The sequence below is a fragment of the Marinobacter xiaoshiensis genome, from assembly GCF_031631795.1.
Classification (GTDB): domain Bacteria; phylum Pseudomonadota; class Gammaproteobacteria; order Pseudomonadales; family Oleiphilaceae; genus Marinobacter; species Marinobacter xiaoshiensis.
This window is the reverse complement of the sequence record NZ_JAVMBO010000003.1, coordinates 1-114,875: the sequence shown is the minus strand read 5'-3', so window position 1 is coordinate 114,875 and position 114,875 is coordinate 1. Positions and strand designations below refer to the sequence as shown.

General features: G+C 54.7%; 102 protein-coding genes and 1 tRNA gene (1 of these 103 running past the window's edge). 38 read left to right on the top strand and 65 right to left on the bottom strand.

What is annotated here, in order from left to right:
• Window positions 1-1,938, top strand: the 3' portion of a protein-coding gene (locus RKA07_RS00515) for a patatin-like phospholipase family protein (protein WP_310965289.1). 306 nt of this gene lie to the left of the window's left edge; the window shows 1,938 of its 2,244 coding nt (coding positions 307-2,244); its start codon lies beyond the left edge, outside the window; its stop codon occupies window positions 1,936-1,938.
• Between the two features lie 17 nt (window positions 1,939-1,955).
• Here the strand turns inward: RKA07_RS00515 and RKA07_RS00510 are convergent, their stop codons facing one another.
• From RKA07_RS00510 to RKA07_RS00500, 3 genes are all read right to left on the bottom strand, one after another.
• A complete protein-coding gene (locus RKA07_RS00510) occupies window positions 1,956-2,597 on the bottom strand; it encodes a GntR family transcriptional regulator (RefSeq protein WP_310965288.1) in 642 nt (213 codons plus the stop codon).
• 107 nt (window positions 2,598-2,704) lie between these two features.
• Window positions 2,705-4,135 (bottom strand): cardiolipin synthase, encoded by a 1,431-nt coding sequence (gene cls / locus RKA07_RS00505; protein ID WP_200371672.1) that lies wholly within the window; start codon window positions 4,133-4,135, stop codon window positions 2,705-2,707.
• On the bottom strand, window positions 4,135-5,184 hold the full coding sequence (locus RKA07_RS00500; protein ID WP_310965287.1) for an AraC family transcriptional regulator: 1,050 nt from the start codon (window positions 5,182-5,184) through the stop codon (window positions 4,135-4,137). Before RKA07_RS00500 ends, cls begins: the two co-directional genes overlap by 1 nt.
• Window positions 5,185-5,583: 399 nt before the next feature.
• On the opposite strand from RKA07_RS00500, the gene RKA07_RS00495 reads away from it, so the two are divergent.
• From RKA07_RS00495 to RKA07_RS00480, 4 genes are all read left to right on the top strand, one after another.
• Complete coding sequence (locus RKA07_RS00495; protein WP_200371674.1) at window positions 5,584-6,387, top strand: alpha/beta fold hydrolase; 804 nt, start codon at window positions 5,584-5,586, stop codon at window positions 6,385-6,387.
• 38 nt (window positions 6,388-6,425) lie between these two features.
• Window positions 6,426-7,508, top strand: coding sequence for an SMP-30/gluconolactonase/LRE family protein (locus tag RKA07_RS00490; RefSeq protein ID WP_310965286.1), 1,083 nt, complete (start codon window positions 6,426-6,428; stop codon window positions 7,506-7,508).
• Complete coding sequence (locus RKA07_RS00485) at window positions 7,508-7,972, top strand: acyl-CoA thioesterase (protein WP_200203355.1); 465 nt, start codon at window positions 7,508-7,510, stop codon at window positions 7,970-7,972. Before RKA07_RS00490 ends, RKA07_RS00485 begins: the two co-directional genes overlap by 1 nt.
• 104 nt (window positions 7,973-8,076) lie before the next feature.
• On the top strand, window positions 8,077-9,060 hold the full coding sequence (locus RKA07_RS00480) for an NADP-dependent oxidoreductase (RefSeq protein ID WP_310965285.1): 984 nt from the start codon (window positions 8,077-8,079) through the stop codon (window positions 9,058-9,060).
• Between the two features lie 22 nt (window positions 9,061-9,082).
• Here RKA07_RS00480 and RKA07_RS00475 read toward each other — a convergent pair whose 3' ends face one another.
• The 3 genes from RKA07_RS00475 to RKA07_RS00465 all read right to left on the bottom strand — a co-directional run bounded on the left by RKA07_RS00475 (window position 9,083) and on the right by RKA07_RS00465 (window position 13,811).
• Complete coding sequence (locus tag RKA07_RS00475; RefSeq protein WP_310965284.1) at window positions 9,083-11,035, bottom strand: cation:proton antiporter; 1,953 nt, start codon at window positions 11,033-11,035, stop codon at window positions 9,083-9,085.
• Window positions 11,036-11,056: 21 nt separating this feature from the next.
• Window positions 11,057-11,848, bottom strand: coding sequence for a tRNA cyclic N6-threonylcarbamoyladenosine(37) synthase TcdA (tcdA, locus tag RKA07_RS00470; RefSeq protein ID WP_200203363.1), 792 nt, complete (start codon window positions 11,846-11,848; stop codon window positions 11,057-11,059).
• A gap of 187 nt (window positions 11,849-12,035) precedes the next feature.
• A complete protein-coding gene (locus tag RKA07_RS00465) occupies window positions 12,036-13,811 on the bottom strand; it encodes an acyl-CoA dehydrogenase C-terminal domain-containing protein (RefSeq protein WP_200203376.1) in 1,776 nt (591 codons plus the stop codon).
• Between the two features lie 198 nt (window positions 13,812-14,009).
• Between RKA07_RS00465 and RKA07_RS00460 the strand changes: the two genes are divergently transcribed.
• Window positions 14,010-14,753, top strand: a complete 744-nt coding sequence (locus tag RKA07_RS00460) for an SDR family NAD(P)-dependent oxidoreductase (protein WP_200371679.1) — start codon at window positions 14,010-14,012, stop codon at window positions 14,751-14,753.
• A gap of 43 nt (window positions 14,754-14,796) precedes the next feature.
• On the opposite strand, the gene RKA07_RS00455 is transcribed toward RKA07_RS00460, so the two are convergent.
• The 3 genes from RKA07_RS00455 to speA all read right to left on the bottom strand — a co-directional run bounded on the left by RKA07_RS00455 (window position 14,797) and on the right by speA (window position 18,073).
• A complete protein-coding gene (locus tag RKA07_RS00455; protein ID WP_200371680.1) occupies window positions 14,797-15,435 on the bottom strand; it encodes a ChrR family anti-sigma-E factor in 639 nt (212 codons plus the stop codon).
• Complete coding sequence (locus RKA07_RS00450; protein WP_200203649.1) at window positions 15,432-16,031, bottom strand: sigma-70 family RNA polymerase sigma factor; 600 nt, start codon at window positions 16,029-16,031, stop codon at window positions 15,432-15,434. Before RKA07_RS00450 ends, RKA07_RS00455 begins: the two co-directional genes overlap by 4 nt.
• A 131-nt stretch (window positions 16,032-16,162) precedes the next feature.
• Window positions 16,163-18,073, bottom strand: coding sequence for a biosynthetic arginine decarboxylase (gene speA, locus RKA07_RS00445; protein ID WP_310965283.1), 1,911 nt, complete (start codon window positions 18,071-18,073; stop codon window positions 16,163-16,165).
• Window positions 18,074-18,287: 214 nt separating this feature from the next.
• On the opposite strand from speA, the gene speE reads away from it, so the two are divergent.
• A complete protein-coding gene (gene speE / locus RKA07_RS00440; RefSeq protein ID WP_310965282.1) occupies window positions 18,288-19,169 on the top strand; it encodes a polyamine aminopropyltransferase in 882 nt (293 codons plus the stop codon).
• A gap of 76 nt (window positions 19,170-19,245) precedes the next feature.
• Here speE and RKA07_RS00435 read toward each other — a convergent pair whose 3' ends face one another.
• Window positions 19,246-20,514, bottom strand: coding sequence for an ammonium transporter (locus RKA07_RS00435; RefSeq protein ID WP_200371683.1), 1,269 nt, complete (start codon window positions 20,512-20,514; stop codon window positions 19,246-19,248).
• A 71-nt stretch (window positions 20,515-20,585) separates the two neighbouring features.
• The gene (gene glnK / locus RKA07_RS00430) at window positions 20,586-20,924 is read right to left on the bottom strand and encodes a P-II family nitrogen regulator (protein ID WP_200203395.1); all 339 of its coding nucleotides are present in this window, start codon (window positions 20,922-20,924) and stop codon (window positions 20,586-20,588) included.
• Between the two features lie 390 nt (window positions 20,925-21,314).
• Here glnK and RKA07_RS00425 point away from each other — a divergent pair, with 390 nt between their 5' ends.
• The 3 genes from RKA07_RS00425 (at window position 21,315) to trmB (ending at window position 24,008) form a co-directional block, all read left to right on the top strand.
• On the top strand, window positions 21,315-21,569 hold the full coding sequence (locus RKA07_RS00425; RefSeq protein ID WP_310965280.1) for an accessory factor UbiK family protein: 255 nt from the start codon (window positions 21,315-21,317) through the stop codon (window positions 21,567-21,569).
• Window positions 21,570-21,657: 88 nt separating this feature from the next.
• Window positions 21,658-23,184 carry a YifB family Mg chelatase-like AAA ATPase gene (locus tag RKA07_RS00420; protein WP_310965279.1) on the top strand — a complete coding sequence of 509 codons (1,527 nt, stop codon included), beginning with the start codon at window positions 21,658-21,660 and terminating at the stop codon, window positions 23,182-23,184.
• A gap of 71 nt (window positions 23,185-23,255) precedes the next feature.
• Window positions 23,256-24,008: a tRNA (guanosine(46)-N7)-methyltransferase TrmB gene (gene trmB / locus RKA07_RS00415; RefSeq protein ID WP_310965278.1), complete on the top strand. Its 753-nt coding sequence runs from the start codon at window positions 23,256-23,258 to the stop codon at window positions 24,006-24,008.
• Window positions 24,009-24,025: 17 nt separating this feature from the next.
• Here trmB and RKA07_RS00410 read toward each other — a convergent pair whose 3' ends face one another.
• The 10 genes from RKA07_RS00410 to RKA07_RS00365 all read right to left on the bottom strand — a co-directional run bounded on the left by RKA07_RS00410 (window position 24,026) and on the right by RKA07_RS00365 (window position 33,094).
• A complete protein-coding gene (locus RKA07_RS00410; RefSeq protein ID WP_310965277.1) occupies window positions 24,026-24,559 on the bottom strand; it encodes a hypothetical protein in 534 nt (177 codons plus the stop codon).
• Entirely contained in the window at window positions 24,559-25,707 is a 1,149-nt protein-coding gene (hemW, locus tag RKA07_RS00405; protein ID WP_310965276.1) for a radical SAM family heme chaperone HemW, read from the bottom strand. Before hemW ends, RKA07_RS00410 begins: the two co-directional genes overlap by 1 nt.
• Window positions 25,708-25,712: 5 nt before the next feature.
• Window positions 25,713-26,312, bottom strand: a complete 600-nt coding sequence (gene rdgB, locus RKA07_RS00400) for an RdgB/HAM1 family non-canonical purine NTP pyrophosphatase (RefSeq protein ID WP_310965275.1) — start codon at window positions 26,310-26,312, stop codon at window positions 25,713-25,715.
• A 7-nt stretch (window positions 26,313-26,319) separates the two neighbouring features.
• On the bottom strand, window positions 26,320-26,745 hold the full coding sequence (locus RKA07_RS00395; protein WP_265092152.1) for a DUF4426 domain-containing protein: 426 nt from the start codon (window positions 26,743-26,745) through the stop codon (window positions 26,320-26,322).
• 32 nt (window positions 26,746-26,777) lie between these two features.
• A complete protein-coding gene (gene metW, locus RKA07_RS00390) occupies window positions 26,778-27,380 on the bottom strand; it encodes a methionine biosynthesis protein MetW (RefSeq protein WP_200203419.1) in 603 nt (200 codons plus the stop codon).
• The gene (gene metX, locus RKA07_RS00385) at window positions 27,377-28,525 is read right to left on the bottom strand and encodes a homoserine O-succinyltransferase MetX (RefSeq protein WP_200203423.1); all 1,149 of its coding nucleotides are present in this window, start codon (window positions 28,523-28,525) and stop codon (window positions 27,377-27,379) included. The genes metW and metX overlap by 4 nt, the downstream gene beginning before the upstream one ends.
• A gap of 136 nt (window positions 28,526-28,661) precedes the next feature.
• Entirely contained in the window at window positions 28,662-30,626 is a 1,965-nt protein-coding gene (locus RKA07_RS00380) for a dynamin family protein (protein ID WP_310965274.1), read from the bottom strand.
• 253 nt (window positions 30,627-30,879) lie between these two features.
• Complete coding sequence (locus RKA07_RS00375; protein WP_310965273.1) at window positions 30,880-31,464, bottom strand: YggT family protein; 585 nt, start codon at window positions 31,462-31,464, stop codon at window positions 30,880-30,882.
• A gap of 30 nt (window positions 31,465-31,494) precedes the next feature.
• Complete coding sequence (gene proC / locus RKA07_RS00370; protein WP_200203439.1) at window positions 31,495-32,328, bottom strand: pyrroline-5-carboxylate reductase; 834 nt, start codon at window positions 32,326-32,328, stop codon at window positions 31,495-31,497.
• 61 nt (window positions 32,329-32,389) lie between these two features.
• Complete coding sequence (locus RKA07_RS00365; RefSeq protein WP_200203441.1) at window positions 32,390-33,094, bottom strand: YggS family pyridoxal phosphate-dependent enzyme; 705 nt, start codon at window positions 33,092-33,094, stop codon at window positions 32,390-32,392.
• A 139-nt stretch (window positions 33,095-33,233) separates the two neighbouring features.
• Between RKA07_RS00365 and RKA07_RS00360 the strand changes: the two genes are divergently transcribed.
• The 3 genes from RKA07_RS00360 to RKA07_RS00350 all read left to right on the top strand — a co-directional run bounded on the left by RKA07_RS00360 (window position 33,234) and on the right by RKA07_RS00350 (window position 37,047).
• The gene (locus tag RKA07_RS00360; protein WP_200203444.1) at window positions 33,234-34,268 is read left to right on the top strand and encodes a type IV pilus twitching motility protein PilT; all 1,035 of its coding nucleotides are present in this window, start codon (window positions 33,234-33,236) and stop codon (window positions 34,266-34,268) included.
• Between the two features lie 44 nt (window positions 34,269-34,312).
• Complete coding sequence (locus RKA07_RS00355) at window positions 34,313-35,434, top strand: PilT/PilU family type 4a pilus ATPase (protein WP_200203447.1); 1,122 nt, start codon at window positions 34,313-34,315, stop codon at window positions 35,432-35,434.
• Between the two features lie 122 nt (window positions 35,435-35,556).
• Window positions 35,557-37,047, top strand: coding sequence for an OmpP1/FadL family transporter (locus tag RKA07_RS00350; protein WP_310965272.1), 1,491 nt, complete (start codon window positions 35,557-35,559; stop codon window positions 37,045-37,047).
• Between the two features lie 64 nt (window positions 37,048-37,111).
• Here the strand turns inward: RKA07_RS00350 and polA are convergent, their stop codons facing one another.
• The gene (polA, locus tag RKA07_RS00345; RefSeq protein ID WP_310965271.1) at window positions 37,112-39,859 is read right to left on the bottom strand and encodes a DNA polymerase I; all 2,748 of its coding nucleotides are present in this window, start codon (window positions 39,857-39,859) and stop codon (window positions 37,112-37,114) included.
• Between the two features lie 87 nt (window positions 39,860-39,946).
• On the opposite strand from polA, the gene RKA07_RS00340 reads away from it, so the two are divergent.
• Window positions 39,947-40,285, top strand: coding sequence for a DUF2782 domain-containing protein (locus tag RKA07_RS00340; RefSeq protein WP_200203454.1), 339 nt, complete (start codon window positions 39,947-39,949; stop codon window positions 40,283-40,285).
• Window positions 40,286-40,298: 13 nt separating this feature from the next.
• Here RKA07_RS00340 and RKA07_RS00335 read toward each other — a convergent pair whose 3' ends face one another.
• Entirely contained in the window at window positions 40,299-40,814 is a 516-nt protein-coding gene (locus RKA07_RS00335) for a fibronectin type III domain-containing protein (protein WP_227714980.1), read from the bottom strand.
• A gap of 362 nt (window positions 40,815-41,176) precedes the next feature.
• Between RKA07_RS00335 and RKA07_RS00330 the strand changes: the two genes are divergently transcribed.
• A complete protein-coding gene (locus tag RKA07_RS00330; RefSeq protein ID WP_200203456.1) occupies window positions 41,177-41,557 on the top strand; it encodes a hypothetical protein in 381 nt (126 codons plus the stop codon).
• 126 nt (window positions 41,558-41,683) lie between these two features.
• Here the strand turns inward: RKA07_RS00330 and RKA07_RS00325 are convergent, their stop codons facing one another.
• On the bottom strand, window positions 41,684-42,337 hold the full coding sequence (locus RKA07_RS00325) for a DUF4124 domain-containing protein (protein WP_200203458.1): 654 nt from the start codon (window positions 42,335-42,337) through the stop codon (window positions 41,684-41,686).
• Between the two features lie 3 nt (window positions 42,338-42,340).
• The gene (pyrE, locus tag RKA07_RS00320; RefSeq protein ID WP_310965270.1) at window positions 42,341-42,979 is read right to left on the bottom strand and encodes an orotate phosphoribosyltransferase; all 639 of its coding nucleotides are present in this window, start codon (window positions 42,977-42,979) and stop codon (window positions 42,341-42,343) included.
• A gap of 81 nt (window positions 42,980-43,060) precedes the next feature.
• On the opposite strand from pyrE, the gene RKA07_RS00315 reads away from it, so the two are divergent.
• Window positions 43,061-43,867 (top strand): exodeoxyribonuclease III, encoded by an 807-nt coding sequence (locus RKA07_RS00315; RefSeq protein WP_200203462.1) that lies wholly within the window; start codon window positions 43,061-43,063, stop codon window positions 43,865-43,867.
• Window positions 43,868-44,013: 146 nt separating this feature from the next.
• Here the strand turns inward: RKA07_RS00315 and rph are convergent, their stop codons facing one another.
• Entirely contained in the window at window positions 44,014-44,730 is a 717-nt protein-coding gene (gene rph / locus RKA07_RS00310; protein ID WP_310965269.1) for a ribonuclease PH, read from the bottom strand.
• 170 nt (window positions 44,731-44,900) lie between these two features.
• Here rph and RKA07_RS00305 point away from each other — a divergent pair, with 170 nt between their 5' ends.
• Window positions 44,901-45,767 (top strand): YicC/YloC family endoribonuclease, encoded by an 867-nt coding sequence (locus RKA07_RS00305; protein WP_310965268.1) that lies wholly within the window; start codon window positions 44,901-44,903, stop codon window positions 45,765-45,767.
• A 36-nt stretch (window positions 45,768-45,803) separates the two neighbouring features.
• Here RKA07_RS00305 and RKA07_RS00300 read toward each other — a convergent pair whose 3' ends face one another.
• Window positions 45,804-46,388, bottom strand: coding sequence for a TetR/AcrR family transcriptional regulator (locus tag RKA07_RS00300; protein ID WP_310965267.1), 585 nt, complete (start codon window positions 46,386-46,388; stop codon window positions 45,804-45,806).
• A 151-nt stretch (window positions 46,389-46,539) separates the two neighbouring features.
• Between RKA07_RS00300 and RKA07_RS00295 the strand changes: the two genes are divergently transcribed.
• The gene (locus RKA07_RS00295) at window positions 46,540-47,760 is read left to right on the top strand and encodes an oxygenase MpaB family protein (RefSeq protein WP_200371694.1); all 1,221 of its coding nucleotides are present in this window, start codon (window positions 46,540-46,542) and stop codon (window positions 47,758-47,760) included.
• A 264-nt stretch (window positions 47,761-48,024) separates the two neighbouring features.
• Window positions 48,025-48,639, top strand: a complete 615-nt coding sequence (locus RKA07_RS00290; protein WP_200203508.1) for a TetR/AcrR family transcriptional regulator — start codon at window positions 48,025-48,027, stop codon at window positions 48,637-48,639.
• 11 nt (window positions 48,640-48,650) lie between these two features.
• On the opposite strand, the gene RKA07_RS00285 is transcribed toward RKA07_RS00290, so the two are convergent.
• From RKA07_RS00285 to RKA07_RS00265, 5 genes are read right to left on the bottom strand one after another with little or no spacing between them, the layout of a single operon-like run.
• A complete protein-coding gene (locus RKA07_RS00285; protein ID WP_310965266.1) occupies window positions 48,651-50,072 on the bottom strand; it encodes a coniferyl aldehyde dehydrogenase in 1,422 nt (473 codons plus the stop codon).
• A 1-nt stretch (window position 50,073) separates the two neighbouring features.
• Complete coding sequence (locus RKA07_RS00280) at window positions 50,074-51,036, bottom strand: alpha/beta hydrolase (protein WP_310965265.1); 963 nt, start codon at window positions 51,034-51,036, stop codon at window positions 50,074-50,076.
• A 2-nt stretch (window positions 51,037-51,038) separates the two neighbouring features.
• Window positions 51,039-52,574 (bottom strand): class I adenylate-forming enzyme family protein, encoded by a 1,536-nt coding sequence (locus tag RKA07_RS00275; protein WP_310965264.1) that lies wholly within the window; start codon window positions 52,572-52,574, stop codon window positions 51,039-51,041.
• Window positions 52,575-52,607: 33 nt separating this feature from the next.
• Entirely contained in the window at window positions 52,608-54,218 is a 1,611-nt protein-coding gene (locus RKA07_RS00270; RefSeq protein WP_310965263.1) for a GMC family oxidoreductase, read from the bottom strand.
• The gene (locus RKA07_RS00265; RefSeq protein WP_310965262.1) at window positions 54,208-55,707 is read right to left on the bottom strand and encodes a flavin-containing monooxygenase; all 1,500 of its coding nucleotides are present in this window, start codon (window positions 55,705-55,707) and stop codon (window positions 54,208-54,210) included. The genes RKA07_RS00270 and RKA07_RS00265 overlap by 11 nt, the downstream gene beginning before the upstream one ends.
• Before the next feature lie 353 nt (window positions 55,708-56,060).
• Here RKA07_RS00265 and RKA07_RS00260 point away from each other — a divergent pair, with 353 nt between their 5' ends.
• Window positions 56,061-56,834 (top strand): enoyl-CoA hydratase/isomerase family protein, encoded by a 774-nt coding sequence (locus RKA07_RS00260; RefSeq protein WP_310965261.1) that lies wholly within the window; start codon window positions 56,061-56,063, stop codon window positions 56,832-56,834.
• 6 nt (window positions 56,835-56,840) lie between these two features.
• Here the strand turns inward: RKA07_RS00260 and RKA07_RS00255 are convergent, their stop codons facing one another.
• Window positions 56,841-57,656 carry an RluA family pseudouridine synthase gene (locus RKA07_RS00255; RefSeq protein ID WP_310965260.1) on the bottom strand — a complete coding sequence of 272 codons (816 nt, stop codon included), beginning with the start codon at window positions 57,654-57,656 and terminating at the stop codon, window positions 56,841-56,843.
• Window positions 57,656-58,543, bottom strand: a complete 888-nt coding sequence (locus RKA07_RS00250) for a universal stress protein (RefSeq protein WP_310965259.1) — start codon at window positions 58,541-58,543, stop codon at window positions 57,656-57,658. Before RKA07_RS00250 ends, RKA07_RS00255 begins: the two co-directional genes overlap by 1 nt.
• A gap of 178 nt (window positions 58,544-58,721) precedes the next feature.
• On the opposite strand from RKA07_RS00250, the gene gmk reads away from it, so the two are divergent.
• The 4 genes from gmk to RKA07_RS00230 all read left to right on the top strand — a co-directional run bounded on the left by gmk (window position 58,722) and on the right by RKA07_RS00230 (window position 62,410).
• A complete protein-coding gene (gene gmk, locus RKA07_RS00245; protein WP_200203526.1) occupies window positions 58,722-59,366 on the top strand; it encodes a guanylate kinase in 645 nt (214 codons plus the stop codon).
• An 89-nt stretch (window positions 59,367-59,455) separates the two neighbouring features.
• Window positions 59,456-59,668: a DNA-directed RNA polymerase subunit omega gene (rpoZ, locus tag RKA07_RS00240; protein ID WP_200203528.1), complete on the top strand. Its 213-nt coding sequence runs from the start codon at window positions 59,456-59,458 to the stop codon at window positions 59,666-59,668.
• A 147-nt stretch (window positions 59,669-59,815) separates the two neighbouring features.
• Complete coding sequence (locus RKA07_RS00235; protein WP_310965258.1) at window positions 59,816-61,957, top strand: RelA/SpoT family protein; 2,142 nt, start codon at window positions 59,816-59,818, stop codon at window positions 61,955-61,957.
• A 66-nt stretch (window positions 61,958-62,023) separates the two neighbouring features.
• Window positions 62,024-62,410: a RidA family protein gene (locus RKA07_RS00230; protein ID WP_200203532.1), complete on the top strand. Its 387-nt coding sequence runs from the start codon at window positions 62,024-62,026 to the stop codon at window positions 62,408-62,410.
• 67 nt (window positions 62,411-62,477) lie between these two features.
• Here RKA07_RS00230 and RKA07_RS00225 read toward each other — a convergent pair whose 3' ends face one another.
• The gene (locus tag RKA07_RS00225) at window positions 62,478-63,344 is read right to left on the bottom strand and encodes an NAD-dependent epimerase/dehydratase family protein (protein ID WP_200203534.1); all 867 of its coding nucleotides are present in this window, start codon (window positions 63,342-63,344) and stop codon (window positions 62,478-62,480) included.
• A 76-nt stretch (window positions 63,345-63,420) separates the two neighbouring features.
• Between RKA07_RS00225 and RKA07_RS00220 the strand changes: the two genes are divergently transcribed.
• From RKA07_RS00220 to RKA07_RS00210, 3 genes are all read left to right on the top strand, one after another.
• A complete protein-coding gene (locus RKA07_RS00220; RefSeq protein WP_200203536.1) occupies window positions 63,421-64,377 on the top strand; it encodes a hydrogen peroxide-inducible genes activator in 957 nt (318 codons plus the stop codon).
• A gap of 8 nt (window positions 64,378-64,385) precedes the next feature.
• Complete coding sequence (recG, locus tag RKA07_RS00215) at window positions 64,386-66,461, top strand: ATP-dependent DNA helicase RecG (RefSeq protein ID WP_310965253.1); 2,076 nt, start codon at window positions 64,386-64,388, stop codon at window positions 66,459-66,461.
• Between the two features lie 103 nt (window positions 66,462-66,564).
• Entirely contained in the window at window positions 66,565-67,929 is a 1,365-nt protein-coding gene (locus tag RKA07_RS00210; protein WP_310965531.1) for an HDOD domain-containing protein, read from the top strand.
• Between the two features lie 296 nt (window positions 67,930-68,225).
• Here RKA07_RS00210 and RKA07_RS00205 read toward each other — a convergent pair whose 3' ends face one another.
• The 8 genes from RKA07_RS00205 to rpsU form a co-directional block, all read right to left on the bottom strand.
• Entirely contained in the window at window positions 68,226-68,681 is a 456-nt protein-coding gene (locus RKA07_RS00205; RefSeq protein ID WP_310965251.1) for a DUF2489 domain-containing protein, read from the bottom strand.
• 19 nt (window positions 68,682-68,700) lie between these two features.
• Complete coding sequence (locus RKA07_RS00200) at window positions 68,701-70,998, bottom strand: molybdopterin oxidoreductase family protein (protein WP_310965249.1); 2,298 nt, start codon at window positions 70,996-70,998, stop codon at window positions 68,701-68,703.
• A gap of 154 nt (window positions 70,999-71,152) precedes the next feature.
• A complete protein-coding gene (locus RKA07_RS00195; protein ID WP_310965247.1) occupies window positions 71,153-74,395 on the bottom strand; it encodes an Ig-like domain-containing domain in 3,243 nt (1,080 codons plus the stop codon).
• Window positions 74,396-74,408: 13 nt separating this feature from the next.
• Window positions 74,409-75,746 (bottom strand): alkane uptake protein AupA, encoded by a 1,338-nt coding sequence (gene aupA / locus RKA07_RS00190; protein WP_310965245.1) that lies wholly within the window; start codon window positions 75,744-75,746, stop codon window positions 74,409-74,411.
• Between the two features lie 423 nt (window positions 75,747-76,169).
• Window positions 76,170-76,246: transfer RNA gene (locus tag RKA07_RS00185), tRNA-Ile, on the bottom strand.
• A 100-nt stretch (window positions 76,247-76,346) separates the two neighbouring features.
• Window positions 76,347-78,200 carry an RNA polymerase sigma factor RpoD gene (gene rpoD, locus RKA07_RS00180; RefSeq protein ID WP_200203556.1) on the bottom strand — a complete coding sequence of 618 codons (1,854 nt, stop codon included), beginning with the start codon at window positions 78,198-78,200 and terminating at the stop codon, window positions 76,347-76,349.
• Between the two features lie 108 nt (window positions 78,201-78,308).
• Window positions 78,309-80,045, bottom strand: a complete 1,737-nt coding sequence (dnaG, locus tag RKA07_RS00175) for a DNA primase (protein WP_310965243.1) — start codon at window positions 80,043-80,045, stop codon at window positions 78,309-78,311.
• Between the two features lie 150 nt (window positions 80,046-80,195).
• Window positions 80,196-80,411: a 30S ribosomal protein S21 gene (rpsU, locus tag RKA07_RS00170; RefSeq protein WP_072794797.1), complete on the bottom strand. Its 216-nt coding sequence runs from the start codon at window positions 80,409-80,411 to the stop codon at window positions 80,196-80,198.
• A gap of 240 nt (window positions 80,412-80,651) precedes the next feature.
• On the opposite strand from rpsU, the gene tsaD reads away from it, so the two are divergent.
• Complete coding sequence (tsaD, locus tag RKA07_RS00165) at window positions 80,652-81,710, top strand: tRNA (adenosine(37)-N6)-threonylcarbamoyltransferase complex transferase subunit TsaD (protein WP_200203566.1); 1,059 nt, start codon at window positions 80,652-80,654, stop codon at window positions 81,708-81,710.
• A gap of 1 nt (window position 81,711) precedes the next feature.
• Here the strand turns inward: tsaD and plsY are convergent, their stop codons facing one another.
• Window positions 81,712-82,302 carry a glycerol-3-phosphate 1-O-acyltransferase PlsY gene (plsY, locus tag RKA07_RS00160; protein WP_200371708.1) on the bottom strand — a complete coding sequence of 197 codons (591 nt, stop codon included), beginning with the start codon at window positions 82,300-82,302 and terminating at the stop codon, window positions 81,712-81,714.
• A 140-nt stretch (window positions 82,303-82,442) separates the two neighbouring features.
• On the opposite strand from plsY, the gene folB reads away from it, so the two are divergent.
• Window positions 82,443-82,820, top strand: coding sequence for a dihydroneopterin aldolase (gene folB / locus RKA07_RS00155; protein ID WP_227714984.1), 378 nt, complete (start codon window positions 82,443-82,445; stop codon window positions 82,818-82,820).
• Window positions 82,813-83,337 carry a 2-amino-4-hydroxy-6-hydroxymethyldihydropteridine diphosphokinase gene (gene folK, locus RKA07_RS00150; protein ID WP_200203571.1) on the top strand — a complete coding sequence of 175 codons (525 nt, stop codon included), beginning with the start codon at window positions 82,813-82,815 and terminating at the stop codon, window positions 83,335-83,337. Before folB ends, folK (RKA07_RS00150) begins: the two co-directional genes overlap by 8 nt.
• On the opposite strand, the gene pgi is transcribed toward folK (RKA07_RS00150), so the two are convergent.
• The 10 genes from pgi to dksA form a co-directional block, all read right to left on the bottom strand.
• A complete protein-coding gene (gene pgi, locus RKA07_RS00145) occupies window positions 83,320-84,981 on the bottom strand; it encodes a glucose-6-phosphate isomerase (protein WP_310965530.1) in 1,662 nt (553 codons plus the stop codon). The genes folK (RKA07_RS00150) and pgi overlap by 18 nt on opposite strands.
• Window positions 84,982-85,016: 35 nt before the next feature.
• Window positions 85,017-85,865: a pantoate--beta-alanine ligase gene (panC, locus tag RKA07_RS00140; RefSeq protein WP_200203574.1), complete on the bottom strand. Its 849-nt coding sequence runs from the start codon at window positions 85,863-85,865 to the stop codon at window positions 85,017-85,019.
• Window positions 85,862-86,656, bottom strand: coding sequence for a 3-methyl-2-oxobutanoate hydroxymethyltransferase (gene panB, locus RKA07_RS00135; protein ID WP_310965242.1), 795 nt, complete (start codon window positions 86,654-86,656; stop codon window positions 85,862-85,864). Before panB ends, panC begins: the two co-directional genes overlap by 4 nt.
• A gap of 72 nt (window positions 86,657-86,728) precedes the next feature.
• Complete coding sequence (gene folK, locus RKA07_RS00130) at window positions 86,729-87,226, bottom strand: 2-amino-4-hydroxy-6-hydroxymethyldihydropteridine diphosphokinase (RefSeq protein WP_200203576.1); 498 nt, start codon at window positions 87,224-87,226, stop codon at window positions 86,729-86,731.
• Window positions 87,226-88,608 (bottom strand): polynucleotide adenylyltransferase PcnB, encoded by a 1,383-nt coding sequence (gene pcnB, locus RKA07_RS00125; protein ID WP_227714987.1) that lies wholly within the window; start codon window positions 88,606-88,608, stop codon window positions 87,226-87,228. Before pcnB ends, folK (RKA07_RS00130) begins: the two co-directional genes overlap by 1 nt.
• Before the next feature lie 701 nt (window positions 88,609-89,309).
• Window positions 89,310-90,704, bottom strand: a complete 1,395-nt coding sequence (locus tag RKA07_RS00120; RefSeq protein WP_310965241.1) for a sigma-54-dependent transcriptional regulator — start codon at window positions 90,702-90,704, stop codon at window positions 89,310-89,312.
• Between the two features lie 7 nt (window positions 90,705-90,711).
• The gene (locus tag RKA07_RS00115) at window positions 90,712-93,675 is read right to left on the bottom strand and encodes an ATP-binding protein (protein ID WP_227714988.1); all 2,964 of its coding nucleotides are present in this window, start codon (window positions 93,673-93,675) and stop codon (window positions 90,712-90,714) included.
• Window positions 93,665-93,841 carry a hypothetical protein gene (locus RKA07_RS00110; protein ID WP_310965240.1) on the bottom strand — a complete coding sequence of 59 codons (177 nt, stop codon included), beginning with the start codon at window positions 93,839-93,841 and terminating at the stop codon, window positions 93,665-93,667. Before RKA07_RS00110 ends, RKA07_RS00115 begins: the two co-directional genes overlap by 11 nt.
• A gap of 50 nt (window positions 93,842-93,891) precedes the next feature.
• The gene (gluQRS, locus tag RKA07_RS00105) at window positions 93,892-94,767 is read right to left on the bottom strand and encodes a tRNA glutamyl-Q(34) synthetase GluQRS (RefSeq protein WP_310965239.1); all 876 of its coding nucleotides are present in this window, start codon (window positions 94,765-94,767) and stop codon (window positions 93,892-93,894) included.
• A gap of 63 nt (window positions 94,768-94,830) precedes the next feature.
• A complete protein-coding gene (gene dksA, locus RKA07_RS00100) occupies window positions 94,831-95,271 on the bottom strand; it encodes an RNA polymerase-binding protein DksA (protein WP_200203589.1) in 441 nt (146 codons plus the stop codon).
• A 181-nt stretch (window positions 95,272-95,452) separates the two neighbouring features.
• On the opposite strand from dksA, the gene sfsA reads away from it, so the two are divergent.
• Window positions 95,453-96,184, top strand: a complete 732-nt coding sequence (gene sfsA, locus RKA07_RS00095) for a DNA/RNA nuclease SfsA (RefSeq protein ID WP_200203591.1) — start codon at window positions 95,453-95,455, stop codon at window positions 96,182-96,184.
• On the opposite strand, the gene RKA07_RS00090 is transcribed toward sfsA, so the two are convergent.
• The 3 genes from RKA07_RS00090 to RKA07_RS00080 form a co-directional block, all read right to left on the bottom strand.
• The gene (locus RKA07_RS00090; RefSeq protein WP_200203600.1) at window positions 96,168-96,554 is read right to left on the bottom strand and encodes a Rieske (2Fe-2S) protein; all 387 of its coding nucleotides are present in this window, start codon (window positions 96,552-96,554) and stop codon (window positions 96,168-96,170) included. The two genes, sfsA and RKA07_RS00090, sit on opposite strands and share 17 nt — an antisense overlap.
• A complete protein-coding gene (locus RKA07_RS00085; RefSeq protein WP_200203602.1) occupies window positions 96,551-96,907 on the bottom strand; it encodes a pentapeptide repeat-containing protein in 357 nt (118 codons plus the stop codon). Before RKA07_RS00085 ends, RKA07_RS00090 begins: the two co-directional genes overlap by 4 nt.
• Before the next feature lie 82 nt (window positions 96,908-96,989).
• Entirely contained in the window at window positions 96,990-98,531 is a 1,542-nt protein-coding gene (locus RKA07_RS00080; RefSeq protein WP_227715008.1) for a bifunctional aminoglycoside phosphotransferase/ATP-binding protein, read from the bottom strand.
• Between the two features lie 157 nt (window positions 98,532-98,688).
• Between RKA07_RS00080 and mrcB the strand changes: the two genes are divergently transcribed.
• Both mrcB and RKA07_RS00070 read left to right on the top strand, forming a co-directional pair.
• On the top strand, window positions 98,689-101,022 hold the full coding sequence (gene mrcB, locus RKA07_RS00075) for a penicillin-binding protein 1B (RefSeq protein WP_310965236.1): 2,334 nt from the start codon (window positions 98,689-98,691) through the stop codon (window positions 101,020-101,022).
• Entirely contained in the window at window positions 101,019-101,591 is a 573-nt protein-coding gene (locus RKA07_RS00070; RefSeq protein WP_200371714.1) for a tetratricopeptide repeat protein, read from the top strand. Before mrcB ends, RKA07_RS00070 begins: the two co-directional genes overlap by 4 nt.
• 55 nt (window positions 101,592-101,646) lie before the next feature.
• On the opposite strand, the gene RKA07_RS00065 is transcribed toward RKA07_RS00070, so the two are convergent.
• The 6 genes from RKA07_RS00065 to RKA07_RS00040 all read right to left on the bottom strand — a co-directional run bounded on the left by RKA07_RS00065 (window position 101,647) and on the right by RKA07_RS00040 (window position 107,867).
• Window positions 101,647-102,567: a lipase family alpha/beta hydrolase gene (locus tag RKA07_RS00065; RefSeq protein ID WP_200371715.1), complete on the bottom strand. Its 921-nt coding sequence runs from the start codon at window positions 102,565-102,567 to the stop codon at window positions 101,647-101,649.
• 345 nt (window positions 102,568-102,912) lie between these two features.
• Window positions 102,913-104,193, bottom strand: a complete 1,281-nt coding sequence (gene hemL / locus RKA07_RS00060) for a glutamate-1-semialdehyde 2,1-aminomutase (RefSeq protein ID WP_200203612.1) — start codon at window positions 104,191-104,193, stop codon at window positions 102,913-102,915.
• 15 nt (window positions 104,194-104,208) lie between these two features.
• Complete coding sequence (thiE, locus tag RKA07_RS00055) at window positions 104,209-104,877, bottom strand: thiamine phosphate synthase (protein ID WP_310965235.1); 669 nt, start codon at window positions 104,875-104,877, stop codon at window positions 104,209-104,211.
• Window positions 104,865-105,653: a bifunctional hydroxymethylpyrimidine kinase/phosphomethylpyrimidine kinase gene (gene thiD / locus RKA07_RS00050; protein WP_353962132.1), complete on the bottom strand. Its 789-nt coding sequence runs from the start codon at window positions 105,651-105,653 to the stop codon at window positions 104,865-104,867. The genes thiE and thiD overlap by 13 nt, the downstream gene beginning before the upstream one ends.
• Before the next feature lie 12 nt (window positions 105,654-105,665).
• A complete protein-coding gene (gene hemJ, locus RKA07_RS00045; protein WP_200203622.1) occupies window positions 105,666-106,088 on the bottom strand; it encodes a protoporphyrinogen oxidase HemJ in 423 nt (140 codons plus the stop codon).
• Between the two features lie 3 nt (window positions 106,089-106,091).
• A complete protein-coding gene (locus RKA07_RS00040) occupies window positions 106,092-107,867 on the bottom strand; it encodes a chloride channel protein (protein WP_200371717.1) in 1,776 nt (591 codons plus the stop codon).
• A 170-nt stretch (window positions 107,868-108,037) separates the two neighbouring features.
• On the opposite strand from RKA07_RS00040, the gene argC reads away from it, so the two are divergent.
• From argC to erpA, 4 genes are all read left to right on the top strand, one after another.
• Window positions 108,038-109,075, top strand: a complete 1,038-nt coding sequence (gene argC / locus RKA07_RS00035; protein WP_200203626.1) for an N-acetyl-gamma-glutamyl-phosphate reductase — start codon at window positions 108,038-108,040, stop codon at window positions 109,073-109,075.
• A gap of 9 nt (window positions 109,076-109,084) precedes the next feature.
• A complete protein-coding gene (locus RKA07_RS00030; RefSeq protein ID WP_200203628.1) occupies window positions 109,085-109,825 on the top strand; it encodes a DUF6776 family protein in 741 nt (246 codons plus the stop codon).
• 2 nt (window positions 109,826-109,827) lie between these two features.
• Window positions 109,828-110,304 carry a bactofilin family protein gene (locus RKA07_RS00025; protein ID WP_200203630.1) on the top strand — a complete coding sequence of 159 codons (477 nt, stop codon included), beginning with the start codon at window positions 109,828-109,830 and terminating at the stop codon, window positions 110,302-110,304.
• Between the two features lie 84 nt (window positions 110,305-110,388).
• Complete coding sequence (gene erpA / locus RKA07_RS00020; RefSeq protein ID WP_200203675.1) at window positions 110,389-110,721, top strand: iron-sulfur cluster insertion protein ErpA; 333 nt, start codon at window positions 110,389-110,391, stop codon at window positions 110,719-110,721.
• 39 nt (window positions 110,722-110,760) lie between these two features.
• Here erpA and RKA07_RS00015 read toward each other — a convergent pair whose 3' ends face one another.
• Both RKA07_RS00015 and RKA07_RS00010 read right to left on the bottom strand, forming a co-directional pair.
• A complete protein-coding gene (locus RKA07_RS00015; RefSeq protein WP_310965233.1) occupies window positions 110,761-111,858 on the bottom strand; it encodes an anhydro-N-acetylmuramic acid kinase in 1,098 nt (365 codons plus the stop codon).
• Window positions 111,859-111,864: 6 nt separating this feature from the next.
• Entirely contained in the window at window positions 111,865-113,244 is a 1,380-nt protein-coding gene (locus RKA07_RS00010; RefSeq protein WP_310965232.1) for a peptidoglycan DD-metalloendopeptidase family protein, read from the bottom strand.
• A 304-nt stretch (window positions 113,245-113,548) separates the two neighbouring features.
• Here RKA07_RS00010 and tyrS point away from each other — a divergent pair, with 304 nt between their 5' ends.
• Window positions 113,549-114,751 carry a tyrosine--tRNA ligase gene (gene tyrS / locus RKA07_RS00005; protein WP_310965231.1) on the top strand — a complete coding sequence of 401 codons (1,203 nt, stop codon included), beginning with the start codon at window positions 113,549-113,551 and terminating at the stop codon, window positions 114,749-114,751.
• The last annotated feature ends 124 nt before the right edge of the window (window positions 114,752-114,875 follow it).

Here is a 114,875-nt window from a genome sequence, read left to right as displayed (position 1 = left end):
TGGTTGTCGAGCTTTCGGGATGATCCCGGTCGGGCGTACAAACCGGTTCGCCGGAAGCAGGTAGACTGGCGATTTCCCGTAACGCCGGGGCTTGGTGTCAGTTCGGATGGCTTGCACCTGGGTGCCGGCATTATTGCGGGCCAGAATCTTGGTTTTATACTCAACGAGCTGACCCATAGCGTTGCCCTGGTCGAGGATTTCGATCGTTTACCCATTCCTTTTCGTGCTGTTGCGACCGACCTGGAAACCGGTGATATGGTGGTGCTTGGCCATGGTCATCTTGCGACGGCGGTGCGCGCCAGTATGAGCATCCCTGGGGTATACGCTCCGGTCAACCTTGATGGCCGTTTGCTGGTGGATGGCGGCATTGCGAACAACTTGCCGGTCAGTGTTGCTCGCGAAATGGGTGCTGACATCATCATTGCGGTTGATATTACAAACGAATTGATGGGGTCGGATCAGTTGCGCGAAGCCTTCTCTGTGTTTGACCAGTTGACCACGATCATGACCCGGCGCAATGCCGATCAACAGCTAGGGTTGCTGGGAGCCAAAGACGTGCTTATCCGGCCAGATCTGGAAGGTCATGGTTCGGCAGACTTTTTTAACGGCCCGATACTGTTTGAGCTGGGCGCCACAGGCGCCCGCGCGCATGCAGTGGAACTCAACCCCCTGTCCGCATCTGATGAAGCCTGGCGTGCATACAAGTCGCGACTGGTCTCTGCCAGTCACAGTGCAGGATTGATCGTCGGAATTGAGATTGAACAGGATCGCCGGCTGGGCCAGGAGTTCCTTAGGGAGCGAATACGGCAGAAAATCGGCGAGCCACTGGATGTGGAGGCTCTGGAGGCAGATCTGAAGCGCATCTATGGGCTGGGCTATTACGAAATTGTGTCCTACTCCCAGTCTCCGTCACCAGATGCAGATGGAACGCTGTTGATCATCAAGGTTCAGGAGAAAAGCTGGGGTCCTAATTACCTGTCATTTGGTCTGAACTATGAAGACAATTTTGACGGTGATACCCGCTTTAATCTTGCGGCATCTGTGCGAATGACCGAGTTGAATGAGCTTGGAGGTGAATGGCAAACCGGAGCGCAGCTTGGCACGGAGCCTTTCATAAGAACCCAGTGGTACCAGCCGATCGATTATGGCTTTGAGCGGTTTTTGCTGGCGGGTGCCGAGTATGCCCGCGACACCGTGAGCGTATATGATTCCGGAGGTAAGCGTGTTGCCGAGCTGGACGTGACGCTCCGCCAGGCGGATCTTGGCTTGGGAATGGAGCTCGGCAGAAACTCCCAGGCCAGCTTCACTTATGCCCGTGGTTACGCCACCGTGGACAAACAGGTGGGTGCGCCAGTCGCGCCCGAAGACGCAGTTCACCAGGGCAATGTCAGCCTCCAGTTGCTGCACGACTCCCTGGACGATGCGTTCTTCCCGAGAGAAGGAGCCTTTGCCGGAATCCGTGGCCGTGTTGAGCGTGAAGATCTGGGGTCAGACCGACATTTCGACGCGATAACGGGGATGGCGCTGGGCACGGGAAGCTGGAAAGAGTTTACCCTGACAGGGCTGCTCTATGCTCACACGGTGACCCGTGGGAATGCGGGAATTGAGAACACTGTGCGCCTGGGTGGTTTCCGGCGGTTATCTGCATACGCTCCAGGTCAGATTACCGGTGACAGTGCCGCTATGGCGTCGGTTTATGCCCGGCAGACATTCGGTGGCCCGATTACGCCCTGGTTTGCAGGGATGGGCCTTGAGACAGGGAATGCCTGGGATTCCCTCAGTGATGCCGGGTGGAATAGCTCGGTGAAATCCTGGAGTGTCTTTGCTGGTGTCGATACCTTCCTCGGTCCTGTGCAGTTAGCTACGGCCTACAGTAGTAAAGACAGCTGGGCGGTTTACCTGAATATCGGCTTTTCGTTTACCCAACTTTTTTATTAAGTCGACCCGGCAGGCAATTAAGTGCCAGAAACTGCCTCACATACTTGCTGGCACTGCTGAACTGCATAGCGGTGGAGCACGGAGACGAGTTTGTGTTCATCTCTGTCCCGGAGCGCACCGATAGATTCCCGCATGTGCTCAAGGTTGTCTTCCAGAACCCGTTTGCCGCCCCTCTTGAAAGCGACGAAGGCGCAACGCCTGGCGGAGGGCCATAAGTCCTCAATTGCCGATACGATAAAGTAGTTGTCCGCGTAGGCTAGAGACGCTTTGGTGTACTCAATGCCCAGATCCAGAAATGCCATCAGGTCATTGTTGTGATAGTGGTCTTCCATTTTCTGGTTGAGCTGCTCCAACCGCTCCAGGTCTTCGGTTTGCCACTGGCGAGCAAGCTTGCACCCGGTATGGCACAGATACAGCTCCAGTGTTTCGTATAGGCTGCGCACAAAAAAATCATCCAGCTCTGTTACAAAGGCGCCTTTGCGGGGCACGTTTTTCACCAGATGGCGCTTTTCGAGAAGTAAAAGACCCTCCCGGATCGAACCGTGGCTGACCTCCATTTTCTTGGCCATGGCGGCTTCGTATATGCGCTCACCGGAATCAAGTTGGCCAAAAACGATCAGGTTCTCGATGTGGCGGGCGACCTGTTCGGTCAGTGTCACTTTAGGTTGGAAGGCCTTCATGGATGATGGTCGCTGGGCTTGGTTGAAAGAATGAAGGGAATAGTCGCATATTCACCCATTGTGGAGCCAGCGCACCGGAGGCCTGGTCAGAGCAGAGGTGCCAATAGACGCACTGCGCGGCAGGTCAGCCGGAACGCAATGGAGCGCCCCTGGTAATCCTCTTGCGTCATTTTGCGACAATAGGAAAGATCCTCCGTGAGCATGGCATCCACATCGGAAACAAACGTTTGTGAGGTGTTGATAGCCATTATCTCGAAGTTCAGGCGCATGGAGCGGTTGTCCAGGTTTGCTGTGCCCACAGCGGCATAGTGATTATCCACGAGGACAACTTTCTGATGCATGAAGCCGGGCTGGTAACGATAAATGCCAATGCCTGCCTGGCTGGCTTGAATCAAGTAGGAATAGGCCGCCAGACCAACCAGCCGGCTGTCTGATTTTTCCGGAATCATGATTCGCACGTCTACCCCTCGCAGGGCTGCGAGCTGCAGTGCGTTCACAACCTGAACGTCTGGAACAAAGTAGGGTGACGCAATCCAGATGCGGGATTGGGCATTATTGATGCAGCTCAGGAAAAACAGCGTGCAGGTTTCCCACGTGTCTGCCGGGCCTGTGGGGAGCACCAGAACCTGTTCATTACCAGGCAGCCTATCCTTCGGAGTCCAGTCCAATTGGGGAAACTCATTACTTGCCCAGTTCCAGTCTTCCAGCCAGGCAAGCTGTAACCCGGTTACGGCCGGGCCTTCTATCCGGCAATGAGTGTCTCGCCAGAACCCTTGGCCCAGTACAGTGCCCATATACTCATCGCCGAGGTTGATGCCTCCGATAAAACCGATTCTGCCATCGCAAACCAGCAGCTTTCTGTGGTTGCGAAAGTTGATCTGAAACCGCAGGCGCCGAATGTTACCGTCACCAAACGACGCCACTTTGGCGCCGGCTTTTGCCAGTTCATTCAGGTAACGTCGGGATAGCCCGAAACTGCCCACGTCATCGTAGAGAAACCATACCTGCACACCCTCGGAAAGCTTTTTCTCCAGCGCCGTTTTGATGCGCTGGCCAATTTTGTCTGAGCGTACAATGTAAAACTCAAGAAGAACATAAGACGTGGCGTTCTCAATAGCCGTAATCAGCGCCTCAAATGTTGCTTCGCCATCCCTCAGCAGCGTGCATTTGTTGCCCTCGGTGAACGGCTGACGTCCGAGCTTGCAAAGAACCTGCATCTGCTTGTCAAGATCTTGCTGCTCCGGCATGGAAAGGGATGTGGTGTGCTGTTCGAAGCGTGTGAGCAGGGCCGTGAGGGACTTGTCTCCCATGCGTCGCGCTTTGACGTACCCGCCGAAGCGCGAACGTCCGAAAACAAAGAAAAGCGGCACCGCAATATAGGGTAAACCAAGCAGGCCAATGATCCAGGCGATGGCGCCCTGGGTCGTGCGGTAGGTCAGCAGAATCCTATAAATACAGGCTGCTGAGCCCAGATAAAGCAGACTGACAGCGATGGCAACTAATGATGTATCAGGCATTATTCATCCGATTTCACAGTAAGGTGCTGCTCGCGGTACTGGGCCGGAGCCATGCCCGTCCAGCGTTTGAATGCGCGGCTGAACGCACTCAGCTCGGAGAACCCGAGAAGAAATGCGATTTCACCCAAAGCGTATTGGTCTGACGCAACGTAACGCAGAGCCTTGTCCTTACGCACATGCTCTACTAGCTCATGAAAGCTGTAACCTTCCTTTTTCAGCCTCCGGTACAGGGTCTGGCGACTCATGTGAAACTGCCGGGCCAGAGTATCTGCATCAATCTTGTCGGTCGCCATCTGGCGAGATATCAATTTGCGTATCTTGCGACTGAAAGAACGTCGGGTTTGCAGGCGTGCCATCAGGCCGTTGACCTGTTTGAGAACGGCTGAATACACATAAGGGTTGCGATGGGGTATTGGGTGACTCATGTGGCGACTGTTGATGGCCAGTCGGGTTACGGCAGCCCCGAATACCACTGGACCACCCAGGAGGGTTTCATATTTATCGGCATAATCCGGGCGTGGGTGGGCAATTTCTGCCCACTCTACTGTCAGCCCGGGATAGATAAAATGCCGGCCTCGCGATAAGGCAGCCGCAACCGTACGATCCATGTCCTGGCGACAATAGTGTTCGGGCGAGTCAGCTTGCCAGGTCAGGATGGCGAGATCGTCAGTCTGCTCGAAACTCAAAATCACTGATTCGTTAATAAGCCTGTGTAAACGCACATATTGGGTGACTGCTTCGCCCAAGGTATCGCAATTGAAGAATACATGTCCCACCAACCCCATGCGCTCCGGGTCAATAATCTGGCCAGCTTTCAGGCCTACCGCCGGGTCGCCCGTGACCCTCTCGGCATGATCCCAAAGGCGGTAGTGCGCCTGCGCAGCTACGCGCCTGTCTGGTTCTCTGAGTGCTGACAGGTCCATACCAAGAATTTGCTCAACCCGTTGCCTGTTCAGCACACCCTGGCGATTCAGGTAGTGAACCAGCGCCAGCGTACTGGATGCAGCAACAAAGGGTGTTGTTGTCGTGTTAATAGGCGTTTGGGTCACATTTACTGGCTCATTAACGGGTTTTCATGGATTTGTTACAAAATGTCAAGCGATTGGGACAGTCTGTCAACGCGCTTCATCTCTTGTAACGATAGCATTTAAGGCACAGGTTGAAGTAATGGATAACTCATCAAGGAGATGTTTTATGAAACCAGTCATTTTTGTACCGAGCACAGAGTTTGAGCGCAAAAACGTAGCAGCGCTGGCAGAATATCTTGGCGAGATTTACTACTGCTAATTGCTCAGTAAGTTAGCTTATGACTTTTACAGCCGGGCTCTGCCCGGTTTTTTTCTGCCCGAAGAAAGCCCTACCGACAATCCTTCCCCTTGCTAGCCTGACTGGCAGTGTTAATGTAACGGAATCTGAACCTTGTGATACCTGACGGAGACAGCCTGCCCATGAGTGCAATACTGAACCATCGAATTACCGGAGAAGGTGCCCCAATTATTCTGCTGCACGGCCTGTTCGGAGCTCAGGAAAACCTGGGTGCGATTGCCCGGAAATTCCATACGGACTGGCAGGTTCACGGCCTGGATTTGCGAAACCATGGCAGTTCCTTTCATGCAGATACAATGGACTACCCTTCCATGGCTGAGGATGTACTAGCCTACATGGACGAGAAAGGGCTTGATAAAGCCTGCCTCCTTGGGCACTCAATGGGTGGCAAGGTTGCCATGCAGGTCGCTTTGCAAGCGCCGGAGCGGGTGGAAAAGCTGATTGTTGCCGACATTGCGCCGGTAACCTATAAAGCACGGCACGATGCGATTCTTGAAGGCATGATGCGGGTTGATCTTGCCAGTGTGCGCTCCCGCCGTGATGCCGATAAACAACTGGCTGAGTTTGTAGAGATACCTGGTGTCAGGCAGTTTTTGCTGATGAATCTGGAGCGTATTCCGAATGAAGAGCAGCCAAAAGATGGCTCCGTATATCGGTGGCGCCTGAACCTGGAGGCGATTGAGGCTTGTTATGCCAATCTGGCCGCCGCACCCGAGGGCGATACGCCCTATAAGGGGCCAGTGCTGTTTTTGAAGGGCGCTGATTCGGCTTATATTCAGGAAAAGCATCGAGAGGAAATTAACCGACTGTTCCCCAGGGCTCAACTGACCGAGATTGAAGGCACCGGGCACTGGCTGCATGCGGAAAAGACGGACACCTTTGTGGCCTTGTGTCAGCAGTTTTTGAGTGGTGAAGAAGCCGTATAAGCTTCTTAAAAACAACAACAAGCAAACAGGTTGAACGTATGAAATGGTTGATGGGTGGGTTAGTAGTTCTGTTTATTTTACTGGGTGGCCTTTTTATGGCGCCATCACCTATTGATGCCAAAGCCTGGCAACCGCCTGTCCCGGAGGCCATGACTGGCTTGCTTACCCCGAACGAGCATCTGCGGCAGGCAGATTTACTGGCAAAAGGCCAGGTGTATGGCCCGGAAGACACCGCCGTTAACTCCGAAGGTGTGGTTTTTGCGGGCACCCAGGATGGTTACATTGTGCGCGTTCTCCCCGATGGGCAGGTTGAAAACTGGCTGTCTACCGGAGGCCGTCCCTTGGGCATGGTGTTTGACCGGAGTGGCAACCTGATTGTCGCGGATGCATGGAAAGGCCTGCTGTCAGTTACGCCTGACGGTGACATCACCGTATTGAGCACTGAAGCCGAAGGTGTACCCTTCCGGTTTACAGATGATCTGGATATCGCGCCTGATGGTCGCATTTATTTCTCAGATGCCAGTTCCCGCTTCTACCAGCATGATTACCTGCTCGATCTTTTTGAAATGCGGCCCCACGGCCGGCTTTTGCGGTATTCCCCGGAATCTGGTGCAACCGAGGTCCTGTTGAGGGAGTTGCATTTTGCCAACGGTGTTGCGGTGGCACCGGATGGCGATTACCTGCTGGTGAATGAAACCTGGAAATACCGTATCCACAAATACTGGATAAATGGCCCAAAAGCCGGCCAGACAGAGATTTTTGCAGAAAACCTGCCAGGTTTTCCCGACAATCTGGCAGTGGATGAACAAGGCAGGTTCTGGGTAGCCTTTCCCACACTTCGGAATGCCAATATTGATACCTTGCACCCCAAACCCTGGCTCAAAGAACTGGTTGCCATACTTCCGCAGAGCTTTCAGCCCGCGCCTCAGGAATACGGCCTGGTGGTAGCGTTTAATGGCGAGGGCGAGGTGATCGCCAGTCTGCACGACACCGAGGGCAAACATTTGCAGGAAATTACTTCGGTTAACCCCCACGGCGATTACCTGTATTTTGGCTCATTGCACAATGATCGCATCGGGCGTTTGTCGTTACAGGATGTTCCGGGCCTTGGAGAGCAGTAATGACTGAAAACAAGCCAATACAATGGGATCTTCCTGACCCTTTTACCCTTGATATTCTGGTGGTTGAGGCCGATACCGACGAGTTGGGGCATGCAAACAACGTGGTCTATGTGCGCTGGCTCGAAGACGTCAGCTGGGCGCACATCAAGAGTCTCGGTATGACCTGGGAGCTGCACGAGGCCACTGGCAAAGCCATGGCGATTACCCGCACAGAGATCGATTATCTTGCGTCTGCCAACCCCGGTGACCGGCTGATTTTGGGCACCTGGCTTACGGGCTTTGACGGCCGTTTTCGTTCTGCGCGGCAGTTCCAGTTGGTGCGGCCAGCCGACGGGAAAACTCTGGTGCGGGCAATGTCGACTCACGCTTGTGTTGACCTGAAAACCCAGCGCCCCTCCCGGGCACCAAAAGAATTTGCCGACATTTTGCAAGCGGCCAGCGTAGCAGGCGGGAAAGGCTTGTAGATTGGTTGTCAGTCACTATTGCCGTCAACTTCTGGTAGTCTGAGAAGAGAATAAGCCCCCTCAACCAAATCAGTCACTGTCATCACCTTTTTGCGGAGATACCCATGGATACCCCTATTGACCATAATTCTGAATCGTCCATGAAGAAGGTGGTCTACCACCAGTTTGGTGAGCGTGATGTTTTGGAAGTTGTCAGCTCAGATATTCCATCACCGCAACAAGGTGAGGTGCTGATTCGCGTTCACGGCGCCGGGTTGAATCCTATTGACTGGAAAACCCGCAAGGGTTTCGGATTTGTAGCCCAGCAGATAGAGAGTTCTTTACCATGGACCCCAGGCTACGATGTGGCTGGCGAAGTTGTTGCGATCGGAGATGGCGTAACCACGCTGGCTCCCGGCGACCGGGTTATGGGGCTGGTGGGTTTTCCATTGAATGGTGGGGGCTATTCCGAATACGCGCTGGCGGCGGCAGATGAGTTGGCCGTTGTGCCCGAGGAGCTTGATCTCGTAACCGCAGGCGCCTTGCCACTGGCGGCACTCACGGCCTGGCAGGCGCTGTTTGAAGTAGCTGAGCTTGAGCAGGGCCAGAAGATACTTGTGCACGCCGGTGCTGGCGGTGTGGGGCACTTGGCGGTGCAGTTTGCACTGGCACACGGCGCGCATGTTATTGCCACGGCCTCTGTAGGCAATCGCGACTTCCTTGCAGAGCTGGGTGTGCACGAAGTGATCGACTACAACACCACAGATTTTGCTGACGAATGCTTTGGGCTGGATGTTGTGTTGGATCTGGTTGGCGGTGAGACGGGCAAACGCTCTCTGCGCACCCTTGGGGAGAGTGGCGTCCTGGTTACTATTCCTACGGTCACAGCCGATGAGGTTATAAGTGCTGCCGAAGCCCAGGGGCTGAAGGCCTACGGCATGACCGTGCGCCCGGATGTGTTTCACCTTGATGAAATTGCCGAACTGATTGAAGACGGTGATGTAAAGGTGCACATTGAGAAGGCTTTTAAGCTGGATCAGGCGGCACAAGCCCACGAACTACTTGAGGGTGGGCATGTGCGGGGCAAGCTGGTTCTGGATTGCAGCTAACCCTGAAGTACTTTTGCTGAATTCAGCTTCTGGGGGACGAGCTTTCTGTTGAGGAATCGCCCTCTGAAGCTGAGGGCTCCTTCCCGGGGGCCGAGGGCTCTTTGCCCATGGCCGAAGGCTCCTTACCCATAGCTGAAGGCTCTGCTCCTTCCCCATTGCTTTCCCTGCTTTTCCGCTCTTTGCGATCCTGTGGTGGCACCAGGCTTATCAGGATCCAGTCATCATCTGGTTTCAGGTCATCCATGCTGCGCACTGGTTTGATGCGGCTCTTGCTGTCAAATACAAACAGTACCAAGGCCTGTCCCTGGTACTTCACCAGAAAGTCGTTGTATCCAAACTCTTCGCTGAGCTGGGTGGTTTTTACCGTGTACCCCTGGCTCGCCAGGCTCGCAAGTTTGGCGTAGCTCACGTCGTCGAACAGGCCGCGAGTCATCTGAATCTTCCCTGCGGTCTGGTGCCGTGCCTTCTGATCCTGGTCGCCTTCCGAAAGGCTGAATACGCTGGTGTCACCGAACCAGTCCAGGAAGTGGTATGTGGCCAGCGAGTTCATGTGCTTGTACGGAGAGATAACCAGCAGGTTGCCGATTCCAGTGAGATCAAGGTGAGTTGAGGCATGCTCGGAAATCGGGTTACCGAAATACACCTTCAGGTTGTCCATCCGCGCCTGGCGCACGTTTTCCCAGTTGGTGTCCGCCAAAGCTACCGGAACATCATGTTTTTTGAGAGCCTGCCCAATCATACGGGCCACCGGGTTAGCGCCTAAAATCAGGAAGCCATACTCAGCCGGCTCAGTGACTTTCAGCAACCGGGCGATAGGCCGTGCAGCCAGGCTTTGCAGCGTAACTGTGGCAATAATCAGTACGAACACCATGGGTACAAGGGCGGCTGCGCTTTCGTAGCCCAGGTTTTGAAGCTGGAAGGCGAACAGGGCAGAAACAGCAGCCGCAACAATTCCTCTTGGTGCAATCCAGCTTAAGAACAGCTTTTCCCGCAAGTTCAGATCAGTGCCTATGGCCGAAAGAAACACGCTGAGTGGCCGTGCGACCAGCATCAGAACAGCGAGAACCACGGCCAATCCCCAGCCCAGATCCGCAATGGCAGCAAACTCCACCCGGGCGGCGAGGATGATAAACAAAGCCGAAATCAGCAGTACGCTCAGGGACTCCTTGAACTCCAGAATGCTGTCTACAGAAACCTGCTTCATATTGGCCATCCAGATGCCCATGACCGTAACGGTGAGCAGGCCGGACTCGTGGGCCATTTCATTGGAGAAAGCATAAACACCCAGCATAAAGGTGAGTGTTGCGGCGTTATGCAAGTAGTGCGGCATCAGGTGCTTGCGCAATACCAGTCCGTTCAGATAACCCGCCAGAGCGCCAGTGGTGAAGCCGATGACCAGGGTTTTACCAAAGATGTACAGGGAATGGCCGAACACGTTGCCCTGACCCCATGACACTATGCCCTCGAATACCAGAACCGCTAACAGGGCACCTACAGGGTCGATAATGATGCCTTCCCAGCGCAGGATATTGGCCAGCTTGGCGCTCGGGCGCACAGAGCGAAGCAGGGGCGCGATAACGGTTGGCCCTGTGACAACAGAAATTGCACCAAAAAGCATGGCAACAGCCCAGGAAATCTCCAATACCCAGCGTGCAGCCAGAGTGGCAATAATCCCGGTAACAACAGAGCCAACGAATATGAGATTGCGGGTCATTTTGCTGTGCCCGCGAATCTCATCAAAGCGCAGGGTCAGGCTGCCTTCGAACAGAATGATGGCAACCGCCAATGAGACCATGGGAAATAGCAGGTCACCGAATACTTCGTCGGGCTTCAGAAAACCCAGTACCGGGCCCACAAGAATGCCGCCGGCAAGCAGAAAAAGAATGGCAGGCACGCGCACACGCCAGGCAAGCCATTGAAACGACAGTGAAAGAATACCAATGATGGCAAGAATCAGGACTGTGCTGGCTGGCATAAAGATCTGGAACCCGTGTGATTATTGGTTAGCGCGTTTTGCAATGCGATTTAACAGCCGGGAAGCTGCAAAAAGGCCAAAGCTGGCCGTAACAGGGCAGGCAGCGCCAAAGCCGGTGGCGCAGTCTAGCCGTGTGGGCCCCGAAGTTGCAGGCTTTTGCAGGCAAATTTCGCCATCTCCGGCAGGATATGTGAGTTGTTCAGTTGAGTATACGGCCTCGATCCCAAATCGCCGCTTTGGATTACGAGAAAAACCGTATTCCCGGCGCAGAAGATTACGAACCTTCGCCAGTAACGGATCCTGTGTGGTTTTGCTGAGATCTGCCACCAGAATTTTAGTGGGGTCTGTTTGGCCGCCCGCGCCTCCGGCGCAGACGATGGGGATCTTGCCCCGCTGACAGTGGGCAATCAGGGCCGCCTTGGGTTTCACGCTGTCTATGGCGTCTACCACGGCTGTCATGTCCGGGGTGATCAGCTCGGTCAGGTTTTTCAGAGTGAGAAAGCCGAAGTGAACACGGATATCGGCATGGGGATTGATGGCTTTCAGCCGATCCGCCATGGCATCGGTTTTTGTGCGCCCGTACTGGCCTTCCAGAGCATGGAGCTGGCGGTTGGTGTTGGACACACAGATATCATCCATGTCGACCAGTGTGATGGTGCCAATGCCACTGCGTGCTAATGCCTCCGCCGCCCAGGAACCAACTCCGCCCAAGCCAATTACTGCAACGTGGGCATCGCGGAAGGCGTGCAGGGCGCGGCGCCCATACAGGCGTTCGATGCCGCCAAAGCGGAGAGCGTAGTCGTCGGTGTTCATGAGTTCTCCGTTTGGGTCCGGGCACTAGCCGGATGAAATCAAGGGCGCGATTATACCCTAGTGCCTGAGCAGACATAAAATACCAGCAAAAAAGCCACGCAAGGCGTGGCTTTCGGGGTGTTAATCCGGGATTGGAGACTATGAAGGCAAGACGCCGCAACCGGATATCAAGCTCCAGGGCCTGTGCTCAGGCAGCCCAATGATCATCCCCCAGATCCATCAAGGTGTCTTTTCCACTTTCTATGTCGCTGAGCAACCAGTGAATTTCCGGCAGCAGCTTTTCAAAATAGAAGCGGGCAGACACCAGTTTGGCCTCCAGCAACGGCTTGTTGCCTTCTCCTGCCGCAAGCTGCTGACTCGCCACATTGGCCATGCGCGACCACATATAGCCGACAACCGTCAGCGCCATCAAACGCAGGTAGGGTGTGGCGGCTGCGCCGGCCTGCTCAGGATCTCTCGGGGCGTTGGTTGCCAGCCACATGGTGGCTTTTTCCAGTGCGCCCATGGCGCCTTTGAGATCTTCGCGATGAGGCGCTTCCGGGTTGTCCTTCAGGTGAGTCGCCAACACGCCAAACAGGGTGCGTACCAGCTGCCCGCCTTTCAGGCTCAGTTTCCGGCCTACCAGATCCATGGCCTGAATGCCGTTTGTGCCTTCGTAGATGCGGGCGATGCGGCCATCCCGAACCAGTTGTTCCAGCGGCCAGTCGGTAGTGAAGCCAGAGCCACCAAGCACCTGCAGGCCAGTGTTGGCATTATTGGCGCCTTCGTCGGTTAGGAAGGCCTTAACCACAGGTGTCAGCAGTTGTACCAGGTCATCCGCCGATTCCCGTATTGATTCATCCGGGTGGGCCACTGACAGATCCAGTTGATGGCCGGTAAACAGTGCAAGGGCTCGCATGCCTTCGTTCAGAACCTTCTGGCGCATGAGCATGCGACGCACATCGGGGTGCACGATAATCGGGTCGGCCGGGCCATCCGGGTTTTTCGGGCCGCTCAGGGAGCGGCTTTGCAGGCGTTCCTTGGCAAACGCGAGGCTTTCCTGATAGGCCATTTCCGCAAGCCCAAGACCCTGCATGCCAACCATCAGGCGAGCCTCGTTCATCATTGTGAACATGGAGCGCATGCCTTTGTTGGGCTCACCCACCAGCCAGCCCTTGGCACCCTCAAAGTTCATCACGCAGGTGGCGGAGCCCTTGATGCCCATCTTGTGCTCCAGACCGCCACAGAACGCAGGGTTGCGCTCGCCGGTATCAGGCAGGAATTTGGGAACGATAAACAGGGAAATGCCCTTGGTGGTGTCTGGTGCGCCGGGCAGCTTGGCCAGAACCAGGTGCACAATGTTGTCGGTCAGGTCGTGCTCACCGCCGGTAATCCAGATTTTGGTGCCTTCAATGGCGTAGCTGCCGTCATCATTTGGCGTGGCGCGGGTGCGAATCATGCCCAGATCGGTGCCACACTGAGGCTCGGTCAGGCACATGGTGCCTGTCCATTCTCCGGAAACCAGTTTTTCCAGATAGGTCTGCTTCAGCTCATCGGAACCGTGGGCGTGCAGTGCGCTGATGGCTCCGTGGGTCAGGCCGGGGTACATGCCCAGAGATAAGTTGGTGGAGCACACCATTTCATCCACAACAAATTTCAGAGTGTGGGGCAGGCCTTGGCCACCAAATTCTACCGGCGCATCCAAAGCTGTCCAGCCGCCTTCGACAAACTTTTTATAGGCTTCCTTGAACCCTTGTGGTGTTTTCACATCGTGGGTTTCCGGGTTGTAGTGGCAGCCTTCGCGATCACCGGTCTGGTTGGTTGGCTGAATCACTTCGGCAGCCAGTTTGCCGGCCTCGTCAATAACGGCAGAAATCAGATCCGGTGTGGCGTCGGCGTATTTGTCCAGCTCGTGTAGCCGGTCGACACCCAGTACATCAAACAACAGAAAGCGAAGATCATTTGCTGGAGCCTGGTATTGCATGAACACTCTCCTTGGTGAGTCTTGTTGGCCCTTGTGGGCTTTTTCGACCGTATGAGCAGGCTGCGGCAGTTGAGCCGGAGCCTGCGGTTGATGTCATTACCAATTCATACGGCTGTTTTAATTCCGTGGTTCACCGATTTATTGGGTCTGAGGCAGCAATTTTTCGTATATCGTTCATAAGTAGGTGGAGGGGCGAATATGAAACTAATAGTGGTGGCCGGCGTGTCCGGCGCGATTGGTTATGCACTGGCAGAAGCGTGTTTGGCCCGTGACGAGGAGTCCCGGGTGATTGGTCTTTGTCGTGAGCCGCTGAAGGTGCCGGAGCCACTGCGCAGCCACAGCCGCGTGAACCTGTTGGCGTGGGACGCAGAAGAGGAACAGTCACCTCAGAAGGTTGCACTGGCGCTGGAAAAGGTTATTCCGGCGTCCCGGGGCATAGATACGTTCTTGTACGCCGCAGGCTTGCTGCACAATGATGACATTTTCCCCGAAAAGCGCCTGGAAGACCTGAAAGCGATGAGTATGGCTCGGGCTTTTGCCGTGAATGCAACGGGCTTTGCCACTTTGGCTCAGGCGTTGTTGCCGTGGCTAAGGCACCGTGAATTCAAACGTGTTGTGGCTATTTCTGCCAAGGTGGGTTCCATTGAGGATAACCGTTTGGGCGGCTGGTATGCCTATCGAAGCTCCAAAGCGGCTCTGAATATGTTGGTGCGTACGCTTTCAGTGGAGCTGCCTCGCCGCTGCAAGCCCATCGCCTGTTTGGCCCTGCACCCGGGAACAACCGATTCAGGCCTGAGTAATCCCTTCACACAATCTTTGGCGCACCTGCAGGTGCACAGCCCGGCTGAAACCGCCGGGAATTTGTTGTCGGTTATTGAAGGAATAACACCGATGGAAAATGGTTGCTTTTTGAGCTGGGATGGCTCGGTTTTGCCCTGGTAGAGGCCAGCCAAAGTCGCACTCAGCAAATGGGTGTGAGAAAAAATCAGCGTATAAACGGATTCAGCAAACGAGTGAAGGTGCCAGTCAGTTTGACCGGAGCACTCAGCACCGAGAGCGTAATGCAGTCCTCTGAACCAAGTGCGACAGGCTTGTGCTCATCCTGTTCGGTCAGAACCACAAAATCCCATTGGCTGAATACACCTTTATGGTCGGAGAACATTCCCTGCAGCACGATGGTTGTTTCAGTACCACGGTGTGTGTGAGCGGGGGCCTTACCCCCGGCTACCAGCTTCTGCAGGACAACCTGTTCATTCTGGCCCGGAAACTTCCCGGTAATATCCAGAACGCTGACATCCCCCAGTTGCCGTTTCCAGGGCAGATTGTTTATGTCTTCACCCAGCAATTTTTGTAGCAGGCTCGTCTTGGGCTGCATTTTTACTTGCGGCCTGGGTTCTGTTGAGCTGTCTATTCTCGCGAGGATGTCATCAAACATCGTTCCGGAAACGCTGACTTTCGGCTGCTTTTCCATCACCACAGCACCCAGGCTGTCGAGGGTGTCTACCTGGCAGCGGCACTGTGCGCATTTGTCGAGATGGAGGCGGATGCACAGAGCATGGGGTTCGCTCAGGTTGCCCGCACTGTATTCCATCAGGCTCAGGCTATCGGGGTGATGCCGTGTCATACGTTCTGATCCTGCAAAATCACTTTCAGTTTGCTCAGAGCAAGGCGCACCCGGCTCTTTACTGTGCCCAAGGGAATGTTCAGTTCGTCTGCCACCATCTGGTGGGACTTCTGCTCCATATATACCTTGGCAATGACTGTAATCTGGTCTTCTGGCAACTGGCTTAGCGACTCTCTGACGCGACGCTCGGACATGAGGCGGTGCAGTGAGGTGACCGGCTGATTGTCGTCTTCTCCGGGAATCTGCCATAGATCCTCGGTTTCCACTGCCATCTCCACACTGGAGCGACGCATCTTGCGCAACATATCGATGCGCTGGTTACGTGCGATGGTGAAAATCCAGGTAGAAGCTGCGGCTTTTTGCCAGTCATACAGGCAGGCCCGGCGCCAGATAGAAACGAACACTTCCTGAACCAGTTCGTCTGCGTGGCTGGCCATGCCATTAGCCATGGCGTAATACTTCAGCTGTGGCGCGAAGTGCTCAAATAAAGAGTGGTAGGCTTGGCGATCCTGGCTTTTCCCCACTTTCACCAACAGCTGGCTCCAGGGGTCCTTTCGGCCCTCGGCACGTGCTGGCTGTTGATCCAGTGTGGTCACCGGACGCTCCTTGACAGTTGCATGGTCTATGTTTGTTACGTTACTCATTCTATGCACTCGCCCCGGGATTGTCAGTTACGATATTTACGGGGCGGGTTTCAGAGCGGATCAGTTGTGTTTAAAAGAAACGCTTATTCTTCGAGATAAGTGTAACCCTCAAGCCCGGCAGCCAACTCTTCCAGCAGTACGGCTTGGGTACTTTCAGGCAAGTCACTTGCGGCAAACTTGTTGCGGTAAGCTTGCAGCAGGTTGTTGGGCTCGAAGTTAACATACCTGAGCACGTGGGCCACAGTGTCGCCGATAATGGGCGTGTTGATATCATAGCCCCCGGAATCGTTCAAACGTACGTCTACAGAGTGTGTGTCACCAAACAGGTTGTGCATATCCCCCAGAATTTCCTGATAGGCACCGGTCATAAAGAACCCCATCAGCAAAGCCTCGCCAGGCTTCTCTTCGGGCAGGGGAAGGGTGGTTTCCGTGCCCTGGCCATCCACATAGCGGTCGATGCGGCCATCCGAATCACAGGTGATATCCTGAATCACCGCCCTGCGGGTGAGCGGGCGATTCAGGCCGTTTATGGGCATTACCGGAAATATCTGGTCGATGCCCCATACATCCGGCAGCGACTGGAACAGCGAGAAGTTAACAAACAACTTCGCAGCCAGTTTTTCGTTCAGCTCGTCAATGATTTCGCGGTGGGCCCGGCTGTTTTTATCCAGTTGGCTGTGAAGTAGCCGGCAACAGCGGATGTACAGTATTTCTGAATCGGCACGCTCCTGCAGAGCGAGTGTGCCGTGGGCAAACTGGCCGTGAACATCTGCCATGGCGTGCAGAACGTCGTGATAGATTTCTGCCAGCGAGCGTGGAGATTCCGGGTCTTCCAGGCTTTTAAGGTCTCGCCAGAGATCTTGCAGAGGTGCCGGTGCATCCTCAGATGGCTCTTGGGAAGAGTGATCTTCCGGCTCCTCATGGTCAATTACATTGGTCACCAGCACGGAATGGTGCGCGGTCAGTGCCCGGCCGGATTCGCTGATCAGATCCGGGTGCGGAAGGTCGTAACGATCGCATTCAGTTTGCAGCACACGCACCACGTTGTAGGCATACTCATACATGGTGTAATTCATGGAACAGGCGCTTCGGGAGCGAGTACCTTCGTAGTCAACGCCAAGCCCACCGCCTATATCCACGGTGTTCACCGGGGCACCCATGTGTCTCAGTTCGCTGTAAAAGCGCGCACATTCCCGCAACCCGGTCTGAATATCGCGAATATTGGCTATCTGGGAGCCCAGGTGGAAGTGCAGCAGTTGCAGGGTATCCAGGGCATCGGCTTCGCGCAGAGTGTTGACGACATCAAGAACCTGGCTGGCGGACAAACCGAACTTGGATTTTTCGCCGCCCGTGTTCTGCCAGTTACCCTTGCCAATGGTGGCCAGGCGAACCCGAACACCGATGAGCGGAGAAACCTCCAGCTTCTTGGCTTCGTCCAGAATCAGCGGCAACTCTGATTGTTTCTCCACCACAATAAACACCCGGTGGCCAAGCTTCTGGCCGATTAGGGCCAGGCGGATGTACTCTCTGTCTTTGTAGCCGTTGCACACGATAACCGAGCCAGTCTGCCTGGCCAGTGCCAGCACGGCCATGAGTTCTGGTTTGCTGCCGGCCTCCAGGCCGATTTGGCCGTTGCTGGCAGCCGGTTCTGCGGCAATCAGCTCTTCAACCACTCGCCGCTGCTGGTTTACCTTGATGGGGTAAACCGCTGTGTATTGCCCTTGGTAGTCATGCTCAGCGGTTACTTTATTGAATGAATTGCACAGCTTGTTCACCCGGTCGTGCAGAATATCTGTAAAGCGGATCAGCACAGGCAGTTGTAGCCCGGAGTCCACCAGCGAACGAGTTAACTCCGGCAGGTTGATCTCCGCATCGTTCTTGCCTCGGTTTGGCCGAATAACAACCTCACCCTCGGGATTAACGCCAATATAGCCATCGCTCCATTGGGTGATGTTATAAACCTTGTGGGCCGGTGAGGCGCTGGTGTTGCTCATGGATACTATCCTTATGAAAACCGGGGGCCGGGCAGGCCGGCTTAATGATTGGTATTGTAGGGTTTAGCCATTGCCGCTGAAAGGGCCTGTTTCCTTGGATGGGGTTGTAACGGCAGCAAACCTCAATAATTGCCAACAAACACTATGGCTGGCCGGCGCAGGCCCCTACAATACACATTTTGACCATTGCGCCAGGGTTTTGCAGGAGAGCACCATGACAACGCTGAATAAAGATTGGTTCACCGAAGTATTCCAGGATCAGGGAACCGCATTTTCCCTCCAGGTGAAAAAGAAACTGCACGAGGAGCAGACACCGTTTCAGAAGCTGGAAATATACGAAACGGAAACCTTCGGCAATCTTATGGTGCTGGATGGCTGCGTAATGCTGACCACCCGGGACAACTTCCTTTATCACGAGATGATGACCCACCCGGTGCTCTTCACCCATAAAAACCCGAAAAAGGTTGTGATTGTGGGAGGCGGAGACTGCGGTACCTTGAAAGAAGTGCTGAAACACCCTGATGTGGAAGAGGCCTGGCAGGTTGAGATCGACGAGCGCGTTACCAGCATGTCCGAGAAGTACTTCCCTGAGCTGTGTGAATCCAATGATGACCCACGTGCCAACTTCTTCTTTGGCGACGGTGTTCAGTGGATGCGGGAGGTGGATCCCGGCAGCATCGATATCATCATTATCGACAGCACCGACCCGGTTGGCCCCGCAGAAGGCCTCTTTGCTCTGGATTTTTACCGCGATGCCATGCTGGCGCTGGGTGAGGGCGGTATTATCGTGCAACAAAGCGAATCGCCGTTGCTGCATACCACTACCATTATCAAAGACATGCACAACGACATGCGCAAGGCCGGCTTTGATCACGTGCAAACCCTGCCGTTTCCACAGCCCGTTTACCCCACCGGTTGGTGGAGTTGCACCATGGCCAGCAAAGACAATCCGCTGCGATATTTCCGTGAAGACGACGCCAACAAGCGGCCCTTCGTAACCCGCTACTACAATCGTGGCATTCACTACGGCGCGCTCGCCATGCCCCAGTTCATGATCGACGCCCTTGAAGACGAAACGCGTCCCGGAGAGGGTTAGGGCGGGGCTATGCTCAGAGCAAAAAAAGGGGGGAGCCAAGTGGCTCCCCCCTTTTTTTACATGAATAAAGCCTGTATCACTTCCCGGTAACAAACTCCGGGTAGGCTTCCATGCCGCACTCAGCCAAATCAACGCCCTCGTACTCTTCCTGTTCGCTGACCCTTACTCCCATCACCGCTTTGATTATGCCCCACACCAGCAGGCTGGCCAGGAACACCCACCCGAAGATGGTTGCCGCGCCGATCAACTGCCCGCTGAAGCTTGCATCTCCGTTGGTAATGGGCACGAGTATCAGGCCGAGAAACCCGCATACGCCGTGAGCCGAGATGGCGCCCACTGGGTCGTCGATACGCAGTTTGTCGAGAAAGATAACGCTGAACACCACTGCTACACCACCCAGAGCACCCCATAGAGTTGCAATCAGTGCACTTGGGGTGGAGGGTTCGGCGGTGATAACCACCAAGCCGGCGATGGCGCCGTTGAGGAGCATGGTTAAATCCGCTTTACCAAACAGCAGGCGACCGGTTGTCAGGGCGGCTATAGCGCCACCGGCAGCAGCAGCGTTGGTGTTGAGGAAAACCATGGCAACCGAGTTGGCACTGGCGATATCACCCAGTTTAAGAACAGAACCGCCGTTGAAGCCGAACCAGCCCATCCACAAGATAAAGGTGCCTAGCGCAGCCAGGGGCAGGTTAGAGCCCGGGATTGCCCGGATTTCGCCTTTGGGGCCGTATTTGCCTTTTCGGGCGCCCAGCAGCAGCACGCCAGCTAGAGCGGCGGCTGCACCGGCCAGGTGGACAATGCCAGAACCGGCAAAGTCACTGAAGCCAAGGTCACCCAGGTTGTAAAGCCCGAAAACATCCTTGCCTCCCCAGGTCCAGGAGCCTTCCAGAGGGTAGATTACTCCGGTCATCACTACCGCAAAGGCGAGGAATGCCCAGAGTTTCATTCGCTCTGCTACGGCACCGGATACGATCGACATGGCGGTAGCGACAAACACCACCTGGAAAAAGAAATCTGCAGCGCTGGAGTAAATCGCACCGCCTTCGAAGCCATCTTCCCGGCTTGCAAAGTCACCCAGAACTGCCACCGCATCGGTTTGCTCAATGCCGCTCAGCAGAAGGGTGCCGTCGTACATAATGGCATAGCCGCACACCAGGTACATGGTGCAGGCAATGGCATAAAGCGCGACGTTTTTGGTGAGTATTTCGGTGGTGTTTTTAGCTCTTACCAGCCCGGATTCGAGCATGGCAAAACCGGCGGCCATCCACATAACTAATGCGCCGCACATCAGGAAATAAAAGGTATCTATTGCATACTGCAGGTGAAAAATATTGCTTTCCATAGGAAGCCCTCCGCACAAGGCACTTCAGATTGGTTTTTTTGCGTTGGTTTGTTCAGGTAACCAGAGCTGGATCAGACCGCTTCTTCGCCAGTCTCGCCTGTCCGGATTCGAATCGCCTGTAGCAGTTCGGTTACGAAGATCTTGCCGTCGCCAATTTTGCCGGTGTTGGCAGCCTTGGTAATGGATTCGATAACCTGGTCCAGAAGATTGTCGCCAATGGCTACTTCAACTTTTACCTTTGGCAGAAAATCCACCACATATTCCGCGCCACGATAAAGTTCTGTGTGGCCTTTCTGCCGCCCGAAGCCTTTAACTTCGGTGACGGTTACGCCTTGTACGCCAATCTCGGATAGTGCCTCTCGGACATCATCCAACTTGAAAGGCTTGATGATCGCTGTCACAAGTTTCATTGCTTTCTCCTTGGTAAAACCGTCCCAACATGAGAGGCCAGTGGCCATTCGTTGAGTTCGGAGTGCTGCCGCTCTGCACGTCAACTGTGCGGATTGCGTACAAGAGCTATAGCACCGGGTGTGCCAACGCAAAAAAATACTTTTAAATCATGGGCTTGATGATCTTTTGTTGCATGTTGCTGTTAGTCTGATAGCCAGTTTGTGCACCAGATCAGGGCGCTCTGCCATCCCTTGAGCCACATTGGAGCAAACCAAGGGGCAGGCAGCGCTATTATAGTGCCCAACGTGCCTAGTATGGCAGGGGTGGCGGTGTGATACACTCCTGCTAACAGGTCGCGGCTCTTGTCTTTTGGCCGAAATCGGACATTATTTTAATCAGTGAGGTGATGAGTGAAAGTCCCACAGGATATTTTTGCGCAGTTACAGGGGCAGTTTGGGCAATTTGTGCCGGATATGGCACGCGCCGCCCGGGACGATTTTGAAACTCAGGCCCGCGCAGCGGTTACATCGGTTCTGTCCCGCCTGGAACTTGTAACCCGTGATGAGTTTGATGCCCAACAAGCAGTGCTTATGAAAACCCGTGAAATGGTAGAAGCCCTCGAAAAACGAGTGGCGGAGCTGGAGAAGTCTCCGAAAGCTCAGTAAACCGAATTCATCCTGGCAGGACGCCGGGCTCAGGTGGGGCTAACCGTTGTGGTCCCGCACTGATACTCAGAAACCATGGAAGGTTGTTATGCTTGCTGTCGTTCATTCCCGCGCCATTATTGGCGTGTCTGCGCCGGAGGTCACGGTAGAGGTTCATCTCTCCGGGGGGCTTCCCGCGCTTTCTATTGTTGGCCTGCCAGAAACCGGCGTGCGTGAAAGCCGCGAACGCGTAAGAAGTGCCCTGCTGAACGCAGGCTTCGAATTTCCAGCCAGAAGAATAACCATCAATCTTGCCCCCGCAGACTTGCCAAAAGAGGGCGGCCGATTTGATCTGCCCATCGCTCTTGGTATTCTCGCCGCCTCCGGGCAGATCCCTGCTGAAAGCCTCACCGCCTTGGAATTCCTTGGAGAGCTCTCACTCGATGGCGCGCTCCGCCCGCTAAAAGGTGTGTTGCCCGCCGTTTTGGCGGCGCGAAAAGCAGGGCGGGGTTTGCTGGTGCCCAATAGCAACGCTGACGAAGCGGCGCTTGCAAGCCAGGGCGATGTGCTGGCAGCGGGGCATATACTGGCAGTATGCGAACACCTGAGTGGGCGCGCCCGTTTGGTGCCTGTGCCCCGCACAAAGCCGGAACACTTGGCATGCGCAAGTATGCCCGATCTTGCGGATGTGCGAGGCCAAAGTGTCCCTCGTCGAGCGCTGGAAGTGGCTGCCGCTGGTGCCCACAATTTACTCTTCTTTGGCCCCCCGGGAACCGGGAAAAGTATGTTGGCCAGCCGGTTGCCCGGAATCTTGCCGGATTTGAGCGATGATCACGCCATGGAAGTGGCCAGCGTGCACTCGGTCGCCGGGTTGCTGGTAGGAGAGAGTGGTTGGCGCCAACCACCGTTCAGATCTCCCCACCATACGGCGTCTGCTGTGGCTTTGGTGGGCGGAGGTAGCAGCCCCCGGCCGGGAGAAATATCTCTGGCACACCGGGGGGTGTTGTTTCTCGACGAGCTGCCGGAGTTTGAGCGCCGGGTTCTGGAAGTGCTGCGTGAACCTATGGAAACCGGTGAGATCTCCATCAGCCGTGCCGCGCGGCAGGTCACGTTTCCTGCACGGTTTCAGGTTATCGGCGCAATGAATCCCTGTCCGTGTGGCTACAGTGGGCATCCAACCATTGAATGCCAATGCACGCCCCAGCAGGTGATGCGTTATCGCTCGAAAATATCCGGTCCGTTGTTGGATAGGTTCGATTTGCATGTGGAGGTGCCTGTGCAAAGTGGCGACGTATTGATGCAATCCGGCGGGGATGGCGAGTCCAGTGCCGTGGTGAGAGAGCGGGTAGCGTTTGCCAGAGATCGCCAGACTCAACGTGGCTGTGTTAATGCGACCCTGTCAGGGCGCGAGCTGCAGAAGGTCTGCCGCCTTGAGCACACCAGTGAAAAGCTGCTTTCCGGGGCAATGGAGAAACTGGGGCTGTCAGCGAGGGCGCTGCACCGGATACTGCGGGTTGCGCGCACGCTGGCGGATCTTGAGGGTGCTGACTCGGTTACTCAGCCCCATCTGATGGAGGCGTTGGGCTATCGACAGTTTGACCGTCAAACCGGAAAGAGTTCTGTGGTATCCGCCTGATTCTTTTTACTCTGGTAAACTGTGTGCAAACTCCGTTTACAACACCCGCAGCCTGGGGTTAAGGATTGCAGATGACTGACCAGAAAGAACCACACGACCTTGGCGACGAAAACGAATCGAAACAAGCGGCAAGCGAATCGCCTATTACGACTCGCCGTGGCGTCCGCAGCTTTGTTTTGCGCCAGGGGCGTATGACCGAAGGCCAGAAAAAGGCCTACGAACGCAGTTGGCCAAAGTTTGGCCTGGCCCGTGAAAACGGCATGATTGATCCACGCCAGGTCTTCGGCCGTGATGCCATGCTCAACCTTGAAATTGGTTTCGGCATGGGGCGTTCGCTGGCAGAAATGGCCGAAGCGGCCCCGGAGCAGAATTTCATTGGTGTGGAGGTTCATTTACCGGGCGTCGGCGCATTGCTCAAAGAGATCGAAGAGCGGGGCCTGGAGAACATCCGCGTTTACAACATAGATGCTAACGATGTGATCGATTTGTGCCTGCCGGACGCCTGCCTGGATCAGGTCATGGTGTTCTTCCCGGACCCCTGGCAAAAAAAGAAGCATCACAAGCGCCGGTTGGTTCAGCCTGAATTTGTCCAACGCATACGCCATAAGTTGCGTGTTGGCGGCATTCTGCATCTGGCCACTGACTGGGAAAACTATGCAGAGCATATGATGGAAGTGATGGGTGATTCTGAGGGGTTTGCCAATACCCAGGAGCAGGGTCAATACTCACCGCGGCCGGATTATCGCCCGGTTACCAAGTTTGAAAAGCGTGGTGAAAACCTGGGTCATGGTGTTTGGGACTTGTTGTTTCACCGCACCAACTAGGTTTCACGCCTGAGCAGCTACCCCGGCGCTAATGGATGGCGCCGGGCTGCACGGATAATCACAAGCCCTGCAAGGCCTAGTGTAAGGGCCGTGAATTTGGCCAGGGAACTGATGGTGGCCGCAAGGCTAATGGCATCCGTGGGCGCCTCCAGGTTATTCAGCAGCAAGACATTCTCTGTCGCATCCGCCACGCCGGCAACAATAAACAGCGCCCTGACCCAGCGTGCGGCGGTTTGTTCACGAACGCCTGGCCGGTCGAGAGTGCAGTGTCGGGTTAGCAGAATCAGGGTCAGGCAGTAGATCGGGATGAAAAAGAAATCGAGCCAAAGAGACAGTTTGGCCCACTGCAGACCCTCCTCTCCCCAGCTTTGTACAATCGCCAGCGCTTGCTCAGCACCACCCGCTAACTGAAAGCTCACAATGCCCTGATGCGCAGACCCGGTTTTCAGAGGCTGATTAATCAGTATTAGCACAGCGAGTAACACCACCGTTGCTATCAGGCAGCCTTTCAGACCTTTGGGGAAAGCCAACAATCGTTTTGCCGTGTCCATTACAGAAAACGCTCCAACAGGCTGTTGAGATACCTTTGCCCCAAGCCGGTGGCTTGAAGCCGGTCATCCGTCAGCAATTTATCATCACGCAACGACTGAAGTTGTACCTCAATGGATGACAAGGGTAAACCCGTTCGCTCATAGAAAAGGCGTTCATCCACCCCTTCGCGCAGGCGCAGAGCGTTCATCAGGAACTCCAGAGGGAGTTCTGCCACTCCTATCGTGTCGCTTCCGGCGGTACGACTGCCGATCCGGTTGAGGTAGGCCTCTGGCTGACGTGTTTTCCAGTAACGCTTTATGGTGCCGTCGGGAAGGCTGATTTTGCCGTGCCCTCCTGCACCTAGCGCCAGATAATCCCCGAAGGTCCAGTAGTTGAGGTTGTGCCTTGAGGCCTTGCCTTGCTGGCACCAGGCAGACACCTCGTAGTCGCTGAAGCCGTGCTGGTACAGAAACTCACTACCGCGCTGGGCAATTTCCCAGAGTAATTCGTCGTCTGGCAAGTCTGGTGGTCGGCTGTAGAACTCTGTATTCGGCTCCAGCGTGAGCTGATACCAGGATAAATGAGGCGGTTCATGGCTCATTGCGGCCCTGAGATCTTCCAACGCCTCGTTTGGAGTTTGGCCGGGTAGGCCGTGCATCAAGTCCAGATTGAAGTTGTCGAAGCCGGCCTTTTGGGCAGACTCGATCGCTCTATGTGCTGCCGTGCTGTCATGAATTCGGCCAAGGGCTTTCAGGTGCACCGGGTTGAAGCTTTGCACACCGATAGATAAACGGTTGATGCCGGCGTCGCGGAAGGCCTCGAACCGGCCTTCTTCCAGAGTACCCGGGTTAGCTTCCAGGGTGATTTCTGCATCGGCTGCAAAGGTCAGCCGCTCCCGCAGCCCTTTGAAAAGCTGTTGGTAAAACTCACCACTCATCAGTGAGGGTGTGCCACCACCGATAAACACGGTTTCCACCGTGCGAGCTGATGCCAATGCCAGGTCCTGGTCAATGTCTTCAAGCAGAGCGTTCAGGTAAGCGGTCTCGGGAATGTCGTTCTGAACAGCGTGGGAGTTAAAATCGCAGTAGGGACATTTGCGCACGCACCAAGGAACGTGAATGTACAGGCTCAGGGGTGGTGTGACCGGCTCGTGCGTGAGAGTGGCCAAGGAATTCAGGCCCCTGCCTTGAGCTGTTCCATCAGCAATGCCAAGGCCCGGCCCCGGTGACTGATCCGGTTTTTCTCATCCCGGCTCAGTTCAGAGGCGCTGCAGTTCTTTTCCGGGCAAAGAAAGATCGGGTCGTAGCCAAAGCCACCGTCGCCTCGGGGCGCTCTGAGAATCGTACCTGGCCAGCGTCCATGACACACAATGGGTGTTGGGTCGTCTGCGTGGCGCAGGTACACCAGAACACAGTGGAATTGTGCGCCGCGTTGGCCATCGGGCACATCCGTCATGGCTTCCAGGAGAGCGTTAAGATTATCCAGGTCAGAAGCCCCGGCCCCGGCGTATCGTGCTGAACGAACCCCCGGCGCGCCGCTCAGCGCATCCACCGCCAAACCACTATCGTCAGCCAATGCAGGTAAGCCGGTTGCCCGGGCGGCGTGACGTACTTTGAGGATGGCATTTTCCACAAACGTAACCGCTGGTTCTTCGGCTTCGCTCACACCCAGCTCGCCTTGAGGCACTGGAATGAGATTCAGTGGCGCAAGAAGTTGGGTGAATTCGAGGATTTTGCCTTTGTTGTTACTGGCAATAACAAGTTGCTCGGGCATAGTTCGCTCAGTCGCCAAAAAGAGTGTGGGCAAATCGTACCGGCAAGTCCTGTTTATGCCCGGTAGGGCGAGCGGTAACGTTGAATGTCATCAGTTCGCCGGATGAGTACTGGTACTGGGCAATAAAGTACACGGAGTCGCCTTCCTGTATTCTGCGAAAGGCCAGAAACTTTACTTGCTGAATGTCGTTTGAAACCTTGCCTTCCACCTGACCGGGTACGGGTTTAATAGCCCCGTTTGCGTCTTCCTGCATAATGGAAATGTTAACGACGCCAATACTTCTGCTGCGCTGAAGGTTGTTGGCCTTTGCGACTTCAGGTGTAAGAAAGGTGCTTGGAAACACGCTCCAGTGAACCTGATAGTCTCCGAAATCTTCCGATCCGGCCAAAGCAGGAAGGCTCACAAGGGCGGCCAGGAATGCGGCTGCTGCCATGGCAATAATGTTGTGCAGGGCTTTGGTTTTCATTACGTTTTCTCCCGGGTAATGCGGTAGATCGCGATCTCACCCAACAGGTTCGGCCAGAAACGCGCCAGCCAGTTGTTCTGGTGCTGACCGTCCACTACGCGACGGCTTTTGATGCGAATGCCTTTCTCGCGGCACAGGGCTTCAAAATCCTTGAAGGTACATAACCGTATGTTGGGGGTGTTGTACCACTTATAGGGTAATGCGTCTGATTCGGGCATGCGGCCGCTAAGAGCCAGCCCCCAGCGCAGTCGCCAGTGTGCGAAGTTGGGGAAGGTCACTATGCCTTCGTCGCCAAGACGCAGCATTTCATCCAGCACCTTGTCTGGGCGGCGAACTGCCTGCAGTGCCTGCGTCATCAATACAATATCGAAGCTGTTGTCTTCAAAGTTGTCCAGGCCCTGGGTATCCAGGTTCTGCTCGATCACTGAAACACCGCGGTTCATGCAGGTAGTTATGTGATCGGGGTTAATTTCCAGACCAAACCCGGTGGCATTGCGTTCCCGCTTGAGGTAATCAAGCAAGGTGCCATCACCACAGCCAAGATCCAGAACATGGTGGCCAGGCTTTACCCATTGCTGGATGATTTCAAGATCCGCTCTCATGCGCCCACCTCTCTGGCAACACGATCCATGTACGCTGTAAAGATATCAGTATAGCGAGGGGTTGGAATCAGGAATGCATCGTGGCCCCAAGGCGCGTCAATTTCTGCATAGCTTACCTTCCGGCGCGCAGCAATCATGGCGTTTACCATTTCCTCTGAACGGGCGGGTGTGAAACGCCAGTCGGTGCTGAACGAAAGCACCAGAAACTCACAACTGGCTTCAGCCATGGCCTTGGACAAATCACCGCCAAACTCATAGGCGGGGTCGAAATAATCCAGTGCGCGGGTCATCAGTAGATAGGTGTTGGCGTCGAAGACTTCAGAGAAGCGCTCGCCCTGGTAGCGGAGGTAGCTTTCAACCTGGAACTCGGCATCGTAACCAAATTTGTAAGCCTGATCTCGTAATTCGCGGCCAAATTTCTCTCCCATGGAGGCATCGGAGAGATAAGTGATGTGGCCTACCATTCGCGCCAGCATCAGCCCGCGGCGGGGCAGGGTGTCGAAATCAAAGTAGCGGCCATCATGGAATTCACGGTCCGAGGTGATTGCCTGGCGCGCTACCTCATTAAAGGCAATGTTCTGAGCTGTGAGGCGTGGACTGGAGGCAATGGCCACGGCATGTTTCAGCCTGTCCGGATAGTCCAGACTCCATTGCAGTGCCTGCATGCCGCCCAGAGAACCACCTACTACCGCTGCCCAGCAGTCAATTCCGAGGCGGTCCGCCAGCAGTGCCTGGCTTTTAACCCAGTCGCCAACGGTGACTACGGGAAAATCCGGGCCGTAAGGCTTGCCTGTGGCAGGGTTGGTCGAGATGGGGCCGGTGCTGCCATGGCAACCACCCAGGTTGTTGAGGCACACTACAAAAAACCGATTGGTATCAACGGGCTTGCCGGGGCCTATGCAAGTATCCCACCAGCCGGGCTTGCGGTCGTCCATAGAATGGTAGCCGGCGGCGTGGTGGTGCCCGCTCAAGGCATGGCAGATGAGCACAGCATTGCTGCGATCGGCGTTAAGTTCGCCATAGGTCTCAACTACCAGATCATAGCGCTCCAGCGTTTGGCCGCACGCCAGTTCAATGGGCGTTTCAAAATGGTACGTCTGCGGGGTGACTACCCCGACAGAATCCACAGGCAGGGAATCGGGCATTGGCGCGGCAGGTTCCTGGTTCGGTCCGTTAGAAAACTACTTTGCTGGCAAGGGCAAACGCCTGTACCAGCAGAGCAGTTTAAAGGCGGGTCGTCATACCTGCAACCGACAGACTGTACGAGGGTCAAGCGGCGGGCTAGAACCCGCCTGAAATATTGACCACTTTTTGCTGGATCATGGTTGGTGCAGGCTTGCGGATTTGACGCTGCATGGCATCCGCCAATTCCAGTTGACGGCGCAAATCAGTGATAGTGTTGTGGAGCCGTTCGCGCTCGGTGCGGCTGTCACGATCGCTTCTCACCATATCCCTAAGGCGACGGATTTGATGTTCCAGTAGCTGTTTTTGCTCCATGGAGTACTGCATGATCGGTAGCAGGGCTTCTGAAGGCCAGCGCTCTACATCTGCGCGTACACGAGCATGCAGGGTTCTGGCTTCGCTCACCATGACATTGAAAAAACGTTGTACCAGGACGGACTGCTCAGTCAGCAGGTTTTTGGGGCTGGCGCGGAAGCGTCGGGCTTTTTTGCGCAGTTCTCTTATAGCAATAACATGGCGGCCGGCGCGAAGAGGAATAGGCTCCAGGTGGCGGGCACGGGTATCTTCGTTGTAGCGACGGTAAATGGCACCAACCATCTTCTCGGCAAGGCGACCCTCACTGAGAAGGTTGCTGAAGTCGCCCTCAAGCAGCTCGAAAAACTGTTCCATGGCGTTGTTCATGCCCGCCGTCGTCCAGCTTTTTGTCATGGATTTCCGGATTTTTTCGGCATGAGCTTCAAACCGGTCTTCGTCTACCAGCTTTTTCAGCATATCGCCTTGAGATGCCATGAGTCGGCGGCTTGAGCGCAGCGTGATCAGCTTTTTGTAGTAAAAGTCGTAATCTTTCTGGGAGCGGTCGGCCAAGCGAGCAAGGGCCGCTTTGTCCATGGTCACGCCGGAGCAGGCCTTGAATTCTTCATCAAGAGAGTCAAGCCGGTTCTGCATGGCGGCCTGGCTATTTTGCAGCATACCCAGCAGATCGTTGATCAGGCTTTGGGTGATCAGCTGCTCTTTATGCATCAGGATGCGCTGAATAATCAGCTGCTCAAGATTGCCAATGTTGGAGCGGGCGAAAAGATCAGAATCTTTCCGGACTCTGGCAACCAATCCCTGTTTTGCCGACAAAGGGATGACATCTTGTTGGCGGATGCCCAGATGATCTGCGGTATAGCCACGCACCCGCTCGATAGCATCGTGTGTATGCTTCTCGCCCTGCAGGTCGTCCCACAGCACATCAATCTTGTTCAGTACCGCAAAGCGACCGGCACGGTGGTCGGCATGCTCGGTATCAATGTATTCCTTCCAGATAGTCATATCGCTGGCGGTAACGCCAGTATCGGCACTTAGCACGAAGATAATAGCGTGCGCGCGCGGGAGCATGCTGATTGTGAGCTCTGGCTCGGAGCCGAGTGCGTTCAGGCCCGGTGTGTCGAGAATCCGCAATCCGCGTTCAAACAGGGGGTGGCGGATACTGATCTGTGCATTGCGCCAGGCAGGAATCAGAACCTTGCCGGGATTGTTGCGGTCTTGCTCCAGCATACTTTCATCAAAGCCCAGAGCGCGTGCCTCTCCGGGGGAAGCGCTTTTCACTCGAGCTACTTCGCCCAGAACCTCGCGCATGATTTCAGGGTCGCGCTCATCCAGTTCGTGCTTAACCCAACGCTCTGGTTGCTTGCGTAGTTGCTGCAGTGACAATTCGCCGGTGCGGGTTTCTATGGGAAGCAGCAGTAGGTAGTTTTCGTTGGCGCTGCGATCAAAGAATAACTCAGTAGGGCACATGGTTGTGCGCCCGGCCTGTGAAGGCAACATGCGCTGGCCAAAGTCAGAGAAGAACAGAGCGTTTATGAGTTCCGTTTTGCCACGGGAGTACTCACCAACAAATGCAATGGTAAGCTCGTCTTCAACGAGCAGTTCAAGCCCATGACGAATCCGTGCACTGATATCATCAGAGAACAGGTTGTTGTCCTGAAGCCACAGCCGGTAACGGCCGATCTGGCGGATCAGCTCTTTTTTCCAGTTATGGTAGGCTTCTACCTGCTGGGTAAGGTTTCCCTGAAGACTCATCGGATATTCCCTCTGCACCACTTCCGGCATTCCCCCGGCTAGCTAAACCGGGCTCCGCATGATGGACGAATTAATTAATTACTGTTAATACTAACCTGTTCCCGCAATGTTTGGAGTCAGGCGATTTTTGGTATGTAGCAGTTGGTGGCAGGAGTTTAATGAAAAAAGCCGCAAAATCAACAGGTTGATGATGCGGCGCAAGATTCAGGATTTTTGTGGAGAACTGTTACAGATTGTTGATTTGAGACGTGACCTACATTCCCAGCCCAATGGCTCCAAGGCCGACAGCCATTTTCATGTGGCCAATAACAACCGTGATAACGTTCAGAATCAGAAAAACGATAATAGGTGACAGGTCCAATCCGCCCATGGACGGCATCAAATTGCGCACCGGGCGCACAACGGGCTCTGTGATTTGTGCGACAAGCTGAATGGCGGGGTGGCTGCTTCCCGGGGCAATCCAGCTGACAACCACTACAGCGATAACCGACCAAAAGTAAATTTTCACGATCAGTTCCAGTACTGCGATAACGCCCCAAACCAAGAGTATGAGCGGGTTTATGGATGGTATGCCGCCGTTGAGGGCTACAAGAATCAGGAAGAATACGACTGCCTGAATGAGAACCGCCAGTACCAGTGCCGCACCGTCAATGCCGCCCCAGCCAGGAATAATCCGGCGCATAGGGCGAAGCAAGGGGTTTGTTGCTTTCACTGCAAACTGGGAGATCGGGTTATAGAAATCAGCTCGAGCCAGTTGCAGCAGAAAACGCAGCAGAATTATGGTCATGTAAAACGTGGACGCGATCAGCAGGATCGTAATCAGGATGTCTGCCAGCATGTAACCTGTTCTCCGTTGTCAGTGATTGTTTTAATCTTTGCCAGCCAGTTCTTTGGCCATTTCTTCCGAGCGCTTGTACGCAGCGTTATACGCTTTTTTAACCAGTTCGCGCATGCCGCCCTCTTCGAAGGTATGCACCGCCTGTTCAGTTGTTCCGCCCGGAGACATCACGTTCTTCTTCAGTTGCGCTGGATCCTGCTCGCTCTTGGCGGCCATTTCAGCGGCGCCTGCCATGGTTTGAATGGCAAGCTGGCGGGCGGTTGCAGGGTTTACGCCGGCGTCTGTTGCTGCGGCCTCCAGAGCTTCCAGCATCAGAAAGAAATAAGCGGGGCCGCTACCGGAAAGGGCTGTTACGCCGTGAAGCAACGCTTCATCCTCAACCCATACTGCAAGGCCGATGCCTTCAAAAACCGATTGCACAGCCTTTTTCTGGGCGCTGGTGACGCTTTCGCTGGCGAATAGACCTGCAGCGCCCTTACCCACCAGCGAGGGCGTGTTGGGCATGACTCGTACAATGGGCAAGCCGCCACCCAGCCACTCATCAAGAGTATCGGCGCCAAGGCCAGCTGCTATGGAAACCATCAGCGGGCGAGTGTTCTGAGCGATGGGGGCTATGTCGCGACATACGTCGGCCATGGCCTGGGGTTTAACCGCGAGCACCACTATATCTGCCTGCTGCGCGCAGTAGCGGTTATCGGTTGTCACGCTGATTCCAAAGCGCTTGCGAATGGATTGCAGGTGTCCGTCGTCCGGCGCACTGGCCCAAATGCTGCTGGCTTTGAAGCCGCTATCCAGCATGCCGCCAATAATGGCACTGGCCATGTTGCCTGCACCGATGAACGAAATGGTTGGTGATTTGCTCAAGGTTTGCTCCAGCGGTTATTCGGTTGTATTCCGGTTCCGATAATAGCAGGTACGGGCCTGTTCAGCTCTTCCGGGAGCGCTCGCCAAAGACGGCTGTGCCAATGCGGACACAGGTAGAGCCTTCTGCGATTGCCGTTTCGAGATCCCCGGACATGCCCATGGATAAAGTGTCCAGTGGCCCGGCTTCCGGAAAGTCTCGCTTTAGCTCTTTCAATGCATTTGCAAGCATTCGGAAACTCTGCCTCAAGCCGGTCTCGCTCTGGTCCGGATCTGGTATGGCCATAAGCCCTCTGAGCGTGAGCCCCGGCAGCTGGCTTATCTCTGAAACCAGTTCCGGCAGTTCCTCTGGCCGGCACCCGGATTTACTCTGCTCATTGTTAATGTTGACCTGAAGGCAAATATTCAATGGGGGCAGGCCGGTTTCTCTTTGCTCGCTCAGGCGTCTTGCAACTTTCAGGCGGTCAACGCTATGAACCCAGGAAAAAGCCGCGGCGATTTGCCGTGTTTTGTTGGATTGAATAGGGCCAATGAAATGCCATTCAATATCGGCCAGGTCGCTGAGCTCTGACATTTTGTCGAGAGCTTCCTGAAGGTAGTTTTCCCCGAAAGCCAGCTGGCCTGCAGTGGCGGCTTCTCTGAGTTCCTCTGCCGAACGGGTCTTACTGACCGCCAACAGGCTCACAGAACCGGCATCGCGGCCTGCCTGCAATGTTGCTTTTTGTATGCGTCGGGTTACGCTCCCGAGGTTGTCTGCTATGCTGCTCATAGTATGAAATAGTCGCGTTTGGTCTGCCCATTATATGGCGACACGTTACTCGCAGGTCACTGAAATGCCAAGTGATCGGAGTAGAGTCATGCCAGACAGGCGCTACCCGGATTAAAGAGTAAGCCCTCCGAGGACTTGTATGGATATTACTGAACTGCTTGCCTTCTCGGCGAAACAGGGTGCGTCTGACTTGCATCTTTCCGCCGGCCTGCCCCCGATGATTCGTGTTGACGGTGATGTTCGCCGTATCAACCTTCCGCCCCTGGAACACAAAGAAGTTCATGGGCTTATCTACGACATCATGAACGACAAGCAGCGCAAGGACTACGAGGAGTTCCTGGAAACGGACTTTTCCTTCGAAGTACCCGGTGTCGCACGCTTTCGTGTTAACGCCTTTAATCAGAATCGGGGCGCAGGTGCCGTTTTCCGTACCATCCCCTCGAAAGTTCTGACTATGGAAGACCTTGGCATGGGTCAGGTGTTCAAGGATATTGCCTCAGTTCCCCGTGGGCTGGTTTTGGTAACCGGGCCGACAGGTTCTGGTAAGTCCACCACTCTGGCAGCGATGGTGGACTACATAAACGATACGCGCTACGAGCACATTCTCACTGTAGAAGACCCAATCGAATTTGTGCACGACTCCAAGAAATGCCTGGTCAACCAGCGGGAAGTGCACCGGGATACTCTGGGCTTTAACGAAGCCCTGCGTTCCGCATTGCGGGAAGACCCCGACATTATTCTGGTTGGTGAGCTTCGGGATCTGGAAACCATCCGTTTGGCCCTCACTGCGGCAGAAACAGGGCACTTGGTATTCGGAACACTGCACACCACCTCAGCAGCAAAAACCATCGACCGGGTGGTAGACGTATTCCCGGCCCAGGAAAAATCCATGGTGCGATCCATGCTTTCTGAATCGCTGCAAGCTGTTATCTCCCAAACGCTCATGAAGAAAATGGGTGGTGGCCGTATAGCTGCGCACGAAATCATGATTGGTACCTCTGCGATTCGGAACCTGATTCGCGAAGATAAAATTGCCCAGATGTACTCATCCATTCAAACGGGTGGCTCCCTGGGTATGCAGACGCTGGATCAGTGCCTGGAGCGCCTGTTGCAGAAAGGCCTGATTTCCCGTGAGGCTGCAAGGCTTAAGGCGAAAATGCCGGATAATTTCTGATTTTGATCGGGCAGTCACTTAGTAAAGAACATAGGTAAATAAAGATGGAATTCGAAAAGCTGCTTCGTCTCATGGTAGAGAAAGGGGGGTCAGACCTCTTTATTACTGCCGGTGTTCCGCCCAGCATGAAAGTGCACGGTAAAGTGCTACCAGTCACCAAGAATGCTTTAACGCCAGAGCAGACCAGGGATTTGGTATACGGTGCAATGACCGAGAAGCAGCGTGCAGAGTTTGAGGATTCTCACGAGTGCAATTTTGCCATAAGCGCCCGGGGTATAGGGCGTTTCCGGGTGAGTGCGTTCTTCCAGCGCAACCTGTGCGGTATGGTGCTGCGACGGATTGAAGTGAAGATTCCTCAGGTCGACGAACTAGGGCTGCCGGAAATCGTCAAAGAACTGGCTATGACCAAGCGCGGGTTGATCATGTTCGTGGGTGCCACAGGCACCGGTAAGTCAACATCGCTGGCCGCCATGCTGGGGCACCGTAACCGTAACAGCCGTGGACACATCATTTCCATTGAAGACCCGATTGAATTCGTGCACCAGCACCAGGGCTGCATCGTCACCCAGCGGGAGGTTGGCATTGATACCGAGAGCTTTGAAGTTGCGCTGAAAAACACGCTGCGACAGGCACCAGACGTTATTCTCATTGGTGAGGTGCGTACCCGCCAGACCATGGAGTATTCGGTTCAATTTGCTGAAACAGGGCATCTTTGCCTCGCGACACTCCACGCGAACAACGCCAACCAGGCACTCGACCGGATTATCCAGTTTTTCCCGCCGGAGCAGCATAACCAGATCTGGATGGACTTGTCCCTTAACCTGAAGGCAATTGTAGCGCAGCAGTTGATTCCCACGCCGGACGGCAAAGGCCGCAAGGCGGTTATTGAGGTTCTGATCAATACGCCACTGGTTGCCGACCTTATCCGAAAAGGCGAGGTTCACAAGCTTAAGGAGTTGATGTCCAAATCTAATGAATCCGGTATGCGGACCTTTGATCAGGCATTGTATGAACTCTATGCCGAAGGCTCTATTACCTACGAAGATGCTTTGGCTCACGCCGACTCAGCTAACGATCTGCGCCTGATGATCAAGTTGGGCGCCGATGCTCAGGGGGCAGACAAATTGTCGTCTTCTGTCGATAAATTGACCATTCAGGATAGCTGACATGCTTGACCCCACCAGGGGGCAAAACTCGTTAGCTTTTGAAATTAGTAGTTTTGGCATTTGAGACCGCTAACCCCAGCTGCGTATACTCCGCCCAACATTAAAAAGGAGTTACCGCTGTTATGAAATCTTCACCTCTGACTCGCGCTATTCGGCTGGCCACGCTGGCCGCAGTAGCTGCCCCAGCCAGCGTTTTCGCTGGCGGTTTTTCCCTGAACGAACAAAGCGCAAGTGCCATGGGCGTTGCTAACGCCGGTGCTGTTGCCAACCCTGAGAACGCAACGACAGTTTTGTTTAACCCTGCGGGCATGAGCCAGCTCAAGGGCACGAATATCTCTTTTGGCGCGGCTGTTCTTGATATTAAGGCTGAGGCCAAGAGTGCCAGTGCCACGAACACATTGGGCGGGCCAGTTAATGGTGGTACTGGTGGTGATATTGCAGATCCAGCCTTCCTGCCTAACTTTTACCTGACCCATGAAATCAACGACTCGATCGATGTGGGCTTTGGTTTTCATGCGCCTTATGGTCTGGCAGCAGACTATGATGACGATTTTGTTGGGCGCTATTTTGCAGACAAGACTGAGCTGACCGTAATTTCGTTTTCACCGGCGATTTCAGTGAATAACGGTAAGGGTCTGTCCATGGGAATTGGCTTGAACGTAATGTACGCCGAAGGCAGGCTGTCCAAGTTCCAGGATGTGCGAGGAGGGTTTTACCAGCAAGGTGTTGCCAATGCCATGCAGCAGGCTGGCGTAACCGATCCATCTTTATTGCCTGCTAGTACCTTGGCAGCTATTTCGGCTGGTGCCAGCGCTCAAGCAGATGGCTATGAACAGGCTTATGGCACCCCCTACGCGGATATAAACGGTGATGACATTGGCATAACATTCCGTGTTGGTTTTTTATATGAGCTGTCTGACAGCACCCAATTTGGCCTGACTGCGCAAACAGGTACAGAGTTTAACCTGGAAGGGGACGTTGAAATCAGCAACTTTCCTGCTCCTGTTGGGCAGCCCCCAACTGGTTTGACGCCGGTAACTCTGACCGAGGATGTGCGTGTACCTTTGGCCATTCCCGAGAGTATAACTCTGGGCGCACGGCATCAGTTGAACGATACCGTCACGCTTCTCGCAGGTGCCAGTTATTCCAGGTGGAGCCGTTTTGAGGAGCTGGATATCATTAGCCGTGAAGGCGGGACAGGCCAAGTTTCCGGATTGACAGGAAACGAAGTCATTACCCACATCACCGAAAAGTGGAAGAACACTTGGCAATTTAACGTCGGTTCAATCTGGCAGGTAACTCCAGAGTGGGCGTTGAAGGCTGGTTATGCTTGGGATGAGTCGCCTGTCGACAACTATCTGACAGCTCGAATCCCATCAAGCGACCGGCACTGGCTGACACTGGGTGGCCAGTGGAAGAGCGTTGATAACGGTTGGACCGTTGATGCGGCCGTTGGTACCTTGCTGTTTACTGACGACCCGAAGGTTGATGAGTACTCATACCTCCATGCTGCACCGGACCAAAAAGACCCAAATGCAGGTGCGTCCAACTATAAGGGCGAGTACGAACTAAGCGCCTGGAGTGCTTCCTTGCAGGTCAGCAAAGCCTTCTAAATCTTTCAGGTGAAGACTTAGCTAAAAAAACGCCCGGCCGAGTTCTCTCGCCGGGCGTTTTTATTCAGTGTGCCTGATCCCAGTTATCACCCACCCCGGCTTCCACTAATAGTGGCACTGCAAGTTTCGCCGCGCCGGACATGCGCTTGATCAGCCCTTCGCGAATCTCATCTACGGCTTCTTCCTTCACTTCAAGAATCAGTTCGTCGTGCACCTGCATGGTCATGCGAGCGGTATCGGGATGCTCTGCGAGCAGCCAGCGCTCCACCTCGATCATCGCCAGTTTAATGATGTCCGCCGCTGTGCCTTGCATGGGAGCGTTTATAGCCGTGCGCTCAGCGGCCTGCTGCAGCTGTTTGTTGCGAGCATTGATCTCGGGCAGGTACAGGCGCCGACCAAACAGGGTTTCAACATAGCCATCGTCGTGGGCCTGCTTGCGGATGTTGTCCATGTACTTGAGTACGCCCGGGTAACGCTCGAAGTAGCGGTCAATATACTCCTGCGCTACGCCACGGGTGACATCCAGTTGCCGGGCGAGCCCGAAGGCAGACATGCCGTAGATCAAGCCGAAGTTAATGGCTTTGGCGCTACGGCGCTGATCGCTGTCTACGTCGTCCAGTGCTACTCCGAAGACTTCAGCGGCAGTCGCTTTGTGGATGTCTTCGCCTTTCTCAAAGGCAGTCAGCATGCCTTTGTCGCCGGAAAGGTGCGCCATAATGCGCAGTTCAATCTGGGAATAATCCGCCGCCAGAAGCTTGTAGCCCTTCTCGGCTATAAAGGCCTGGCGAATGCGCCTGCCCTGGGCTGTCCGGATAGGAATATTCTGCAGGTTGGGTTCAGAAGACGATAGCCTGCCGGTGGCTGTCACGGCCTGATGATACGAGGTGTGCACACGGCCGGTGCGGTGATGAATCAACTCCGGCAAGGTGTCTGTATAGGTGGACTTGAGCTTGCTCAGGCTGCGGTGTTCCAGAATCAGCCTTGGCAGTTCGTGCTCGTGGGCCAGTTCCTGCAATACGGGCTCGGCAGTAGAGGGGGCGCCTTTGGGTGTTTTCTTGATGACTGGCAGCCCCATCTTTTCGTAAAAGATGGCTTGTAATTGCTTTGGTGAGGCCAGGTTGAAGTTTTCGCCAGCAACTTCGTGGGCTTCTTTTTCCAGCTCTGCCATCCGCTCTGCCAATTCCTGGCTATGCTGCCGCAGAGTACTTGCGCGGATCAATGTACCGCGTTGTTCCATGCGAGACAGCACCGGCACCAGAGGCAGGTCTATGTTTTCATAGACTGACTGGAGCTTGCCAATCTCTGCCAGTTGCGGGCGCAGCACCTGGTGCAGGCGCAAGGTGATGTCCGCATCTTCAGCGGCATATAGGCCTGCTTTTTCAAGGTCCAGCTGATTAAAGGTGAGCTGTTTGGCGCCTTTGCCTGCTATGGATTCAAATGTGATGGTTTCCTCGCCCAGATAGTTTCGAGCCAGGGTGTCCATATCGTGACGAGATGACACGGAATTCAGCACGTAGGACTCCACCATGGTGTCTTCGGCGATGCCTTCCAGACAGATGTCATGATTGGCGAGCACGTTTTTATCGTACTTCAGGTTCTGGCCAACCTTCTTCAGGTCAGGATCTTCGAGCAAGGGCTTTAGCTGGGCCAGAACGTCATTACGATCAAGCTGCTCCGGGGCGCCCATGTAATCATGGCCAAAGGGCACGTAGGCTGCTTCGCCCGCCTCGATGGCAAAAGACACACCTACCACTTCGGCACTCATGTACTTCAGGCTTGTTGTTTCTGTATCAAAAGCGAACAGTTCGGAGTTTTTCAGCCTTGATACCCAGTCGTCTAGCTCTTTCTGGTTGGTAATGACGCTGTAGCGCTTTTCTTTTGGTGCTGGGGCCGCGGTGTCACTGGGCGCTTCAGGTTCCTTGCTTGCACCTTCCAAAACGGCTTCCGGGGCTTTGGTTTCCAGTTCGGCAGTCCAGCCGCGAAGTTCGTATTCTCTGAACAATTCGAGCAGCTCTTCATCGTTTTGCTGCCGTTCCTCGAGGTCTTCAAGGCCAAATTCCAGCTCCACATCCATTTTGATAGTGGCCAGCTCCCGGCTCAGGGGCAGGGTGTCGATTGCATCACGCAAATACTCGCCAATCTTGCCTTTAATCTCGCCTGCATGCTCTATAACCCCATCAAGGGTGTCGTATGCTGTGAGCCATTTTACGGCTGTTTTTGGACCGCACTTGTTCACGCCTGGAATGTTGTCCACTTTGTCGCCGACCAGTGCCAGGTAGTCAATTATCTGGTCCGGACGAACGCCGAACTTTTCCACAACGCCGTCCCGGTCCATGTGGACTTCGGTCATGGTATTGATCAGTGTTACGTGGTCGCTCACCAATTGCGCCATATCCTTGTCGCCGGTTGAAACTACTACGTCAATGCCCTTGCTGGTCGCTTCGTTGGCCAGGGTACCAATAACATCGTCGGCCTCCACGCCATCCACGATCAACAGCGGAAGCCCCATGGCTCGTACCATCTGGTGAATGGGTTCAATCTGTATGGCCAGGTCTTCCGGCATGGGTGGCCGGTTGGCCTTATACTCTTCATACAGGTCGTGGCGGAAGGTTTTGCCTTTGGCATCGAATACCACAACGACTTTTGATCCGGGAAAATCCTGGTCGAGGCGTCGGATCATTGCGATAACGCCTTTAATGGCGCCAGTAGGGTGGTTCTTGCTGGTAGTCAGTGGTGGAAGTGCATGATATGCACGGAATAAATAGGACGAACCGTCCACAAGCACCACAGGTGGGGTCTTTTGCTCTGTCATGTCAAAACGGGTCCGGATTCTGATTGAAGCGTGGGTTGGCTTGTGCAACTCTGTACTGAATATGTTGTTTAAAAGGGTATCACGAAAATGAAACGAATCGCCTGCTCTGCCTTCCTGTTGGTTTTGGGCTTTGGTTCTGCGATGGCGCAAGACAGCGGTGCTTTGGATGAAACTTTGGTCGAAACACCCAGAGAGCCGGTTGTGGTGTCTGATTACCAATCATCAACCGCTGGCCCGCAGATTGTTATCCGCCCCGGGGATAATGAGGTGTTCTATGAGTACCGGGTGAATGGCCAGCTTATGGAGATCAAAGTGGTGCCGGAAGTGGGGCTCGAATACTATCTTGTGCCCGCAGATGGCGGCGGTTGGATACGGGAAACCGATTCCGACATGTTGGTGCCGAGCTGGATTCTGTTCCGCTGGTAAGCCCGCCCTGTGTTCAGATCAAGTCAACTAGCACCGGCTCTGAGCGCCGGCTTTCCAGCCCTTCGGCATCCACCGTTGTAATCTCAAACTCGTAAGCGCCGGGCGCCAGGTCGGTAAGTGGCTGACTTGTGCGTTCCGGGTTGTCGACGGGGATTACACTAAAGCTGTCCTCGTGCCTTAACCGGTAGTAGATCCGGAAGCCTGCAATTTGGCCAGGCTTTAGTGCGGAACCGTCCTCTCGGGTTTGTGGGGCGCTCCAGCTCAAGGCTTTTGGGGGCTTTACTTCATCTGTGGAAGTATTGGTTGGCGGCTTTTGTCCAAGTGTTTCGAGTAGCCCACCTGTTGCCGCGTCGACCCGGCTGTTTGCGAGCTCGGATGCTCTGGCAGCTGTTGTGCGAGTCGCTCTGTCATCCTCCTGGCAGCCAGTCAGGAACCACAGCGTCGAGATAAGGGTAATAAATTGCAGGCAAGCGAGCAGGCTAAATCTGCTCCGCCGCGAGAAGACTCGATAAGGCATGGCACGTTTCATGACGTTCTCTAAATAGACTATCGATATAACTGCAGCTATATCGCTCGCACGTTGGGGCTGCTTTTGCAGCCTCTATTTTTTATGAGTTCGTGGCGCCGGAATAAAGCGGGGAGACGGCTACAGAAAACAGCTCTGCATTATGCGGATCGAGAGGCGCCTGACAAGTGAATAATCCGTAAAAAAACCTATATGCAGACGGAGTGCTCATTTTGGTTTTAGTATGAACATTCTAATTTTTCACCGTAACCTTGGATACAGAATCAGAGAAAGGCGTTTACCTTCTCGCTGATCAAGCAGGCCAAAACCGCGATCAGTAGTGAGGTGAAGGTCTAAAGAGCTTCAGTAAACCAAGGAGAAGTGACATGAGCAAACTCAAAACTTACCAGGAACAGCTTCAGGAAATCGTAGAGAAAGGCATCAATGCCGCTGAACAGCAGCAGAAGAAGCTTTCAGCCAAGCCTTTCGATTTCGCAGAAAAGCTCGAAACCGAAGCGCGTGAGTACAGCGTCAAGACACTGCGCGAGCGCTACAACGGTTACAGCGACAGCCTGTTTGGTCAGTTGCGCACGTTGAATAGCCGTTTCGGTAACTTTGCAGGCGATCTCGTAGCCAAGCTTGAAAAAGAAGCCGCTGAAGGCGCAGACGTGGTTGCTGAAGCCGCTCAGGACGTCAAGAAGACTGTAGAGACCAAGAAGCCGGCCGCCAAGACGACTGCAAAGAAGAAAACTGCTGCTTCTGCCTGATTCAAGGTGATGCAGTTGGGCCAGCGCGAAGTTAGCGCTGGCACATAAATAAAGGGCGCCAAACTGAGTTTTGGTGCCCTTTTTTGTTAGGTGACAGGTAGTGTTCCGGTTCTCGTTGCCTTTGGCTCACTCGTCGGCGTTATCGGGATCCAGTGACAATGTGCGGGTTTCGCCGGTAACTCGTTCAAGACGTTCGATGTCTTTTTCGTATGTCTGTTTAAGAGAGTCTATCTCCTGAGTTTGCCAGGAGATTTCCCGTTCAATGTCGCGAATCTGGGATTCAAGTCGGCGGATTTTTTCGAGGGTTGCATCTGGTATCTTCTGCCCAGTGCGCTCCATATCCGCTGCACGGCTCTGCTCGTTGTCCAGTTGGCTGGAGATGACTGAGATGTTGCCTCGTTTGAGCTGGATCAGCCCTCGCAGTTCATCAAGTTTACGGTGCATGGCCTTGATGGCCTGATCCGGATGGCTGAAGCGTTTTAACAAGAGAGCATCTTTTTCACGCTGAATGGAGAGTTCTTTCTGACGCTGCTTTTCCGCCTCGCGTGCGGCGATTTCATCTTCTGTTGGCGCAGGTGGAATAGTTTCGATTACGCGCCCGTTTGAGTTCAGGATGTCGTAGCCGCGCTGTGTGGCTGGCTGCGGGATGGTGTTGCTGATGACAAGTTGGCCGTCTTCGTCCGTGAAACGGTACATGCTTGCCGCTGCTTTGACTGGAATGATCAGCGAAAACAGAAGGGCAGAAGCAGTAACTGAAAATACGGTGCGGCTTTTGTGCATCAATCAGACTCCATAGCGTTCCCGGTAGCTGGCAACCTTTTCAGCATGGCCAGAAAACTCCGGGTTAGTCTTAAGATAGTCTAAAACTTGTTCCAGGCGGATGATACTGACCACCGGAATGCCAAATTCGCTTTCTACTTCCTGTATTGCAGAAAGCTCGCCGTTGCCTCGCTCCTGCCTGTCCAGGGCAATCAATACGCCGGCAGGCTCGGCGCCTGAGGCGCGAATGAGGTCGATGGACTCGCGAATGGCTGTGCCGGCGGTAATGACATCATCTACGATTAGCACTTTGCCCTGCAACCGGGCACCAACAATATTGCCGCCTTCACCGTGATCTTTCTTTTCTTTACGGTTAAAGGCAAAGGGTTTGCTGTTACCTTCCTGGGCCAGCGCCATGGCGGTTACCGTGGCCAACGGAATGCCCTTATAGGCAGGCCCGAATATGATGTCATAATCAACGCCGCTGCGGGCGATTGCAGCTGCATAGGCTTGGCTTAGGTTTAGTAGGTCGTCGCCAGTGTTGAATAGCCCTGCGTTAAAAAAATAAGGGCTGGTGCGACCGGATTTGAGAGTAAAGTCACCAAAACGAAGTACATTGCGGCGAATGGCGAATTCAATAAAATTTTGCTGATAGTCGTGCATGGCAAGGCTTCTGGCGGGTGTGAATCTTTTAATAGCGCGTAAAAACGGTATCATACACACAAACCGAATCAGGGAACACGTATGCGGGTAGTATCAATCAGCGTCAACGGTCTTGCCCAGGCTGTTGAAAAAGGTTTTTTTGACTGGCTGGCCGAGCAGGATGCAGACGTTGTGTGTGTTCAGGATCACCGTATGCGCGCCTATGAGATTGAGGATTTCAACCTCATTCCTGAAGGGTATGAAGCTTACTTCATCGATGGCGAAAAAAATGAGGACGGTGGCGTTGGGATATACACGCGGCACTTCCCCAAGGCCATAATGTACGGTTTCGCCAACGAGCAGGCGGATCGTGAAGGGCGCTTTATTCAGGCAGATTTCGATAAGGTTTCTGTAGCCTCTGTTCTGGCACCCTGTGCGCTGGGTCGTGAGGAAGAGCTGATTAGCGAGGACGATCTGACGGTTCTCGACCATAAAGATGATTTTATGGATGCGTTTGGGCTGCACATGCAGAAAACCCTGCGTAAGCGTCGGCAGTTTATTTTCGGTGCAAACCTGCAAACAGCACACCATGTGACGGACGCCAGTCCCCTTTACCACAGGGTGGATTTTTCAGGGTTCTTGCCGCACGAGCGTGCCTGGCTGGATCGTTTGTTTGATGAGATGGGTTGCGTGGATGCGTTCCGTGACATCAACAAGCAGAGCAACCAGTTTACCTGGTGGCCAGAGCAAACTGAGGGTTCGCGGAAGAATGCAGGTATTCGGGTGGATTATCAGTTGATGACACCGGGTATTCGCAAGACCATTCAGGATGGCTGGATTGACAGCACGACCCGTTTTTCGGATCACGCTCCGGTGATTATGGATTACGATATAGAGATCGGCATCTAACTATATCTGGGGAAGCGCCTGTACAACGGCACCTCCCCAGACACGCTGCAAGTACGTCCATGTACGCTTGTTTCCGGCCATCCTTGGCCTCCAACAGTCTGGGGAGGTGCCGCTGTACAGGCGCCCAGACTTGAGGGTTGCCTTCCTTAGCCTTCCAGCGCTTCTTTCTGCAGTACAAACAACTTATCAATACCCTGCTTGGCCAATGCCAGCATGCTGTTCAGTTCTTCCTGAACAAACGGTGCGGCTTCTGCAGTTCCCTGAATTTCGATGAAGCCGCCCTGGTCGGTCATGATCACGTTCAGGTCTGTATCGGCTTCGGAGTCTTCCGGGTAGTCCAGATCAACCACTGGTTCTCCTTTGTAAATACCAACGGACACAGCGGCAATCATTTGCTTCAGCGGTGACTTCTTCAGTCGCTTGGTTTCAACCAGGTGGTTCAAGGCATCAACCAATGCCACACAGCCACCGGTGATGGCTGCTGTGCGGGTGCCGCCATCGGCCTGGATGACGTCGCAGTCGATGGTGATGGTGTGCTCACCCAAGGCTTTCATGTCGACGGCAGCGCGCAGGGAGCGGCCAATTAAACGTTGGATTTCGACGGTGCGGCCGCCTTGTTTGCCACGGGCTGCTTCACGGCCCATTCGGCTGCCGGTTGAGCGGGGAAGCATGCCGTATTCGGCGGTGATCCAGCCTTTGCCTTCTCCGCGCAGGAAGGGCGGTACTTTATTTTCTACAGAAGCAGTGCAGATGACCTTGGTGTCCCCGAATTCAACCAGTACGGAACCCTCGGCATGGCGGGTGTATTTCCGGGTTAGGCGAATTTCTCTGGGCTGCTCGGGAGTTCTGCCGCTTGGACGCATAGTGTTTCCTGATTTCTGAGGTAAGTGTCCGGGGTCGTCGTGCCCCGGGCGGGTTCGAATTTGGTAGCCGGCAAGTATATCACGTTGGATCTGGGTGCCGGGGCGGCGGCTGGCTGATAGACTCATGCTTAACGAAATTTTTTAAGACCAATGACCAAGCCGGAGCTGCCATGATAAGAAGTATGACTGCATTTGCCCGGAAGGATGTTCAGGATGGGCACGGAACCCTGACCTGCGAGATTCGTACCGTTAATCACCGCTACCTGGAACCCTCGTTTCGGGTGCCCGAGGCCCTGCGTGAGCTGGAGAACCCGTTTCGGGAAGAACTGAGGAAACAGTTGAAACGGGGCAAGGTGGATGTGTCGATCCGCTTGCAATCCGCTGAAGCGAGCGCACCCGGGTTTGAAATTAATGAAGACATAGCAAAGGCGGTCAATGAGGCTGCAAATCATATTAACCGTATGCTGGACAATCCTGCCCACATCAATGCACTAGATATTCTGCGCTGGCCCGGCGTGCTGTCTGTTCCGGAGCAAGACTATAGCCCAGTCAGGGAGGCTGCGTTAAAGCTCTTTAAAGATACAGTCGAAGAGCTTTCCGTTGTTCGTGCACGTGAAGGAGAGCGCTTGCGTCCTTTGTTTGAAGACCGCCTCACACACATGAGCGCCCTGGTTGCGACGGTTCGCGAAGGTATGCCGGGGTTACTCAAGGCGCAGGAAGAGCAGTTGCGTGAGCGTTTTCAGAAGGCGAAGGTGGAGCTGGATCCGGAGCGTGTTGCTCAGGAAATGGTCATGCTGGCGCAGAAGAGTGATGTAGCAGAAGAACTGGACCGGCTGGATGCGCACATCAGCGAGGTTACAGACACCCTCAAGCGTGATGAGGCCATTGGACGTCGGCTTGATTTCCTGATGCAGGAGCTGAACCGGGAAGCTAATACTCTGAGCAGCAAGAGTATTGATGCCTGCGTAACCCGCGCAGCGGTGGATTTGAAAGTGTTGATAGAGCAGGTGCGTGAGCAGGTGCAGAATATAGAGTGATGTCCACCCGGGGGCGGCTTTGCGGAGCTTCCCCCTTTATTGCTGTCCTGCCGCTACACGGTGAATCAATTCCTCTGCCGTGGGCGCAAGCGCCATCAGTGAGCCATTATCTTTTTCAGTGAGCTCATAGAGAATAAGCTCGTTTATTCCCGCCACCAGCGCCATGCTCATTAGCAGGCTCAGCGATTGCAGCGTGCTGTCGTGGGCACGTTGCTGCTCAACTTGTTTCTGCAGGAACACGGCGAATTGCTCTGCTACCTTGCGCCGCATTTGAACCCCTGACTCCCCCAGTGCCGCGAGATCTATATAAAGAGCCCGCATCAAATGGGGCTTGGACTCTATAAAAAACAGGTAGGCCTGAGTGATATCCCTTACCAGTACGGACCAGACTTTTGTGGTCGAGCTGGCCTCGAGAACCGCCACCATCATGCCCTTGCTTGTGTGATCGGCTAGTGCAAGCAGGCAATCGTCTTTGTTCTGGAAGTGTTCATAGAACGTGCGTCGTGATACCCGGGCAGCGGCGGCGATATCTGCCAGAGTAATCTCTCGATAACGTTTTTTTTCAAGGGCTTGCGCAAGGCCATCAAGTAGCCGGATACGGTAACTGGTTTCAGCCTTCATTATATTTTGTCCAGCTCAGGAGCTTCGCCGCTTCGGGGTATTATGCGAAGTAAGATTAATTTTGGTACTTGATAGTACCAAAATACATTGAGGGCTGGTAGTCTGGTACTGGGGCGTACCAAAAACAATTGATAACAGGGGAAGCTGATTTATGGATCTTCAAAAAGTGCCATCACGGCACGGCACGGACAGAGCCGAAGCTGAGAGAATTGCCAAGCCGCTGCTTTGGTTGATCCATGATCGCAAGGCTGCGGTCCCCGATGAGCAACAATGGCAGCGCATGGGGGAGGCCCTGATGGTTGGCGATCCGGTTGCAGACGATCTGGCAAAGTACGTTCGGGGCGAGGGCGGCGGTAAGGCTTTTGCTCAGTTCAAGAAAATCGTGGACTCGGGAGATTTCGATCAGAAGGGTCTGGCTCCGCAGTTGCGTGCATTCTTTGATGCGGTCAAACAGCCCCCCGAGTGGGTGGATTGGGATCGGCTGGAAAGAGGCGCTCGGGCCTCCTCTATTTCCGGACAAACGGGCATGCGTGTATTGCGCGATCTGGGGTTGATGGCGGGTTATCAGGCCCGGGGTATCAACCAGACGTTGATCATGACTGGCGCACTGGAGAAGGGCGTATCGCGTCGGGTTGCGGAGACTGCCAAATGGTGGCTGGACTGCTCGACTCCGGGGGGGATGAAGCCTGGCGCTGAAGGCTTCAAGACAACTTTACGGGTTCGCTTGATTCACGCCATGGTTCGTGAGCAACTTCTGGAAAATCCCGAGTGGGATACGTCCATGTGGGGGCTTCCGGTTAACCAGCTTGACATGCAAGCAACCTATCTGGCGTTTTCCGTATCCTTCCTCTTTGGTCAGAAACTGATGGGCACTCTTATCAGTCGCCAGGATGCAGAAGATGTCATGCATTTATGGCGTTACATCGGTTGGCTCATGGGAGTTGATGAATGGCTGCTGTGTAAGTCCGAGCAGGAAGGCAGAATCGCCCTTTACCAGAATGTTATTAGCCAGGCTACGGGGGACGAGAACAGTCGCAAGCTTGGTCGCTCACTGATGGACGAGCCGCTTGGCAGACGTTACCCGAGCTTTGGCAAGCTCCGGGGCCACTGGGAGCGACAGGTTCATTTGAGCATGACAAGGCTGTTTGTTGGTGGAAAAGGAATGGACGCACTCGGTTTGCCGAGAACGGCTATGCCTTGGTATCCGGCTGTGTTTGCGCCGTTGAACGCCGTATGGACAACCGGCCACAGACTGTTGCCAGGTGGCCGTGAGCGCCTGATTCGGAACGGCATTAAAGCACAGCGAACCCAGCTGCACACGCTGTTTGGAAGAGATGTGCCAGAGATCACCAGCGGTGTTCAGTTTGGGTGATCGCTGTCTCAGGTAGCCTGTGCTTGCTATCACCGGGTTCGGCTGTCAGGCCGATCCCGGCGCTAGATTCCCGTCAGCTCTTTGCGTTGCGCCGCGCCGGTTGGCGGCGCGGCGTCAAGTCGTTGAGAAAGCTTGCAGTAATCCTGCCAAATGCCTGATAATCACAGGCCAGTCCATCCCTTCGTACATCATTATCACGGTTGCCTTGCTGGTCTCCGAACGATCTGATCAGGAGGCAGAATTCACTTTCATGGCTAATGTTCAATGACCGGCGTACAGCGACATATTCTCGATACTGCCCTCCGGCATTTTGCCGATACAGGTGAGCAGAGCATATCGGTCAGCGATTTGTCGCGAACAGCTAAAATCGCCCGTGGAACCATCTACAATAATTTTGATGATGTAACCAATCTGTTCCCCATGGTGACCGAGCAAGTCTGTAGCAGGTTTGAGGACGAGGCCCGAGAGTTAATAAGCACTGTTGATAAGCCAAGAGTTGCTTTGAGTGTGCTCCTTGGGCTCTTCCTGAGATACGCCCATGAGCTGCCAGAGCATGGGCGTTTTCTTATCCGGTTTGCGCCTTATATTGGGCGGCTCAGGGACATCTGGAGCAATCTGCCCTACGAGGTTTTGCGCCGAGCTGTCGAGGAAGGGCAGTTGCCGCTAGCGAAAGACCAGGCAGTTTACTATCTGCAATTGCTTGCTGGGTCCACATACGGGTTCATGACACTGGTCGTTGAGGGGCAAAAAAGCTGGAGAGAGTCGACTGAGGCGTTAAGCTTGATGGTATTGGCTGCGTGCGGAGTGCCCCAGCAGGATGCCAAGAATGATGCCCGTGAGGCGCTTGAGATCTTGACGGCCTCCTCAGAGGCCGTCTGAAAGCAGTGAGATCACACGATCTTCCGCAGTACCTTTCCTACGAACTTGTTAAAACCACCGGCTGGCGGATTAAAGGCGAATGCGCCGTTAAGCTTGGGCTGTATCAGTACCGATTTGAGATGGCTCAGCTGATCAAATCCGGCTTTGCCGTGATAGGACCCCATCCCACTTTCACCAACACCGCCAAACGGCATGGTGTCTGCAACCACATGGAATGCCGTTTCGTTGACGCAGGCCCCGCCAGACAAAGTGCCATTGAGCCAGAAGTCCCGTTCTTGGCGGCCGTCTGAAAATACATACAGAGCGAGTGGCGACGGGCGAGAGTTTACGAAGTCCCGGGCTTCCTCGGGAGAGTCATAGGTGATCAGCGGCAGCACTGGGCCGAAGATTTCCTCACGCATTATTCGGCTGTCTTTGGGCGGGTTCAGCACCAGCGTTGGGGTCATTTTGCCCTTCGCATGCTCAGTGTTTTTGGGTAAAAGCTCCCGCACTTCAGCACCGGCTGCTTTGGCATCAGCCACCAGATCGCGCAGGCGGTTAAGGTGGTTGTCATTAACGATCCCGGTGTAGTCCGGGCTTTGCGGGCCCTCCGGAAAAAAGCTGTGCACCGCAGTTTCCATTGCCGTCGCAAAGGCTTCCAGCTGATTCCGTGGCAACAATACATAATCCGGAGCAACACAGATCTGCCCGGCATTGGCCACTTTCCCGAACGCAATTCTGCGTGCTGAATAGTCGAGGCTGGCGTGTTCACCAATGATAGCCGGAGATTTTCCGCCAAGCTCTAGCGTAACGGGTGTCAGATTTCGCGCAGCCGCCATTGCCACTTCCCGTCCTACCCGGGTAGAGCCGGTGAAAAACAGGTGATCAAATGGCAAGTTGGAAAATTCCTGAGATAGTTCAACGCCGCCGATGCACACCGAGACTTCAGTTGGATCAAACGTGTTGGCGATCATTTTTGCCATTACTTCGGACGTTTTTGGCGTCAATTCCGATGGCTTCAGCATCACGCGATTGCCCGCTGCCAAGGCCGCAGCAATGGGGGCAACGGCCAGATAAACAGGGAAGTTCCAGGGCGATATAACGCCCACCACGCCTTTGGCCTGAGGGATGATGCGACCGCGTGCAGGTTTCAGGTGCAGCGGTACGCCGACTTTTCGCGGTTTCATCCAGCGTTTTACGGAGCGGCGATTGCGCCGAATGTCGCCGAGCGGAATAGTAATGTCAAAAATGCCCGAATCGGACTCCGAACGGTGCCGGAAGTCCGTGTTCATGGCGGCCACCAACTCCGGTTCAAACTTGAGCAGTGCTGTTTCAAGCCGGAACAGACGCTCCCTGCGTAACTCAGCAGAAGGCATTGGGTCGGTTAGGTGCGCGGCACGAGCTGCCGAGAATATGGCCGATAAATAATCGGATTGGGGAGGGTTTGAAGTCATATCAGCGCTCCTCAGCGAGATGAAGCTGGAAAGCTTCGGGCCAGAATGCACGCCGCAGGAAGGCGGCCATTTGGTTGTTGGCGTAGCTGGCTTCGGGCGTCAGGTGCATACGAACTGGCCAGATATGACCCGCCCCGGCCTGCCGCAATACCTCTACCTGACCGCCGGCAGCTGAGAGAATGTTGGCCATGCGTTCAGTGTCATCACGCAGGAGTTCGTCTTCGCCGGTGAGCAGCATGGTGGGTGGGGGCGGGCGGTCCCATTCTGCAAACAGTGGTGACACCGCAGGGTTATCAAGCGACTGGCCGCCGGCATAAAGTTGTGCTGTTCGCCGCAGCCAGCTCTCCGGCACCATGGCTTCGCTGCGCTTGTTGGTGCGTACAGACTCTCCTGAAAGCGACAGGTCAAACCAGGGTGAGACCGCCATCATAGCGGCTGGGTCGGGCAGCCCGGCGGCGCGAATACGGGCCAGCAGGGCAAATGCGAGCGCGCCCCCGGCGCTGTCCCCGGCAATGGCGATATCGGAAGGCTGGTAGCCTTCGGCAAGCAGCCCACGATAAACCGCTTCGGCATCGTCGGGGGCTGCTGGGAATGGGTGTTCCGGGGCGAGCCGGTAGTCCGCCAGGAGCGCACGGGCACTGCTGGCTGCGGCAACTGTGGCCGCCCAAGCACCGTGGGAGCCTACGCCACCTACGGTAAAGGCACCGCCGTGAAGCCATAGCACTACTTTTTTGGAGCCAGGTGTGACGGTGGGGGTGCCAAGGTCGCACCAGTGCCCCGGAACCCCGCCTACTTCGCCTTTTTGCAAGCGAACATCCATAGGGCGCGGGTAGCACATCCAGGCGTGCAGCCCCGCTACACGGCGTAATAGCGGTTGCGAGTGAACCGCGCCAATCAGGGGCTTTTCGAACAGGTGCTGGAACAGTGTCCAGAACCGTTGACGCTTTGAAATACCCTTCGCCATGATCAATCTCCGGTGAGCTGGGCGCGGAGCTCGTGCTTTAGCACCTTGTTCATGGGTGAGAGTGGCAGCTCCTTCACCAGCGACAGGCTTCGAGGGTGCTTGTAGCCGGCAATCCGGTCTTTCAGATAGCCGTTAACCTCTTCCAGTGTGGGTGTGTGGGTTTCTTTAGGGACGATAACGGCATGAACTCTTTCACCCCATTTCTCGTCCGGCAACCCGACCACGGCCACCATGGCAACACCGGGCAGTGTTGATATGGCGCTTTCAACCTCAGAGGAATAGACGTTTTCGCCACCGGTAATAATCATGTCTTTTAACCGGTCGCGCACATAGAGAACGCCCATGTCATCAAGCATGCCGAGATCGCCCGTTCGGTAGCCGCCATTACGCAGTGCGGCGTCGGTCTCAGAAGGGCGGTTGCGGTATCCGGACATCACGGTCGGCCCATAAACCACGATTTCACCAACCTGGCCCCGGGGCAGGGCGGCACCATTATCATCCTCGATACGGATCTGTACGCCGGGCGCTCCCGGTTGGCCCGCACCGTCGATACGCTCAAGCTCGCCGCTGTGGAATTGGGGCCCCAGAAATATGGTTATCCCGGCTTCCGTCATGCCATAGGCCTGGGTGTAGGTGACGCCAGGGAAGGTACCTTTGAGGCCTGCCAGAAGCCCGGCGGAAATTGGCGAAGAGCCATACATCAACCGCTCCAGGCCGGCGAAGTTTTTGCAGCTGAACTCCGGGTCTGTAATCAGCATTTGCATCATGGTGGGTGCCAGGCCCAGCTCTTGTACGCCGTGGTCACGCACTGCGGAAGCGACCAGATCCGGTCTGAACAAGGGCATCAGCAGTTGGGTTGAGCTTTGGATCAGGCGGGTCAGCGTGGGCTGGATTCCGGCGACGTGGAAGAACGGGAAGCAGGAGCTGTAGGTCTTTCCAGTGGTAGGGAAACCGGCGACAGCCATGACCATGGCACCGGCGACCAGGCTGGCATGGGAGTGAACCACACCCTTGGAACGCCCGGTGGTGCCTCCGGTATACAAAATAATGGCGGGGGTTGCCGGGTCTCGCTCACTGTTCAGCTCAACAGGCTCGGCGCGCAAATCATTTACCGACTGCATCCCCGCAGGCGTATCGCCCTGACCTATGTGCACAAAGATCAAATCCGGCCTGTTTTTAGCGAGTTCGGTCGCCAAGGGCAAGAAGGGGTCATCCAGGGCGACCACCGCTACATCTGCATCATCCAGCGCAAACGCAATTTCTGCCGCAGCCCATCGTAAATTGAGAGGGACTGGAATCAGCTTCGCCAAGGGTGCGGCCAGGATTATTTGCAGCGTTTCGATGCTGTTAAGTCCCAGTACGGCCACGCCCTTGCCGGGCTTTAGCCCAAGCTTGGTTAGCCCGCCGGCGATTTGCCGAAGGTCGCGAACAAAATCCGGGCTGGTTAGCGCTCGCCCGGACAGGTCACTGAAAGCTGCTCGCCCGCTATCGGTTTTTTCGGCGAAATGGTAAAGCTCATCTAACGTCTGGAAGGTCATTGTTATTTTCTCTAACCAGTGAGGAAGGCTGAATCAGTCGCGGAAGAATTCCGCTGCTGCCTTCTCTGCAATCATGATTGTCGGTGCGTTTGTGTTGCCGCTGATTAGCGTTGGCATCACAGAAGCGTCTATCACGCGAAGACCTTCAACGCCTCGTACCAGCAAAGATGTATCGACAACCGAATCCTGATCGCTGCCCATGCGGCAGGTTCCAATGGGGTGGTAAACGGTGTCGCAATGGTTGCGGATCATTTCCAGCAGATCTTCGTCGCTGTCAGTGGAGCGCGCGGTGAAAGTCCGCGTAATTCGGCTCGCGACCGGCTCAGACTCCATTATCTGCAAGGTGCGTCGAACCGCTTTTAAAAGTAGCTGTGCATCTCGCTCGTCGCCCAGGAAGTCGGGATCGATTAGCGGTGCTGCCATCGGGTCAGAGGAGGCGAGAGCAACATGGCCTCGGCTTTCAGGCCGAAGAATGCAAGCATGGCAAGAGATTCCATAGCCAGGTTTGATCTGCCGGCCGTGATCCTCAACTCGCGCGATAACAAAGTGCAGCTGAACGTTGGGCCAGTCATCATGAACTCCATCCACTGAGAAAAATGCACCACCTTCTGTGAAATTGGTGGACAGCAAGCCTTTACCGCTGGAAAACCACTCTCGCATCCCACCCAGTAAACGGAAGGTGCCTGAGACACCGACACCAAACACATCGGTGGTGTTAACCCCGTAGGACAAGACCACATCGGGATGGTCTTGAAGGTTCTGACCTACCGCTGGCAAATCATGAATTACGGGGATTCCGTGCTGCTGTAGATGTGCCGCAGGGCCGATACCGGACAGCATCAATAGCTGAGGCGACTGAAATGCACCCGCAGACAGAATGACTTCGTTGGCGGCTTCGATGGTCAGCGTTTTACCGCCTTGGCGATATTCAACACCAGTGGCCTTGTTCCCGGAGAACAAAACGCGGGTAGCGTGTGCACCGGTAATCACTTTCAGGTTGGGGCGGGTGTCCATCACAGGGTGGAGATAGGCCGCCGCCGCAGAGCATCGTTGCCCCCTGCGACTGTCGTGGAACTGGGTTACCTGGTAATAACCGATTCCAGCCTGGGTTTCGCCATTAAAGTCGTCTGTAAGAGGCAATTGGCAGGCTTGGCCGGCAGCAATCCAGTCTTTGGTAATAGAGCGGGGGCTAGAGGGGTCGGCCACATGCAAGGGTCCTGCAGCTCCGTGCAGTTTGCTTCCACCGCGCTCATTGCTCTCGGATTTGCGGAAGTAGGGCAGTACGCCCTTCCAGTCCCAGCCTTCAGCACCGAGCTCAGCCCAGCGATCATAATCCCGGGGATTGCCACGTGTGTATACCATGGCATTAATTGCTGAGGAGCCGCCCAATGTGCGCCCACGTGGCTGATAGCCGCAGCGGCCATTGAGCCCTCGCTGAGGCACGGTCGTAAATGCCCAATTATTCATCTTTACGGGTTTGCCTGGCATCATCGCTACTGTCAGCGCGGGCATGCGAACAAGCAAGCTTTTACCGTCGCCACCGGCTTCAAGCAGGCATACTCGTTTTTCCGGGTCCTCGCTTAAACGAGCTGCGAGCACAGAGCCAGCCGAGCCCCCTCCAACAATCACATAGTCAAACTGCATGGAGAACCTCCTGCTGGCAAGGTTTGACGCATGCCATGGTCAGCTCGCGCCGGTCGATCTCGGCCATGGAGGCAATAAATTCTTTCCAGGTGTAGGGGAACACGACAGGCACACCGGCCGCATCCAGATACCAGCTCTGGCAGCCACTCGTCCAGACAGACTCGCCAAGCCCTGCCTTTATATACTCAACGAAGGCCGATACAGCTTCCGGGGTGGGTTCAATCTCGTCTGCATCGCCGTCGCGCCAGATATCCATCAGCCGCAACACGTAGTCCAGCTGTTCCTCCGCCATGCCAATCACCGAGTTGTTGCCGATGGGCGTGCCAGGGCCGAGCATCAGGAAGTAGTTGGGGAAGTGTTCCATGAGTACAGCGTGGTAGCTGGGGTAGGTGCCGTCTTTCCATGCATCGTCGATGGTATGACCAGAGCGTCCTACCAGGCTGCCCGGGCGCATATAGGCGAAGTTGTCGAATCCTGTTGCCAGCACGATAACGTCGAGGGGGACCAGCTCTCCTGTGACCAGGCGCACGCCATCCGCCTCAATACCTTTGATGCCGTCGGTAATCAGGTGGGCATTGTCTTTCTGTATCGCAGGGTAGAACGTGAAGTTGACCACCATGCGTTTACAACCAACGCCGTAATCCGGCGTGAGCTTCTCGCGTAGATCGCGTTTGCGAACACCCAGGCGAAGATAGGCTTTGCTGGACAGGTTCAGAAGCGTTCGCTGTACCGGCTCCCCTGTCGTTGCTTTTACGAAGAACTGCTCAATAAATGTCTTGTACAGTGACTTCCAGGGCTTCATCCGCTCGGGCTTTTCCTTCCAGCGGTTGCGCATCCATTCCGGGAAGCTCAGGTTTGGAAAGGGGAACACCCATTGCGGCGTTCTCTGGAATACAAAGGTTTCGTGCCCGGCCTTAACCAGCTCGGGTACCACTTGGTGGGAGGTAGAGCCTGTTCCAATCACGCCCACACGTTTGCCTTTCAGATCCACATCGTGTCGCCACTCGGCGGTGTGCCACATCTCGCCGTTGAAGCTGTTCAGCCCGGGAATGTCAGGGCGCTTGGGTTTGTGAAGAATACCCGTTGCTGCAATCACAAAATCTGCGGTGAAGACATCGCCCTTGTCGGTCTTCACCGTCCAGGTTGCTGTGGTCTCATCGTAAACGGTGGAAACGACAGTCGTTCCAAAGCGAATCATCGGGAGTAGGTTGTATTTTTTCGCAACGTGTTCCAGATACTCCTGAATTTCTCCGCCTTGTGCGCACTGGCTTGACCAAGGCCAGGGCTCGAATGAGTAGCAGTAATGAGGCGAGGGGATATCGCAGGCTACGCCGGGGTATGTATTCTCACGCCATGTGCCGCCAACCCGGTCTGCTTTTTCAATAATGATGACGTCGCTGATTCCTGCTTCTGGCAGTTTGATACCTGCAAGAATGCCGGTGGCGCCTGCCCCGATTACCAGCACTGAAGGCTGCCTTTTGTTATTCATAATATCTCCTTCTAGCTGGCCGGCATCCGGCCCTTTGCACTCCGCTGCCATCGCGAACATTTTTCTGGAATGGTTTTTAGTGAACACCCATGATCAAAAATATTCACAGGCGGTTAACAGCTAATCATAAAAGTAGAGCATAGACAAACTTTTTGGACCGTGTTGACTTGTTTTGAACGTTAGTGTTCAATTTGGCCTAATGTGCAGGATAACGCGGCTCCTGATGGAAGGTTTCGCAGATGAATATTTGTGCTCAGAGGTGCAGTCTGGGTATACCGGAAATAGTAGTCGTGATTTTGGCGAAGGCCGGCGCGAAAACATAAGAAACGATTTAACAGAGAAGGAGCAATGAGATGAGTGATACGCCAGTTCTTTTGTCGCGCGATGGGCAAGTTGCGACGATTACACTCAACCGGCCAGAACACTACAACGCTTTGAATGCGCCGATGCGCAAGGCTCTGACCTCGACCCTGGCTGAAGTGGAAGCAGACCCAACCATTCGGGTTTGCATTATTGGTGCAGCCGGTAAGGGATTTTCTGCAGGGCAGGATTTGCAGGATTTTGACTACAAGCAAATATCGGATCTGTTGCTCGACGAATACGAGCCATTGCTGAAAACCATTCATCACGGGAATAAGCTGTATATCGCGCGGGTTCATGGCCAGGCGGCCGGCATTGGGGCCGCGCTGGCTCTGACATGCGATCTGGTGATGATGGCAGAAGATGCCAGTGTATATCTCGCGTTTGCTGCCATTGCGCTTGTGCCCGATGGTGGGCTCACCTGGCACCTGCTGAATGCCATGGGGCGTCAACGTGCACTGGCGGCAATCATCGAAGGAAAGCGGCTTGATGCGGCGACTTGCCTCACCCACGGTCTGGCCAACAAAGCTGTACCTGCTGAGAGCCTGGAGCAAGAAGCGTTTGATTGGGCTAGCTCTCTGGCTGGTGCTGCACCACTCGCTGTCGCCGGAACCAAGCGCTTGCTGCGCGAAGTGGCTAGCTGTGACTGGCGTTCGGCGGTAGCGGTTGAGGCCGAAGAGCAGAATGTCACCACCAAGTCGAAGGACTTTATGCGCGGCGTTCAGGCATTTGTTGCTCGTCGTACCCCGGAGTTTGAAGGTAACTGAGTGGGCTCATTCGGCCAGGTTGGCGAGCTCTTTCGGTAGTTCCAGTGTTAACCGCTGACGGCTAAGGGGGCAGTCAAGCTCCAGGCCGGCGGCGAGTAGTTGCAGGGGAACTTGCGCGGGTTTGCCATATAGACGGTCGCCAATAATCGGATGCCCAATGCCTTGTAAATGCTTGCGGATCTGGTGTTTGCGACCCGTCTCGATGATGACCCGCAGAAGGCTTGTTTCGGCGGTGTCATCGGTGCTTAGCGTAGACACATGGCTGATGGCGGCTTTGCCATCAATCGGTGTGTCGATCAGCTGGTCTTGCGTGTTGATAACGCCGGCCACTCTGGCCAGGTAGCGCTTGGTCATGGTGCGCCCGGAGAAGCACTGGGAGAGCGCGCCTGCAGCTTTCGAATCGTGGGCAATCAGCATTAGACCGGCAGCATCGCCATCCAGCCGGTGAATCAGGAAGCAAGGTCGCTTCAGTTCAATCTCAGCCCAGCGCAAGAGGCTGCAATGGTCTCCCCATTGTGAGCCTTGAGCTAACAACCCGTGGGGTTTGAACCAGACGCTGTAACGGCTTTTATCTTCGATCAGAATTGCCGCTTCCGGTTTGCGGTTCAGAACATTCTCATCGTAATAAAGCTGCAACTGAGTGCCGGCTTGCAGCTCTTTGGTTGCGCGCCTCAGCCGCACTTTCTTGCCTTTCAGAGTCCACCAGCAGGCGCCTTTGTTCATGGCGTCTTTTATGCGTTGGCGAGGAAGCCCGGAGGCTTCACTCAGGGCTTCGCTGGCTGTTTCGGGCTGCTTTACTGTAACGTCGAATTTTCTGCGCATTACTGGCCAGAGTCCCCAGGCTTGATCGCGAGCAGGTCGGTTCTCAGGTGAGTAAGCACCTTCTCTGCGGTGTTGCCAATCACGCGAGCCTTCAGGCCGGTTTTACCGCTGGTGCCAATGACCACCATATCGGCTTTCAACTTGCTGGCAACGCTGGGAATGACCTTGTGGGCCGGGCCAACCGCCAAGTGAACCTGGTCCCGGCTGAGGTGCCAGGTGTTGCATAGATGCGTTATGGTCGGCTCCAGCGCTGCTCTGCGCCGCTGCTCATGCTCAGCCACATTGATGATCTCCAGATCTGCCAGCACCTCCGAAATATGCAGGGCATGAACCAGGTGAACCTCGGACCCAAAGGCCTTTGCCAGTGCACGGGCCTGCTCAATGATTTTGGTGTTGAGGGCTTTTTTGACCGGCTTGGTGGAACTCAGGTCTACCGCGGCCAGAATCGGGTGGGCATGGTTCCATTTCTGTTCTGCAACCAGCATGACCGGCACTGGGCATTCTCGGATCAGGTGCCAGTCGGTGGGCGTATACCGCCAAGTTTCTGTGCGACTGCCAGTTTTGATCACGGCCTTAAAGCGGTTGGGATGGCAGTGCTCGATTATCCACTGATGTATGTTTTTCTCCCACACTGTGTGGGTGGTGACTTGCAGGTCAGTGCAATCGGAGAGAGCCAGCATCTGGTCCAGCCAGCGCTGACGAAGTTCAATCAGTGCATCCCGGGCACGTTGCTGCACAGTAGGGTCTGAAGGCAATGCGCCCAGATGTTCATGGGTGAACGCCACGATTTCCAGATGGGCGCCTGTGGCGCGAGCCAGTTCGATTCCCCGGGCCAGAGCTTTCTGGTGCTTGTGGGCCGGGTCCATGACAATCAGAAGTTTATCCATGCTGCCTTCCGTCGTTTGCTGAACTTGAGAGTGGTACGTTGTCGTTTAGCTGCTATATCTTTGATATTACCAGTTGTGGCGGCATCCGGGATGCGGTGTTTGGTCAAAGGTCGTATAATTATTTGCTTTGCGGGCCTCCAGCAGTGGCGGCCAGATCCAGTCCAGGAGTTGTCCAGTCATGAGCCAGGCCGGTGAAACGGGTACGTTGTTTGTTATTTCTGCGCCATCGGGTGCTGGTAAAACCAGTCTTGTAGCAGAAATGCTGCACGCGGATCAAAAGCTGGGTGTGTCCGTATCCCATACGACGCGCCCCATGCGTGAAGGCGAGAAGGACGGCATTAACTACCATTTTGTCGGCCGTTCCGAGTTTGAAACCATGATTGGCCAAGGCGATTTTCTGGAACACGCTGACGTATTCGGTAATTATTACGGCACGTCTCAGGTGTGGGTTAGAGAGATGCTGGCCATCGGGCGAGACGTGATTCTGGAGATCGACTGGCAGGGTGCGTCTCAGGTACGCCGGCTTATTCCTGAGTGCGTCAGTATTTTTATCGTGCCGCCTTCGGCTGAAGCCCTTCGGGATCGCCTTGTGGGCAGAGGAACCGACGCGCCAGATGTTGTGGCCCGACGGTTGACTGAGGCCAGAGAAGAGTGTCGCCATGTAGGCGAGTTTGACTACATTGTTGTCAATGATGAGTTCAAGGAAGCGTTGGCGGATTTGTTGGCAATCGTGCGCAGCCAGCGCTTACAGGTGGGCACTCAGCAGTCACGGCATAAACAACTGCTCGCGGAACTCTGCGGAGAAAGCAGCAGCCCGGCCTGATAGGGACTTTTGCTGTATACAATTTGTGCCGTTGGCAGTAAACTACGCGGTCTGCAAAATCAGTCATTTTTATTATTGTCGGGGATGTTATGGCACGAGTTACTGTTGAAGATTGTCTCGAACACGTTGATAACCGCTTCCAGTTGGTCATGCTGGCCACCAAGCGTTCCCGTCAGCTGGCTACCAAAGGTGCTGAGCCAATGGTTCCGGAAGAAAACGATAAGCCTACGGTTATCGCCCTGCGCGAAATTGCCGCAGGTTTGGTCAGCCGTGATCTGCTGAACGAAATTGAAGAAGATTAAGAATGCATTGAATTCTGCCTCCGCAGTTTTATAGTGTATCTATAGATCGTTGCTGGAAGGATAGAGAAAAGACCCGAATGCATGCATTCGGGTCTTTTTGTTTGTGCTCCTGGTAGGCGTTTGAAATTGGAGTATTACGGAGGCGCGGTGTCACTTGAGGCTACGGTAGAAGGTCTGGCGGTTGAGCTCAGTACCTATCTGGATACCAATCGCATTAACCAGGTGCGAAGGGCCTACTATTATGCCGAGCAGGCTCACGAGGGCCAGATGCGTAAAAGTGGTGATCGCTACATCACTCATCCCCTCGCCGTTGCTCACATACTTGCAGACCTTAAGCTGGACCATCAGAGCCTGATGGCGGCCATGCTCCACGATGTTATTGAAGATACCGGTATTCCCAAGGATGCCCTTGCCGAGCAATTTGGCGAGGATGTTGCTGAGTTGGTGGATGGTGTCAGTAAGCTGACCCAAATAGAATTCCGTTCCCGCGCAGAAGCTCAGGCTGAGAACTTCCAGAAAATGACTCTGGCCATGGCCAGGGATATCCGGGTGATTCTGGTGAAGCTGGCGGATCGCTTGCACAACATGCGTACGCTGGGGCCAATGCCCTACGAAAAGCGCAAGCGTATAGCGACAGAAACCCTCGATATATACGCACCCATCGCCAACCGCCTAGGTATGCATGCCATATCCACTGAGCTGGAAGACCTCGGCTTCGCAGCTCTGCATCCCATGCGCTCCCGTTATATCTCCAAAGCCGTGGCCAAAGCGCGCGGCAGCCACCGTGAGATTATTGAAGAAATACGAGGTCGGCTGCAGGAAAAGCTGGAAGAGCGTGGCTTGCCGGGCCGGATAATGGGGCGTGAAAAACACCTGAACAGCATCTACAACAAGATGAAACTCAAGCAGAAGTCGTTTTACGAGATTATGGACGTATACGCCTTCCGCATCATTACCGATACCGAAGATGACTGCTACCGAATTCTGGGAGCCGTTCACAGCCTCTACAAACCTATGCCGGGCCGTTTCAAAGACTACATTGCCATGCCCAAGGCCAATGGTTATCAGTCATTGCATACCACTCTCTTCGGCATGCATGTGAATATCGAAATCCAGATCCGCACTGAGGAAATGGAGCACATTGCCAACGACGGTATTGCCGCTCACTGGATGTACAAAAACGAGCCGACCAGCGTAACCAGCGTTAACCAGACGCGAGTGGATCGCTGGGTTAAAGGCCTGATGGAGATGCGTGAGCGTGCCGATGACTCTTTGGAGTTTATTGAGCACGTAAAGGTGGATCTCTTCCCGGATGAAATCTATGTGTTTACTCCAAGGGGTAAGATCATGGAGCTGCCCAGAGGGGCTACCCCGGTAGATTTTGCCTATGCCATCCATACCGACATCGGCAATGCCACGGTCGCTTGCCGCATCAACCGTAACTTGGGGTCTCTGAGTAAACCGTTACAAAGCGGTCAAACCGTAGAGGTGATCACCGCGCCCGGGGCACGTCCGAACCCTGCCTGGCTCAGTTTCGTTGTCACGGGTAAGGCGCGCAGCAGTATTCGTCACACCCTGAAAGGGCAAAAGCTGGCGGAATCCATGGAGCTGGGGCGGGTGCTGCTTAAAAAATCCCTCAACGGCTTTGGTAAGCGCTTGTCTGATATCGACGATGCGCAAAAGCAGGCTGTTGTTAACCACAATCAGGTCAACAGTTTTGATGAACTGATCAGCGATATTGGTCTTGGTAATCGAATGGCCTATCTGGTTGCGCGCCAGCTTGCGTTTGGTGCCGAAAGCGCAGAGCCCAGTGAGGAGGTCAAGGATATTCAGGGTGGCAGCGATGTACCGGTAACCATTCAGGGAACCGAAGGCATGCTGGTCCACTTTGCCGACTGCTGCAAGCCGATTCCCGGAGACCCCGTAGTTGGCGTGATGGGCTCAGGCAGCGGCATGGTTATTCACTCTGACACCTGTTCCCGCCTGCCGGAAGACAACGAGGGGCGGTCCCGCCTGACCCATCTCACCTGGGCCAAGGACATCACCGATGAGTTTTCTGTAGAACTGCGGGTTGAGCTGGAGCGTCAGCACGGAGTGATCGCCGAGGTGGCTAACGCAGTGGCCATGGCAGATGGCAATATAGAGCGAATAAACGTAGACGAGCAGAATGCCCGCTTTAGCGTCGTCAGCCTTGTAGTAAAAGTGCACGGCCGAAAACATCTGGCTCGCGTAATGCGACGGGTTCGCAATATCAAAGCCGTTACCTCGATCAACCGGGTAAAATACTGACTGGTTGACAGCTCACGTATGGAACGGCGACGATTGGTGTTTTAGACGATAAGGAAAGCAAACGGCATGACCAACAAATCCATCATTCAGACTGAAAACGCACCTAAAGCAATTGGTCCTTATTCTCAGGCCGTAAAGGCTGGTGACACTGTCTATATTTCTGGTCAGATTCCGCTGGACCCTGAAACCATGGAAGTAGTCGGGGGCGATTTTTCAGCCAAGACCCGTCAGGTATTCGATAACCTGAAAGCCGTATGCAAGGCTGCTGGCGGTGAGCTGAAAGACATAGTTAAAGTGAACATCTACGTGACCGACCTGGCAAACTTTGCCACGGTTAACGAGATCATGGCGACCTATTTCCCCGAGCCTTATCCCGCACGTGCGGCGGTTGAAGTTTCCGCACTGCCCAAGGGTGTTCCTGTAGAGGTGGAAGCGGTAATGGTGCTGAGCTGATTCAGCGCGCACAACCAAGATAGTCAGAACAAAGGCGATCCTCGGGTCGCCTTTGTTCGTTTTGGACCTAAGCGTTATCGATCATATCGCGATACCCGGCACGAAAGTCAGGGTAGCGAAATGTAAAGCCGGTTTGCAGTAGCCGCTGATTGTTGCAACGCTTGCTGCCGGCCCGGCCGCCTTTCCTGGCGTCAGCAACGGGCTCGGCGCAAGGTACCTGCTGACGAACCCAGTCGACCACTTCATCCAGCCGAACCGGCTCGCAATCGCTGGCCACATAGCAGGTATCCAAAGACTTACCGGAAAGCGCCAGCTGGTTAAGAAAGACCACTGCCGCTGCCGCGTCATCTTCATGAATGCGATTGCTGAACGGTGCCGGTTTTGTCGGGTTCATGCGGCCCTCAATCACCTCCTCCAGAAAACGACCTCTTGATGGTCCGTAGATTCCGCTAAAGCGAATAACCGTAGCGGGATGACCACTATTCAGTGCCGTCTGTTCTCCGGCCAGAATTTGCTGGCCTGTGACGCGGGAGGGTGAGGCCGGGCTGGTTTCATCAACCAGGCTGTCATCATTCTGGGCGTAAACGCTGGTGCTGCTGATAAAAAACAGGCGCTTCAGAGGCTGGTTGCCAATGGCTTCCAGCAGGTTTTTAAGGCCGTTAACGTAGGCATCGCGATAGCCTTGCTCGTCATAACTGGATGGTGTCAGGCAGTAGATCACCGTTTCGAGGTTGTCTGGCAGCTTGCCGGTTAAGGTTTCCGGGCGGGTCAGATCGGCGCCTATACCTGTTACGCCTTCGGGCACCTTGGCCGGGTTGCGGCGTAATCCGTAAACGTGCGCCGACTCAGTCAGCATGCTGGCGATGGCGCCCCCGAGCTTGCCACAACCGGCTATGAGAATTCCTGGCATACTATTGCGATCAGCGATTGCCATAGACAATATCAATCCTTATCCTCTAGCTCATAAATTAGTGAAACTTCGACCCGTATCCTTTTGACCGGAGATCACCATGACTCTTACCGAGTTACGATACGTCGTTACGCTTGCTCGCGAAAGGCATTTTGGCCGCGCAGCCGAGCGTTGCCACGTTAGCCAGCCGACACTCAGCGTTGCGGTCAAAAAACTGGAAGAGGAGTTGGGAATCCCCCTGTTTGAGCGAAGCAAAAGCAGTATTCGCGTAACGGAAACTGGTCAGCGTATTGTTGAGCAGGCCCAGCGGGTTCTGGATCAGGTGGGTGTTATCCGCGACATGGCTCAGGATGGTAAAAACCAGTTGAGCTCGCCGCTCAAGGTGGGTGCCATATACACCATCGGGCCTTATCTGTTTCCGCACCTCTTGCCCGAGTTGCGCCGCGCAGCACCGGAGATGCCGCTCTATATAGAAGAAAACTATACCGCTAACCTGCGCAAGAAGCTGCGCCAATCCGAACTGGATGCCATCATCATAGCGCTACCGTTTGAAGAGGCGGAAGTGCTGACATTGCCACTTTACGATGAGCCTTTTGTCGTGCTTCTGCCAGCAGATCACCGCCTTGCGGCCAAGAAGGAGATCACAGGTGATGAACTGGCTGATGAACAGTTACTCCTGCTTGGCCCTGGTCATTGTTTTCGGGATCAGGTGCTGGAAGCTTGCCCACCTCTGGTGGAGGCAGTCACTCGCCGCGCAGATGCCGGTACTCCATCACTGGTAACCGAAGGCAGTTCTCTGGAAACCATACGTCACATGGTTGCTTCGGGCTTGGGGATTACCGTACTGCCGCTTTCCGCTGCGACGGGTATGCGGTACCAGAAAGATGTGCTTGTCACCCGGCCTTTTGCTCCACCTGTACCTTCCCGCACCGTGGCCCTGGCCTGGCGGGTAACCTTCCCCCGGCCCAAAGCCATTGATGTTCTCTCGCTTGCAGCCGGCCAATGCCGGGTGATTGAAAAGGCGACAGAGGACACTCCGGTTGTTGCGACAGACTGAGCCCAGATATGGCATCACTGGATGACATCCCGGTTACGGAGCTCAAGGGCGTAGGAAGCGCCCTTGCCGAGAAGCTTGCGCGCCTGGGAATCTCATCATTACAGGATTTGTTGTTCCACCTTCCCCATCGATACGAAGATCGTACCCGCATTATCCCCATGGGTAGCTTGAGGGTAGGCGATGTCGCCGTTGTGGAAGGCGAGGTGATGAAGTCAGATCTGGTGATGGGGCGTCGTCGTAGCCTGCAGGTCACCCTGAAAGACAGCAGCGGGTTTCTGGTGCTACGGTTTTTCCACTTCAATGCCGCCCAGAAAAACCAACTCTCGGAAGGCGCCTGGGTTCGCTGCTTCGGCGAGGTGCGCCCGGGCCGTGCCGGATACGAGTTTTACCACCCGGAGTATCAAACGAACCCACCGGCAATGCCTACAGGGGAGCAGGCCACCCTTACGCCGGTCTATCCACTGACCGAAGGCATACAGCAACCCAGAGTAAGAGGTTTGTGTCAGCAGGCTCTGGGGTACCTTCAACGCCATCCTATACGTGACTGGTTGCCCGCTGAGTTGTTGGCGAGCTATCAGCTACCGGGAATTAATGAAGCCGTCCAGATGGTGCATTCTCCCCCAGCCAGTGCCCCGGTTCATCTTCTGATGGAAGGGCGCCACCCGGCACAGCAGCGCCTGGTGATGGAGGAGCTGCTGGCGCATCAGTTGAGTATGCTGCAGGTTCGTGAACAGATTCAGGCTCGGCAAGCTCTGCCCTTGCTCCCCACCGGCGACCTGGCAGAGCGTTTTCTTGAGGAATTGCCGTTTGCGCTCACGGGCGCTCAGCGACAGGTTATGAGTGAGATTCGGCAGGATCTAAGCCAGCCGCTACCCATGCTGCGCTTGGTGCAGGGGGATGTAGGCTCGGGTAAAACCGTGGTGGCCGCGCTGTCGGCAATTCAAACCATCTGCGCGGGTGCCCAGGTGGCGCTTATGGCACCTACCGAGATATTGGCTGAACAGCATTATCAGAATTTCAAAGGCTGGCTGGAGCCTTTGGGAATCCAACTGGCCTGGCTGTCTGGCAAGGTCAAAGGCAAAGCCCGGAAAGAGGCGCTGGAAGCCGTGCATACGGGTGCTGCCAGCGTAATTATCGGCACCCATGCGTTGTTTCAGGATGATGTGCTGTTTCACCGCCTGGCGTTGGTGATTGTGGATGAGCAGCATCGGTTTGGCGTACACCAGCGCCTTGCCTTGCGGGAGAAAGGCGTAGGCGGCACCCTGGCGCCACACCAGCTGATCATGACCGCCACGCCCATCCCCCGTACTCTGGCCATGAGTGCCTACGCCGATCTGGATACCTCAGTGATCGACGAACTGCCCCCGGGCCGAAAGCCCATTGAAACTATCGTCATTCCTGACAACCGTAGGGAAGATGTGATTGAGCGCGTACGCAGCGCCTGCACTGACGGTCGTCAGGCATACTGGGTGTGCACACTGATTGAAGAGTCGGAGGCCTTGCAATGCCAGGCGGCAGAAGTAACAGCGCAAGAACTGACTGAGCGCCTGGTGGGCCTGAAGATCGGGCTGGTGCACGGACGGCTCAAGTCGGCGGAAAAGGCCGAGGTAATGGAGCGCTTCAAACAGGGGGAGCTGGATCTACTGGTTGCCACCACGGTGATTGAAGTGGGTGTGGATGTACCCAACGCCTCACTCATCATTATTGAAAATCCGGAACGCCTGGGCCTGGCCCAGTTGCATCAGCTCCGTGGCAGGGTTGGGCGGGGTGAGCAGGCCAGCTTCTGTGTGCTCATGTACCATCCTCCGCTGTCGGCCAATGGCAAGGCGCGCTTGCAGGCCCTGAGAGACAGTCAGGATGGCTTTGTTATTGCCGAAAAAGACCTGGAGATACGTGGGCCAGGGGAAGTGCTTGGCACCCGTCAGACTGGCATGATGCAGTTCCGACTGGCAGACTTTGAACGGGACAAAGGTTGGATTGAGCCGGTGCGGGAGATGGCACCCGGGCTCATGAGGCACCCACAGCTGGTACAGGCTCTGATCCGGCGCTGGATGGGAGAGAAAATGCGTTACGGGGAGGTTTGAACCGGTGCATATCAATTTATACAGCTAAGTCATGGCCTATACTAAAAAACCAACGGCAGATTATGGTAGCCGGATGGCAAGCAGCGATACTCGGGAGAAAATGATGGAATTACCTGTCACGGTTCAACAGGCTTTGGGCGATTCAGCCAAAGGCGTATCATTGAGAGATATGCGCCAGGCTAATCAGCACGAGCTGTTGCGGATGGTGTTGCTCCACGACGGGCAGGAAAACCTTCAAGCCATTTGCTGCAAAGACGATTTGATTGATCTGGAACGATTGAACAAGCAAATGGGCCGGGACTTCCGGCTGATGAAGCCTCGCGAGCAGGTTCGCGTTAGAGAGCGCGCCGGCCTGAGGGAGTTACCGGCCCTGCCGTCACTTACGGGCTGGCCTACTATTGCGGATCGACGGATCGATGATTTGCCCTCGGTAGCCTTGGCGCTGGGAGAGCAAAACCTGGCGATGGTAATGCCAGCTGAAGAGTTTCGTACGCTAACAAAAAATGCGGATCGCCTGTCGTTCACGGTGGCATCGGAAAACATAACCGTGAATCTGGATGATCCGGATAACGATCGTAGCCAGCTGACCTTTGCCATCAAAAAATTCACCAGTCTGCGTATTCAGCAGCGCCTTGAAGACACTCTGGAGCTGCCGCCGCTGCCGGAAACCGCCCAGCGCATTATCCACCTGCGGGTAAATCCGAACGCTGTTATGGGGGATCTGGTTGATATCGTTGAGAGTGACCCCAGCCTGGCGGCTCAGGTGGTCAGCTGGGCATCTTCATCGTTCTATGCCGCGGCCGGGCAAGTGCGCTCTGTGCACGATGCCGTATCACGCGTTCTTGGCTTCGACATGGTAATGAACCTGGCGATGGGACTGTCGCTGGGGCGTGCGCTCAAGCAGCCCCAGGACCATCCAGAAGGCTACGTGGACTACTGGCAGCAAGCTATCTGGCAAGCTCAGTCGGCTGGTATTCTGTCGAGTATGATGCCTCGGGGTGAGCGGCCAATGTTTGGGTTAGCCTATTTGGCAGGTCTGCTGCACAACTTTGGTTACCTTCTGCTTGCGCAGGTTTTTCCTCCCCATTTCAAGTTGGTATGCCGCTCCCTGGAGGTGAACTCGGATATCGATTCCTCGGTATCGGAACACTATCTTTTGGGGATTACCCGTGAACAGATCGCGGCGCAGCTTATGGAAAACTGGGGTATGCCAGATGAGGTGACTCAGGCCATAAGGTATCAGAAAAGCAAAACCTACCAAGGCCCCCACAGTGTATACGCCCGGCTCCTGTGGCTTGGCCGCCAATTGCTTACAGAAAGGGGCATCGCTATGGGTGCAAATGCACCCGTGGGGCAGGAGATTTATGACGAACTCGGCCTCAATCGTGAACAGGTAGAAGAACAGTTTGATGAACTGGTGGCCAGCCGGGACAAGATTATGGCCATGGCCGGTATGATGAATCAGTGAGCACAAAAAAGCCGGCCTTAAAGGCCGGCAAGGTTTCCGCTCATTGCAGAGTCGTCCGAACGTAACAGGAGAAATAACCCAGGGCGATAATTGCAACCTTGAAACCAACCGTTAAAACCTTATCGCCCTGATTTCAAGTTAGACAACATCTGCAAAAAAGAAAGGTTGCCACTCAAGGGAATGAGAAGCTGAGCGCTTCGTCATTTTTAGTGAATTGAGCAAGCTTCTGATATCAAATCGATAAAATTATCATTTGTAGACATTTCTGTTACAAAATGACACAAATCTTGAGCGGGTCAGAAGCTGTGATTCCGGATGGCTGTTGCGGCACGACGTATTTCATCGGCGTAGCGCTTTTCCACTTCAAACCGCTCCTTATCCATCTTCTCCACAAAGCGCGTCTCGGTATTTTGGCGTGCTTGGTGAGTGGGCATGTGGCGAAGTTGCTCATACACCTCCATAAATACCTGATAAGGTGATTGTTCCATCAGCTCAGGAGCCACATGGTCCAGCAAGCCTTTCATGCGCAGGCAGGCCTCTGAATATTCGATCTGGTCTTCTTCTACGGCCATGGCAATAACACGAATGCTATCGACCATGTCCTTGCGCCGCTTCGCCTGGAAAGCCTCTGCTTTTTGTTGCCGTCTTCGGTTTTCGGCCAAGGTAACCATTTGCCGCCGGATAAAACCCAGCAGAACAAAGATGGCGATTGTGCCGGCAATAATCAGGCTCCATTGTAGCCAGTGAGGCATGCTGTTCTCCCAGTCTGGTTCAGGCGGGTACGGGTTGCTGTTCTGGTTCGCAGACTTTGACAGTTACTGGCTGACCATTCAACACGGAAGTACCTGCCACCGGGTCGGTTAGCTGATCGCTCAACACATCGTTGATGCTGGTGCCAGCATGGGCCGCCGCTGTGGATTGCTGTGTCCCTTCACGATCATGGCCCCAGCCATGGGGAATGGAAACCACTCCCGGCATCATGTCATCAGTAATTTCCACTGCCATTATCACCAGGCGATCATCGGCGCGGACCTCAGCGCGGCCGCCTTCTTTAAGCCCCAAACGGTTGGCGTCGTCCGGGTGTACCAGCAGTGTGCAGCGGTCTTTGCCTTTTACCAGACGGTGACTGTTGTGCATCCAGGAGTTGTTGCTGCGAATGTGGCGCCGCCCAATCAGTAGAAGCTCGTTTGGCGAATCTGGCACGGAGAGCTGCTGGTGGAGGCGTTCTACGTCTTTCAGATAGCGCCTTGGTGCCAGGTTGATCTTACCATCCCGGGTGAACAGACGGCCGGGTAGAGCGGGCCTCAGAGCGCCGAGGTCAATCCCGCTGGGGTTCTCCTTCAAACGCTTCAGGGAAAGCCCTTTAGGAAGCTTCTGCCACTGGGGATTGAGAGAGCTCAGCTTGGCCAAGCCACGTAAAGGGTGGTGCTTGGGCAGCAATTCCAGAACCCGCTTTGTGGCGGTTTCCAGAACTCCTCGGGCGCGCCCGGTATCTGTGCCATAAGGCCCGGTACGCAAAAGCACATCAACGATCGTATCAGGGCCTGCGCGTTTGAACGCTTGCCAGCCCAACTCGGAACGGATCGGCAGCTTGCCGCCCTTGCGTAATTTCTCAAGTCTATGCGCCAGTTCCAGCAGAATCTGCCAGTCATGACGGCTGTCCGGGCCCGCATCAAACAGGGCTTCGCTGTATTTCGATACATTGCGCACGGCCAGCATGTTGAAAATAATGTCGTAGTGGCTGCGTTCGAGCACGGCGGTTGGCGGCAGGATAATGTCGGCATGACGAGTGGTTTCGTTAATGTAGTAATCCACTGATACCATAAAATCCAGCCCGCTTAAGGCCTCGTCCAGCCGGCGCCCGTTCGGGCTGGAAAGCACCGGGTTGCCGGCAATGGTCACAAAGGCACGGATTTGTCCGTCGCCCGGGGTGAGTATTTCATCGGCCATGGTGCTGGACGGATATTCGCCCGCAAACTCGGGTAGCCCCTTAACCCGGCTGTGGCGGCTGCCAAAGTGCCCGCGCTGTCCAGACATGGCGCCGATGGCGATCAGATCAATGGCGGGTTGCGTAAACATCATGCCGCCGACCGTATCCAGCTTGCCCGTAAGAATGTTCAGGCAATACGCCAGCCAGGTTGTAATGCTTCCAAACGTTTGGGTGCTGGTGCCCATGCGAGTATAGAGCGCTGCTTTCGGCGTGTGTGCGAGCTGTTGTGCAAGATCGCGTATGGTTGTTGCCGCAATCCCGGTGCGTTCGGCAACCGCTTCTGGGGGGAAGGGTAGGGAAGCCAAGCGTAAAAGATCCAGGTCTTTAATAAGCTGTTCTGCAGGGCTGGGGTGAATTAGCTCATCTGCAAACAGCGTGTTCACCATGGCCATCAGTAAAAATGCATCGGTGCCAGGGCGAATAAAGTGAAACTCTTCGGCTTGCTTGGCGGTTTCTGTGCGCCTGGGATCCACCACAATCATCTTCCCGCCGCGCTTTTTAAGCGCTTTCAGCCGGCCACGGAAATCCGGCACCGTCATTAGGCTGCCATTGGACGCCATGGGGTTGCCACCAATACAGATAAACAAATCCGTGCGGTCGATATCCGGAATAGGGAACAGAACCTGATGGCCGAACATCTCCAGGCTTGCCAGCATGTGGGGAAGTTGATCATTGGAGGTGGCAGAAAAACGATTCTGGGAGCCGACAGCCCGAAGAAACGGCATGGTGGCGATTAATGAGCTGTGATTGTGGGCGTTGGGGTTGCCAAGATACACGCCAATACTATTGCGGCCGTGCGTTGTGCGGGTGCTGTGAAGCTTTTCGGCAACGGTTTTAAAGGCCTCATCCCACTCGATTTCTTGCCAGCCGGTGGCGGTTTTACGAACCGGCTTGCGCAACCGTTCCGGGTCCTCATGAAGATCCTGCAGGGCCACAGCTTTGGGGCAAATGTGCCCTCGACTTAGCGGATCATTGTCGTCTCCACGAATCGACGCAATGCGCCCCTCCTTCACTTCAATGGCAACGCCGCACATGGCTTCGCATAAATGACAGGTGCGGTAATGGGTGCCGTTTCGCATGAAGGTCTCTCCTGATGTTTTTGTTTTTATAAGTGGGTTTCATTGTGCAACCAGATTAGCAGGAAATTCGCCGCAGAGGGAAACGCCGGGTCGTTGTTTTGGGGATAAAAAAAGGCCAGTCCGGAGACTGGCCTTGAGAGTACTGTGGCACTATTTACTGCACTACGGGGAGATCCTTCACAGGATTCGTTACGAAGTTGAGATAAGTTCCTCCGATTGGAATCTGCAAGGGCAGTTTTATGGTTATCAGCCCGGCATTTTTCACCCCAAGGGCATTTGCTTTTACGGCGATATCCACCAGATTGGTATTGCGTTGCTCGATCTGCATTCGGCCATCATCGAAGAATGTGACATCACCTTCGAGCTCAAACACAAACTCCCGGCCGTACAGGTCATGAGTCCCACCAAGTGGAATAGCCATGTCAGGCGCATCCAGCATCAACTCAGCTTTCGTTTTGAATACTGGTTGCCCGTTATCACCCTCAACAATGACTCCAGGGATTAGCTGGTTTCGAGGGCAGTCAGACTGGGCTGCACAGCTCGGGTCTTTGGAATACCGCATACGGATCACTTGCGTATTAGTAATGGACTCTTCCATAAGAGGGATAAAGCCCAAAACCTTAAGCTCTACGAACACGCTAATAGATGTTGTCGCAAGCATTGTGGGGTATAGATTTACAAGAATGCCTTCCTCGCCCGTTGGCTCATAAATTCCCGGGCCAACCACCTCTGAGTTCAGTGCATATGTCTGATAGATGAACTTGTTTTTAGGGCATCTTTGCCCCGTTTCGCAGCCCACGCGAGCGTCTGCCTTACCGGAAACCAGTCCGGGAGTCGCTGATGCCTTGTTGTCTTTGACACGCAACTTGGTTGTGTTGGCGGAAGGGGCCCAGCCATCTGCATCGCTGCCCTCATGATCGAAGGGCTCAAGGCAATTGGCATTGTCGTTAGAACTGCAATCAATGCGGAAGTTGGCATTGGTGTCACGAATTGGCAGATTTCGCAGCGGAGTGAACACAGAATCCTGTGCGGCCACGCCCTTGAAGTAGATGATCATCGAGTTCTCACCGTTACCACCGCCGCTCAACCCTTCAAGCAAATCAGTCTTTAGTGTTAGTCCGTTCTCGCCACAGATTGACGTCGGGTTTGCTTGGTTACAGTCAGGTGTAGCTCTGTCGACTCGCATAGTGTAACGGTAGAACTCGCCGGGTTCCCATGGCTGGTCGGGGAAGAAGCGAATGCGCTGGTTGTTTTTCTCTAATCGGCCCGGTACAGGCTCGATCAGGGCTTTATTTGCGTCAACTTTCTCAACAATAAAGGTCTCTCCAGCACGTATTGAGCTCAACTTCATCGGCTGTGAAAACACCACAGTGATAGGACGGTCGGTGGGCATTTCGGAGACAGGTAATACGTCGCCCTTTTGCCCGCCAGACGTGGCGTCCCAGCACTGTCCATGAACACCGGCTGCAAGGTTAATGGCTTCAGCTGTTGTTTCACAGGGGAAGCCTGGATAGGTGGTTAATGCGAGAGGCGGAGCTTGTGCTACAGAAGGTACTGCAGTGTCAGTCCGGTCCAGGCTGAATGACAGGTCATCTGCCATGCTCACGTAGGGGTTTCCGGCAAGATCGGTCAATCCCAAGGCTGAAACCTTGTACTGAACACCTTGCTTCAAACCATCCTCCGGGTTCAGTGTGAGAGCTGTGCCATCCAGTTGCGTGCGTAGATTCTCTACAGGCTGCCCATTCGCTAAAAGGGTGACACCACCCTCGATGGACGCGGGGTCCAGGGGCTCGTCAAAGAACAGGATCACCGGATCACCGGGGCGGTGCATTGACTGTCGAGTGGCAGGGATGGCATCCGGGGCTCCGGGTGTCCAGCTCACCAGCTTGGGAGCCGTAACATCCAGTTCACGCAGCAGTTCGGCGTCCAGTACGGAATCGGCGTCGGTGGCGGCTTGGAGGTGGAATGAGATGGAAGCATCTGTGTATTCCTGCCCGAGCAGATTCGGCTCAACCGTGGCGATGGCATCAATTGTTAGCACGCCGTTTTTAACCAGAGCGATACCACGGAGTTCCAGACCCATAAGGTCTTGGGAGAGAGCGGCATTAGGCTGGGCTTCTGCCGTGTTCATGGAAACATCCATAAACAAGGTGATCTGCCGGGGAGCATTGATGTCGTTGGTGTAGGCGTTCGGGCTCAGGTAGCCCGATGCATCGGAGAGCATGGTTACCTTGATGTCGCCAGTTGTCTGAAGCTGATTGGTCGCAGCGTCAAGAACAGGCACCTTGCCTCCAACAAGTATGTCCAGGCTGGTACTTCGAAGGACACTTCCTTTGGCGATGCGCAACGGCAAGGCTTCTGATGCTTTAAATGCAGGCGCATAGGCAAGTTCAGCAAACAGGTCGCCGGTCTGCTGAGAAGGAGCTGTGACACCCTGAAGCACGGAGTTCAGTGTGATCCCGTTGATAATCTGGCCGTTCAGGATAGACGTGGTTAGTTCATTCTCATCCGTCTCGCCTGCTGCCAGGCCAGAGTCTATAGCACTTTGCTGCAAAACAACCGTAGGGCCAGTCTCACGGGGAGTGAAATTGAATTCACCGGTAAACCGGTTTTCCGAGCCTGAGTTCGTCAGGCTTGCCAGATTCGTGAATTTAAGTGTGTAAGTTTCACCACTATCCAGAACGTCGTCCTTGCCACCGCATTGCACCTGGCTAGGCGCCATACAGGGGTCAACAGTAACGCGGTTGCCTTTAACCAGAACCGTTGCGGGTACTGGCTGGCCGTCTTTGTCCAGCAGTTCGACCGAGCCACCAAGTTTTTTCCAGTCTGGATGGACTGGCTGGGTCATGGCAAAGCGGAATGTAGAAAAATTCAGTGTCATGAAGTTTTGATCAGTGTGGTCGTCGCTCGCCGGAACCATCCAATCAACACCAAAGCTATCCGAGATGTTTGCCAGCCCTGCTGAGCCGGAGAAGCTGCCTCGGGTCTGGAACTGAATGCCCGGATCACCCACGCCATTGGGCGTGTCGATCAAGCGCCCGCCTTCAGCTTTGAGTGGCTCATTGAACACCACAGAATAGTCTGTGGCAGTACTCAACGGGCCGCTTGTTGTCAGCTTCAGGCTTCTGCCGCCATCAACTTTCTCCGCAGTGAACGGAACTGCTGTGCCGTTCGAGTCCACATTGATTTTGCTGATGAGGTCAGCGTCGTCCTCAGTAATCGCGTGGGAGAATCGGAGAACAATATCCGTTTTAGGGCTGATGCCCGCTTGCCCATCGGCCGGGTATGAATAGATCACCGAGCCAGCCGTGGTTTTCTGATTCATGGTCTGTTCATCTCCGCCACATGCTGCTAGCAGCAAGGCGGGAATCAATGCCAGGGTTTTATTGTATTTCATGGCAAACATCTCCTCAGAACTTCAGGGTAAGGGAGCCGCTGATAACGTGGATATCGCCGTCTGCTGTTACGCCGGTTTCAGTGCCATCAAAATCTACCAGGGTAAAGTCGCGCCCTTGCAACTGCTGGTATTGGTAGCCCAGATCAAAGCGAACAGGGAAGGCCAGAAGGCGAGTGCGGTCATAGGTGGCACTTATGCCGAGGCCAACCACTATTTTGTCCGTATCCAGGTAGTTGATTTCAGGGTTGCGAGTGGTTTTCAGAGGTGATTCCTCATAGGCCACGCCGCCCCGGATAGAGAAGTTCTTATTGATGTCGTACTCAGCCCCAATGCGTGGGATTACCGTGTCCTTGAACTGTATACGGTCGGATGCGGGGGTGGCGGCCTGGTCCTTGATGGTGTCGCCTTTGAAGACTTCTGACAATTCAGACCAGTTCTGCTGCTCCACGCTACCGCCGAAGCGCCAGCCGTTGCCTTTATACTGTGCGCCAACGCCAAAAGTTTCCGGTTGGAAAGAGTCGATGGTGGTTACGGCAAGGCTAAGGCCCGGGTCCGGGATGGTTTGCGTAACAATGATGCCCGAATCAACGGTTGTAGACGCAGATGATTTGGTGCGATAGGTAAACGCTGTTTCCCAGCCCTGCAAAAAGCAGTTGCTTTCGGGGCAGAAGGTGCTGCCGAGATCAATGCTCGTGCCAAGGATGGTTTTGATTTGTGGCTCAGCATTAACTGCCAATCGTTCCCGGCTGGTTTCCCCGCCGAGTGTCGACACGGCTTGAAGATCAGCCGTTGCGTCCAGAGTTATACGGGCGGATAGCCCTACTGAAATGCCGCGCCAGACTGGAGTGGCACCGCCTACGTTCAAGAACAGCGGCTCCTTACCATATTGAAGAAACTGCCCGCTGTTCGATGTCTGTGAATCGAATGCCAGCATTTCCTTGCCGTACTTTTCAACACCGGCAATGAAACCCAGGTAAATAGGGTGGTTAAAGCGCGTGAGGGAGCCCAGGTTGGTTTTCATGCCAATAAGCACGTGCTGACTGGGGGAGCTGGAAACCACATCTCCGTTTGCATTCGGATTTGTAGACCGCAGTTCTTGCTCGGCGTGCAAAATACCTGAGGTCAGTTCGCCGCGCTCGTCCCGGGTCAGAGCCGCCGGGTTGTAGTAAGTGGCGGAAACCTGGTCATTAAACATGGAGAGAGATTGAGCGGTAGCAACGTCTATGGGCATTACGCCAAAGGTTGTACCGATGTTGCCCATGCTGGCGGATGCTGACATGGCGAAAGTGGTGGATACTGCTGCAACCGCTAGGCTCAGCGCCCGTACTGAAAACCGGGTGGTAGGAACCATTAATACACTCCATTTATCGCGTTGTTTTTAGACTTGACCGTATGCTCGTCATCCGGGAAGTGGGCGACTCAGTCACGGCTGGTTCGTTTGTTCATGTCACAGTGTATGAGGCTTGTTGTTTTAGGGCCTTGGCATGTTTGACACGGTATCGTGTCGAAATGACCATTTTCGGTGCGGGATCTATAAAAGACAATGAATACAGCAGCTTGAGGTGTGTTGGATTTGCCAGGTCAGATCAGGCAGTGTGTTGAGGTTCTGTAATTGTGAATCACACCTCAGATTTCACTTTGCGCTAAGCGTCAGATTTTCTGATGAGCGTTGATCCTGTCTCTTTCCTGGAGAGGGAAAGAGTAAGGCAGGTAGAAAGGGGAAAGCCAGATACAACAAAGCCTGCTCGAAAGCAGGCTAAGTCGTTGAAAATAATGGTGGGCCCACCTGGACTCGAACCAGGGACCAAAGGATTATGAGTCCTCTGCTCTAACCAACTGAGCTATAGGCCCGTTCAGCGTACGCTGTTTGGAAAGTATTTTCCCTTGAGGGAAGCAAAGCGGGCGCCATTATACCGGGGAGGTGCGGCGCCCGCTACTGTTGTGTGCTGCTTTATCCGTTGCCCTGATCGTCTATAAAGCCACGCAGGTGATCGGAGCGGGAAGGGTGGCGCAATTTGCGCAGTGCCTTGGCTTCGATCTGGCGGATTCGCTCACGGGTTACGTCGAACTGTTTGCCGACTTCTTCCAGTGTGTGGTCCGTGTTCATCTCAATGCCGAAGCGCATGCGCAGTACCTTGGACTCACGGGCGGTAAGGCCTGCGAGAACCGAGCGAGTAGCTTCGCGCAGGCCTTCAGCCGTTGCAGAATCTACCGGCGAAAGGGCCTGGATGTCTTCGATAAAGTCGCCCAGATGGCTGTCTTCATCATCGCCGATCGGAGTTTCCATGGAGATTGGCTCTTTGGCAATCTTCAGGACCTTGCGGATCTTGTCTTCTGGCATTTCCATACGCTCACCCAGCTCTTCTGGAGTGGGTTCGCGACCCATTTCCTGCAGCATCTGGCGAGAAATACGATTGAGCTTGTTGATGGTTTCAATCATGTGCACCGGAATACGAATGGTGCGAGCCTGATCCGCTATCGAGCGAGTAATGGCCTGACGAATCCACCAGGTGGCGTAAGTTGAGAATTTGTAGCCACGACGGTATTCAAACTTGTCGACGGCTTTCATCAAGCCAATGTTACCTTCCTGGATCAGGTCGAGGAACTGTAGACCGCGGTTGGTGTATTTCTTCGCGATAGAAATAACCAGACGCAGGTTGGCCTCAACCATTTCTTTCTTGGCGCGGCGGGCTCTTGCCTCGCCAATAGAAACTCGACGGTTGATCTCTTTGATGTCGACAACATCAAGGTCCACATCAATCTGCACGTTCATGATGCGCTTTTGGAGGCGGACGATTTCGTCCATGCGCTCGTTAATGGCAGAAGCGTAAGGCTTTTTGCTTTTGGCGATTTTCTCGCCCCATTCCTGGTTTGCTTCGTTGCCCGGGAATGATTTGATGAAGTCCTTGCGTGGCATTTTACACTCGCGCACACAGATCTTCATGATGGCGCGTTCGTTTTCGCGTATCAGATCGTTGGTTGAGCGAACAACGTTCACCAGCTCGTCAAACGCCTTGTTGCCCAGTTTGAAGGGTGCGAAAACCAAGCCCAGATCGTTCAGGGCTGCCTGGGTTTTCTTGTCGCCCCGGCCATGCTTGGCCAGCAATTTGTCTGCTACTTCCAGCTTTTCTTTCAGCAGCTCAAACCGCAAGCGCGTTTCTTCAGGATCTGGACCGCTTTCTGGTTCTTCCTCTTCCTCTTCTGCATCGTCGTCTGCATCTTCGTCAGATGTGTCGTCAGTGGAAGCTTCGGGCTTGGCTGGCGGTTCCGGCATGAACGGTTCTGCGTCGTCCGGGTCCAGGAAGCCTGTGATGATGTCGGTAATACGACCTTCATTCTCGATGATGCGGTCATAGGCCTGGATAACGGTGCCGACGGTGCCCGGGAAGTGGGCTACGGCTGCCATAACATCGCGAATGCCTTCTTCGATGCGCTTGGCAATAACGATCTCGCCTTCGCGGGTCAGCAGTTCCACTGTACCCATTTCGCGCATATACATGCGTACAGGGTCTGTGGTGCGACCGGCGTCGGATTCCACGGCGGCGAGAGCGGCGGCGGCTTCGGCGGCAGCAGCTTCGTCTGCGGTGGAGTCACCGTCGGTCATCAGCAAGGTATCGGCATCCGGCGCCACTTCGGATACCTGAATGCCCATATCGTTGATCATGCGAATGATGTCTTCGACCTGATCCGGATCGGCAATGTCTTCCGGGAGGTGGTCGTTTACCTCGGCGTAAGTCAGGTAGCCTTGTTCCTTGCCTCGTGCGATGAGGTCTTTCAAACGTGATTTCTGCGAATTGCCTGACATAGACACCCTGTGAACTCGCTTAAATAAATAAAAAATGAAACAGCCATTATAGCTGTCGCTCTAATGCACTGCCACCGAATGGTTAGATGGTGATCAATGCGCAAAGTTTCAAGTGCTGCTCTCCGGGGTTCCCCCGCTAAGCTCTCGCAGTTCCTGCCGTTCGTCGGCGGTAAGATTTGCGAAGTTACGTAAAAGTGTAGCCAGCTTTTGCTGTCTTGTTGCTTCTTCGTTGGGGCTCAACAGTTCTCGTGCTGCGGCCAGCGTGCTTTCCCGGGTTGGGATGTGCTCAATGCCATCAAACAGATTGTAGAACCGTTCGCGTGCCTGGCTATCCATTGCCAGCGTTGTTATAAGTGATTTCCGGTCCCGGATTTTTCGCTCCAGAATAAAACCGGCAAATGTCATAGCCTGATTAAATTGGCGCGAGCTGCGCGCCAGTTCGGTAACTTCAGTGGCCAGATCTGGCGCTTCCAGCAGGGCAAGGCACAAGATGCTGTCTTTGCTCAACTTTACATCGATGCGCTCTTCCGTAACCCGGTCGCGGCGTTCGCCTTTCCAGTTGCCCTGTTGTTGGGGCTTACGGCCTTGCCACTGGCTACGGCCCCCGCAGAGCCGAAGCATTTCGTGCCACATTGCATCCCTGAGGGTGCTTCTGGGCATTTTGTTCAGGAGCGGCTCCGTTCTCGCCCTCAGCTCGCCCCGATTTTCTGGTAGCTGAAGATCCAGCCCTTCGCTCTGACGATCAAACAGATACCGCGAGAACGGCGTTGCGCCATCGATGCGCTTCTGGAACGCATCCGGACCTTCCTTGCGCACCAGGGTGTCCGGGTCTTCGCCTTCTGGCAGCATCAGGAATTGCAGGTGTAACCCGTCTGCCATCAGTTCCAGGGCGTTTTCCATGGCCTTGTCGGCTGCTCGGAATCCGGCCTGGTCGCCATCGAAACAGAATACAATATGCCGTACCTGTCTCAGCAGGGCGGTGAGGCTGTCCTGGTTCGTAGCTGTGCCCAAGGTCGCTACGGCGTAGTGAATGCCGTTTTGCGCCAGGGCAATAACGTCCATGTAGCCTTCTACCACGAGCAGCTTGTCGAGCTGCTTCAGGGCCTGCTTTGCTTCAAACAGGCCGAATATTTCACGGCTTTTGTGAAATACATCCGACTCCGGAGAGTTGATGTATTTGGCTTTGTCATCACCGAGAGTCCGTCCGCCGAAGGCGATGGTTTTACCCCGGCTGTTCCGAATAGGAAACATGACCCGGTTGCGGAAAAGATCCCTTGGCCTGCCGTACTTGTCCGAGACGGTGCCGGTTTCGATCAGCGGTCCCTGCAAGTCTTTGCTGGCAACATCAAATAATGCGGTGCCTGTGGCAGGCGCATAGCCCACCTGGTACTGCTTGATAATGCTGTCGTCCAGCCCCCGCTGCTTTAAGTAGTCGCGGGCGAAAGAGCCTTGCTGGCCGTTAAGCGCCGATTGATAGAAGCGGCTGGCAAAGTCCAGTGCGTCGGTCAGGGTGCGCGCTTGCTGTATTTCATGCTTGGCCGCCTCATCGTACGGCACTTCGAGCCCCGCTCGGCGGGCTAGCTCTTCTACAGCATGGGTAAAGCCCAAACCTTCAAATTCACGCACAAAGCTTATGGCGTCACCATGGGCGCCACACCCAAAACAGTGATAAAAGCCTTTATCTGGCCTCACATTGAACGAGGGCGTTTTCTCATCGTGAAACGGGCAGCACGCCTTGTAGTTGGCGCCAGCCTTTTTGAGAGTGATGCGCGAGCCGATCAGCTCTGCCAGATCTACCCGGTCGAGCAGGTCTTCGACAAAGCGTTGGGGGATCAGTCCGCTCATAATGGCTCCACATCAGGCCCGTGGCGTACGAGGGCCAACAGCCAAAAATGCCGCCGAAGCCAGGCCCCGGCGGCATTTCTTGGTCGCTCTGTGCAGCCTGTGGCTGTACAGGCAATCAGTGCTTTGCAGTCAAGCGGCGTCTGCGGTAACTCAGTACAGACGCTCGAACTTGCGCTGTTCCCGCTGAAGCTTCTTGAGATGACGCTTAACGGCAGCAGCAGCTTTACGCTTGCGAACGGAAGTCGGCTTCTCGTAGTGCTCACGACGACGTACTTCTGAAAGTACACCTGCTTTTTCGCAGGAGCGCTTGAAGCGACGCAATGCTACGTCAAACGGTTCATTCTCTTTCACTTTAACAGCTGGCATTCGACAATCACCTACCTGATAGATTCGGTTTCATTTAGATGCGCATCTGGCGGTGCCAGACTGGCTCGATCCCTGGTCAGATTGGCTAAAACTCGACCAGTTCGTAATTTAGGGCGGCAATGATAGCGCCTCGGTCGTGGCAAGGTCAATGTTTGTTCGATGAAACTGCCAGTGAGTTTCGGGTTTCTGCTAAAATGCAGCTCGTTTATTCATTTACGCCAACCTATGTGGCCAGGTTATATGCTGATTCTGGGTATTGAGACTTCCTGTGATGAAACCGGTGTTGCGTTGTTCGACACTGAAAAGGGGCTTTTGAGCCACGCTTTGTTCAGCCAGATCGATATGCACGCTGATTATGGCGGCGTAGTGCCAGAGCTGGCATCCCGTGACCACGTTCGCAAACTGTTGCCCTTGTGTGAGCAGGTGCTTGCAGAGGCTGGTCATGTTCGTGACGACATTGACGGGATTGCCTACACCGCAGGGCCAGGCTTGATTGGTGCGCTAATGGTGGGCGGCTCGGTGGCCCATGCTATGGGTTTTGCTCTCGGTATCCCGGTGCTGGGAGTACACCACATGGAGGGCCATTTGTTGGCTCCCATGCTGGAAGACAACCCGCCAGCCTTTCCGTTTGTTGCTTTGCTGGTGTCGGGAGGGCACACACAGCTGGTGCGGGTGGATGGTATAGGGGAATACCAGATGCTTGGGGAGTCGGTAGACGACGCTGCAGGTGAGGCTTTCGATAAAACTGCAAAGATGCTGGGGCTGGATTACCCGGGTGGCCCTCGGGTCGCGGCGCTGGCGGAAAAGGGCGTGCCTGGCCGTTACCGTTTTCCCAGGCCTATGACCGATCGTCCAGGGTTGGATTTCAGTTTCAGTGGCTTGAAAACCTTTACGCTGAATACAGTCAATGGGGAGAAAAAGACGGCGGAGGGCCTGAGTGACCAGGTTCGGGCTGACATTGCCTTGGCATTTGAAACAGCTGCCGTAGATACCTTGGTGATCAAATGCCGTAGAGCGCTGGAGCAAACTGGCTGTGACCGGCTGGTGATTGCAGGTGGCGTAAGTGCCAACAAGCGGTTGCGGGCCGGCCTGGAGAAAATGGCTGAAAAGCTCCGTGCCTATGTGTTTTATGCGCGTCCGGAGTTTTGCACAGATAATGGAGCGATGATTGCGTATGCCGGGGCCCAGCGCATGAAGGCAGGCCAGCGTGACGGAGAGCGCATTGTAGCCGTGCCGAGATGGCCAATGAACACATTGCCACCCCTCAGTGAGGCCCGGGTGAACGGGCTGGTGGAATGAGCTAGAGGCTGGTTTCCCGGCCTTGTGCCAGCCGGATCAGGTTGTTGCGGTGGCGCACAACAACCAGGATCGCCAGCAAGCCGAACATGGGGAGAGTTTCCGGTTCTATGAATGCGCTTATCAGGGGGCCGCTGACAATGGCGATCACAGAGGCTAACGCCGAGATTCGCCAGCGCCAAATGACCAGCAGCCAGAGTGTAGCCATGGAGGCAGTGGTGACCGGAGCCAGAGCAAGGCCTGCACCAAGGGCTGTTGCAACCCCTTTGCCCCCTTTGAATCGATAGAAGACCGGGATCATATGCCCGGTAACCGCGAAGAGCGCCACCATTGCCTGAGTCAAGGCAGACAGACCTGCATTATATGCGAGCCAGACTGGCAGCCAGCCTTTGGCGGCATCCAGTGTCAGAGTAATCAGTGCCGGGCGCCAGCCCCCGGTGCGATAAACATTGGTGGCCCCGGGATTGCCTGAGCCCTGTGCCCGAGGGTCGGGCAGCCCCCAAATCTTGCATACCGGCAGCGCAAACAGTACTGAGCCCCCCAGGTAGGCGCACATACAAAGCAGAACAGTTATTACGGGGTCACTCAGGAACATTTGTGCGCTCAGAGACGAAGACGTGTGAGGGTAAAATGTGCGAAAATGCCGGCCCTCAATTTACAGGCTGGCGACGTTACAGTAGTCGCAGTTTGTACGTTATTCAATCAGCAGTGTGTGGGATTGCCCCGGGAGCCCTCTTGGCAGACAGCGTATTGATCGAAGGCCTGGTTGTAGAAACCGTGGTAGGAGTATACGACTGGGAGCGCGATGTAACCCAGGCTCTGGTTGTAGATCTCGAAATGTCTTGGGATAACCGAATTCCCGGTGCGTCTGATGATGTCACGGATGCGCTTGATTACGCATCGGTCAGTGAGTGTGTAGAGCACTGTCTGAAAGAGCTCAAACCAAAGCTGTTGGAGCACGGTGCCGAGGTTCTTGCAGAGAAACTGCAAAGAGAGTTCGGAATTGGCTGGCTGAGGTTAACGCTGCGCAAGCCCGGAGCTGTGCCTGCAGCCCGATCTGTCGGTGTTTGCATTGAACGGACTGCATGCAAAGGAGTACCCGGTAATGCCTGATCAGGTTCCTGTATATATCAGTGTCGGCAGCAATATCGACCGCGAGCGCTATGTGAAAGCGGCTCTGGATGCTCTGGCAGGCTGGTTTGGTGAGCTGGAGATTTCTCCAGTGTATGAGAGCGAAGCGGTAGGGTTTGATGGTTCGCCATTCCTGAACCTGGTGGTGGGCGTGAAGACCAATCTCGCAGTGGGTGAGCTTTCGCAGCACTTCAAGCAGCTGGAGGCCGAAAACGGTCGACGACCGGAAGCTCCCAAGTTCAGCGCGAGAACGCTGGATCTGGATATTCTGACCTATGGGGAGGCAGTAGGTCGTCTCGATGGCGTGGAATTACCCAGGAGCGAGATACTTAAAAACGCGTTTGTGTTGCGGCCCCTGGCAGATATTGCCCCGGGAGTGAAGCACCCTATATGCCGCAAGAGCTACCTTGAGCTTTGGCAGGCTTATAATACCGGCCAGAAGCTCTGGCCGGTTAACTTCAGCTGGCAGGGCAGGGTGATTTCAACCGCTGTTTGCTGAGCGGAATAGCGCTATCAGGTTGTCTGTAGCGCTGTCAGTTGCCTCATCTGACTTTTCAGCCCCAAGCAGTCTTGGCCGAATGTTTTCACCCAGCTTCTTGCCCAGCTCGACTCCCCACTGATCAAACGAATCAAGGTCCCAGATAACGCCCTGCACAAAGGTTCGGTGTTCATACAGGGCGATCAGCGCGCCGACGGTTTCCGGAGTTACTTTGCTCATCATCAGCGTGTTGCTGGGCTGATTGCCAGGGATCACCTTATGTGGCGCGAGGCGGTCAACTTCTGCTTCCGTCAGACCGCTGGCTGCCAGTTCCGCTTTAGCTTCTTCCAGTGTTTTGCCGGCCATCATGGCCCGGGACTGGCCCAGGCAGTTGGCGAACAAGTCGGCATGATGGGTCGCAACCGGGTTGTGGGTTTGCAGAGGAATTATGAAGTCGGCCGAAATCAACCGGGTGCCTTGGTGAATCAGTTGGTGGTAAGCGTGCTGGCCATTGGCACCTACACCGCCCCAGATGACAGGGCCTGAGTGGTAGTTCAGAGGCTTGCCTTGTTGATTAACCCGTTTGCCGCTGCTTTCCATATCCAGTTGCTGAAGGTGATCTGGCAAGCTGCGCAGGTAGTGGTCGTAGGGCAGTATGGCGTGGGTTTCCGCGCCCCAGAAATTGCTGTACCAGATGCCCAGCATGGCCATCACAACGGGTAGATTCTTTTCCAGGGGAGTGTCCCTGAAATGGTTGTCCATGGCGTGGGCGCCAGCGAGCAGAGCCCGGAAGTTATCCATTCCAATGGAGAGTGCTACAGGCAACCCAATCGCCGACCAAAGTGAGTATCGGCCACCAACCCAGTCCCACATGGGGAATACGTTGTCAGGGTCTATGCCGAATTTCTGTGCGGCATTTACGTTGGCAGTAACCGCCATAAAGTGGCTGGCGACAGCCTGCTCGTTACCGCTGCACTCTATAAACCACTTTCGCGCGACTTTGCTGTTTTCCAGCGTCTCTCTGGTGCCAAAGGATTTCGACTGAACCAGAAAAAGAGTGGTTTCAGGATGTACTTTTGCCAGGGTTTCGCTGATTTCTGTGCCGTCAATGTTGGCCACATAGTGGCAGCGAATGCCGGGTGTCCGATACGGCTGTAGCGCTTCGGTGACCAGCTTGGGGCCCAGAAACGAGCCGCCAATGCCAATGCTGACTACGTCGGTGAACGCCTTGCCGGTATAACCGGTGCGCGAGTGGTTCAGCACCTCCGTTACGAACGTCTCCATACGATCCAGGGTGGCGTTCACTTCCGCAATTACATCCTGGCCGCCGACAACAAGAGTGTCTGTTCCGGGGTTGCGCAGCGCTGTGTGCAGTGCTGGGCGGCCCTCGGTAATGTTCACCTTGTCGCCGCGCAGTAAGGCGGCCCTGCGATCTTCAAGCTTCCGACTGCGTGCCAGAGCCATCAGTGCGCCAAGGGACTCATCGGTAAGCCGGTTTCTGGAAAAATCCAGAGAGAGGCCGGCACCTTCAATGAAATACCGGCTTGCTCGCTCCGGGTCATCCACAAAAAGCGTCTTCATGGGGCAGTTTTGCAGGCTTTCCCTGCATGCCACTAGCGCCTGCCATTCGGGAGACGATGTCAATGCAGCGTCTGGCGAAATCATCATAGAGTCCTTTCCTGGTATTTTGGCATAAGGCTTCAGCGGGTTACTGAGATGTTATCAATCAGTCGGGTGGAGCCAAGATAAGCGGCAGCCAGCAGTGTCACTTCCCTGTCTTCCTGCGTGGCGGGCTTCAGAGTCTGGCTGTTTGCAATGTTGAAGTAATCAAGGCGCAGCCCAGCTGCCCCCAGGCTTTCACCAGCCTCTTGTGCGAGCGCAAGGAAGTCATCGCGCCCATCAACAATCTTGGCTGCAGTAGCCTGCAGCACTTGGTATATAACCGGCGCAGTCTTGCGGTCTTCTGCAGAGAGGTAGCCATTGCGTGAGCTTTTGGCCAGGCCGTCATCTTCCCGCACAGTGGGTGCGCCGATGACTTCAACCGGAATCATCAAGTCTCGCACCATCTTGCGAATTACCGCCAGCTGCTGAAAATCTTTTTCGCCGAATACGGCGAAATCCGGCTGGATCATGTTGAACAAGACAGAAACCACCGTTGCAACGCCTTCAAAGTGCCCTGAGCGGCTGGCTCCGCAGTGGCCATCACTGACATCAGGAACTATGACACGGGTGTGCCGGGCAAGACCGTCCGGGTAAACTTCTTCCGCAGAGGGTGCAAAGACCAGAGTGTTTCCCGCTTCATCGAGTTTGTTCTGATCATCGATCAGGGTGCGTGGGTAGGTGTCCAGATCTTCGTTGGCACCAAACTGCATCGGGTTCACGAAGATACTGGTGACCACAACGTCTGCTGCTTCGGCAGCTTTGCGAACCAGTGAGATATGCCCCTCATGCAGGTTGCCCATGGTAGGCACCAGGCCAATGGTTTTTTCCTGCTGGCGGTAACCGCGGAGGATGGCGCGCAGCTCTTTCAATGAATGGACGGTTCTCATGCCTTGAACGTATGCTCCTCGGCGGGGAAGGTGCGCTCACGTACGGCTTTATCGTAGGCGGCAATGGCTTCCTGAATAGAGTCAGTCTCTGCCAGGAAATTTTTCACAAACCGTGGCTTTCTGCCTGTGGTAACTCCCAGCATGTCGTGCAGCACCAGAATCTGGCCATCGGTATCTGCGCCGGCACCAATGCCGATCACAGGTGCTGTAACAGCTTTGGCAATGCGGGCGGCCAGCGGTGCAGGAACACATTCCAACAGAATAACGTCAGCGCCGGCTGCTACCAGCTCGCAAGCGTGGTTGATCATCAACTCCGCGGCCTTTTCATCGCGACCTTGAACCTTGTAGCCGCCAAATTTATTGACGAACTGAGGGGTTAGGCCCAAGTGCGCGCATACCGGTACAGCTCGCTCGCTCAACGCGCTGATGGTGTCTTTCATCCAGTCGGTGCCTTCCAGTTTGACCATGTGGGCGCCAGCGCGCATGAGTTCTGCCGCATTTTCAAGGGCTGCCTCTACAGTGCCATAACTCATGAAAGGCATGTCGGCCATGATCAGCGAGCCGCGGTTGCCTTTGGCTACACAGCTAACGTGATATACGATCTGATCCATGGTTACGGGCAAGGTGCTGTCGTGGCCTTGAAGCACCATGCCCAGCGAGTCGCCGATCAGAATAACGTCCACACCGGCTTCGCTCACTACCTGAGCAAAGGTAGAGTCATAAGAGGTGAGGGCGGAGAAGGCTTCGCCCTTTTGTTTGTATTCCAGCAGGGTGTTGATGGTAACAGCCATAATATCCTTGCCTTTTGGGTAGGTGGGCCAAGACCGTGCCGGGATGACCGGCGTTTAGTTGCTATGTAACTGCTAAGGGTAATCCCGAGGTGGAAGTTTGCGCAACCGGTTGTCAGGGCATTGTGCCCTCAAGTTAGCGATTGTGGTGCCGTCAGGCAACTTCAGGCCCGGATTCAGGTCCAAAAGCGGCTGAAGGACAAAATCCCGGTTGGGGAGCTCTCGGTGGGGAACGGTAAGCCGGTCGTCATCCAGAACCTGGTTGCCGAATATCAGCAGGTCAAGATCAAGCGTGCGGGGCCCCCAATGTTCCAGCCGTTCCCGCCCGTGGGCCTGTTCAATGGCCTGAAGTTGATCGAGCAGGGCGTGGGGCTCAAGTTCGGTGGAAATCCACGCGGTACCGTTCACGAAATCTGGCTGATCCTGGGGGCCGACAGGGCTACTGGCGTAAAAGGGCGATTGTGCGACCAGTGTTGTCGTGGGTAGGGCGGCCAGTTCTGCAACCGCCCTTGCCAGCTGGGCGACGGGCTCTTGCAGATTACTGCCCAGGCCAATGAAGGCATCGGTTTTCATCAGGGTGCAGGCCGCTTTACCGGTTTGCGGCGACGGCGCTTTTTAGGGGCGTCGCTGCTGAGTTCTGAAAGCATGCGCTCTTGGCCACGCTCGTCCATACGCTGAAACTCTGTCCACCACTGGCCCAGACCTGGCTCGATCTCACCACAATCTTCCCTGACCAGCAGGAAGTCGTAGGCGGCGCGGAATCTTGGGTGGCTCATGGTTACAAACGCTCGCTTGCCTTGGCGGCGGGGCAGGCGCATCTGGAGTTCCCAGATTTCCTTCATGGGGCCAGAAAAACGCTTGGGTATAGACGTTGCCTGTACCTGGCGGCCAATGACCTTGCCGATTGCACCGTGCAGAGCTGGCTGCACCGGGTCGCCGTTATCCTGGCGGTGGTTCCATTCTCTTTGCAGCGCAGGCCAGAGCATGGCGGCAAACAAAAAGTAGGGTGTGACGGACTTCCCTTGGGCTATACGGCTGTCGGTATTGCGCAATGCCTGACGAATCAGTTCATCCGACTCCCCGGCTTCGATGGCTTTTACGGTTTCAGGAAATAGTGGTTCCAGCAGGTTGTAGTGGCTGAGAAGCTCGTAGGTTGCTTCGCCGTAGCCGGCTGAAAACAGCTTCAGAACTTCTTCAAACAAGCGCGCTGGTGGGATGTGAGTCAGTAATGGTGCCAGTGCCCGAATGGGTGCTTCTGTTTCGGGCTCAATGTCAAAATCCATCTTTGCGGCGAAGCGGATTGCGCGAAGCATGCGCACAGGGTCTTCGCGGTAGCGGGTTTCGGGGTCGCCAATTAGCCGGAGTTGCCGGTTTTGGAGATCTTCCATGCCGTTTGCAAAGTCGACAACGGTAAAGTTCCGGATGCAGTAATAAAGTGCGTTGACGGTGAAGTCCCGGCGCAGTGCATCTTCTTCGAGGTTGCCGTAAACATTGTCTCGCAGTAACAGGCCATGCTCGCTGGTTTTGCGATCATCATCCGTGTTGCTGTCATCTGCGTCTGTCGCATTGCCGCGGAAGGTAGTTACTTCGATAACCTCGCGCCCGAAAACAACGTGAACGATCCGAAAGCGCCGGCCTATGAGTCGGGAGTTGCGGAACAGGTCGTGCACTTCCTCCGGGGTGGCGTTGGTGGCTATGTCAAAATCTTTGGGCTGTCGTCCAAGGAGCGCGTCGCGTACGCCTCCGCCAACAAGGTATGCCTCATAGCCGGAGTTATTGAGTCGGCTGAGAACCTTCTTGGCGGGCTCACTGATAACAGAACGTGAGACGTTGTGCTGATCCCTGGGAATCTCGCGTCGTTGGTAGGCTCGAGCCTTTTTCTTCCCGTTGCCGGGGATGAAGGAGCGGAGCTTATCGACGGATTGCTCGAAAATGGAGGAAAGTGTTTTTGACATTGAAATCCGTGGTTGCGTTGAGCAAAACCGAGAGTTTAACGGTTTGAGCAGGATTTGCACACGTTTGCCGTGGAATCTTGCATACCCCGAATAATCAAAAGGCGGATTCGCTTACACGAATCCGCCCTCAAAACGTTGACGATCTGCATTGTTTTTATTTTTGTTCGGGATTTTTCTTCGTTTTTTTACCCCACTGTGTATCCCCAAAACCAGGGCTTCTCAGTAGTGCAAACGGAAAGCTTTGAACACAATGAGCAGTCAAAGACATCGAGCAAGTTATTGGTAGGTGCTGCGTCACCTCAAGGGTGATTCTTCTCTGCATCTCTACAACTCACACAAGCCAAGGGACTACCAAAAAAGCAAAGTACCCAAAACACTCAGTTCGCTCACGTTCTATTTTTGTTTTTGTTGCTGAACGCATTCCCGCAGCTTTTTGTTTTTGTTGAGGCGCTGCATTGTCACTGTTGTTTTTGTTGTCGTGCGCTTAAATAGAGTGCAGTTGCTGTGCCAAAATTTAAATATCGTTAATTAACAGATGGTTGGGAGTTTTCATGATGTAAGTGTTACCCCGTACTCGATATAAGTGTTACCCACTAGCTGTGCTTTCTCTGGGAAGTGTTACCAAGAGGAACATGCGGTAACATCTGAGTGGCGGTTCATACTATGGCTTGACGGTGGAGGGGCTCGACCTTTGCGGGAGGTCAGTTGCCAGAGGTCTTCTTCCGCGGAATGCCAAGGCGCTGTCGCCGTTCCCACAGGGATTTCCGGCTAATGCCCAACTTCTGAGCCAGCTCTGTTTCACTCATGCGATCCTGGTTTTCCAGTACAAAATGCTGAAAGTAGTCTTCGAGGGACAGGTCGTTTGCACTATCGGGTTCCCGAGCCTGGAGTTGCTCATTGTTGCCTGCTACCAATGATTCGGGGATGTACTCATCACCACCCTCACTATCGAGATCCAGCAGCGACGGCGTAATGATGTCCCCATCGCTGAGGATGCTGGCGCGCTCGATGGCATTCTCCAACTCCCGAACATTACCCGGCCAGCGGTGCCGTTCAAGTGCTCGCATGGCTTCGGGGCTCAGGTTCAGGTTGGGTCGGCCCACTTTGCTGCCCTGGGTGACTAGAAAACGACGGGCAAGGCCCAGAATATCGCTCTGGCGGTCACGCAGCGGCGGAATCCGTATCTGCATTACGTTCAGGCGATAGTAGAGGTCTTCCCGGAACTCTCCGGTGCGGGTCATTGCTTTCAGGTTTCGGTGGGTGGCCGCTATCATGCGCACATTCACTTTTTGGCTCTGGGTTGAGCCCACCTTGCGAATTTCGCCTTCCTGCAGAACCCGTAGCAAGCGTGCCTGCGCCTCCGCAGGTAACTCACCAATTTCGTCCAGGAACAAACTGCCGCCATCCGCAGCTTCGATCAGGCCGGTTCTGGCGGACACTGCGCCGGTGAAAGCGCCTTTTTCATGTCCGAACAGTTCGGATTCGATGAGGCTTTCGGGAATGGCCGCGCAGTTTACCGAGATCAGCGGTTTTGTAGCACGGGGACTGAGAAGATGAAGTGCGCGGGCCACGAGCTCTTTACCGGTACCCGACTCCCCCTGAACCAGTACGGTTGTCTCGGTTGGTGCTACCTTGCGAATAAGCGTGAACACCCTTTGCATAGGCTCGCATTGGCCGTACATGATGCTGGCCGGGTCACTGTTTTCTGTTGCCGTTGGGGTGCCTTGGTTTTCATTGGGCGTGGGGGCAGTGCGGGCAAGAATGCTTTCTACGGCGGCCAGCATTTCATCGTGGTCAAAAGGCTTGGCGATATATTCCACGGCACCCATTTTCATGGAGTCCACTGCTGAGCGCAGGCTGGCGTAGCTGGTCATGATTAACACGGGTGTGTTTGGCGCACGGTTGATCAGTTCGGTACCAGCAGCCCCGGGGAGGCGCAGGTCTGAAATGATCAGGTCGAACTGGTCAGGATCGTGGTTTTGTTCGGCTTCTTCCACCGAGCCGACATCTTCAACCTCATAGCCCGCGTGTAACAGCAGTTTGCGAACAGCGGAGCGAATAATGTCTTCATCTTCCACGATCAAAATACGGGGCATGGCAGTCTCAGAACCTTTCGTTCGGGCGAGTGGTGGCGGAGTCTGTCTCCGGCTCGTAAGCAGGCAACTTCAATCGTACGCAGGTGCCAAGCCCGGTTTGGGTATTGGCAGGGCTTTCAACCTGAATATTCCCATAATGCTCTTCAATAATGCTGTACACCAGTGACAGACCAAGGCCCGTTCCTTTGTTGGACGCCTTGGTTGTATAGAAGGGCTCGAATACATGATCAAGCTGGTCTGCGGGTATGCCCGAGCCCTGATCAATGATCTCGATGATAGCCGAGTAGCCGTCTTGCTTGCCAGTCACCTGGATTGAGCCACCATCGGGTGAGGCATCACGGGCGTTGGCCAACAGGTTGACAAAGACCTGTACAAGCCGTTGTTCGTCGCCCAGAACCTGCAGCGTGTCGGGGCAGTCATTTATGTAGCTTATGCCCATTCCTTTATCGCTGAGGGAGAGGAGGTTACTGGCTTCATCTACGCAGCGGCGGATGCTTACAGGCTCATACCGGTTGGTTCTGGAATGATTGCCCGTGCGGGCGAAGTTCATTAGCGATTGTAAAATGGCTGATATGCGGCGTGTCTGCTGTTGGATCTGACTGGCGGTCTCAAGGATGTCCGGGTTGTCAGTTTCCAGCTTCAGGTTCTGGGCAAGGGAAGATATACCCGTTACCGGGTTGCCGATTTCGTGGGCAACGCCTGCGGCCAAACGCCCTACGGAAGCCAGCCGTTCGCTATGCATCAGCTCATCTTCCAGTAGGCGGGTTTCAGTTTGGTCCTCCACCAGAATGACGCTGCCGCCATCCGGGTGATCAGGGCCGCTCAGGGCCGCTTTGTGCAAGTTCAGCCAGTGGGGGCGGCCTCGCAGATCCAGGCGGTGTTTGTAGCGGTGCAGATCTTCACCTTTGTTGAAATCATCAAGCAGGTGGTGCCAATGATCGGGCAGGGCCATTAATCGTGCGCCGACTACATCGTCTGCTGTAATACCGGTGAGCTCTTCAATGGCCTGGTTCCACATCAATATTTCGCCGTCTTCACCAACGGAACAGGCAGGAATAGGCAGATTTTGAAGGGTTTGCCGGTAATGTCGACGTAGAGTGTCCAGCTCTCCGGCCAGCCCTGTTAGCTGGTTCTGGTAATCACCGAGCGCGCGCTCTACATAGCGAATATCCTGAGCGGTGCCGCCGCGGGCCATAGGTTTGAATCCAAGATGGCGCTTAACCATATCCCGAGCGACCGACGGGCCAAGCAAGCCAGACAGGTTGATTTCGATCTGATCCCGCAGCCGTCGCAGCTGATAGGGGCGGTATTCCACGCTCGGCAATTTCAATTGCCCGATAGCGCGCTCTATTTCGCGTTTGGCAACATCGTAACCAAGAGGCTCAGCCAACTGGCGCTCGAAATCGTCTGACGAACTTGCCAGTAATTCGCGGCGCTGGGGGCGTGACAAGGCACCCATGGAGCAGGCCTGGGCTGCACTGGTTTCTTCGTTTGAGCTGGAGCTCAGCATCGAGGTCAGGGTAAACACGGTAATGTTCGCGGTAAGGCTGACAAACGTGAAGATGTGCCAGTTGCCATAATCCGGAACTATGGGGGCGTTCAGCCAGCCCAGCAGGTTAGCGGTGTGGGAGAATGGCAGCACCAAGGTGATCAGCCAGATAGCCAAACCGGTTAGCAACCCGGCAATCAGGCCTCGCCTGTTCCCTTCCGGCCAGTAGATGACGCCCAAGGCGCCAGGCAGCAACTGTAGTGTTCCCGCGAGGGATATTGCCCCGAGAATGGACAAGTCCAGATTCTTGCCAAGGGTTTCATGAAACAGTAAAGCCAGAAAGATGATAGCGGCAATCAGCATGCGCTTGACCCACTGCAGCCAGCGGTAGATATCGCCTTGATCTTTAGGAGTTTTCAGGGGCAGGACAACATGGTTGAGAACCATGCCAGCCAAAGCCAGAGTGCTTACGATCATCAGGCCACTGGCGGCCGACAGGCCTGCAATGTACATGAACATTGTCAGTACCGGGCTTTCCAGGGCCTGGGCAATGCCCAGACTGTAGAAGTTGGGGCCGGTGGTCACAGCCAGTTCCTGGCCACCCCAAAGAATCAGTGGTACGGGAATGCCTAACAGCAGGAGATAGAGCGGTAGCCCCCAACTGGCTTTAGCCAGTGCCTTTTGTGAGGGGTTTTCACTGAAAGTCATGTGGTACATGTGGGGTAACACCAGCGCCCCGGCGAACGACATCAGCATCAGTGCGCGCCAGCTGCCATCGTCAATACTCATGGACATCGCAGTTGCGGGCGTGGTGTTGTCAGTCAGCCAGGTTTCAAGGCCAGCCATGCCGCCAAACACACTGAAAAGCACAACGCCGCCAATCACTAGCAGAGCGACCAGTTTTACCAGGGAGTCAAAGGCAATGGCCACCACCAGGCCGGGGTGGTTTTCCATTTCCTGATTGCGTCTTGCGCCAAACAGCATGGCGAAGAGCACAACAATCAAGCTGAACATAATGCTGATCAGGTGAGGAGAAGTATCCGGGGCAAGAATGCTGGCTGATGTCGATACCGCCTGTATCTGCATGCTCAGAAGCGACAGGATGGCAAGGCCTGAGCAAAGAGTAACCAGCGTGCCTGCCCATTGGCTGCGATAGCGGTAGGCGAACAAATCGGCAAGGGAGGTGAGCTGGTAGGCCCGGCCAATTCTCATGATGGGGTTAAGTAGTACCGGGGCTAATAGAAAGGCACCGCTGATACCCAGATAATAGGCAAGGAAGCCGTATCCGGATTCCGCTGCCAGTCCGACTGCGGCATACACTGCCCATATGCCGGCGTAAACGCCGAGGCTGAGTGTGTATACCAGTGGGTGCCGTACCCAGCGACGGGGAATGATGCCGCGTTCGGTACTCCAGGCAATGCCGAACAGGAGCATGAGGTAGAGGAGGCTGGCGAGCAGTAGCCCGGGAGCGCTAAAACTCATTGGGATCCCGTCGCCATTCGAGCCAGAAGCCGACAGCAATCAGAGCGGCCCAAATCACAAAGGGGCTGTACCAGGCATTCCCGGGTGCGGTCCACCAATCAAGAATGTTGGGCGAAAAAATATAGATGGCCAGAACCAGCAAAAAAACCAGGCGATAGATATACATCCGGCATGCGATCCGCGCAGAGGATTGTGAATGGCTTTATACCACGGCAGTCACCGGGATGTCAGGTGAACGGCCCTTCGATTCCAGTGGGTGCAGCCCCATTGAAGAAGATCGTCCACCGACCCGTGCTGCAAGAATCCAGGGGGTTGCTGATTAAGAGCAACCAAAGCGGAGTACAGGTTCTTGACCGGGGTGAGGTTGTCCAGGGCGGGTGCGTGGTTTTGTTTGGAGAGCTTTTGTCCCTGTTCGTTAACAATCACAGGTATGTGCAGCCATCGTGGCGGTTTTGCGCCCAGCGCCCGGTATACCTGTATTTGCTGTGCTGTCATGTCCAGCAGGTCGGAGCCCCGGACTACATCAGTAATGCCTTGCTCAATATCATCTACTTCCACTGCGAGTTGATAGGCAAAAAAGCCTTCCTTGCGCACAATCACCGGGTCGTCGATTTCTGCGCGAACAACCTGTGTTTGGGGTCCCAATAACTGATCTTGCCAGTGGCAGATCTCGTTCTTTAGCGCAAAGCGTATGGCAAAAGGCTGGTTGACATTTTTGCTGCCGCCTTCCCTGCAGTGCAGAGGGTGTCTGCCGTTATGTGCTTCAAGCTGTTTGCGCGAGCAACTGCAGCGGTATGCAAAACCTTTACTGAGTAGTTGCTCCGTGGCTGCCTGATAGGCAGCATGACGGCGAGACTGAAAAAGTACCGGTTCGTCAGGAAAAAGCCCATGGGCGTCAAGGCTGTTCAGAATTTGGCCGGTTGCCTCCGGAGGTTCCCTCAGTGGGTCAAGATCCTCAATGCGGACCAGCCATTGGCCGTTCCGGGATTTGGCTTCCAGGTAGCTTGCCAGAGCAGTAACCAGAGAGCCAAAGTGCAGTGGGCCAGTGGGTGAGGGGGCGAAACGACCCCGGTATTGGTGCGGTTTGGTCATGGAGTGGACACAGTGGCCGGCTGTGCCTCATCAGGCTGCGCCGGCCAGGTCGGGTTTGCCGTATCAGATGCCAGTTTGGCGCTCGCGGATTTCGGCAAGAGTTTTGCAGTCGATGCACAGTGTTGCTGTCGGGCGCGCCTCAAGGCGACGAGTGCCTATTTCTACACCGCACTGATCGCAAAAGCCGTAGTCGTCTTTGTCGATGCGATCGATGGTCTGGTCAATCTTCTTGATCAGTTTGCGCTCACGGTCGCGGGTACGCAGTTCCAGGCTGAACTCTTCTTCCTGGGTTGCGCGGTCGCTGGGATCCGCGTAGTTTGCTGCGTCTTCCTGCATGTGGTGCATGGTGCGATCCACTTCTTCCATAAGTTCCTGCTTCCATTGCAGCAGCAACTCTTTGAAGTGCTCCCGCATGTCGGCACTCATGTAGTCTTCACCCTTTTTCATTTCGTAAGGGGTGAAGTTGGTGAAACGTTCGCGTGTTTGGTCTGCTGTGGTTGCCATATGACCCGGCCTCTTTTTATATTCCTCACAAGAACGCTGTGCTTCCCTGCGCGCCAGCCCCCGCCGCGGCGCGGTTATCACTTGGATGAAGCAGTCGTCCTAAAACGGGATTTTGCGGAAAATAGCAGATAAGTCACGGAGGTGCCAGCCCTGTGATGCCTACTTGGTATTTGGAGAGCCTATGAAATTCCCGGAACCCTTGATAGAAGGGCGCCTGATTCAACGCTACAAACGCTTCCTGGCCGATGTGCGCCTGCCTGATGGCGAGGAAGTAACGGCCCACTGCCCGAACACCGGCTCTATGCTGGGCTGCCAGCCAGCCGATGGCCGGGTATGGCTTAGCCGCAGCAATAACCCCGCCCGTAAGTTGCCGTTCACTTGGGAGCTTGTAGAAACGGCACCTGGCATGTTGGCGTGTGTGAATACCGCAAGGCCTAATGCACAGGCGCGTGAAGCCATTGAGGCTGGGCGTATCAATGAGCTTACCGGCTATAGCCATACCCGGTCGGAGGTGAGGTACGGCGAAGAGAAAAGCCGGATAGATTTGCTGCTATCCGGCCATGGGTCGGAGCCGGATGCATGGGTAGAAGTTAAGAACGTCACGCTTGAGGACTCCGGGCAGGGCTTCTTCCCGGATGCAGTTACTACCCGCGGGCAGAAGCATTTGCGAGAACTCATGGCTCAGGTTGCTTTGGGTGATCGCGCAGTGTTGTTTTTTGTGGTGAATCACACGGGGATCGAAACCGTGCGGCCTGCAGATCATATCGACCCCGAATACGGACAACTGTTGCGGCAGGCATGTGATGCCGGGGTAGAAATCCTGGCCTATCGGGCAAACCTGGCCGGTGATGATGGTGATCCGTCGGGTGGCTTGGCGCTTTCGGAATCTGTTCCGGTTATTCTGGAAATCTGACTTCCAGAACGCCTGCAACCACTCGAGTATCCAGTGCGGTGAGTGCATCGCCCTGACAGGGGCCGGCAATGCATTCTCCGTCCTGGGGCTTAAAGAGGGCTCCGTGGGTTGAGCACTGAAGGAACAGTTTATCTGTGTCCATAAAACTGCCGGGTTTCCAGTTCAGTTCGACGCCCATGTGAGGGCATTGATTCAAGTAGGCTCTTGGAGTGGAGCCATCCAGGAATGCAAAGCCGGCAGGTGGCAAGGTGTCAGAGTACTTTGCAGGGTCGGCCTCGATGCGGGGTAGTGTGAATTCGACAAAACGCCCCGCCTCCAAGTCCGCCTGAGCGCATACTGCCTGCCAAGGGGTTGCTTGTGTGCTGCTCATTTTTCGGCGCTGTACCGCATCCGCGTGCCGTGGTTCAGCGACATCACGATTTCGGAAGCATCAAGCCTGCGGGGGAAAAAGCATCCGGAAATTTTTGCGCCAGCAATACTGGCGCCTTCCATCGCCGTCCGGCTGAAGTTGATACCTCGCAAGTCCGCCCCGCGGAAGTAGGCATGGCGGAAGTCCAGTCCTTTGGCATCCAGCCCACGCAGGTCGAGCCCGCGGAAATCACCGCGTGCGAAGCTCGGCAAATCCGTTCGTGTGAGTTTTTCTTTGTTGAACGCAGCAACATCTTCTTGGCGAAGCATATCGTAGAGCGGATCTTTGATCTGGCGTACTGCGTCGATTTCCATGGTTGTTCCTTATTTTGTTTTGCTCGTGTTCTTTACGAGTATTGCGCATTAACCGCTTTTCGCGAGCCCGATGCGCAGGTTTTTACCCGCGTGGCAGGCCGAAGTGCTGCCTTATTCGGTCTGCTACAGCTTCAGCCACGTGTTCCTGATCGCTGCGCAGGTGCACTGTGTAGCTTGTTTCTTCGGCAGTGAGGGGCTCAAACCAGTCCTTCTGTGCGTCCAATAATTCTACTGTGGCTTCAGACGCATCGCCTTTGCGGTTGCGGACCCACTCCTTGCGCAGGGCTTCAGGCGCTTCGCAGTGAATCAGAGCAAAAGGTACTCCCTGACTCTCAGCTACTGCGGCAAACAAAGCGCGTTCTTTTTCTTTCAGGCTGGCGGCATCAACGATGACAGGCAATCCGGCCGCGAGCAGGTCGCTGGCAAGTTTGGCAAGCCGAACGTAGGTTTTCTCATTGGCTTCGGGAGAGTACAGGTTTGCCCCGGTGGGCGACTGGCTGTCCTCTAGTGGGGCCAGCCCGTGCAACCGCTTGCGCTCTACGTCGGATCTCAGGCGGATCAGGCCCAATTCGGCTGACATGGCTGCACTGACGCAGGTCTTCCCGCTGGCAGAGAGGCCAACAGTGGCCAACAGGTAGCGGTTTGGAATGTTGCTGTAATCTTCTGCAAGTTGAGCGTAGTCGCGGTAGTGCTGCATCAACCCTTCTTTTTCCTGCTCCGCAAGGGAGGGGTTGCCCATGGTGAACAGGGCAATTTTCGCTCTGACCAGCGCGCGATACGCCTTGTAAAGTGGCAAGAGGGGCAGTGCTTCGAAATCGCCGCGGTATTCCAGATAGGTGTTCAGAACCAGATTGGCCAGCGCCGGTTCGCGCCGGGACTCCAGGTCCATCAGTAAAAACGCAAGATCGTTTATGACATCAATCCAGCGGAAGGGCTCGTTGAATTCGATGCAGTCAAACACCGTTACTCTGCCTTCGTACACAGTGATGTTGGCGAGGTGCAGATCGCCGTGGCATTCACGCACATAGCCGTCTGTTCGACGTTGCGCAATCAAGTCGCGATGACGCTCGAAGGTGGTTTGGGTCCAGGCTTCGAGGTTGTCGAGTTGGCTGAGCAGGGAGGTATCGCTGATCAGTGGCCGAATCTGGTCAAAGTTTTCCTGCATGGCCGCATACACTGCTTCCGGTGTGCCCAGCGGCTTGTCGTCTGCAATCGGTTCAAGACTGTTATGAAAGTTTGCTACCTGTTTCGCCAGACTGGATAGCAGCTCCGGTTTGAGTTCGCCGGCTTCCTGTTGCTGGTCAAGCAGCTGGTTTTGACGGAACTGGCGCATTTTCAGCATGTACTCAAACGGTTCACCATCGCCGCCGATAACAGGCTGCTCTGGGCTACCAGTAATTGGAAGTACCTCGAGGTAGAGTGGTTCTGCCAAGCGCCGGTTCAGGCGAAGCTCTTCTTCGCAATAGTGCTTGCGGAGTTCCAGCGTGGAGAAATCAAGAAACCCGAAATCTACCGGTTTTTTGATCTTGTAGGCATACTGGCCCGTTAGAATCACCTGAGAGATGTGGGTTTCGATGATCTGAAATCCATCTACCGGGTGGTGGTACAACGCGGGGTTCTGCATTGCCAGCAACAGATTGCCTGGGGATGTTTCACTCACGGTGTGCTCCTCGCTTCCCTGAACTTATTGAATTTTTATCGTCCCATCATAACGGGCAGGTTACAGAAATAACACATAGTTGGCCTGCCTTATCTTGTACAGGCTTCGTTATAATCCGCCCATGAAAAAAAACAGCTCCTCTGCAAAAAAGCCCAATAAGAAGCCCCGGAAAAAAAATGCCGGGAATGGACGCCGCCCCTGGTTCTGGAAATTGTTCATGCGCGTGAGTGCCATTGGCCTAGTGCTACTGGCTTGCTGGATGGTTTATCTGGACGCTGTCGTTACATCCCGGTTTGAGGGGCGACGATTTGAAGTGCCTTCCCGGGTGTATGCACGGCCCCTGGAACTTTACGATGGTGCTGGTGTGAGTTCTGGGTCACTGGAGCGGGAATTGGCTCTTGCGGGATATCGCAAGGGTGATGGAGTAAAACCCGGGAGTTACCGGCGCAACGGTGGCCACTTTATTATCAGCACCCGCGGCTTCCGTTTTCCGGATGGTAGTGAGCCCAGACGAACACTTTCTTTGAACATATATGGCGATCGCATCCAGGGTTTTTCCGTATCCTCCGGTGAAAGCGCTGCAATTGTAAGGCTCGAACCTGCGCGTATTGGTGGCATTTACCCGGCACACAAAGAAGATCGCATACTGGTGCGCCTGGAAGAGGTTCCTCAGCTGCTGCCGAAAGCCCTCATGGCAGTGGAAGATCGCAATTTTTATAGCCACTTTGGAATTGCACCGGCTTCTATAGGCCGTGCCATGCTGGCCAATATGCGCGCTGGGCAAATCGTTCAGGGCGGCAGCACCCTCACACAGCAGTTGGTTAAAAACTTTTTCCTTACCCGGGATCAGACCCTGTTGCGCAAAGGTAATGAAGCCTTGATGTCAATCTTGCTCGAATGGCACTACGAGAAAGACGACATACTGGAAACCTACTTGAACGAAGTGTACCTGGGACAGGCAGGGACTCGCAGCATCAACGGATTCGGGTTGGCCAGCCAGTTCTATTTTGGTGAGTCGTTGAAAGATCTGGATGTGCACCAGATTGCCTTGCTTGTGGGCATGGTTAAAGGGCCGAGCTATTACAATCCCCGCCGGCATCCGGAGCGAGCGACTCAGCGCCGCAATCTGGTTATCAGTGAGATGGAGGACGCCGGCCTGATTGATTCGGCAAAAGCGGCCCGCGCTCGTGGCCTCTCACTTGGTGTTAGCGCAAAGCCGTCGTATTCGGAGAACCGCTATCCCGCTTATATTGACCTTGTTCGGCGGCATCTGGCGAGGGACTACAAAGAAGCGGATCTACGCAGCGAAGGTCTCCGCATTTTTACCACCCTGAACCCGGCTATTCAGTACGCAGCTGAGTATGCCGTTACTGATACCTTGCCAAGGCTAGCCAGCGGTGAAGTCGGCAAAGCCCTGGAAGCGACGCTTGTAGTCACCGCCAAAGATAGTGGCGAAGTTCTGGCTCTCGTTGGTGGCAAAGACCCGCAGTTCGCCGGGTTTAACCGGGCTCTGGATGCCAATCGCCCGATAGGGTCCCTCATCAAACCGTTTACTTATCTGACTGCTCTGGAACAGCCGGATCGTTACACTCTGATGACACCGGTACAGGATAAGTCCTTCACGCTTGAATTTGATGATGGGCGGCGCTGGCAGCCGAAAAACTACGATGGCGAGGAGCGCGGCGAAGTTCCCCTGCACCGTGCGCTTTCGAAGTCCTATAACCTGCCGGCAGTGCGTGTCGGCCTGGACGTGGGTGTCCCGGCGGTTATTAAAACCATGCGGGCCTTTGGTGTGGTTACGCCAATTTCTGAGTACCCTTCCATGCTATTGGGTTCTGTGGCTATGAGCCCGGTCACGGTCGCCCAAATCTATCAGGGGTTGGCGACATCCGGATTCAATACGCCGTTACGCACGATCAGAGAAGTGACGGATTCAGCCGGTCGGGCACTTTCACGGTATAACCTTGAGGTGGATCAGGTGGCAGACCCCGCTGCAGTGCATTTGCTGCAGTATGCAATGCAAGAAACCATGCAAGAGGGTACAGGGCGCTCGGCATACTATTCAGTTCCCAAGGAGCTTACGCTGGCCGGTAAAACCGGAACAACCGACGATGGCCGCGATTCCTGGTTTGCCGGCTTCAGCGGAGATTTGCTGGCGGTTGCCTGGGTGGGCCGGGACGATAATGGGCCCACCGCGCTTACCGGCGCTACTGGTGCCTTGCCTGTTTGGTCACGATTTATGGCACAAGTACCACAGCATGGTTTCTCCCCGGTAGTCCCCGATGGTGTCAGCTATCATTGGGTAAATCCTGAAAAACAGGCATTAACCGACGAGTATTGCGATAATGCGCGCCTTCTGCCGTTTATATCGGGTAGTGAGCCGACACAGCGAGTGTCATGCTCTGGTACCCTGGAGCGGAAAATTCGAGGCTGGTTTGAAGGATTGTTCCAATGAGTAGGCAAGGTGTATTTCAAGTAGGTATGTTGGTGGCGTTATTGAGCCTGGCGGGATGCGCAACTGGGCCAGGAGGCTCTATTTACGTGCCTGCAGGGGGCTCTGAGCGTGCTCCGGAACCACCGCAGACGACTGAAGGGAATGACGAAGCTCAAGTCTGGCGCAAAAGTGAGCAGACGGAAAACCGAGAGCCAGAACAGCAGCCCCAGCGTAGTAGCAAACCCAGTTATCAGGATGCCGGGGATGCGCTTTCGCCTGCCGCACTCAGCCTCGTTCGCGAAGCGGACACTCTGCTGAAAAGTGGCGACGCTCAAGGGGCCATTGTTCGGCTGGAGCGAGCGCAAAGAATCGCGCCGAGGTCTGCAGAGGTTTATTTTAAATTGTCGGAAGCCTATGTGGCAGGTAATAAGCTTGGGCCTGCAGAACAGTTTACGTTGAAGGGACTGTCTCTTGCGGGGAGTGATACTCGGCTGCAGCGCGCAGGTTGGTTGTTGTTGGCTGATATCCGCAGGGCGCGGGGGAATCTGGCAGGGGCAAGCCAGGCTGAAGAGCGCGCGGCAGCCCTGTAAAACAGATAGGTAAATGACCCTGCCGGAGCGCTTTCCTGGCAGGGTCGGGCCTCGCTTAAAGACCTGCGTTTTTCAGTCGATTTGCGTGTTGTTTGAAGACGGCTTTCGGGTCGGTCTCAAATAAGCTGTGCAGTCCTAGCGCCTGGTTTACTTCATCCAGGTGGTTCATGAAGTAGTTGTCCCGGATGACCTTGCCAAAATGGTTGCTGCAGCGCTCAACCAGGCCGTCATGCTGAGATGACCCCATTGCCAGGCTGGTAACGCCGAGTAGGGCGTCAGAAGGGTCCAGAAGGTTGGTGAGAACACCTGTGCCACCCCAGGAATAGAAGCGAACGCCGTTTGCAGAATGCGCGCCTTCACCGCAAGAGCTTGTTGGAATGCCTGCCGGTGCAAAATTATTGAACTCTGCACTGCCCTGGCTTGTCAGAGATTGCAGGCTTGCTCCCATGTTTTGATCGTATCCGCCGCCGGAGATCAGGTCTATAAGACCGCCAAGTGCGTTGCCCAAAGTGTTTGCCAGGCTGCTTGCTGGTGACCCGATGATTACATCAGCAACGGCAGAGCCTTTGTGCGGCGAGCCTACAGATGTGACCGAAGCCACCAGATCAGGGCGTACCCGGGCAACGTAACGGGCCGTAGGTCCGCCATGGCTATGGCCTACGAGGTTTACTTTGCCGTGCACGGCAGCAATGGATTCTACCTGTGACAGCAGTACCTCACCCCTGGCAATAGTACTTTCCAGAGCTGGAACCTGAGATGTATATACATCCGCTCCATTTTTGCGAAGATCTTCAGCAACGCCGTACCAATAGTCCACGCCAATAATAGAGTCGAAGCCGAACATACCGTGCACCAATACTATGGGGTATTGGGTGCCGGCGTAATTTGCGGGTTTAGAGTTCCACCACCAGGCGGCGGAGGGGGCTGACCAAGCTATGGTCACAACCAGAGCGAGTGTTTTGATCCAGAGTTTCATGGTTTTTCCTACAGTTTGAGGTTGTGTTTGTTATTCAAACTGCGGCTCAACCTAACGGGTTGTTCCAGATACTTCGTGTCTGTGCCATAACGCGTGGCACAGAACCTCTGCTTGCTGACTTCCATGTTTTTGTTAGATGTTTGCCGTCAGAGCATCGCTATAGATACGTGGCTATAATTTGATCAGCTCGATTTTATAGTCAACGGCTAAAAGGGCAAAACACACAGGGAGGGAGGTATAGCGTGACGAGGTTCACAGATTGTCTCGGCAGGACATCGTTTTGATGTCCTGCCGAGTGTCGGTTCGAAAGCGTGTTGCCTGATCTGATCCGACAAGCTTGGGCAATTAAAGAGTTGCGAAAACCTTGCTGGCTGCGGCAATCGTATCGGCGATGTCCTGATCCGACAGAGCGGCGCTGGTGAAACCAGCCTCAAAGGCAGAAGGCGCGAGGTAAATACCTTCTTTAAGCATGCCCTGGAAGAATTTCATGAATCGTTCCACGTCGCAGGCCATTACCTGATCGAAGCTGGTAATGCTGGCTTCTTCAGTGAAGAAAAAGCCAAACATAGCGCCCGCGCCCTGAACGGCCATAGGAATGCCGGCTGCATCTGCCGCAGCCTTCAGGCCCTCACGCAGCGCAACAGTTTTTTCGGTCAGGCGATCGTGGAAGCCAGGCTCAGATATGGCATTCAGAGTCGCCAGGCCTGCTGACATGGCCAGTGGGTTGCCGCTCAGCGTGCCGGCCTGGTACACCGGGCCAAGAGGCGCAATGTGTTCCATGATTTCACGCTTTCCACCAAAGGCGCCAACAGGCAAACCACCGCCGATCACCTTGCCGAGCGCCGTCAGGTCCGGGGTTACCCCATACAGACCCTGAGCACCGCCGAGTGATACGCGGAACCCGGACATCACTTCATCAAAAATCAGTACGCTGCCGTACTCGTCACACACTTCCCGGAGGCCTTCCAGAAAACCTGGAACCGGGGGGATGCAGTTCATGTTGCCTGCAACCGGCTCTACGATAATGGCTGCAATCTCATCGCCCATTTCTTTAAAGATCTTGCGAACACCCTCAATATCGTTGAAGTCGAGAGTGAGCGTGAGTTCAGCCAGGCAAGCAGGAACGCCGGGTGAGTTGGGGACGCCCAAAGTCAAAGCGCCGGAACCAGCCTTAACCAACAACGAATCAGCATGCCCGTGGTAGCAGCCTTCAAACTTGACGATTTTGTCGCGACCGGTAAATCCGCGAGCCAGTCGAATGGCGCTCATAGTGGCCTCAGTGCCGGAGTTCACCATGCGCACCAGATCAATTGAGGGCACCAGTTCGCACACTTTGCGAGCCATATCGGTTTCGATAGACGTGGGCGCGCCATAGCCAACCCCAAGGTCTACCTGTGCGTGTAGGGCATCTTTGATGCGCTTGTCTGAGTGGCCAAGGATCATTGGGCCCCAGGATCCGATGTAATCGATATAGCGCTTACCGTCCTCATCATAAAGGTAGGCGCCCTCAGCGTGCTTGAAAAAGATCGGGGTGCCGCCCACACCACGGAATGCGCGAACCGGGGAGTTAACGCCGCCCGGAATGTATTTTTGTGCCTGCTCGAACAGGGTTTCGGAATGTGTCATTTGTGGGAGCTCCTGTTATTTGGGAGTGAAGAATAGTGGGTGGTGGCTGGCAAACAGCCTCTGGAATACTTGTGCTTTGTGCATTGTGGCTTCGGGGCTGCCCCCGAAAAGTCCGCCAACAACCGCCAGCAGATCGGCGCCCGCCCGTATAAGGAGCTCGCCGTTTTCTGTAGTGATGCCGCCAATGGCCGTAACTGGCCGCTTAAAACGCCTTGCTTCGGCTAGTATTTCGGTTGGGGCGGGCGGGGCATCCGGTTTGGTTGATGAATTGAAAAACCGACCAAATGCCAGGTAATCAGCGCCGCCTGCCGCAGCTGCGCCAGCCAGTTCAAGGTCGGCATGGCATGTAATGCCAATAATTGCGCCATCTCCAAGCAGATGACGAGCTTCTGCTGCCGAACCATCCGTTTGGCCAAGGTGAACACCAGCAGCGCCTATGCGCTTTGCCAGCTCGATATCATCGTTAATCAGCAGAGGGATGTCTGTAGTGGCGCATACGGATTGCAGGCTTCTTGCTTGTGCCAGGCGTTCTGGCATGGGTGCAGACTTTTCCCGATACTGCACCATCACAGCGCCACCGACAATGGCGGCTTCCACGGAGGTAAGCAGCGTTGCTGAGGGAGTCAATTGGCTGTCGGTAATTGCGTAAAGCCCGACAGGGACACGCGGTTTCATCGTTCCCACAGAATGCCTCGATCCGGAACCGGCTGGCCTCTTCCCACCTCAAGGGCATGCAAAATAGTGCGGTGCACGTAGTTTTGGGCCTGGGAAATTGCGGCCCGAGGTGAAAGCCCTAACGCCCGCCCGGCAGCAATCGCGGCTGCCAGTGTGCAGCCGGTGCCATGATATTCCCCGCCTATACGCTCGACATCCCAAGACATGGGCTTGAGAGCGTGGTTGTAAAGCGTATTGGTGATGTGAACACCCGTGCCATGCCCACCGGTTGCGAGCACCGAAGCGCACCCTTTACTGAGTAGTTTGCGCGCAGCCTCAGCGGGGTCGTCGCACTCTCCCAGCAAAGCCAGTTCTATGCCGTTGGGGGTGATCATTTCGGCGAGCGGGAATAGTCGTTCTTTCATCGTGGCAAGCAGTTCGTCATCCGCCAGATCGCCACCCCCTGCGGCCTTGATCACCGGGTCGGTTATCACCGGGATATCCGGATGCTTCTCAAGAAATTCAACCAAAACATCCACAACTGCAGAGTTGCCCAGGGCCCCGGTTTTTACCGCGTGTATTGGGGCATCTTCGGCGATGCACCTGAGTTGCTCACGTATCAGTTCCGGATTGACGGCTTCGGCACCGTATACATTCCGGGTATCCTGAACAGTCAGACAAGTGAGCACAGGTAACGGGTGGCACCCGAGTGATGTAATGGCCTGAATGTCCGCCTGGATGCCGGCGCCGCCGGAAGGGTCCAGGCCGGAAAGAACAAGTACTTGGGGGCGAGTGTAGTATTTGATTGCTAAAACTCCCTAGAACGGCTTAACGACAGCGAGAATAACAACTGCTAGTAAGATAAGCACCGGCAACTCATTGAACCAGCGATAGAATACATGGCCGCGAGTGTTGAGGTCGTCGCGGAACACCTTGACCAGATGCCCGCAATAAAAGTGGTAGATAATCAACAATGCCACGAGCAGCAGCTTCACATGCAGCCAGCCCTGGCTGAAGTAACCCGACACATTATAAGTAAGCAACCAGATGCCAAAGATCACGGTGGCAATCATCGAGGGTGTGGTTATCCCCCGATAAAGTTTGCGCTCCATGATTTTGAAGCGCTCCCGCCCCGGTTCATCCTCACAGGCAGCATGGTAGACAAACAGCCTTGGCAGATAGAAGAGGCCGGCAAACCAGCACACCAGAGATATAATATGAAAGGCTTTAACCCACAGCATTGATCAGCTCCGTCGATATTGGTAATAACTTTCGATGTCAGATTTAAGCACAACGCCGTAAACCCTTTGAATCATTGGTGCTACATGGCGTTGCACATACAGCGCCTCGGCGCTGGTGTTCTCAAACTCGTGCATTGCCTCTTCGAGCGTGGCCTGGTATTGCACCGGCGCAATATCGCGCCGATGTGCGGGAATGTCCATCAAGTCGATGGATTCGACAGGCTCGTCCGTCTCGTTTGATGCCGCCTCAGCTGAATCTTCAAGATAGCGGGCAAGGTCAACTGCAGGCAGCAAAGCTGTGGGACCGTTCTTGCCATCAACGATCAGCCATTTGGGTTCCGCTTGCAGAGCCTTTCGGGCCTCCTCCGCAGTAAGGTGCCGGTTTATGCGCAGTATGCTCTTGTCCATGATTGCCGCCACAGATACCCGGCGCAAAGCCTGGATCACTGGTGAGCTTTGATAGCTCAGGCCTTGGCTTTTAAGCACGGTCAGGAAGAGGGATTTTTTTCCGAATGCTTCACTTGTGATAAGCGTGGCTGTGGTAATAACCAGCATGCCGGGGAGAATGATATTGGGGTTTCGGGTTAACTCCATCAGTGCCATAAGTGCGGCAAGGGGTGCCTGTAAAACTGCACCCATCATTGCGCCCATTCCGAGCATCGCATAAAAGCCAACCGATGAAGCGTGGCCAGGGAGTATGTCTCCACCGATGAGCCCCAGGGCCCCGCCAAGCGCTGCACCCATAATAAGCGTAGGGCCAATGATGCTGCTGGGCATGCCCAGCCCGACGGTTAACGCGGTGATAACAAGTTTCGCAGCGCCTACGGTAAGAAGCAGCCAGAAGCCAAGTTCGCCGTTCATGGTTTCGTTTACGGTGTCATATCCGATCCCCATGGTTTGGGGGACCACTACAGCAGCAACGGCCATCAGCATGCCGGCGATGATCACTCGCAATAAGATAGGGCGCTGGTTGAACCGCCCCATGGCGTCGACCAGATGAATGAACAGAGCTGCCGAAACACCGATAATAATGGCGATGACCAGAATCCAGGGTATCTCCAGAAATGAGTTCATGGTCAGCGCAGGCACGTTAAATGCCGGTTCTGAACCATACACTAGTTGGGTGACCACCGCTGCGCTGACCGCCGCAAGAATAATGGGCGTAAATCCGGCTATGGTGTACTCCATCATTACCACTTCCATGGCGAAGATCACCCCGGCAATCGGTGTGTTGAACGATGCGGATATGGCGGCAGCACAACCGCACGCCACCAGGGTGCGTATGCTGTTGTTGGGTAAGCGCATCCACTGCCCCATGAGGCTTGAGAATGCAGCGCCCAAATGAACGGCAGGCCCCTCCCGACCAGCGGATTGCCCGGTGATCACAGTGCTCACGCCTACAACGAATTGAATAATGGCGCTTCGTGCGGTGATGTAGCCCTGGTGGTAATTCAGGCGCTCCATCACATGGACGACACCAACTTTCCGGTCATGAGTGGCTAGGCGGTGTAAAAACAGGCCAATACCGAACGCACCTGCAAGAGGCAGTACGGCGCGGGTGATTATATCCAGGCTCTCAAAGGCTTCAGAGCCTTCTCCCGGCAGGAAATACTCCAGCGGCCATTCGATGGCCAGGCGGAAGACCAGAATCACGGCGCCGGTAACCAGCCCGGATAGCAGGCCGAGAATAGCCAGTTGTGGCAATGAATCCACACCGGACATACTGCGTGTGAAAACAGAGGATATTCTTTCGCTAATCCGATGCCAGACTTTATTCATGGATGCCGGTATTCCGGTACAAGAGAGTGGCCTTTCAGAGGGTTTCTGACATCATTGTAACTGTCACTCTGCAGGCTGCAATGAGTCGTTGGTTTATCATGATAGACTAAGGCGTTAAGCTACAGGCAAAGACTCCTCTAAATCCTTATCCAACGTCGCTGGAGAGCAAGTTGATTAAAGTAGGTATCGTGGGCGGCACCGGCTATACCGGCGTCGAGCTCCTCAGAATTCTCGCTGTTCATCCGGAAGTAACGGTAAGCTGCATAACCTCAAGATCTGAGGCCGGAGTGCCGGTATCCGATATGTACCCAAATCTCCGTGGGCACTTTGATCTGGCTTATTCAGAACCGGACCCCAGTGTTCTCGCGGCATGCGATCTGGTGTTTTTTGCAACACCACACGGCGTTGCCATGGAGATGATCCCGGAGTTGATGGCTGCCGGCGTGCGGGTTGTCGACCTGTCGGCAGACTTCCGACTCAAGGATCTGAAGGTTTGGTCCCAGTGGTATGGCCTGCCTCATGAATCGCCAGAGTGGGTTGAAAAGGCTGTTTACGGGTTGCCAGAAGTCGCGCGTGCTGAGATCGCCAAGGCGCAACTGGTTGCCAACCCCGGGTGCTACCCGACAGCGGTTCAGCTGGGCTTTCTCCCACTGCTAGAGAAGGGGTTAGTTGACCCGTCACGGTTGATTGCAGACGCCAAATCCGGTGCCAGTGGCGGTGGCCGACAGGGCAAAATAGCCATGTTGCACGGTGAAGTCAGTGAAAGTTTCAAAGCCTATGGCGCATCAGGCCACCGTCACTTGCCGGAAATTCGACAGGGCTTGTCCGCTGCAGCGGGCATTGAAACCGGTGTAACATTTGTGCCTCATCTCGTTCCGATGATTCGCGGCATAGAAGCAACGCTCTATGCAGAGCTGAAAAATCCGGCTGATTTCGATCGTTTACAGGCGCTGTTCGAAGAGCGTTATCGTGACGAGCCGTTTGTTGATGTGATGCCGTTCGGTAGTCACCCGGAAACTCGAAGTGTACGGGGGGCTAACTTGTGCCGCATGGCACTGCACCGGCAGGAACAGAGCAACATCGTGATCATCTCTTCGGTCATAGATAACCTGGTGAAAGGTGCGGCTGGCCAAGCTGTCCAGAACATGAACATCATGTTTGGAGTTAAAGAAACGCTGGGCCTTGAAGCGCCTGCGCTACTGCCGTGAGGAACGCCAGTGAGCGAACAACGGAAACCCACTGAGGAGTATGTTGTTATCCGCCATCGGCCGGGATACCGGCTGAAGCGGGCGCTGATCCTGATTGTGTGCACAGTGATTGCTGGCGCTGGCGGGTATGCTGCCGGGCTGGCTCAGGGAGGTTTTCGGTCCACTGGGGTCGAAGCATCCAACGAGCGATTGGAAGACAAGCTGGCAGCTCTGGAAGCCAACTATCGCGATGCCCGTCAGCGTTTGGTTAATCTCGAGCGTGGTAAACTCATTGATGAGCAAGCGCTGAATCAGGCCCGGAACATCATTGTGGAATTGGAAACCCGGGTAGGTTCGCTTAAATCGGATCTCACATTCTATAAAAATATCATGGCGCCCTCTGAAACCAGCAAGGGGTTGCAGGTTGATCGGTTTTCACTGACCAACGATAGGCAGGCAGGCGTTTATAATTTCAAGCTCGTGTTGACGCAGGTTGGTAACAACAAGAGCTATATTTCAGGTGTTGTGGCCGTCAATATAATTGGGATGCGCGATCAGGAAAAAGAAGTTATCGCACTGCGAGACCTGTCCCAGGAAATAAAAGATCTTGGCGTGAAATTCCGCTTTCGGTACTTCCAGGATGTAGAAGGCAAGCTGACATTGCCTGACGGTTTTGAGCCACTTGAAGTGCAGGTGGTTGCGCAGGCCGAAGGACGCAAATCCTCACAGGCCGAGCGAACATTTGGTTGGGGCGATTTAACGGAGAATTAGAAATGTTTGGTAAGAAAAAGGCAAAGCCCCGTCGGGCCACTGGTAACTTTGACACACTGATTTCTTCGCGCACAACCATAGAAGGAGATGTGCACTTCTCCGGCGGCTTGCATGTCGATGGCCACATCCGGGGCAAGGTGTTGGCTGAAGAGGGCAGTGATGCGGTTCTGAGAGTTTCAGAAGTAGGTGAAGTAACCGGTGACATATCCGCCCCGCACGTAGTCATCAACGGAACAGTTCACGGTGATGTATATGCGTCTGCGCATCTCGAACTTGCCGAGAAGGCCGCTATTCACGGCAGTGTCTACTATAACCTCATTCAGATGGCGATGGGGTCATCGGTAAATGGCAATCTGGTTCACCAGCGCGAGCCGTCCGGGTTGCTGACTCAGGACAAGGCGCGGCCGGAAGCGGAACCAGGTCATGCTGTCGAAAGTACTGATGAGTCTTTCGACGAAGATGGTGGTAAATCCGAATAGTTGATTGTTTTACTCAGGAATACCATAATCCATGCAGTTGTATCAGGTAATCCGGAGGCAAACTTGAGTGTAGTCCAGCAGCAGATGGCAGCACCGCTGTTTTTCAGTGATAGTGCGGTCAATAAGGTACGAGAACTGGTAGATGAAGAGGGTAACTCTGATCTCAGGCTGCGCGTGTTTGTGACCGGCGGTGGGTGTTCGGGTTTTCAGTACGGGTTCTCATTCGATGAAACTCAGGATGAGGAAGATACCGTCATTGAACGGGATGGAGCCGTTCTGCTTGTGGACCCTATGAGTTATCAATACCTTGTGGGTGCTACCATAGATTACCAGGAAGGTTTGCAGGGCTCTCAGTTTGTTGTGCAGAACCCTAACGCCAGCTCTACGTGTGGCTGTGGTAGCTCTTTTACGATTTGATATCCTGCAAGTGCGGGCACCTGGCAGGGAGCGTTTGCATTATGCCGGGTAAACAGCCCCGAGAATTCGCGGGCCTTTAGCTCCGGTGACTTCCGGCAGGTTTCCAGGTATGCGCTCCATTGCCTGCTGGGCCAACCATGCAAAAGCGGTGGGCTCTACCCACTGCGGATCAAGGCCTAGTTCCGCTGTGCTGAGTACGCGGATAGGGCTAAGACTTTGAGTAAGTTCCTTCATGAGCAGCCTGTTACGAGTTCCCCCTCCGCACGCATACACAACCATTGCTGGTGACTGAGGCATTTGCCGGGTCGCTGTTATAACTGAGAGTTGCAGCAGTGTGCGCTGAACGTCTTCTGGCCGAACATTGTTATGCCGCCTTACCAGAGTTTTAACCCACCGGAGATTGAACTTTTCTTTTCCGGTGCTCTTGGGGGCTGGTCGCTCAAAGTAGGCATCTGTAAGCATGTCACTGAGCAAGGCTTGATCGACAATCCCTTCCTCCGCCCACTGGCCGTTTTCATCGTAAGGGCGACCGGTTTGATCTTGGCACCACGCGTCCATCAGGGCATTTGCGGGCCCGGTGTCGAAGCCCGTCACTGGGCTGCCTCGTTCAGATGGAATCCAGGTTATATTTGCTATGCCGCCGAGATTGAGGATGCATCTGTCTTCTGTATCCGAACCGAAAAAATGCTGATGAAAGGCTGGAACCAGAGGCGCGCCTTGCCCACCCGCGGCCATGTCACGGCTGCGAAAATCTCCTACCGTCGTAACGCAGGTTTTCTCTGCAATGATTGACGGGTTGCCGATCTGGAGTGAGAAGCGACCAGGCCCGGAAGGTTGGTGCCTCAGGGTTTGTCCATGGCTTCCAATTGCACGAATTGACGATCTCTCTACCCCGGACTTGCAGATCAGGGCTTCCGCGGTGTTTGCGAAAAGTGTGCCGACCAGTGTGTCAAGCTCGCCCACCTCGTCTGGTGTAGCTTGGTTCTGGCTCGCCAGTACCAAGCGCTTGCGCAGGTCTTCAGGATAAACGGAGGAGTGTGTTGCGTGAGTGCGGACAGATTTGCCCTGAAAGGACACCAGCACGGCGTCTATACCATCCATGCTGGTGCCGGACATGAGCCCGATCCAGGTGTCCATAATAACTCAGTTGTCCGAGGCCAGGGCGAGATGCTGGTAGTTTGTCCGGAAGGTTTCAAACTGGGCAACTTGCTGTTCCGTGTGCTTTTTGAATCTTGCCATTTCAGTGGCAGGAATAGGCTGTGCATCAGGCAGCTTTACAGTTCTGGAGTTACGGGGTGAACCGTTCACACGGAATTCATAGTGCAGGTGTGGCCCGGTTACCATGCCGGAGGACCCAACATAGCCAATCGTTTGGCCTTGCTTGACTCGGGCGCCGTTTTTCATGCCTTTGGCGATACGACTCATGTGCGCATACAGCGTGGTGATGTTGTCACCGTGCTTTAAAACAATTGTACGGCCATAGCCGCCTTTCCAGCCAGAAAATTGAACTCTTCCGTTACCCGCAGCTTTAATGGGGGAGCCTGGAGGTGCGGCGTAATCTGTTCCTTCATGAGGGCGCACTACATCCAGCACAGGGTGGCGGCGCTGAAGGTTAAATGACGAGGAAATTCGCGCGTCGATAGGCGTGCGCAAGAAAGCTTTGCGCATGCTTTTGCCGTCAGGTGTGTAGTAGTCGCTATCGCCGTTGCTGTCCGTATAAAGGAGGGCAATGTTTTCTTCGCCACGGTTTACGAAGCGAGCAGACAGAATGCGGCCGGTGCTGAACTTCTCGCCATCGAGATAGAGTTCTTCATAGACCACTTCAAACTGGTCGCCCTTGCGAACGTCATAAACAAAGTCGATGTCCCAGCCAAAAATTCCCGAAAGCTCCATAGTCAGGCGGTCGTTAAGTCCTGCCTCGCGTGCGGCGAGGTAGAGTGACCCGTCAATGGTGCCTGAGGCGTATGCCGGTTTGGGCTCTGGCTCGCGCACTTCTGTTTGCCCGGTATAAGTTCCTTCTTGTATGTTAATCTTCAATGTTTCCAGACGGCTGCGCTGGAGTTCTACTGCCGCAAGCTCGCCTTCGCTACCAATGGCGAATCGGATCGTCTCGCCAGCATAAAGACGCTGTAACTTATCTGCCTCGCCTTCGCCATGAATTACGGAGAGCATAGTGCCGTCATTGAATCCCGCTTTCTTGAAAAGGGAGGACAATGTGTCGCCTGATTTGATATCGAACGTTTGCCAGGACAGGCGAGGCGCAAGCTCAGGGGCTGCTGGGACTGAGGTCTCCGGAGAGATAGCGGCAGCCTGGTCTGCAACAACGGGCTCGGCCGGAGTAGAGTTTTTCTGTTGCGGCTTTTGGGAGATGATTGCAGAAGCCTTGCCCTGTTCTAAATCGAGGGTGTAAGACATTCGCTTGGCCTCAACGTCGGCGCTGGGGCTCATCAAAATTGCGGCAGATACTACAACGGTTGCAGCAGCGGCAATGGTAATATGAGTTTTCGGAAACATTTTCAGCAAGTGTCGCATCCGTTTCAATCCGTATTCCGGCAGCTTGTGCCACCTAGTTAAAGCTGTTGTTCAAGTATAGACCAACAGATTACCGTATAAAAAGCGCGTGGAACAGCGTAGAACATTACGGTTGTTGCGCCCTAAGCCGGATTTCTCAGGGTGTCATTGATATAATGCTGCCGCCCGAAATGCCTGGCATTGTTTAAAAACTGAGCACCTGCACTTTAACAGGGTGCCAGGTAACTCACAGAGTTCTTTTGTTGAAGTCTGTAACTGATAATTTATTGTAAAACCGATTGGGGATTAATGATTCATGGCATCTATTGATGAAGCCCTTGCGATTATCAAGCGAGGCGTAGACGAGCTGATACCAGAAGGCGATCTGATAGCGAAATTAAAAGAAGGTCGCCCTTTGCGCATCAAGGCAGGTTTCGACCCTACTGCCCCCGATCTCCATCTCGGGCATACCGTGCTGATCAATAAGCTGCGCCAGTTTCAGGAACTCGGACACGAGGTCATCTTTCTGATAGGAGACTTCACCGGGAAGATCGGTGATCCTTCTGGTAAAAGCGCTACCCGGCCCCCTCTAACCGACGAGCAGGTTGCCCAAAACGCGATTACCTATAAAGAGCAGGTGTTCAAGATTCTGGATCCAAAAAGAACCCGGGTGGCCTTCAACTCTGAATGGATGAGCAAGATGGCTGCAGCGGACATGATCCAGTTGGCGGGTCAGTATACCGTCGCCCGCATGCTGGAACGTGATGACTTCACCAAGCGTTACCGCTCTGAGCAGCCTATTGCCATACACGAGTTTCTGTATCCGCTAATACAGGGTTATGACTCTGTGGCGCTGGAAGCGGATGTTGAGTGTGGTGGCACGGACCAGAAGTTCAACCTTCTGATGGGGCGGATCTTGCAGAAGCACTATGGTCAGGCGCCGCAAGCTGTTTTGACCATGCCGATATTGGAGGGGCTGGATGGCGTTCAGAAGATGTCCAAGTCATTGGGCAACTATATAGGTGTAAACGATGCCCCGGGCGAAATGTACACCAAGCTGCTGTCTGTGCCAGATGAATTGCTCTGGCGCTACTTTGAGCTTTTGAGCTTCCGTCCCCTGAAGGAAGTAACTGAGTTCCAGAAAGCTGTAGAAGGCGGGGCGAATCCTCAGGACTACAAGAAGTTGCTGGCGGAAGAGATTATTACGCGCTTTCACAGTGAAGAGGCTGCGAGTACAGCGCACAAGTCTGCAGGTAACCGGGTTGCGCTAGGGGATATCCCTGAAAATGTTCCTGTAGTCGAAGTATCACTGGAGGGGCAGGCGGAGATTCTTATGCCGTCTGTGTTGCGAATGGCGGGTCTTGTAAAGAATGGTGCGGCTGCGCGAGATGTCCTCGGGCGTGGTGCTGTGTTTGTTGATGGTCAGAAATTTGAGGGCGACCGTGCTTTTGTGGAGGGTGACACTTGCGTGATTCAGGCGGGAAAGAAGAAAATCGCCCGTGTTTTGATCACTGCTTGATCGATTTCCGGCTATTTTGAATTTATTTCAAAATGGCCGTTGACAGATCTGCGTGTGTCTGTAGAATGCGCATCTCCTTCGAGGGACACACCGCTGAGACGGGGTGATCTGAGAAGGGCAACTG

Bases quoted from the DNA above. Each gene is read 5' to 3' on its own strand.
- cls (WP_200371672.1), bottom strand. From the start codon at position 4,135: ATGCCTGATACATCATTAGTTGCCATCGCTGTCAGTCTGCTTTATCTG.
- RKA07_RS00495 (WP_200371674.1), top strand. From the start codon at position 5,584: ATGAGTGCAATACTGAACCATCGAATTACCGGAGAAGGTGCCCCAATT.
- RKA07_RS00490 (WP_310965286.1), top strand. From the start codon at position 6,426: ATGAAATGGTTGATGGGTGGGTTAGTAGTTCTGTTTATTTTACTGGGT.
- RKA07_RS00485 (WP_200203355.1), top strand. From the start codon at position 7,508: ATGACTGAAAACAAGCCAATACAATGGGATCTTCCTGACCCTTTTACC.
- RKA07_RS00480 (WP_310965285.1), top strand. From the start codon at position 8,077: ATGGATACCCCTATTGACCATAATTCTGAATCGTCCATGAAGAAGGTG.
- RKA07_RS00475 (WP_310965284.1), bottom strand. From the start codon at position 11,035: ATGCCAGCCAGCACAGTCCTGATTCTTGCCATCATTGGTATTCTTTCA.
- tcdA (WP_200203363.1), bottom strand. From the start codon at position 11,848: ATGAACACCGACGACTACGCTCTCCGCTTTGGCGGCATCGAACGCCTG.
- RKA07_RS00465 (WP_200203376.1), bottom strand. From the start codon at position 13,811: ATGCAATACCAGGCTCCAGCAAATGATCTTCGCTTTCTGTTGTTTGAT.
- RKA07_RS00460 (WP_200371679.1), top strand. From the start codon at position 14,010: ATGAAACTAATAGTGGTGGCCGGCGTGTCCGGCGCGATTGGTTATGCA.
- RKA07_RS00455 (WP_200371680.1), bottom strand. From the start codon at position 15,435: ATGACACGGCATCACCCCGATAGCCTGAGCCTGATGGAATACAGTGCG.
- speA (WP_310965283.1), bottom strand. From the start codon at position 18,073: ATGAGCAACACCAGCGCCTCACCGGCCCACAAGGTTTATAACATCACC.
- speE (WP_310965282.1), top strand. From the start codon at position 18,288: ATGACAACGCTGAATAAAGATTGGTTCACCGAAGTATTCCAGGATCAG.
- RKA07_RS00435 (WP_200371683.1), bottom strand. From the start codon at position 20,514: ATGGAAAGCAATATTTTTCACCTGCAGTATGCAATAGATACCTTTTAT.
- glnK (WP_200203395.1), bottom strand. From the start codon at position 20,924: ATGAAACTTGTGACAGCGATCATCAAGCCTTTCAAGTTGGATGATGTC.
- RKA07_RS00420 (WP_310965279.1), top strand. From the start codon at position 21,658: ATGCTTGCTGTCGTTCATTCCCGCGCCATTATTGGCGTGTCTGCGCCG.
- trmB (WP_310965278.1), top strand. From the start codon at position 23,256: ATGACTGACCAGAAAGAACCACACGACCTTGGCGACGAAAACGAATCG.
- RKA07_RS00410 (WP_310965277.1), bottom strand. From the start codon at position 24,559: ATGGACACGGCAAAACGATTGTTGGCTTTCCCCAAAGGTCTGAAAGGC.
- rdgB (WP_310965275.1), bottom strand. From the start codon at position 26,312: ATGCCCGAGCAACTTGTTATTGCCAGTAACAACAAAGGCAAAATCCTC.
- RKA07_RS00395 (WP_265092152.1), bottom strand. From the start codon at position 26,745: ATGGCAGCAGCCGCATTCCTGGCCGCCCTTGTGAGCCTTCCTGCTTTG.
- metW (WP_200203419.1), bottom strand. From the start codon at position 27,380: ATGAGAGCGGATCTTGAAATCATCCAGCAATGGGTAAAGCCTGGCCAC.
- metX (WP_200203423.1), bottom strand. From the start codon at position 28,525: ATGCCCGATTCCCTGCCTGTGGATTCTGTCGGGGTAGTCACCCCGCAG.
- RKA07_RS00380 (WP_310965274.1), bottom strand. From the start codon at position 30,626: ATGAGTCTTCAGGGAAACCTTACCCAGCAGGTAGAAGCCTACCATAAC.
- RKA07_RS00375 (WP_310965273.1), bottom strand. From the start codon at position 31,464: ATGCTGGCAGACATCCTGATTACGATCCTGCTGATCGCGTCCACGTTT.
- RKA07_RS00365 (WP_200203441.1), bottom strand. From the start codon at position 33,094: ATGAGCAGCATAGCAGACAACCTCGGGAGCGTAACCCGACGCATACAA.
- RKA07_RS00360 (WP_200203444.1), top strand. From the start codon at position 33,234: ATGGATATTACTGAACTGCTTGCCTTCTCGGCGAAACAGGGTGCGTCT.
- RKA07_RS00355 (WP_200203447.1), top strand. From the start codon at position 34,313: ATGGAATTCGAAAAGCTGCTTCGTCTCATGGTAGAGAAAGGGGGGTCA.
- RKA07_RS00350 (WP_310965272.1), top strand. From the start codon at position 35,557: ATGAAATCTTCACCTCTGACTCGCGCTATTCGGCTGGCCACGCTGGCC.
- polA (WP_310965271.1), bottom strand. From the start codon at position 39,859: ATGACAGAGCAAAAGACCCCACCTGTGGTGCTTGTGGACGGTTCGTCC.
- RKA07_RS00340 (WP_200203454.1), top strand. From the start codon at position 39,947: ATGAAACGAATCGCCTGCTCTGCCTTCCTGTTGGTTTTGGGCTTTGGT.
- RKA07_RS00335 (WP_227714980.1), bottom strand. From the start codon at position 40,814: ATGAAACGTGCCATGCCTTATCGAGTCTTCTCGCGGCGGAGCAGATTT.
- RKA07_RS00330 (WP_200203456.1), top strand. From the start codon at position 41,177: ATGAGCAAACTCAAAACTTACCAGGAACAGCTTCAGGAAATCGTAGAG.
- RKA07_RS00325 (WP_200203458.1), bottom strand. From the start codon at position 42,337: ATGCACAAAAGCCGCACCGTATTTTCAGTTACTGCTTCTGCCCTTCTG.
- pyrE (WP_310965270.1), bottom strand. From the start codon at position 42,979: ATGCACGACTATCAGCAAAATTTTATTGAATTCGCCATTCGCCGCAAT.
- RKA07_RS00315 (WP_200203462.1), top strand. From the start codon at position 43,061: ATGCGGGTAGTATCAATCAGCGTCAACGGTCTTGCCCAGGCTGTTGAA.
- rph (WP_310965269.1), bottom strand. From the start codon at position 44,730: ATGCGTCCAAGCGGCAGAACTCCCGAGCAGCCCAGAGAAATTCGCCTA.
- RKA07_RS00305 (WP_310965268.1), top strand. From the start codon at position 44,901: ATGATAAGAAGTATGACTGCATTTGCCCGGAAGGATGTTCAGGATGGG.
- RKA07_RS00300 (WP_310965267.1), bottom strand. From the start codon at position 46,388: ATGAAGGCTGAAACCAGTTACCGTATCCGGCTACTTGATGGCCTTGCG.
- RKA07_RS00295 (WP_200371694.1), top strand. From the start codon at position 46,540: ATGGATCTTCAAAAAGTGCCATCACGGCACGGCACGGACAGAGCCGAA.
- RKA07_RS00290 (WP_200203508.1), top strand. From the start codon at position 48,025: ATGACCGGCGTACAGCGACATATTCTCGATACTGCCCTCCGGCATTTT.
- RKA07_RS00285 (WP_310965266.1), bottom strand. From the start codon at position 50,072: ATGACTTCAAACCCTCCCCAATCCGATTATTTATCGGCCATATTCTCG.
- RKA07_RS00280 (WP_310965265.1), bottom strand. From the start codon at position 51,036: ATGGCGAAGGGTATTTCAAAGCGTCAACGGTTCTGGACACTGTTCCAG.
- RKA07_RS00275 (WP_310965264.1), bottom strand. From the start codon at position 52,574: ATGACCTTCCAGACGTTAGATGAGCTTTACCATTTCGCCGAAAAAACC.
- RKA07_RS00270 (WP_310965263.1), bottom strand. From the start codon at position 54,218: ATGCAGTTTGACTATGTGATTGTTGGAGGGGGCTCGGCTGGCTCTGTG.
- RKA07_RS00265 (WP_310965262.1), bottom strand. From the start codon at position 55,707: ATGAATAACAAAAGGCAGCCTTCAGTGCTGGTAATCGGGGCAGGCGCC.
- RKA07_RS00260 (WP_310965261.1), top strand. From the start codon at position 56,061: ATGAGTGATACGCCAGTTCTTTTGTCGCGCGATGGGCAAGTTGCGACG.
- RKA07_RS00255 (WP_310965260.1), bottom strand. From the start codon at position 57,656: ATGCGCAGAAAATTCGACGTTACAGTAAAGCAGCCCGAAACAGCCAGC.
- RKA07_RS00250 (WP_310965259.1), bottom strand. From the start codon at position 58,543: ATGGATAAACTTCTGATTGTCATGGACCCGGCCCACAAGCACCAGAAA.
- gmk (WP_200203526.1), top strand. From the start codon at position 58,722: ATGAGCCAGGCCGGTGAAACGGGTACGTTGTTTGTTATTTCTGCGCCA.
- rpoZ (WP_200203528.1), top strand. From the start codon at position 59,456: ATGGCACGAGTTACTGTTGAAGATTGTCTCGAACACGTTGATAACCGC.
- RKA07_RS00230 (WP_200203532.1), top strand. From the start codon at position 62,024: ATGACCAACAAATCCATCATTCAGACTGAAAACGCACCTAAAGCAATT.
- RKA07_RS00225 (WP_200203534.1), bottom strand. From the start codon at position 63,344: ATGGCAATCGCTGATCGCAATAGTATGCCAGGAATTCTCATAGCCGGT.
- RKA07_RS00220 (WP_200203536.1), top strand. From the start codon at position 63,421: ATGACTCTTACCGAGTTACGATACGTCGTTACGCTTGCTCGCGAAAGG.
- recG (WP_310965253.1), top strand. From the start codon at position 64,386: ATGGCATCACTGGATGACATCCCGGTTACGGAGCTCAAGGGCGTAGGA.
- RKA07_RS00210 (WP_310965531.1), top strand. From the start codon at position 66,565: ATGGAATTACCTGTCACGGTTCAACAGGCTTTGGGCGATTCAGCCAAA.
- RKA07_RS00205 (WP_310965251.1), bottom strand. From the start codon at position 68,681: ATGCCTCACTGGCTACAATGGAGCCTGATTATTGCCGGCACAATCGCC.
- RKA07_RS00200 (WP_310965249.1), bottom strand. From the start codon at position 70,998: ATGCGAAACGGCACCCATTACCGCACCTGTCATTTATGCGAAGCCATG.
- RKA07_RS00195 (WP_310965247.1), bottom strand. From the start codon at position 74,395: ATGAAATACAATAAAACCCTGGCATTGATTCCCGCCTTGCTGCTAGCA.
- aupA (WP_310965245.1), bottom strand. From the start codon at position 75,746: ATGGTTCCTACCACCCGGTTTTCAGTACGGGCGCTGAGCCTAGCGGTT.
- rpoD (WP_200203556.1), bottom strand. From the start codon at position 78,200: ATGTCAGGCAATTCGCAGAAATCACGTTTGAAAGACCTCATCGCACGA.
- dnaG (WP_310965243.1), bottom strand. From the start codon at position 80,045: ATGAGCGGACTGATCCCCCAACGCTTTGTCGAAGACCTGCTCGACCGG.
- rpsU (WP_072794797.1), bottom strand. From the start codon at position 80,411: ATGCCAGCTGTTAAAGTGAAAGAGAATGAACCGTTTGACGTAGCATTG.
- tsaD (WP_200203566.1), top strand. From the start codon at position 80,652: ATGCTGATTCTGGGTATTGAGACTTCCTGTGATGAAACCGGTGTTGCG.
- plsY (WP_200371708.1), bottom strand. From the start codon at position 82,302: ATGTTCCTGAGTGACCCCGTAATAACTGTTCTGCTTTGTATGTGCGCC.
- folK (WP_200203571.1), top strand. From the start codon at position 82,813: ATGCCTGATCAGGTTCCTGTATATATCAGTGTCGGCAGCAATATCGAC.
- pgi (WP_310965530.1), bottom strand. From the start codon at position 84,981: ATGATTTCGCCAGACGCTGCATTGACATCGTCTCCCGAATGGCAGGCG.
- panC (WP_200203574.1), bottom strand. From the start codon at position 85,865: ATGAGAACCGTCCATTCATTGAAAGAGCTGCGCGCCATCCTCCGCGGT.
- panB (WP_310965242.1), bottom strand. From the start codon at position 86,656: ATGGCTGTTACCATCAACACCCTGCTGGAATACAAACAAAAGGGCGAA.
- folK (WP_200203576.1), bottom strand. From the start codon at position 87,226: ATGAAAACCGATGCCTTCATTGGCCTGGGCAGTAATCTGCAAGAGCCC.
- pcnB (WP_227714987.1), bottom strand. From the start codon at position 88,608: ATGTCAAAAACACTTTCCTCCATTTTCGAGCAATCCGTCGATAAGCTC.
- RKA07_RS00120 (WP_310965241.1), bottom strand. From the start codon at position 90,704: ATGCCCCGTATTTTGATCGTGGAAGATGAAGACATTATTCGCTCCGCT.
- RKA07_RS00115 (WP_227714988.1), bottom strand. From the start codon at position 93,675: ATGAGTTTTAGCGCTCCCGGGCTACTGCTCGCCAGCCTCCTCTACCTC.
- RKA07_RS00110 (WP_310965240.1), bottom strand. From the start codon at position 93,841: ATGTATATCTATCGCCTGGTTTTTTTGCTGGTTCTGGCCATCTATATT.
- gluQRS (WP_310965239.1), bottom strand. From the start codon at position 94,767: ATGACCAAACCGCACCAATACCGGGGTCGTTTCGCCCCCTCACCCACT.
- dksA (WP_200203589.1), bottom strand. From the start codon at position 95,271: ATGGCAACCACAGCAGACCAAACACGCGAACGTTTCACCAACTTCACC.
- sfsA (WP_200203591.1), top strand. From the start codon at position 95,453: ATGAAATTCCCGGAACCCTTGATAGAAGGGCGCCTGATTCAACGCTAC.
- RKA07_RS00090 (WP_200203600.1), bottom strand. From the start codon at position 96,554: ATGAGCAGCACACAAGCAACCCCTTGGCAGGCAGTATGCGCTCAGGCG.
- RKA07_RS00085 (WP_200203602.1), bottom strand. From the start codon at position 96,907: ATGGAAATCGACGCAGTACGCCAGATCAAAGATCCGCTCTACGATATG.
- RKA07_RS00080 (WP_227715008.1), bottom strand. From the start codon at position 98,531: ATGCAGAACCCCGCGTTGTACCACCACCCGGTAGATGGATTTCAGATC.
- mrcB (WP_310965236.1), top strand. From the start codon at position 98,689: ATGAAAAAAAACAGCTCCTCTGCAAAAAAGCCCAATAAGAAGCCCCGG.
- RKA07_RS00070 (WP_200371714.1), top strand. From the start codon at position 101,019: ATGAGTAGGCAAGGTGTATTTCAAGTAGGTATGTTGGTGGCGTTATTG.
- RKA07_RS00065 (WP_200371715.1), bottom strand. From the start codon at position 102,567: ATGAAACTCTGGATCAAAACACTCGCTCTGGTTGTGACCATAGCTTGG.
- hemL (WP_200203612.1), bottom strand. From the start codon at position 104,193: ATGACACATTCCGAAACCCTGTTCGAGCAGGCACAAAAATACATTCCG.
- hemJ (WP_200203622.1), bottom strand. From the start codon at position 106,088: ATGCTGTGGGTTAAAGCCTTTCATATTATATCTCTGGTGTGCTGGTTT.
- RKA07_RS00040 (WP_200371717.1), bottom strand. From the start codon at position 107,867: ATGAATAAAGTCTGGCATCGGATTAGCGAAAGAATATCCTCTGTTTTC.
- RKA07_RS00025 (WP_200203630.1), top strand. From the start codon at position 109,828: ATGTTTGGTAAGAAAAAGGCAAAGCCCCGTCGGGCCACTGGTAACTTT.
- erpA (WP_200203675.1), top strand. From the start codon at position 110,389: ATGGCAGCACCGCTGTTTTTCAGTGATAGTGCGGTCAATAAGGTACGA.
- RKA07_RS00015 (WP_310965233.1), bottom strand. From the start codon at position 111,858: ATGGACACCTGGATCGGGCTCATGTCCGGCACCAGCATGGATGGTATA.
- tyrS (WP_310965231.1), top strand. From the start codon at position 113,549: ATGGCATCTATTGATGAAGCCCTTGCGATTATCAAGCGAGGCGTAGAC.